This window comes from Marichromatium sp. AB31 (assembly GCF_003718685.1).
In the GTDB taxonomy this organism is placed as follows: domain Bacteria; phylum Pseudomonadota; class Gammaproteobacteria; order Chromatiales; family Chromatiaceae; genus Marichromatium; species Marichromatium gracile.
The window spans coordinates 55,881-170,108 of record NZ_RHFI01000002.1 but is presented as its reverse complement, the minus strand read 5'-3'; the positions used below and the strand labels follow the sequence as shown (position 1 = coordinate 170,108).

Below are 114,228 nucleotides of genomic sequence, written 5' to 3'. Positions count from 1 at the left end.
TGGGCGTAGTCGGGCTGGGGCAGGCCCAGCGCGCGCTGCAGCCGGATCTGGCGCGGGGTGGAGTCGAGCAGGTCGGCGCCGCGCACCACCTGGTCGATGCCCTGCCAGGCGTCGTCGACCACTACCGCGAGCTGGTAGGCATGGATGACGTCGGCGCGACGCAGCACGAAGTCGCCGACCGCCTGCTCGAGGTCCTGCGTGCGTGGGCCGAAGACCCGGTCGTCGAACTCGACGGGGGTGCTGTCGGTGCGCATGCGGATGGTGCGCGGCGCCCGCCCGCGCGGCAGCCCGGCGCGACAGGTGCCGGGATAGATCGGTCCTTCGTTGCCGCGCCTGGCGCGGCGGGCGATCTCGGCGCGACTGCAGCCGCAGGGATAGGTCAGCCCGCGTGCGGCGAGCTGGGCGAGTGCGGCGTCATAGGCGGCGAGCCGGTCGTGCTGGTAGCACACCGGGCCGTCGTGGCGCATGCCGAAGGCGGCGAGGGTGTCGAGGATGGCCCGCGCCGCGCCCGCGACCTCGCGCGGACGGTCGAGGTCCTCGATGCGCACCAGCCACTCGCCGCCGTGCGCGCGCGCATCGGCATGGCTGGCCACCGCGGTGACCAGCGAGCCGAAGTGCAAGGGGCCGGTGGGGGAGGGGGCGAAGCGCCCCCGATAGCCGGCGATCAGCCGCGCTGACGCTCGCGGATCTCGTCGAGCGTCTTGCAGTCGATGCAGAGCGTGGCGGTCGGTCGGGCCTCAAGCCGACGGATGCCGATCTCGACGCCGCAGGCGTCACAGTAGCCGTACTCGTGCTCGTCGAGGCGGTCGAGTGCCTCGTCGATCTTCTTGATCAGCTTGCGCTCGCGGTCGCGGGTCCGCAGCTCGAGGCTGAACTCCGACTCCTGGGTGGCGCGGTCGTTGGGGTCGGGGAAGTTGGTCGCCTCGTCCTGCATGTGATGTACGGTGCGGTCGACCTCTTCCATCAGTGACCGTTTCCAGGCCTGGAGGATGGCGCGGAAGTGCGCCTCCTGCTCGGGGCTCATGTAGTCCTCGTCGCTCGCGGCTTCATAAGGTTCGAAACCGAACGCCTTGGCGTCTTGTGCTCTTGCTTCGGCCATGGATGTGCTCCCGAAGGCTCTTCTCGTGGGGTGTCCTAGCGACCGGGCCCATCCGGACCTGTTCGCGAAAAACGCCCTTAAGTACCAGATCCCCGCGCGGTGGGCAACTCATGATGAGACGTTCGGCCGTGCGCGGGCATCGCTGGTCGGCTAATCTGGAAGGCTTGCCGCTGCCCGCCGTCTTGCGTAAGCGCAACAGGAGATCGAGCATGTATCCCTTCGAGGCGATCATCTGGGATGTCGACGGCACCCTCGCCGATACCGAGCGTGACGGCCATCGTCGCGCCTTCAACGCGGCCTTTGCCGAGGCCGGTCTGGACTGGTGCTGGGATGTCGCCACCTATGGCGAGCTGCTCGAGGTGACCGGTGGGCGCGAGCGTATCGCCGCCTTCATCGTCGAGCACCGTCCGGCGCTGCCGGCGGGTGTCGAGCCCGAGACGCTCGCCGTGCGTCTGCACCGGGCCAAGTCGCGCCACTATGCCCGGTTGCTCGCGGTCGGCGCGATCGGGCTGCGGCCAGGCGTGTTGCGACTGTTGCGCGCGGCGCGCACGGCGGGCATCCGTCTGGCGATCGCCACCACCTCGACGCCGGAGAACGTGCATGCACTGCTCGCGCACGCCGGCGAACCGGGGCTGACCGAGTGGTTCGAGGTGATCGCCGCCGGGGACATGGTGGCGAACAAGAAGCCGGCGCCGGATGTCTATCTGCTCGCGCTCGAGCGCCTCGGTCTCGGCGCCGACGCCTGCGTGGCGGTGGAGGACTCGGCGCCGGGCCTGCGGGCGGCGCGCGCCGCCGGACTCGGGACGGTGGTGATCACCGTCAACGACTATACGCGGGAGCAGGCGTTCGACGACGCCGCCCTGGTGGTCGACGGACTCGGCGCGCCCGAGACGCCGGTCAGCGTGCTGCACGGACGGCTCGGGGGACGCTCCCATGTCGACCTCGCGGCGCTCGCGGACCTTGTCCGCGCGCGCCACCCTGAAACCTCATAGATCAAGATGCAATCCACAGAACAACCCAGACTGGCACCGCGCGCCCGCGCGGTCGAACCCTTCCATGTGATGCGCCTGCTCGAGCGGGCCAAGAGGCTCGAGGCCGAAGGGCGCTCGATCATCCATCTCGAGGTCGGCGAGCCCGACTTCCCCACTCCCGAGCCGATCCTCGCTGCGGCGCGTGCCGCGCTGGAGGGCGGCGCCGTGCACTACACCCCGGCTGCGGGCCTGCCGCAGCTGCGTGAGCGGCTGTCGCGCTATTACGCCGAGCGGTATGGTGCCAGCGTCGCGGCCGACCGCATCCTGGTCACGCCGGGCGCCTCGGGCGCCATCCAACTGGTGTTCCAGGCACTGCTCGAGCCGGGTGACGAGGTGCTGATCTGTGACCCCTCCTATCCCTGTTATCGCCAGGTGTTGCGATTGCTCGGGGTGGAGCCGCGCGCGGTGGCGGTCGACGCCGCCGACGACTTCCAGCTCAGCGCGGCGCGCGCCGAGGCGGCCTGGTCGCCGCGGGTGCGCGCGCTGATCGTCGCCTCTCCGGCCAACCCGAGCGGCACCCTGCTCGGGCGCGAGCAGCTCGCCGAGCTGCATGCGCTCTGCCGTGCCAGGGGGGCGGCGCTGATCGTCGACGAGATCTATCAGGGGCTGGTCTACGACGCCCCGGACCATACCGCGCTCGAGCTGGCCGAGGATGTCTACGTCATCAACAGCTTCTCCAAGTACTTCGGTATGACCGGTTGGCGGCTCGGCTGGCTGGCCGCGCCGCGCGCGGCGGTCGAGGTGATGGAGCGGATGGCGCAGAACCTGTTCATCGCCCCCAACACCCCGGCGCAGCATGCCGCGCTCGCTGCCTTCGAGCCTGCCACCCTGGAGATCCTCGAGCAGCGTCGCGTCTGCTTCCGCGCGCGCCGCGACGCCCTGCTCGACGGGCTGCGTCGACTCGGCTTCGGTATCGACGGCGAGCCCAAGGGGGCCTTCTATCTCTATGCCCGGCTGCCCGAGCAGGTGGGGATGGACTCGATGCAGTTCGCCACCACCATGTTGGAGGAGGTCGGGGTGGCCGCGACCCCGGGGCACGATTTCGGTTGCCATGGCGCCGAGCGTCACGTGCGCTTCGCCTACACCTGCGATCTGCCGGTGATCGACGAGGCGCTCGGGCGCATCGACCGCTTCCTCGCCCAGTGCCGGTCGCGCTGAGCACCAGTGCCACGCGGGGCCATGGTCCCGCGTGACCCTTCTTCATCCACAGTCAGTTTCGAGAGACCTGCCTTGACCGCTTCAGCCTCATCATCCCCCGACCGATCCAGTTTCCAGCCACGCGACCCGGCCCAGCGTGAGGCCCACGCGCGCCTGCTCGCACTGCACCAGGCGCTCGAGCGCGCGCCGGCGCCCGGAGGCGGGCTGCTCGGTCGGGTGCGTCGTCGTCTCGGCGGCGAGGTGACGCCGGTGCCCGGGCTCTATTTCTGGGGTGGCGTGGGGCGCGGCAAGACCCACCTGATGGACTGGTTCGTCGATGGGCTGGAGCTGCCGGGCAAGCGGCGCATGCACTTCCATCACTTCATGCGCGAGGTGCATGGCCACCTGGCGCAGCTGCCGCGCCAGACCGATCCGCTCGATCGGGTCGCCGAGCTGATGTGTCGCGATCTGCGAGTGCTCTGTCTCGACGAGTTCCTGGTCACCGACATCACCGACGCCATGCTGCTCTACGGTCTGCTCAAGGCGATGTTCGCCCGCGGCGTGACCCTGGTGACCACCTCCAACACCCCGCCCGACGACCTCTATCGCAATGGTCTGCAGCGCCAGTCCTTCCTCCCGGCGATCGAGCTGATCAAGCGTCATACCGATGTCTTCGAGCTCGACGGCGGCCAGGACTACCGGTTGCAGACGTTGATGCGCGAGGGGGTCTATGTGCTCGCCGGCGAGGACGGTGAGGCGCGGTTGGCGGCCGATTTCGACGAGCTCAGCGGCGGGCATCGGGTGGCCGCCTCCTGGCTCGAGGTCAATGGCCGGACGATCGAGGCGCGCGCGCTCGGCAGCAACGTCGCCTGGTTCGATTTCGATGCGCTCTGCGCCACCCCGCGCTCCACCGCCGACTATATCGAGATCGCCCGCGATTACCTCACCCTGCTGATCTCCGGGGTGCCGCAGCTCGGTCCCGGCTGCGACGCCGCCGCGCGGCGCTTCCTGCACCTGGTCGACGAACTCTACGACCGCCGGGTCAAGCTGGTGCTCTCGGTCGAGGTGCCGCTCGATCGGCTCTATGCCGGCGGCATGACCGACTTCGCCCACGCCCGCCTGCTCAGTCGCCTGCAGGAGATGCAATCGGTCGAGTACCTGGCCGCCGCGACCGCCGCCGAGTCCGAACCGGACAGCGTCGCGGCCTGATTGGCGCCAGTCGATCAGCCGCCAGCCGTCAGCTACCAGCCGTCAGCCTTCAGCCGCCAGCTACCAGTCGCGCTGTCGGTCGGCTCCTCGGGCGATCCTCCGGGCTCCCGGCTTGCTGTGAGCCTGGACGCTTAAAGCCGCCCACTGGCGGCTGGCGGCTGGTCGCTAAAGCCTGCCAGCTTGCCTCTGCGGGCTTGAATCCGCCATGATCGACTCCATTGGATGTCAATTAACCGGTATTCCAGGGAGTTCGCCGATGCCCACCGCCCATCTCACCGCTCCGAGCGTCGATCCCGAGGAGCTCGCCTATTACGAGCGACTGGCGCATCGCTGGTGGGATGCCGAGGGGCCCTTCTGGCCGTTGCACCGGCTCAATGCCTTTCGGGTCGGCTATCTCCGCGAGCGTCTGGCGGCGGTGTTCGGGCGTGATGCGCGGGATGCACGCCCGTTCGCCGGACTGCGGGTGCTCGATATCGGCTGTGGCGGGGGCATCCTCAGCGAGTCGATGGTGGCGCTCGGCGCCGAGGTCACCGGGATCGACATCACCGAGAAGACCCTGAGGGTCGCGCGCATGCATGCCGAGGCGGGTGGGCTTGCGATCGACTATCGGCTGGCGAGTGCCGCCGAGATGCGCGAGTCCGGCGCGACCTTCGACGTGGTGCTCAACATGGAGGTGCTCGAGCATGTCGAACGCCTGCCCGACTTCCTCGCCGACAGTGCCGAGCTGGTGCGCCCCGGCGGGGTGATGCAGGTCTCGACCATCAATCGCACCCCGATCGCCTGGCTGATGGCGATCATCGGTGCCGAGTACGTGTTGCGCTGGCTGCCGCGCGGTACCCATCGCTATCGCAAGCTGGTGCGTCCCGACGAGGTGCGCGGCGGACTCGGCGAGGGCTTCGATCTGTTGCACCAGACCGGTGTGCGGGTCAACCCCTTCACCCGCGCCTTTTCCTTTACCGATTGGATGGGCGTCAACTACATGATGCTGTTTCAGCGCGGCTGAGCCGGTTTCTCGGCTCGGGTCGCTGCGATGACGGTCCCGGGTTGCCGGGACATATGCATGGGGCGACGGAGGTCGCTCCGGATACCGAACGGTCGCAACGAGGGATGTCATGAGCGAAAACAAGCGGGAATTCGATCGATGGGTCGCGGCGATCAGCCGCGGTGGTCTCGGTCATGTCTATGTCCGTCTCTATCAGGACGCCCCGACCTGGGTGCGTGACATGGCGGTCAATCGCTACGGCAAGGGCACGGTGTTCCTGCCGGCGCAGCGGTTGCGCGCGAGTGCGCCGGTCGCGGCCTGAATTCAGTCGGCGCGCAGCGCCTCGACACGGATCCGCTCGGCGCTCACGCCGCCCGCCCTCAGGGCCTGCTCCAGGGTGCTGACGGTGACCTCCGGCCCCGCGAGATAGAGACGCTGGTGGTCGTGTGGCGGGTGTTCGTCGAGGATGCGCGCGGCGAGCCGGTCGGCGGGTGTGGCATCGAGCAGCGTATAGGTGAAGTCGTCCAGGGCGTCACCGAGCGCGCGCGCCCAGTGCGCCAGGTGATGCCCCTCGGGGGCGGCGGTCTCCCAGTAGAGGTGATAGCGGGGGATGGCGTCGATCGCGACCGCCTGCTCGATGAGGCTGCGGACCGGGGCGATGCCGTCGCCGCAGGCGATGAAGAGCGCCTCGTCGGTCGCTGACTCGTCGAGCACGAAGTCGCCGTAGGGCCCTTCCAGGTCGAGCCGTTGCCCCGGTTCCAGCCGGTCGTCGAAGAGTGCGCGGGCGAGTGCGTCGTCACCGGCGCGGATCAGGAAGCGCAGGTTGCGTCCGTCGCAGGGGCAGCTGGCGATCGGCAGTTCGCTCGGCGGCTCGCCCGGGCGTGCGAGCCGCGCGCGCTGACCGGCCATGAAGCGCAACAGCTGATTGCGCGGTGTCTGGATCTGGAGCGCGCGCAGCGTCGCTCCGATCGTCTCGACACGGCGCACGCTGACGCGAATGCGTTGCAGCGGCAGCTCGGCGCTCGAACGTGCCTCGCCGATCTCCAGGGTGAGATCGGTGAGCGCGGTATGGGCGCAGGTGAGCAGATAGCCGAGTCGGCGCTCGCGCGCGCCGATCGAGTAGTCGTGGGGCCTGATCTGGCGGGTCTCGCCGCTGACCAGCCGTGCCTTGCAGCCGCCGCAGTTACCGCTGGCGCAGCCGTGCTCGAGATGGATGCCGGCGCGCACCGCAGCCTCGAGCAGCGACTCCTCTCCCTCCACCAGGAAACTGTGTCCACTGGGGATCAGCCGTACCCGGGCGGCCAGGGTGCGCGCCGGTGCCGACCGCTCCGCGGGTGCCTCGTTGACGGGCAGTGCGGCGCGTGCCTCGGCGAGCCAGTGGCCGAGGGCCGCGAGTGCCGTGGGCAGCGTGGCGGGGTCGCTGGCGGAGAGCGCCGCGATCCGCTCGGCGACCTGCTCGATCAGTCCGCGCGCGGCCTCTCCGGCCTCGATCTCGTGCGCCAGTGCCGCGCTCAGCCGACGCGCCTGCTCGAGCAGGACGCGGGCGTCGGGCAGCGCGACCGGTTCGGGTTCGAGCCGGGGGCGGGCGTTGTCGACGATCTCGCGCACCTGTTCGAGCGCGCCCTCGTGCTCGAGGCTCAGGCTGGGGTAGAGGCGCAGCAGCTCGTGCGCGGCCACCTCACCCTCGAAGGTCGTCAGCTCGGCGCGGCGGATGCGTCGTTGCAGCTCGCCGCGGCTGACTCCGGCCAGCCGGGCGGCGCGCGAGAGCGTCAGGTAGGTCGTCACGGATACGCCTCCAGATGATTCGGCGTCTCAGGTGAGCAGGTAGTGCTTCTCCACCGGGTCGAGGATCTCCCAGGTGCAGTTGAGTCCGGCGGGAAAGCGGATCAGGTCGCCGCGACCGTACTCTCGTGGCGCACCGCCCTCGGGGGTGACGCGGAAGCGTCCGCGCACGATGTAGCAGGTCTCCTCCTGGCGGTAGTGCCAGGGAAAGGTCGCCACCTCGCGGCGCCACACCGGCCAGTGTTCCACGCCCATGACCTCGAGCTTGGCGGGGGAGGGGCGTTCGTGATGGATCTCGGTGTCGTCCATTGGTCTGGGGTCCGTGCTGCGCATGGTGTCGGGGATAGAGTCTGAGGTCGGCGGCCGATGCTTTCCACCCCGACAAGGATTGCCCGGCGAGTCGAGCTGGGCGACACTCCGTACCATGGACGATGTAAATGATTCTCCCGCCCTGGAGGTGCTCGCTCGTCGTCTGGGCGAGGCGTTGCGCGCGCGTGGCTGGCAGCTGGCGACGGCCGAGTCCTGTACCGGCGGCTGGGTGGCCAAGGTGATGACCGATGTCGCCGGCAGCAGCGCCTGGTTCGAGCGCGGCTTCATCACCTATTCCAATGACGCCAAGCGCGAGCTGCTCGGGGTCTCGGACGACGCGCTCGAGCGCTATGGCGCGGTGAGCGAGCGGGTGGTCGCCGAGATGGTGAGCGGCGCGCTCGCCCGCAGTCGCGCCGAGGTTGCGGTGGCGGTCAGTGGCATCGCCGGGCCGGGTGGCGGTACGGCCGACAAGCCGGTCGGTACCGTGTGGTTCGCCTGGGGCTTTCCCGGCGAGGGCCCGACGGCGCGCTGTCTGTGTTTCGAGGGCGATCGTGAGACGGTGCGCGAGCAGGCGGTGCGCGCTGCGCTGTTGGGCCTGCTCGGCGGCCTCGGTGCCGATGGCTGAGCGCTGGTTCTTCGCGCTCTGGCCGGAGCCGGCGCTGCGTCGGGCGCTGCTCGGGCGCATGCCGTGCTGGCTGCCGCCGGGTGGGCGCGCGACCCACGGCGAGGACCTGCACCTGACGCTGGTCTTTCTCGGTGCGTTGACGCCGCCGCAGCTCGATGCGGTGAACGCGGCGGCACAGCAGGTCGCGGCGGCGCCCTTCGAGCTGGTGCTCGATCGGTTGGGTCATTTCGCGCGTGCCGGCGCGGCCTGGTGCGCGCCGCAGCGGGTGCCGGAGTCGCTGCTGGCGTTGCAGTTGGCGCTGGTCGAGGCGCAGTGCGCCTGTGGCTTGACCCCGGAGCCGCGGTCCTATCGGCCGCACCTGACGCTGGCGCGTCGCAGCACGGCGCCGCGGGCGGCGTTCGGGGCGCCGCTGCGCTGGCCGGTGCGCGAGTTCGTGCTCGCTCGCAGCGTTCCGGGGTGTGTGCCGCGCTATCGGGTCGAGCGGCGCTGGTCGCTGCGTCCCGGCTATGACTTGAGCATGCCGCCTATGCGATAATCAGCGATGATTCGCGCGGCCCGCTCGAAAGATCACGAGACACGAACCGACCGACACGCGATCGCCCCGGGCGACGCGCGGCGGGCGGCTGCGCTCAAGAGTTGACGGAGATCCAATGGACGACAATCGCAAGAAGGCGTTGGCCGCCGCGCTGACCCAGATCGAGAAGCAGTTCGGCAAGGGCTCGGTGATGCGCATGGGCGATGCCGGCGCGGTGCGCAACATCGAGGCGATCTCCACCGGTTCGCTGGGGCTGGACATCGCCCTCGGCATCGGCGGCCTGCCCAAGGGGCGGGTGGTCGAGATCTACGGCCCCGAGTCCTCGGGCAAGACCACCCTCACCCTGCACGTGGTCGCCGAGGTACAGAAGCTCGGCGGCACCGCGGCCTTCGTCGATGCCGAGCACGCGCTCGACCCGGTCTATGCCGAGAAGCTCGGGGTGCAGATGGAGGACCTGCTGGTGTCGCAGCCCGACACCGGCGAGCAGGCGCTCGAGATCACCGACATGCTGGTGCGCTCGGGGGCGGTCGACGTGGTGATCGTCGACTCGGTCGCGGCGCTCACCCCCAAGGCCGAGATCGAGGGCGAGATGGGTGACTCGCACGTCGGTCTGCAGGCGCGGCTGATGTCGCAGGCGCTGCGCAAGCTCACCGGCAACATCAAGCGCTCCAACTGTCTGGTGGTCTTCATCAACCAGATCCGCATGAAGATCGGGGTGATGTTCGGCTCGCCCGAGACCACCACCGGCGGCAACGCGCTCAAGTTCTACTCCTCGGTGCGGCTCGACATCCGTCGTATCGGCAGCATCAAGAAGAGCGACGAGGTGGTCGGCAGCGAGACCAAGGTCAAGGTGGTCAAGAACAAGGTCGCGCCGCCGTTCAAGCAGGTCGAGTTCGATATCCTCTACGGCCAGGGGATCTCGCGCGAGGGCGAGATCATCAGCCTGGGCGTGGCCGAGGGCATCGTCGACAAATCCGGCGCCTGGTACAGTTACCAGGGCAATCGCATCGGCCAGGGCAAGGACAACGTCCGCGCCTTCCTCTGCGAGAACCCCGAGCTGGCCCAGGAGATCGAGGCGAAGATCCGCGCCAAGCTGTTGCCCCAGCCGAGCGAGGCGACGGCCGAGGCCGTGGCCCCGGCGGAGGACTGATCCTGGACGATCACCCTGCCAGCACCCTCCTCGATGCCGACCTGCTCGCCGAGATCGAGCGGGCGGCGCTACGTCTGCTCGCCATGCGCGAGCACTCGCGGCTGGAGCTCTCGCGCAAGCTCGTCTCGCGCGGCTTCGAGGTCGCTGCCCTCGCCCCCGTGCTCGATCGGCTCGAGGCCGAGGGCGCGCTCGACGAGTCGCGTCTGGTCGAGCGCTATGTCGCCGAGCGGGTGGAGAAGGGCTTCGGGCCGCTGCGCATCCAGGCCGAGTTGAACGACAAGGGTGTGGCCGATACCTTGATCGAGCCCCAGTTACGGCACCTGCGCGAGGCGTGGCCGGAGCATCTCGCCGCGCTCCATGCGCGCCGCTTCGGTGATGCGCCTCCCGCCGATCGTGCCAGCTATGCCAAGCGCGCACGCTTTCTGACGCGGCGCGGTTTCCCCACGGACATGGTCCGGCGCCTGCTGCGCTGGAACGACTGACCGAACCGCCCGCGCGGTTCATTCGAGAACTCCCACATGACTACGAGTGCAGAGCTTCGAGCGAGCTTCCTTGATTATTTCGCGCAACGCCAGCATGAGCAAGTGCCCTCCAGCCCGCTGGTACCCGCCAATGATCCGACCCTGCTGTTCACCAACGCCGGAATGGTCCAGTTCAAGGATGTCTTCCTCGGTCGCGAGCGGCGGGGCTATTCGCGGGCGGTCACCGCGCAGCGCTGTGTGCGTGCCGGCGGCAAGCACAACGACCTCGAGAACGTCGGCTACACCGCCCGGCATCACACCTTCTTCGAGATGCTCGGCAACTTCAGCTTCGGTGACTACTTCAAGCGCGAGGCGATCGGCTTCGCCTGGCAGTATCTGACCGGCGAGCTGGGGCTGCCCGCCGAGCGGCTGTGGGTGACCGTCTACGAGGACGACGACGAGGCCGCCGACATCTGGCTCAAGGAGGTCGGGGTCTCGGCCGAGCGCTTCTCGCGCTGCGGCGCCAAGGACAACTTCTGGTCGATGGGCGACACCGGCCCCTGCGGTCCGTGCTCGGAGATCTTCTACGATCACGGTCCCGAGGTCGCCGGCGGTCCCCCTGGCTCGCCCGACGAGGACGGCGACCGCTACGTCGAGATCTGGAACCTGGTGTTCATGCAGTTCAACCGCGACGCCGAGGGCAACATGACCCCGCTGCCGCGTCCCTCGGTCGATACCGGCATGGGGCTCGAGCGTCTCGCCGCGGTGCTCCAGGGCGTGCACAGCAACTACGACATCGATCTGTTCCGCAATCTCATCGCCGCCGCCGCCGAGGCGACCGGCTGCGAGGATCTCGGCGACAAGTCGCTGCGGGTGATCGCCGATCACATCCGCTCGAGCGCCTTCCTCATCGTCGACGGGGTCACCCCGGGCAACGAGGGGCGCGGCTATGTGCTGCGTCGGATCATGCGTCGCGCGATCCGTCACGGCTATCGTCTCGGCCAGTCGCAACCCTTCTTCCATCGTCTGGTGGCGGCGCTGGTCGCCGAGATGGGTGCGGCCTATCCCGAGCTGGTGGCGGCGCAGGCGCACGTCGAGCGGATCGTGCTGCTCGAGGAGGAGCGCTTCGCCGAGACCCTCGAGCACGGTATGCGCATCCTCGACGAGGCGATCGCCGGGCTCGCAGGCGAGCGCACCATCCCCGGCGAGACGGTGTTCAAGCTTTATGACACCTACGGCTTCCCCACCGACCTGACCGCCGACATCGCCCGTGAGCGCGGGCTCGGCGTCGACCTCGAGGGCTTCGAGGCGGCGATGGCCGACCAGAAGGCGCGTGCCCGTGCGGCCAGTCAGTTCAGCGGTGGGCAGGACGTCGAGATCGATCTCCAGGGCGAGACCGAGTTCCGCGGCTACGAACGCTGCGAGGACGAGGCCACGGTGGTCGCGCTCTATCGCGACGGCGAGTCCTGCGACTCGCTGGGTGCCGGCGAGCGCGGCATGGTGATCCTCGACCTCACCCCCTTCTACGGCGAGTCCGGCGGCCAGGTCGGCGACCGTGGCTGGATCGCGAGTAGCGGCGGGCGCTTCGAGGTCACCGACACCCTGAAGAAGGGCGGCGCCCTGGTCTGCCACCTCGGCGAGCTGCGCGAGGGCGAGCTGCACGTCGGTGACGCGGTGCGCGCCGAGGTCGACGCCGAGCGGCGTCGCGCCATCGCGCTCAACCACTCGGCCACCCATCTGCTCCATGCGGCGCTGCGCCGGGTGCTCGGCGAGCACGTGCAGCAGAAGGGCTCGCTGGTCGGTCCCGAGCGGCTGCGCTTCGACTTCTCGCACTTCGAGCCGGTCTCGCGCGAGCAGTTGCGCGAGATCGAGCGCCTGGTCAACAGCCAGATCCGCGCCAATCACCTGGTCGAGACCCGCATCATGAGCCTGGAGGACGCCAAGGCCTCCGGGGCGATGGCGCTGTTCGGCGAGAAGTATGCCGATCAGGTGCGGGTGCTGCGGATGGGCGAGTTCTCGGTCGAGCTCTGTGGCGGTACGCACGTCAAGGCGGTCGGTGACATCGGTCTGATGAAGATCGTCTCCGAGGCCGGCATCGCCTCCGGGGTGCGCCGCATCGAGGCGGTAACCGGCGCCGGGGCGCTCGACTGGGTCGAGGCCGACGAGTCGCGGGTGCTGCGTATCGCCGGGCTGCTCAAGGGTGCCCGCGAGGACGTCGACGAGCGTGTCGAGCAGCTGCTCGAGCGCAGCCGTCGGCTGGAGAAGGAGCTCGAGCAGCTCAAGTCCAAGCTCGCCAGCGCCGCCGGTCAGGACCTCGCCGCCCAGGCCGAGGAGATCGCCGGGGTGCGGGTGCTCGCCGCCGAACTCGAGGGCGCCGATCCCAAGGGGCTGCGTGAGACGGTCGACCAGCTCAAGGACAAGCTCGGCTCGGCGGTGATCGTGCTCGCCACCGTCGCCGAGGGCAAGGTCGCGCTGGTCGCCGGCGTCACCAAGGATCTCACCGGCCAGTTCAAGGCCGGTGAGCTGATCCGCGAGGTCGCGGCCAAGGTCGGCGGCAAGGGCGGCGGTCGGCCCGACATGGCGCAGGCCGGGGGCAGCGACCCCGATGCATTGCCCGAGGCGCTGGCGCTGGTGCGCGACTGGGTCGCGCAGCGCAGCGCCGCCTGATGCGGCAATCGGGCCGGGATCCCCGGCCCATCACCGGGGACCGTCGGGCGGCATCGCGTCGCCGACGGTCCCATCGTTTCAATCGGGGAGACCTGAAAGACGTGCTTGGCAGGAGTAGTCGATGGCGCTGATCGTCCAGAAATACGGCGGGACGTCGGTCGGGAGTGTGGAGCGTATCCAGGCGGTGGCCGATCGGGTCAAGCGCTGGCGCGACCAGGGTAATCAGGTGGTGGTGGTGGTCTCGGCGATGTCCGGCGAGACCGACCGACTGATGGGCCTGGCCAGACAGATCCAGATGCGGCCCGAGCCGCGCGAACTCGATGTGCTGCTCTCCACCGGTGAGCAGGTCACCATCGCGCTGTTGAGCATGGCGCTGGCCGCGCGCGGCTGTCCGGCGCGCTCCTACACCGGCGCTCAGGTGCACATCCTCACCGACAGCGTGCACAACAAGGCGCGCATCCGCGACATCGATGCGGCGCGTGTCGGCGCCGATCTGGAGGCCGGGCGCGTGGTGGTGGTCGCCGGGTTCCAGGGGGTCGACGAGAGCGGTGACATCACCACCCTCGGACGCGGTGGCTCGGATACCTCGGCGGTGGCGATCGCCGCCGCGCTCAAGGCCGACGAGTGCCAGATCTATACCGATGTCGACGGTGTCTACACCACCGATCCGCGGGTCGAACCCAAGGCGCGCAAGCTCGACCGCATCACCTTCGAGGAGATGCTGGAGATGGCCAGTCTCGGCTCCAAGGTGTTGCAGATCCGCTCGGTGGAGTTCGCCGGCAAGTACCAGGTCCCCCTGCGCGTGCTCTCCAGCTTCGGCGAGGGCGAGGGCACGCTGATTACCTTCGAGGAAGATGAAGTGGAAGACGCAAAGATCGCCGGCATCGCCTTCAGCCGTGACGAGGCCAAGCTGACCATCCTCGGCGTGCCCGACCGTCCCGGTGTGGCGCACGAGATCCTCGGCGAGATCGCGGCGGCCAACATCGAGGTCGACATGATCATCCAGAACGTCGCCGCCGAGGAGGCGACGACGGACTTCACCTTCACCGTCCAGCGCGGCGACTATGCGCGGGCGCTGGAGATCCTGCAGGCGCGCGCCGAGGCGCTGGGCGCGCGTCAGGTGCTCGGCGACGAGCAGATCGTCAAGATCTCGCTGGTCGGCGTCGGCATGCGCAGTCATGCCGGGATCGCCAGTCGGATGTTCGAGACCCTGGCGCGCGAGGGGATCAACATCCGCATGATCTCGACCTCCGAGATCAAGATCTCGGTGGTGGTCGACGAGCGCTATCTCGAACTCGGCGTGCGCGCGCTGCACGACGCCTTCGGTCTGGATCAGGGCGGCGAGGTCTAGGCTCGCGGCAATCCTGCTGCCGCACCGCCGGGTCTCGGCGGGGCGGCATGTCTCCGAGGTCGGAGAGGGCGGCACGTGATGGATCGATCGCAATCCGGTCGGGGGCGTGCCGACCGCGCCTCTCCGCTTTTTGTCGATCTCCATGAACGGCGTCTCGTCGCTGCAGCCGTGGGACGTCTATGCTGGCGCTGCGCGGTCGAGAGCGTGAGCGGTCGTGCGACGGTGGCTACCAGTCATCGGGAACCCAACGGATTTCGCCTTGGATTCACGCACAAGAGACAAATGTCAATGAACCTGAGCAAATTGCCATGGAATAGCCGTGGCAGTTGCTAAGCTTCCGTCATGGGGCATGGGGTCCCGGGCGGAATCGGGTGTAAACACCCGCCGGATGACGCCGCAGGAGTCGGGTTGAGTCGCCGGTTTGGGTATTACCATCAAGCTGGAAAGGGAAACTAAAGGGAGAACGTAGCGATGTTGATCTTGACTCGTCGGGTCGGCGAAACCCTCATGGTTGGTGACGAAGTCACCGTTACAGTCCTTGGCGTCAAGGGCAATCAGGTGCGCATCGGTGTCAACGCTCCGCGTGACGTCGCGGTCCACCGTGAAGAGATCTACGAGCGCATCAAGCGCGAACAGGCCGAGACCACCCCGGGTGTCGCGGTGGTCGATCAGGGTGGCCAGATCGAGTGATTGGCAACCGGGTAAAGAGTGGGTTATAATCACTCGCCCAAGCACGATAGCCCCTGATCGACGCGTCGAATGGCTAAAGGGGTCCTGTGACCCGGTGTATCTTCCAGATCCCGGGTCATCGCACGAGGCGGTTATGCTAAACCGTTGCTCATGCATGGAGAGATGGCCGAGTGGCTGAAGGCGCTCCCCTGCTAAGGGAGTATGGGGTTAATAGCTCCATCGAGGGTTCGAATCCCTCTCTCTCCGCCACACACCGAAAAACCCCGCGTGGTCGAGACCACGCGGGGTTTTTTGTTGTCCGCACCTTGGTGTTGGACACCGTCCGTTCTCAGTACTTGCCGAGCGCCTTCATGATCAGCTTGTGGATGCTGTGATAGGTCAGCCCGGGCTTGAGATACATCACCGCGCAGGTCCCTGTGCGCAGGTTGATACCGCGCTCCCTGGCCGTTGCCACGGCCTCGGGGGTGTCGTGCGCCATATGGATCCAGACATCCTTGATGCCGGCGTCGGCGGCGCGCGCCACCCAGTCGGCGCACTCCTGTTTCGGGGTCTCGATGATCAGGCCCTCGACCGCGCCCGGCAACGATGCCAGGTCGGCGAAGCTCGGATCGCCGTCGATCTCGCTGGTGCTGGGGTCGACGGCATAGACGGTCTTGCCGAGCTTCTTGAGTCGACGATAACTGAGGATGGGGAAGGGTTTGTTCGCCGAGCGCCCGACGAGCGCGAAGCTGCCGAGCTGGAAGAAGGTCTCGTGATTCGATGCCATGCTGATGCTCCAATGCCTGGGGGGGAGCGCGAGCCGTCCGTGGGTCGGTGGGGTCGCGCGTGCCTGGGGACGATCTCTCCGTGCAGATCGTTGGGCGCACTCTAGAGCGTGGAGTGGGGCCGCGTCCTTGCGGCTCGTCAACCCGGACTCAGCGCATCAGCAGAGTGGGGATGCGCGCCGAGCGCAGCAGGTCGGTGGTCTTGCTGCCGAAGAGCAGGGTGCGCAGCGGTGAATGGGCATAGGCGCCCATGATCAGCAGGTCGATGTCCTGGGCGATCACGGTCTGGGCGATGACGCTCTCGGCGTCGCCCGGGATCAGCCAGGCGGGGGCATCGAAGCCGGCGGACTCGAGCCGTTGGCGTGCCCAGTCGAGCTGCTTGCGCGCATCGCCACGGGCCTTGCCCGACATCAGCAGGTGCACGGTGAGCCCCTGGAACAGCGGGCTCGCGGCGACCATCTCGACGCCCTGACGGGTGGCGGCGCTGCCGTCGAAGGCGACCATCACCCGTTGCGGCTCCTTGAATCCCTCGGTGACGGTGAGGATCGGGCGGTGCAGTGCGCGCACCATGCGCTCGACGTTGCGCCCGAGATCGCGCTGGGTGGTCTCGGCAGCGGTGCCGCGCCGCCCGAGCACGAACAGCCGTACCCCGTCCTCCTGCTCGACCAGGGTCTCTTCGAGCGCGCCGTGACGCTGGCGGATGTCGGGCGAGGGGACTCCGGCAGCGGTGGCGCGCTCGCGCAGCCGGTTGAGAAACAGCCGGCCGCGCTCGCGGGCGTCGCGGCTGCGGGTCTCGTCCTGGTTCGACAGCTCGGTGAGCAGCGTCTCCTGGGCGCCGATGCCGATCGCGCCGCTGTGGTCGACGCCGGTGGCGATCTCGGGGTGACGGCTGAGGATGTGGAGGAACTCCAGCGGCGCATTCATGCGCTGCGCCGCCCAGGCGGCATAGTCGGCGACATAGTCGGCGAAGCGCGACTGGTCGACACAGGCCAGGATCTTCTCGTCAGTATGCATCTTGCTGTCTTCCTTCCTCAGTGACCCATGAGCTGTTCGACGGCCTCGGGCTTGTCGTGCTCCGCGAAGCGATCGACCATGGTCGCGCTCGCCTCGTTGAGCCCGATCACCTCGACCTCGGTGCCCTCGCGGCGGAACTTCAACACCACCTTATCGAGAGCGCTGACCGCGGTGATGTCCCAGAAGTGCGCGCGGCTGACGTCGATGCGCACTCGCTCGATCACCTCCTTGAAGTCGAACGAGGCGACGAAGCGTTCGGCCGAGGCGAAGAACACCTGACCGACCACCCGATAGGCGCGGACCCGACCCTCGTCCTCGGCGTGCGAGCCGACATAGAGCACCTTGCCCACCTTGTGGGCGAAGAAGAAGCCCGAGAGCAGCACCCCGACCAGCACGCCCTGAGCCAGGTCATGGGTGGCGACGACCACCGCCACGGTGGCGATCATCTCGATGCTGGAACTCTTGGGATGTTCGCGCAGGTTGCGGATCGAGGCCCAGTTGAAGGTGCCGATCGAGACCATGATCATCACCGCCACCAGCGCGGCCATCGGGATCTGCGCCACCCAGTCGCCGGCGAAGACCACCAGCATCAGCAGCACGACGCCGGCCGTCAGGGTCGAGAGCCGGCCGCGCCCCCCCGACTTCACGTTGATCACCGACTGACCGATCATCGCACAGCCGGCCATGCCGCCGAGAAAACCCGAGGCGATGTTGGCCGTACCCTGGCCGACGCACTCGCGATTCTTGTTGCTCGACGAGTCGGTGAGATCGTCGACGATCGAGGCGGTCATCATCGACTCGAGCAGACCGACCGCCGCCAGGGTGAGCGAGACCGGGAAGATGATCGCCAGGGTCTCGAGGTTGAGCGGCACCTCGGGGAGCAGGAAGATCGGCAGGGTGTCGGGCAGCTCGCCCATGTCGCCGACGGTACGGATGTCGAGCCCGAGGGCGATCGAGACTGCGGTGAGCACCACGATGGTGATCAGCGGTGAGGGCACGGCGCGGGTCAGGTAGGGGAAGAGATAGATGATCCCCAGCCCGGCGGCGACCATCGCATAGACCTCCCAGGGCATGCCGATCAGCTCCGGGAGCTGGGCCATGAAGATCAGGATCGCCAGGGCGTTGACGAAGCCGGTGATCACCGAGCGCGAGACGAAGCGCATCAGTGAGCCCAGGCGCAACCAGCCGGCAAGGATCTGCAGCACGCCGGTGAGGATGGTGGCGGCGAGCAGGTACTGCAGCCCGTGATCCTTCACCAGGGTGACCATCACCAACGCCATGGCGCCGGTGGCCGCCGAGATCATCCCCGGTCGACCGCCGGCGAAGGCGATCACGGTGGCGATGCAGAAGGAGGCATAGAGCCCGACCTTGGGGTCGACACCGGCGATGATCGAGAAGGCGATCGCCTCCGGGATCAGCGCCAGCGCGACCACCAGGCCGGCGAGCAGGTCGTTCTTGACGTTCGACAGCCAGTCCTGACGTATGGCGTTCATCATCGGCGGTTCCGTGGTTGGTGCGCGACGGCCGGACCCGGTGCGGAGCTGAGGCCGCCGGTCCAGCCGTCATGGCGGTGACTGTGATGCATCGAGACGGCTTGCCCCGGTCGCCAGCGACGGCCGAGGTCTGGGGGACGGCGAGTGCCCGGTGCCGGAATCAGTAAGCCCGGCTCGACCTCGGCCGCCGGTGCGGGCATCGGGCCGATCAGGTCTCGTCTGGTGGCATTATGAATGGACAGTCCGCGGACAGGGTGGCCGCGTGGATGACCTCGGCGCGGACGCGGGAGGCCGGGGCGTCTCGAAGGGCGGGCATTATACGGAGCCTGTTGCGATGCAACAAGCGGGCGAGGCCCAAGCTACCAGCTACCAGCTACCAGCTACCAGCTACCAGCTACCAAGAGGATTGAACCGCAAAGCCGCGAAGAATGCGAAGAACGCGAAGAGAAGGACGGCTTTGCGTGCGGAGAGCTGGCTTGTTTCGTACCGCCGCTGTTTTGCTGGCCTGACTTGAGCCCGTTTGCTGAAGGCTGGGCTGGGGCCCATGACCTGAAGGCCGCGAGTTGTACCTTGTCGTAACGGCGGGAGAAGCCGGCCTATTGGACTGGAGGCTGATGGCTGATGGCTGAAAGCTGATCACTCTTTTCCGCGGATGCGCCTCCAGCGGCCAGCTGACAGCCGCCAGTGTGGAGGTTGCGCCCATGACCTGGAAGCCGTGGGTTGTACCTTGCCGTAACGGCGGGAGAAGCCGGCCTACTGGTGGCTGACGGCTGATCGCCCTTTTCCGCGAATCAGCCGCCAGCTACCAGCCGCCAGTGGGGAGTGGTGCCGCTGCCGGGACCTCGTCTCCATCACGTCTTCTTCGCGGCCTTCGCGGCTTTGCGGTTCGAATCAGCTTCCAGCGATCAGCCTCCAGCCTCCAGCAGGGGAGGCTGGTGTGCATGATCGACGGTTGACGGGCAAGACGGTATCTCGCGGCTTTGCGGTTCAAACTTCCTGGCGGCTGGCGGCTGGCGGCTGGCGGCTGGCGGCTGGCGGCTGGCGGCTGGCGGCTAGTCGCTGACGCGCTTGAAGGTCGAGGGATAGATGGCGGTGGCCATCCACTCCGGCATCTCCGGGGTGATGTCGCGCTGCAGCAGATAGCTGGTGGCGAGGGTCTCGACACCGTCGCGCAGCTGAACCGTGCCGACGAAGCCCGAGACCCAGTGCCAGGACGGATCGGGTTCGCCCTCGAGGCTGCGCCAGCTCACCGAGAAGGCGCAGCTGATCGAGTCGCCGGTGGGCTCCGGGTCGGCCACCCCGACTACCGGATAGACGCCGCTGGCGCCGGTGTCGGAGCGGTACTGGCCGCGAAAGGTGCCGTCGGCGGCGATGGTGCCGATCTCCAGGGTGGAGCCGAATTCGTTGCGCCAGATCCCGCTCGCGCTGAGCGAGGCGCGGCGTGGCTGGGCGAGTGCGACCATGCGCTGACCGGCAGGGTTGGGATCGAACACGAAGACGCTGTAGAGGCGGTCGAGGAACAGCGATCCGGCCACCAGCAGCTCGTCGGGGAGTCCTTCGAGGTACTGCACCCCGACCTCCCAGCCGCCGTTGAGCGGCATGAAGTAGTCCGCGGGCGCGAGCCGGTAGTTGGTGTCGCCGAGCTGCAGTCGTAGCTCCGGATAGTCGGCGAGCGCTGCCGGATCGCTGACCCGCAAGGGGCGGCGACCGCGATCGGTGATCGCCGAGAGCATCCGCGCGATGATGGCCCGTCCACCCTTGATGCAGGACGAGCCGGTGTCGAGTGCCAGCGGCAGTGCGCCGCCCAGGGTCTCGCCGCCGACCTGCAGCTGGTCCAGACGTACCGTCCAGAGATAGTGCAGCTCGCCACTGATCGGGATCACCGGCAGGAGTTCGAGCGTGTCGGGGTCGAAACGATCGGGTTCGACCGCGCCCATCAGGCAGCGTCCCTCGCCGCGCTCCGGATCGAACCGGAAGGCAGCGATGGCGTGGTCGATCAATCCCTGTTTGCGCAACTGCTCGAGCAGCGCGCTCGGGGTGTCGCAGGGTACCGCAGGGATGCCGAGCCCGCCGTCGCAGGCCAGTCCGGCGAACTGTGCGCCGTCGTAGCTGACGCTGAGATAGATCCGCATCGCCTCGTCGAGTGCGCACAGCCGGGTCTCACCCGAGCAGGTGCGCTCGAGGTGGCAGATGTCCTCGCCGAGTACCACGCCCATCGATCCCCAGGGGCCGAAGGGCACGGAGGCCGGTGGCTCGGCGCAGGCGCGGTAGCTGGTCGAGTGCTCGGGATCGAAGGACCGATGGGCCTGGCAGGCGTCGCTGGCGCAGCAGCTGGCGGTGATCCAGGTGTTGAGGGTGCCGGTGTCGAGCATGAAGCGCAGTGGTTGCGGCGGGGTGCCGAGGCCGAGGGTGGCGTACCACGGGGTCGCGCCATTGTCGGTCAGGGGGCCGCGCCGCAGTGCGAAGTCGATATGTGGCATCTGTCGGGCGGCGTGCGCGTCCATCCAGTCCGGCGCCGTGGCCGGGGTGAGTTCGAGGTGCTCGGTCATGCGGGAGACTCCGGGGGATGACAATCATTGGTCGGCGCGGGGGTGGCCAGGAGGACCCGATTGCGCCCCTGCTGCTTGGCGGCGTACATCGCCTGGTCGACCGCCTGGAACAGCGCCTTGGTCGTGGCTGCATGAGTGGGGTAGGTGGCCACGCCGACGCTGATGGTGATATTGATCGGGGTATGCTCGGGAATCTGCATCGGGGTTCGGGCCACCGTGTCGCAGAGTCGCTCGGCCATCTGCAGTGCCTCCTGGGTATCGCTCTCGGGTAGCACGATCGCCAGCTCTTCGCCGCCGTACCGGGCGATATAGTCGGCCGTCCGCACCTGCTCCTGGAGCAGGCTGGAGAGCTGGCGCAGCACCGCGTCGCCGGCAAGGTGTCCGAAACGGTCGTTGACCGACTTGAAGTGATCGACATCGATCCAGAGCAGGCCGACGGTGTGTTGGTAGCGGCGGGCGGTAACCAGTTCGGCGTCGAGCTGCTGCTCGAGTTCGCGTCTGTTGTAGAGCCCGGTGAGCGGGTCGCGGATAGCCATCTGCTCGAGCGTCTGCTCCATGCGCTTGCGCTCGCTGATGTCGATGAGGATACCTTCGAGGAAGTGGGTGCCGTCGATCTCGGCCGCCTGCCCTTGCTCCCAGACCCAGACATCGTGCCCGTCCTGGTGACGGATGCGGTACTCGATCGCGAAGGGGCGGCCTTCGGCCTGCGCGAGTGCGACCTCGCTGGCAACCTGCTCGCGATCATCGTCGTGGATGATGGCGGCGAAGGAGAGACATCGGTTGTTGATGAATTCCTCGGGGTCATAGCCGGTGAGTCGACGACACCCTTGGGAGACGAACGCCATCGTCCAGAGTGGCTCGTCATGACAGCGATAGGCCATGCCGGGGAGGTTCGCCATCAGGGTGGCCAGCTGGCGCTCGCGTTCGACCAGTGCCTTCTCGGCGCGCTTGTGTTCGGTGATGTCTCGACCGATGGCGATCAGGCCATTGATCTTGCCCTGCTCGTCGTACAGGCGCCCAGAGTTCCAGGTAATGATCTTGAAGGTACCATCCTTGGCGCGAATACGACTCTCGAAGCCGCTGACCACCTGGTCACGGGCCAGCATGTCGTCGACCTTCGAGTAGACCTGGGCGCGATAGCCCGGGTCGGGATAGAGCCACTCCCAGATCTTGTGGTGGTTCAGCACCTCATCGCGACCGTAGCCGGTGATGCGTTCGGCGGCCTGGTTCCAGACGGTCACACGACCGTGTTCGTCAAGCACGTTGATCCAGACGTGTGCGGTGTCGATGATGCTTTCGCGGAACTGGCTGAGCATGCGCAGCTCGGTGCGCTGGGCGGTGTCCTGGAGGAGGTACTCGGTGTGGCGCTGGTGATTGTGGCGCAGCAGCATGAAGAGCGCGAGCGCGGTGGCAAGGACGAAGATCAAGTCCTTGCCGAGCTGAGCGTGACGCAACAGTTCGGAGTCCTCAAGCCAGGCTCCCAATGCCATGTCCGAGCAAAGGATCCAAGTCGCGCCGGCGATCGCATAGAGCAGCGCGGCTGTGGATGCCTTGCAGTATCCGGCCTCCGGCCCTTGCGGTTGTGCCATCCCGTTTCCCTGCACAATAAAGGCGATCCGTTAACGATAACGGGATCCTGGGCGCCGGCGCTACCGCGTTTGTAGAGTCAAAGTGTGGACGACAGCACAGCTGAGGGGAATGAATGAATGCTGTGCGATTGGCCTATCCCCAGGAAAGGGGTCGCGCCGTCGAGAGGAGGATGGTGGAGCCGAGGGGGATCGAACCCCTGACCTTCGCATTGCGAACGCGACGCTCTCCCAGCTGAGCTACGGCCCCGGAACGGTCGTCGATCGCACCATCGCGGGACGACCGACTAACGTACTCATTGTGCGCTCGATCCTGGGGCAAGGCAAGCCCCAGCGGGTGGGGCCTGCCTGTCACAGTGGAGACCGGCTCAGGACTGGAGGACCATCAGCTCGAGGACCGCCTTGCTGCCGAAGTAGGCAAGGATCAGCAGGGCGAAACCGCCCAGCGTCCAGACGATCGCGGTACGCCCCCGCCAGCCCTTGAGGAAGCGTCCGATCAGCAGGCCGCCGAAGAGCAACCAGGCGAGCACCGAGAGCACCGTCTTGTGCACCAGGTGCTGGGCGAACATGTCCTCGAGGAAGGCGAAGCCGCTGAGCAGCGCCAGGGTGAGCAGCACGAAGCCGGCGCTGATCATCTCGAACAGCAGGCTCTCCATGGTCTGCAGCGGCGGCAGGGTGCGGACGAAGCCGCCGGGCTGACGGCGGTGCAGGTGACGGTCCTGGATGGCAAGCAGGATCGCCTGGCCGGCGGCCAGGGTCAGCAGGCTGTAGGCGAGCATCGACAGCAGCACGTGGATCTTCAACGACCAGGAGGCGGTCGGGTGCATGAAGCTGACGTCGGTGAAGATTGCCGAGAGCATCAGGGTCAGGGCGGCCACCGGGAGCAGGATCAGTCCCAGGTTGTCGACCGGCTTGGTCAGGCTCGAGACCAGCAGCAGCGCGATCACGGTCCAGGAGGTGAGCGCCAAGGCATTGTAGAAACCGAGGTTGAGTCCGGCATGGCTGAAGATGGTCTCCCACAGCAGCCAGGCATGCAGTGCCGAGCCGAGGAAGCCGATGCCGAGCGCGAGCGCCCGTTGCGGGATCCAGCCATCCTTCGACTTGAACAGACGCAGCCCGATGAAGGCGGCGGCGACCAGGTAGCAGAGGGTGGCGGCGACGGAGAGAAGGGGATGGCTCATAGGTGGTACATTCGCAGAAGGCGTTGGGACGAATACGGCGCAGCTGGTGACATCCTTGCCGGCCTGTTAGATGGGCGGTTGCCGGGGTGCCTGGCGCTGGTCCTGGGCATGGCGGCAACCTGTCGGGCGCGGCGCGCGCGAGGGTGGCGCGTCACGGAGGCCGGGGCCGCCGTTGCACCGATCGGCGCTCGAATCTTTCGGCACGATGATGTGTTGCATGGCCCAATCATGCCCTCGTGATGGGGCGCTTGACAACGACGCGGACCGCCTCGGCCGCCGCCGGTGCGGCGCGAGCAACGGGGGCGGCGAGCCTTGCGGGGCGCCGCGCGCGGCGGGTCGGTCGCGGCGCTGGGCTGTAGAGTCCGCTGCAAACGCTGCATTATACTCGCAGGTTAAGCTGTAAGCCGTGGTGGCACGGGACTTTTCATCACCCGCGCCTGGCGCGGCAAAGACTTCGAGGCAGAGCATGTTCGAGAATCTCCAGGACCGGTTCGCCGGCGTCCTGAATAACCTGCGTGGTCAGGGGCGACTGACCGAGGACAACATCAAGGACGCGGTGCGCGAGGTGCGCATGGCCCTGCTCGAGGCGGACGTGGCCCTGCCGGTGGTACGTCGTTTCGTCGAGGAGGTGCGCGAGAAGGCGCTGGGCGAGACCGTATCAAAGAGTCTGACCCCTGGTCAGGTGCTGATCAAGATCGTCAACGACGAGCTGGTCTCGCTGATGGGCGAGGCCAACGAGTCGCTCGATCTCTCGGCGCAGCCGCCGGCGGTGGTGCTGATGGCCGGCCTGCAGGGCGCGGGCAAGACCACCAGTGTCGGCAAGCTCGCGCGCTGGTTGCAGGAGAAGCAGAAGAAGTCGGTGATGGTGGTCAGCTGTGACGTCTACCGCCCGGCGGCCATCGACCAGCTCGAGACCGTTGCCGGAGAGGTCGGCGCCGAGTTCTTCCCCAGCAGCGGCGAGCAGGATCCGGTCGAGATCGCCACTGCCGCGCTCGCCCAGGCGCGCAAGCGTTTCAAGGACGTGCTGATCGTCGACACCGCCGGTCGACTCCACGTCGACCCGGCGATGATGGACGAGATCAAGGCCGTCCACGCCGCGCTCGATCCGGTCGAGACCCTGTTCGTGGTCGACGCCATGACCGGTCAGGACGCGGCCAATACCGCCAAGGCCTTCGATGAGGCGTTGCCGCTGACCGGCGTGGTGCTGACCAAGACCGATGGTGATGCGCGCGGTGGCGCGGCGCTGTCGATCCGCCAGATCACCGGCAAGCCGATCAAGTTCCTCGGCACTGGCGAGCGCTCGACCGCGCTCGAGCCCTTCCATCCCGACCGCGTCGCCTCGCGCATCCTCGGCATGGGCGACGTGGTCTCGCTGGTCGAGGAGGTGCAGTCCAAGGTCGATCAGGATCAGGCCGAGAAGCTGGTGCGCAAGCTCAAGAAGGGCAAGGACTTCGACCTCGCCGACTTCAAGGAGCAGCTCGACCAGATGGTCAAGATGGGCGGCATGATGGGGCTGATGGACAAGCTGCCGGGGATGAACCAGGTCCCCGATCACCTCAAGGACAAGGCCAGCGACAAGGAGTTGGGCAAGCTGATCGCCATCATCAACTCGATGACCCCGCACGAGCGTCGTTTCCCGGCGCTGATCAAGGGTTCGCGCAAGCGGCGCATCGCTGCCGGTTCGGGGACCCAGGTGCAGGATGTGAACAAGCTGCTCAAGCAGTTCACCCAGATGCAGAAGATGATGAAGAAGATGAAGGGCGGCGGCATGGCCAAGATGATGCGCGCCATGCAGGGCAAGATGCCCGGCGGCTTCCCCGGTGGCGGCGGTGGTTTCCCGCCCGGCGGCATGCCCCCGGGGGGCGGTTTCCCGATGTAGCCGCTGTCGACCGGGGCGATGGGCATTGCCCCGGTTCGAGCCAGAAGGCGGGCATGAAAAAAGGGGTCTTGCGAAGGCAAGACCCCTTTTTCGTAAAGGTGGCGCTCCCTAGGGGATTCGAACCCCTGTTACCGGCGTGAGAGGCCGACGTCCTAACCACTAGACGAAGGGAGCGGCGCAGCAAAGAAGCGCGTATTATACCGGGATCAGGTAAGAGTACAAGCGTCTGTTACCATTCTTCTTCCAACCGGCGGCGTCGCGCCCCGAAGTCCCGTCCGGGACCGTCACGCGGACCCCGCCCAGCGCCCAAGGAATGCGCCCATAACGGTGATGCAGGAATCCGATAACGACATCACGCGGACCCCGTCCGCGACGACGCCCCTGATTGTGCCGCGTCCCGAGCACGGGATCTCGCGCGCCAACATCAGCGCCAATGCTCTCAAGGTGCTGTACCGGCTCAAGCAGGAGAACTTTCAGGCCCATCTCGTCGGCGGCGGGGTGCGCGACCTGTTGCTCGGTCACGAGCCCAAGGACTTCGACGTGGCCACCGACGCCACGCCCGAGCAGGTCCGCCAGGTCTTTCGCAACTGTCGGCTGATCGGGCGCCGCTTCCGTCTCGCCCATGTGCACTTCGGTCGCGAGATCATCGAGGTCGCCACCTTCCGCGGCAACGGTGAGGGTGAGGCGGAGGAGGGCGAGCGCTGTGTCGAGAACGGCATGATCGTTCGCGACAACGCCTATGGCACCATCGCCGAGGATGCACTGCGGCGCGACTTCACCATCAACGCGCTCTACTACAACATCCAGGACTTCTCGCTGATCGACTATGCCGATGGCCTGGCCGACCTGCGCGCCGGCAAGCTGCGTCTGATCGGCGATCCGCAACAGCGCTATCGCGAGGATCCGGTGCGGATGCTGCGGGCGGTGCGCTTTGCCTGCAAGCTCGGCTTCAGCATCGAGGAGGCCACCGAGCGCCCGCTGTTCGAACTCGGTCATCTGCTCGACGGGGTGCCGGCGGCGCGGCTCTTCGACGAGCTGATCAAGCTCTTCCACGCCGGCTATGGACTCGACGTCTTCGAGAAGCTGCGTCATTATGGCCTCTTCGCGCTGCTCTTCCCGGATACCGAGGCGGCGCTCGCGTGCGAGGACCATGATTTCCCGATCACCCTGGTCAGCCGCGGTCTCGCCAACACCGATGCGCGCATCCAAGCGGGCAAGCCGGTCACCCCGGCCTTCCTGTTCGCCGTCCTGTTGTGGGAGCCGGTGCGCGCGGGGGTCGAGCGGATGGTCGCCGAGGGCATGCAGATCAACGAGGCGATGGTTCAGGTCAGCGCCGAGGTCTGTGTCCGTCAGCAGTCGCGGGTGGCGGTCCCCAAGCGCTTCTCGTTGCCGATGCGCGAGATCTGGGCACTGCAGCCGCGATTCGAGCAGCGCGAGGGCAAGCGCCCGTTCCGGCTGCTGACCCATCCGCGGTTCCGTGCCGCCTACGATTTCCTGCTGTTGCGTGCCGAGGCCGGCGAGGTCGATCGGGAGCTGGCCGAGTGGTGGACCCGCTTCCAGGATGCCAGTGGCCAGGAACGGGCGAGCATGGTCGAGGGTGGCGCGCGCCGTCGCCGGCCACGGCGGCGGCGTCGGCGTAAGTCGGGTGGCGCCAGCAGCAATGGTGGGGGCGAGTCGAGCGCCGGTGCGGCCAAGGGCGCGCAGTAACGCCGCCGCCCCGGCCTTTCATTATTCCGAAGTACCTAGACCCCGGAGTCGCCGATGTCCGCTTCACCGACCACTGTCGCCTCCCTCGCCGCCATGAAGGCACGCGGCGAGCGGATCGCCGTCCTCACCTGCTATGACGCCACCTTCGCCCGTCTGCTCGACGAGGCCGGGGTCGAGGTGATGCTGGTGGGGGATTCGCTGGGGATGGTGCTGCAGGGGCACCCGACCACGGTTCCCGTGACCCTCGACCAGATGGTCTATCACACCGCTTGTGTTACCCGGGGATCGAGTCGTGCGCTGGTGGTCGCGGACCTGCCGTTCATGTCCTACGCCACGCCGGAGCGCGCCCTCGAGAGCGCCTCGCGCCTGATGCAGGAGGGCGGGGCGCAGATGGTCAAGCTCGAGGGCGGTGAGCCCTATCTCGATACCGTGCGCCAACTGGTCGCGCAGGGTGCGCCGGTGTGCGCCCATCTCGGGCTGCAGCCGCAATCGGTCAACCAGCTCGGAGGCTATCGCTTCCAGGGGCGCGACCATGCCTCGGCCGAGCGTATCCGCCACGACGCGCTGGCGATGCAGGACGCCGGCGCCTCGCTGCTGGTGCTCGAGTGCGTTCCCCAGGCGCTCGCCGGCGAGATCGCCCGCACCCTGACCATCCCGGTGATCGGCATCGGCGCCGGGGCCGAGTGCGACGGCCAGGTGCTGGTGCTGCAGGACATGCTCGGGCTCAACCCGGGGCGCGCCCCCCGCTTCAGTCGCGACTTCACGGTCGCCGGCGGTTCGGTGCGCGGTGCCGTCGACGCCTATGTCGCCGCGGTGCGCGAGGGCAGTTTCCCGAGCGCTCCCGAGATCGCCTACTAGGTCCACGTACTCGTGGACCCGGGGCGCGGGCGGAACCCGATCCGCTCGCGTCTCGCGCCGTCGTCCGGCCGCCGAGCAGCGGCGCCGGCCCCGGTCGCTTCCTGACCCCGACCTCTGCGTCGGGGCCGGCAGCCTTCAGTGCTGCGGGTGGACATCGCTCCGCGCGGTGTCCGTGTCGTCCAATGGACATTGCCGAATGTCGCGGCGAGCGCGGCGTCGATGACCGATCATTGCCCGATCGGTGCGGCGGCGTGTCGTGGCGTCTCGCGGGCCCGATCCCGGGTCCCGTACACCGATCTGAACCAACCGAGAGATCAATGGAGCGTATCGAGCATCTTCCCAATCTGCGCGCGCGTCTGGCCGAGTGGCGCGCCGCCGGTGAGCGCATCGCCCTGGTGCCGACCATGGGCAATCTGCACCAGGGCCATCTGACCCTGGTGCGCGCGGCGGCCGAGCGTGCCGACCGGGTGGTGGCGAGCATCTTCGTCAACCCGCTGCAGTTCGGTCCCGGCGAGGATCTCGATGCCTATCCGCGTACCCCGGAGGCCGATCGCGACAAGCTCGCCGCGGGCGGCTGCGATCTGCTCTTCGCGCCGGCGGTGGAGACCATCTATCCCAACGGCCAGACGGGGCAGACCCGGGTCGAGGTGCCGGGGATCTCGGCGCTGTTTTGTGGCGCCAGCCGTCCCGGTCACTTCGTCGGCGTGGCGACCATCGTCTGCAAGCTGTTCAACATGGTGCAGCCCGACGTGGCGGTGTTCGGCGAGAAGGACTTCCAGCAGCTGCTGGTGATCCGGCGCATGGTCGAGGACCTGTCGATCCCGGTGGCGATCCATGGTGTCGAGACCGTGCGCGAACCCGACGGGCTGGCGCGCAGCTCGCGCAATGCCTATCTCACCGCCGCCGAGCGTGAGCGCGCGCCGGCACTCAACCGGGTGCTCGACGAGGCCGCTGCGGCAGTGCGCGCCGGTCGTCCGTTCGTCGAACTCGAGCTGGCAGCCTGCCGGGCGCTCGAGGCCGAGGGCTTTGCGCCCGAGTACTTCAAGGTCTGTCGTGCCGCCGATCTCGCGCCGCCGGAGAGCGACGAGCGCGACCTGGTGATCCTCGCCGCCGCACGGCTGGGACGGGCGCGACTGATCGACAATCGCCGGGTGCGTCGCTGATTCAATGCGCCCGGGGCGTTCGGTCAGGCCGTCTCCGGGCGCGGCGCGTGTCCGATGCTGCGTCGCAGCAGGGGACGCGCTAGACTAGCCTGGTCATCACATCGAATGTCCGCCGTCGGACGACGGCCGACCTGGTCCCGCTGGGGCCCATCAGAGGATTGGATACATGCATTTGACCTTGCTGAAGTGCAAGCTGCATCGCGCTTGCGTGACGCACTCGGAGTTGGACTACGAGGGCTCCTGCGCCATCGACGACGAGCTGCTGGCGCTGGCCGGGATCCGCGAGTACGAGCAGATCCAGATCTACAACGTCACCAACGGTGAGCGCTTCACCACCTATGCGATCCGTGCCGAGGCCGGTTCGCGGGTGATCTCGGTCAATGGTGCGGCGGCGCACAAGGCCGCGCCCGGTGATCGGGTGATCATCTGTGCCTTCGCCACCATGACCGAGGCCGAGGCCGACGCCCACAAGCCGGCGCTGGTCTATCTCGACGAGCGCAACCAGGTGCTGCGCACCGGCGATGCCATCCCCGCCCAGGCCGCCTGAGCCTGGACGCCCGGTTCAGGCCGACAGCACGTCGGCCTGAACCCCTCTCTCCTCCAGCGCCGCCTCGTAGAGTTGCAGATAGTGCTGCGCGCTGGCCTCCCAGCTGAAGTCCTGCATCATCCCGGTGGTGGCCAGTCTGCGCCATTGTTCCGGCTGTTCGCGATAGAGACGGCGGGCCTGATCGACCGCGGCGTGCAGCTCCTCGGGCCGCGAGCGCTCGAACAGGAAGCCGGTGGCGGTGCCCGCGGCGAGCGTCTCGGCATCGACCGGGGTGATGGTGTCGGCCAGACCGCCGGTGCAGTGGGCAATCGGCGGGGTGCCGTAGCGCAGGCTGTAGAGCTGGTTGAGCCCGCACGGCTCGAAGCGCGAGGGCATCAGGAAGGTGTCGCAGCCGGCCTCGATGCGGTGCGCGCGCATCTCGTCATAACCGATGAGCACGCCGACCTGGCGCGGATAGGTCCTGGCGACCTCGTGCAGCGCCTGTTCGGTGTGACGATCGCCGACGCCCTGCAGCACCACCTGCACGTTGGCGTCCTGCAGCAGGTCGGGCAGGATGGCGAGGATCAGGTCCACCCCCTTCTGTTCGACCAGTCGCCCGACATAGCCGAGCAGGAAGGCCTCCTCGTGACGCGGCAGGCCGAACTCGCGCTGTAGTTCGAGCTTGTTCTCGGTCTTCAGCCCGAAGTGTTCGGCATCGAACTGTTGCAGGATCATCGGATCGGTCTGCGGATCCCACACCCCATAGTCGATGCCGTTGAGGATGCCGCTGAAGCGTCCGCCGAGCTGGCGCAGCAGCCCGTCGAGGCCGCAGCCGAAGCGCGGCGTGCGGATCTCGTCGGCATAGGTCGGGCTGACGGTGTTGACCCGGTCGGAGAAGACGATGCCGCCCTTGATGAAGGACATGCGCTGATGGAACTCGATCCCGGCGACGTTCCACAGCGCCGCAGGCAGGCCGATGCGATCGAAGGTGGCGCGATCGAACAGCCCCTGGTAGGCGAGGTTGTGGATGGTGAAGACGGTGGCCGGGCGCTCGGGCAGGTCGTGCATCAGCGCCGGGGTGAGTCCGGTTTGCCAGTCGTTGGCATGCAGCACTTCGGGACGCCAGCCCACCGCCGGCAGCCCCATGGCCAGTTGTGCGAGGGTGCGACAGAACAGCAGGAAGCGCTCGGGGTTGTCGCCCCAGTCGCGACCGCTGATATCGGTATAGGGGCTGCCCTCGCGGTGGAAGTAGTCCGGGGCGTCGACCAGATAGACGGGCAGACCATGGTCCGGGTGCAGACCCTCGACGATGCGCACGCTGGTGCGCGCGCCGGGGATGCGCAGCTCGCAACGCGTCTTCGGCTCGAGCAGCTGACGCAGCGCGCTCGGATAGCCGGGCATGATCAGCCGCGCGTCGTGGCCGAGCTGGCGCAGCGCCGCCGGCAGGCTCGCAGCGACGTCGGCCAGACCGCCGGTCTTGATCAGCGGGTGCGCCTCGCTGCTCGCAACGAGGATGCGCAGTCCGTCCGGGTCCGGCAGGGCAGGGGAGATCGGGGGAACGGGGAGTTCCATGAACGGTCCTTGGGCTACGGGCGTCGCGGCGGGAAGTGCCGGGCCCGGCTTGGCAATAGGGTGACAGCCTTCAAATTATCATATTTGTGCACCAGCGAGATAATCTGCCCATGATCGAACCCTGCATCCTGTTGATCTTCGGGGCCACCGGCAATCTGGTCGAGCACAAGCTGTTGCCCGCGCTCTATGGGCTGGAGGCGGCCGGGCGGCTGCATCCGGCGACCCGGGTGGTCGGCGTCGGTCGTCGTCCCTGGAGCGATCAGGCGTGGCGCGAGCGGGTCGGCACCGCACTGGCCGAGCGTCGGGTCTGTGAGGACCCGGTGGTGCAGCGTCTGCTCGGGCGACTGCATTTCGTCACCGGCGATCTCGAGCGCGCGGAGGACTTCGAGCGGCTGGCCGAGCGGTTGCGCGCCCTGCCCGAGGCCCCGGACAATCTGCTGAGCTATCTGGCGATCGCCCCCGAGTTCCACGCCGGCGTCGCCGCGCGGCTCGCCGCCGCCGGGCTCGCCAGTCGTGCCGGCGGCTGGTCGCGGTTGGTGGTGGAGAAGCCCTTCGGGCTCGATCTGGAGGGCGCGCGGTTGCTCGAACGGCGGTTGCGCGAGGCCTTCCCGGGCGAGGAGATCTATCGCATCGATCACTACCTGGGCAAGAGCACGGTGCAGAACGTGCTCGTGTTCCGCTTCGCCAATCTGCTGCTCGAGCCGCTGTGGAATCGCAACTATATCGACCATGTGCAGATCTCCCACGCCGAGTCCCAGGGGATCGGCGCGCGCGCCGGTTTCTACGACGGGGTCGGCGCGCTGCGCGACATGATCCAGAGTCATCTGCTGCAGCTGCTCACCCTGGTGGCGATGGAGCCGCCGGCGAGCCTCGATGCCGATGCGCTGCGCGACGAGAAGGTGAAGGTGCTGCGCTCGATCCGGCCGATCGCCCGCGAGGCCGTCCACGCCCACGCGCTGCGCGCCCAGTATGGCGCGGGACGGGTCGGCGAGACGACGGTGCCGGGCTATCGCGACGAGCCCGGGGTAGCGGCTGAGAGCACCACCGAGACCTATGCCGCGCTCAAGCTCTATATCGACAACTGGCGCTGGCGCAACGTGCCCTTCTTCCTGCGTACCGGCAAGCGGATGGGGAGCAGCGAGTCGCTGATCGCCATCCGCTTCAAGCACCCGCCCCAGCAGCTCTTCCAGCACACCGCGATCGAGCGGCTGCGGCCGAACTGGCTGCTGCTCGGCATCCAGCCGCACGAGTGCATGCGCATCGAGCTGCAGGTCAAGCGCCCGGGACTGGAGCTGCGTACCCAGACCGAGCGGCTCGACGCCAGCAGCTGCGGCCTGCCGCCGGATCATATCGACGCCTACGAGGCGCTGATCCTCGATGCCATCAGCGGCGATCGTACCCACTTCCTGCGCGCCGACGAGGTCGAGTGGGCGTGGCGGGTGATCGACCCGGTGCTCAAGCGCTGGGCGGTCGAGCGCGACTTCATCCATACCTATGCCGCCGGCTCCTGGGGCCCGCCCGAGGCCAGCCGCCTGTTCGACCGCGACGACCAGGACTGGCGCAACGCCCTGGCTGGCTGAGGGCGGGGGTCTCCGCTACCAGCCGCCAGCAGCCAGCCGCCAGCCGCCAGCCGCCAGCCGCCAGCTACCAGCCACCAGCGGTCAGCCACCAGCAGCCAGCCGCCAGCCGCCAGCCACCAGCGGTCAGCCACCAGCGGTCAGCCACCAGCGGTCAGCCACCAGTGGTCAGCCACCAGCGGTCAGCCGCCAGCGGTCAGCCGCCAGCAGTCAGCCACCAGCCGCCAGCCGCCAGCAGCCACCAGCAGCCAGCCACTCGCGATCAGCTGCCAGTCATCAGCCACCCGCGCCAGCCATCGGCCAACGGTCGCCAGCGGGGTCAGCCGCGGCGGTGTCCGCACCCCCATCCGGCGACCCACCGACGGGCGTGCGTTCTGGACGCCCGTGGTTGAGGATAGGCTGCGACTGGAGGCTGGAGGCTGGAGGCTGGAGGCTGGAGGCTGGAGGCTGATCGCTGGACGCTTCTCCCCCTTCGCGCCCTTCGCGGCTTTGCGGTTCAATCTCCTGGCCGCTGGCCGCTGGCCGCTGGCCGCTGGCCGCCCGACATCGGGTCGTCATCGTGATCCGAGTATGCTGTCGCGGTGTGGTCGCCGGGGCGCGTGGTGTCGCTGCGGTCGACCGTCCATTCTCACGTTCGCAAGGAGAGTCTGCATGTCGATGATCAGTCACACCCCGCAATGGCAGGCGTTGCAGCAGCACTGGGAGGAGATGCGCGAGCACCATCTGCGCACCCTGTTCGCGCGCGATCCCGGCCGCGCCGAGCGGATGCGGCTGTCGGTCGCCGACCTGCACCTGGACTATTCCAAGAACCTGCTCACCGACGAGACCCTGCGTCTGTTGCTGGAGCTGGCGCGCGCGGCCGACCTGCCCGGCTGGCAGGCGCGTCTCTACGGCGGCGAGCCGATCAATGTCACCGAGCATCGCGCGGTGCTGCACATGGCGCTGCGCAACCGCAGCAACCGGCCGATGGTGGTCGATGGCGAGGACGTGATGCCGCTGGTCAACGGCGTGCTCGCGCGTATCGAGCGCTTCGTCGGCGAGGTGCGCTCGGGGGGCTGGACCGGGCACACCGGGCGGCGCATCAGCGATGTGGTCAATATCGGCATCGGCGGCTCCAACCTCGGGCCGAAGATGGTGTGCGCTGCGCTCTCGCCCTATTGCAGCGATCAGCTGCGGGTGCACTTCGTCTCCAACGTCGATGCCACCCATCTGGTCGAGACGCTGCGCGGGCTCGATCCGGAGACGACGCTGTTCGTGATCGCCTCCAAGACCTTCTCCACCCAGGAGACCATGACCAACGCGTCGAGCGCGCGCGACTGGTTGCTTGCGGCGCTCGGCGATTCGGGTGCGGTGGCGCGCCATTTCGTCGCCGTCTCCACCAACGCCGAGCGGGTATCGGCCTTCGGCATCGATACCGCCAACATGTTCGAGTTCTGGGACTGGGTCGGCGGGCGCTATTCGCTGTGGTCGGCGATCGGGCTGCCGATCGCGCTGGCGGTCGGCTTCGAGCGCTTCGTCGAGTTGCTCGAGGGCGCGCACGCGATCGACGAGCACCATCGCACCGCACCGCTCGAGCGCAACATGCCGGTGCTGCTCGGACTGATCGGGGTGTGGTATGCCAACTTCGCCGGGGCGCGCACCCACGCGGTGCTGCCCTACGATCAGTCGCTGCGGCTGCTGCCGGCCTATCTCCAGCAGGGCGACATGGAGAGCAACGGCAAGCGGGTCGGGCGCGACGGCGAGACCCTCGAGTACACCACCGGTCCGGTGGTCTGGGGCGAGCCCGGCACTGATGGCCAGCATGCCTTCTACCAGCTCATCCACCAGGGCACCCAGCTGATCCCGGCCGACTTCATCGGCGCCGCGCGCAGCCATCACGAGCTCGGCGATCATCACGACAAGCTGATGGCCAACTGCTTCGCCCAGACCGAGGCGCTGATGCGCGGGCGGACCCTGGATGAGGCGCGCGCCGAGCTGCGCGCCGCCGGGCTCTCCGACGAGCGGGTCGAGGCGCTCGCCCCGCATCGCGTCTTCCCCGGCAACCGCCCGACCAACACCCTGCTGATGGAGCGGCTGACGCCCTTCACCCTGGGCGCGCTGATCGCCCTCTACGAGCACCGCATCTTCACCCAGGGGGCGATCTGGGGGATCAACTCCTTCGATCAGTGGGGGGTCGAGCTGGGCAAGCAGCTCGCCGGGGTGATCCTCGGCGAGCTCAAGGACGGGGGCGCGGGCGAGGGGCATGACGCCTCGACCCGTGCACTACTCGAGACCTATCTGCACCTGCGCGGTGCAGTCGAGAGGGGGCGCTGAGGGATCGCCGGGGGTGAGCGATCGGGCGCCGGCGCGTTGAATCGCGCTGGGTGTCGCCCAACCTTCTCCTCTGAGGTGGTGGTCGCGGGGCGTTCGGTGGCGGGGCCTTGGCCTTCGCCCCGGTTGCGATCACCCCGACCGGCGCCCGTCGTGTCCGGCCCGGTCGCCGCCTGACTGGCGTGGCGTATCCGTCGAGACGGACGCGGGGCATGTTCCGCTCCATGCACCGAACAGATGCAGCGATCGAACCCGGATCCATCACCTGGGTCTCAGGCCTTGATCGCCGCTGTCATTGATGGCCCGGTTCTCACAGGTCGTCCCAGGTGCTCCAGCAACGGACGCTGGTTGATGGCCTGAATCTTGCGCTCCACCTGGAGGCTCTTGTGTTCCGTCCTGCCCGCCCCGAGCCTCCGGCAGAGCCGGAGCCGGATCGAGCAGGCACACTCAGGTTCCGAGGAGAGGTAAGTCTATGTCGATCTTCGAACGCTACCAGGCGCGCTACGAGGCCTCCCGCGAGGAGGTGCTCACCCTGGACGAATACCTGGCACTGTGCAAGACCGACCCCAGTGCCTATGCCAGTGCGCCCGAACGGCTGCTGCAGGCCATCGGTGAGCCGGAGCTGGTCAACACCAGCGACGACCCGCGGCTGAGCCGGATCTTCCAGAACAAGGTGATCAAGCGCTACCCGGCCTTCTCCGAGTTCTATGGCATGGAGGAGTCGATCGAGCACCTGGTCTCCTATCTCAAGCACGCCGCCCAGGGGCTCGAGGAGAAGAAGCAGATCCTCTATCTGCTCGGCCCGGTCGGCGGCGGCAAGTCCTCGCTGGCCGAGAAGCTCAAGGAGCTGATGGAGCTGGTGCCCTTCTATGCCATCCAGGGTTCGCCGGTGTTCGAGTCGCCGCTGGGGCTGTTCTCGCCCGATGAGGACGGTCAGATCCTCGAGGACGACTACGGCATCCCCAGGCGCTATCTGCGCACCATCATGTCGCCCTGGGCGGTGAAGCGGCTGCAGGAGTATCACGGCGACATCACCCGCTTCCGGGTGGTCAAGGTCTATCCCTCGGTACTCGAGCAGATCGCCATCGCCAAGACCGAGCCGGGCGACGAGAACAACCAGGACATCTCCTCGCTGGTCGGCAAGGTCGACATCCGTCAGCTCGAGCGCTTCGCCCAGCACGATGCCGATGCCTACAGCTATTCCGGTGCGCTGTGCCGCGCCAACCAGGGCATCATGGAGTTCGTCGAGATGTTCAAGGCACCGATCAAGGTGCTGCACCCACTGCTCACCGCCACCCAGGAGGGCAACTACAACGGCACCGAGGGGCTCTCGGCGCTGCCTTTCCAGGGCATCATCCTCGCCCACTCCAACGAGTCGGAGTGGCAGAGCTTCCGCAACAACAAGAACAACGAGGCCTTCCTCGATCGCGTCTATATCGTCAAGGTGCCCTACTGCCTGCGCGTCGACGAGGAGGTCTGCATCTACGACAAGCTGCTCGCCAACAGCTCGCTGTCGCACGCGCCCTGCGCCCCGGGCACCCTGGAGATGATGGCGCAGTTCTCGGTGCTGACCCGGCTCAAGGAGCCGGAGAACTCCAACATCTACTCGAAGATGCGGATCTACAACGGCGAGAACCTCAAGGACACCGATCCCAAGGCCAAGTCGGTGCAGGAGTATCACGACTATGCCGGGGTCGATGAGGGGATGAGCGGGATCTCCACCCGCTTCGCCTTCAAGATCCTCTCCCAGGTGTTCAACTTCGATCATGCCGAGGTGGCCGCCAACCCGGTGCACCTGCTCTATGTGCTCGAGCGCCAGATCGCTCGCGAGCAGCTCCCGCCCGAGGTGCAGGAACGTTATCTCGGCTTCATCAAGCAGTATCTGTCGCCGCGTTACGCCGAGTTCATCGGCAAGGAGCTGCAGACGGCCTATCTCGAGTCCTATGCCGAGTACGGCCAGAACATCTTCGACCGCTATGTCACCTTTGCCGACTACTGGATCCAGGATCAGGAGTATCGCGATCCCGATACCGGCGAGATGCTCGATCGCGCCTCGCTCAACGAGGAGCTGGAGAAGATCGAGAAGCCGGCGGGGATCTCCAACCCCAAGGACTTCCGCAACGAGATCGTCAACTTCGTGCTGCGTGCGCGCGCCAACAATGGTGGAGCCAACCCGCGCTGGACCAGCTACGAGAAGCTGCGCCTGGTGATCGAGAAGAAGATGTTCTCCAACACCGAGGAGCTGCTGCCGGTGATCTCCTTCAACGCCAAGGCCTCGGCCGACGAGCAGAAGAAGCACGACCAGTTCGTCGACCGCATGACCGAGAAGGGCTACACCCCGAAGCAGGTGCGGTTGCTCTCGGAGTGGTATCTGCGGGTACGCAAGGCGCACTGATCCGCGTCCAGGTGACGGGCGCCCGCCCGGTGTGGGCGCACCCCGACCAGCCTCGGGCCGCGTGCCCGGGGTGGTCCTCAGCAACGGTGAGCGAAGCGGTCCTATGTCACACTTCATCGACCGCCGTCTGAACGGCAGGAACAAGAGCGCGGTCAATCGGCAGCGCTTCATCCGGCGCTACAAGAGTCAGCTCAAGCGCTCCGTGGCCGAGGCGGTCAACAAGCGCAGCATCACCGACGTCGACTCGGGCGAGCGCGTCGGCATCCCCGCGCGCGACATCTCCGAGCCGCTGCTCCACCACGGCAGCGGCGGTACCCGCGACCAGGTCTATCCCGGCAACCGCGAGTTCGAGACCGGCGATCGCATCCGTCGGCCCCCGGGCGGTGGCGGTCAGGGCGGCGGTCAGGGCAAGGCGAGCAAGGACGGTCGCGGCGAGGACGACTTCGTCTTCGAGCTCTCGCGCGAGGAGTTCATGGACCTGCTGTTCGAGGACCTCGCGCTGCCCAACCTGGTGCGCAACCAGCTCATGGGCACCACTGAGTTCAAGAACGTGCGCGCCGGCTATGCCACCGACGGCTCGCCCTCGAACATCGACGTGGTGCGCTCGCTCAAGGGGGCGATCGCGCGGCGTACCGCGCTCGGCGCACCGTCGCGGGCGCGTATCCGCGAGCTCGAGGAGGAGCTGGCGGCATTGCTCGCCGGCGGCGCTGGCGAGCGTGACGCGCGGGTGGTGGCGTTGCGCGAGGAGATCGACGCGCTCAAGACGCGGGTCGCCGCGCTGCCCTTCATCGACAGCTTCGATCTGCGCTACCAGAGCTTCACCAAGCAGCCCGAGCCCACCAGCAAGGCGGTGATGCTCTGCATCATGGATGTCTCCGGCTCCATGGATCAGGTGCGCAAGAACCTCGCCAAGCGCTTCTTCATCCTGCTCTATCTGTTCCTGCAGCGGAACTACGATCAGATCGACCTGGTGTTCATCCGTCATCACACCATCGCCCAAGAGGTCGACGAGCAGGACTTCTTCTACTCGCGCGAGACCGGCGGCACCGTGGTCTCGAGTGCGCTCAACCTCGCCCACGAGATCCTCCGCGAGCGCTACGACCCGAGCGTCTGGAACATCTATGCCGCTCAGGCCTCGGACGGCGACAACTGGGACTCCGACTCCAACATCTGTCGCGACATCCTCGTCGACAAGCTGATGCCGCTGATGCGCTATTTCGCCTATGTCGAGATCACCCCGCGCCAGCACCAGAGCCTGTGGTACGCCTATCAGGAGGTGATGGCGCTGCACCCGCACTTCGCGATGCAGGAGATCGACGGCGCCGACGACATCTTCCCGGTGTTCCGCGAGCTGTTCAGGAGGGAGCCGGCATGAGCTCACGCATCATCTCCGAGTCGCTGGAATGGACCTTCCCGCTACTCGAACGCTTCGACCGCGAGATCGGGCGCATCGCCCACGACGTCTACGGGCTCGACACCTATGCCAACCAGATCGAGGTCATCACCTCGGAGCAGATGATCGACGCCTACTCCTCGGTGGGGCTGCCGATCAACTATCAGCACTGGTCGTTCGGCAAGCAGTTCGTCGCCACCGAGCAGACCTATCGGCGTGGTCAGATGGGACTGGCCTACGAGATCGTGATCAACTCCGATCCCTGCATCGCCTATCTGATGGAGGAGAACACCCTGCCGATGCAGGCGCTGGTGATCGCCCACGCCAGCTACGGACACAACAGCTTCTTCAAGGGCAACTATCTGTTCCGCACCTGGACCAGCGCCGATGCCATCATCGACTATCTGGTGTTCGCGCGGCGCTTCATCGCCGAGTGCGAGGAACGCCACGGCGAGGAGGCCGTCGAGCTGCTGCTCGACTCCTGTCACGCGCTGATGAACCAGGGGGTCGACCGCTACAAGCGTCCCTCGCCGCTGAGCCTGGCCGAGGAGCAGCGGCGTCAGGAGGAACGCGCGGCCTATCTGCAGTCGCAGGTCAACGACCTCTGGCGCACCCTGCCGCCGGGTCCCGAGGTCGGTGATGAGCAACGCGAAGAGCGCTGGCCGGAGGAGCCGCAGGAGAACCTGCTCTATTTCATCGAGAAGAACGCCCCGCTGCTCGAGCCCTGGCAGCGCGAGATCGTGCGCATCGTGCGCCGGATCGCCCAGTACTTCTACCCGCAGCGCCAGACCCAGGTGATGAACGAGGGCTGGGCGACCTTCTGGCACTACACCCTGATGAACCACCTCTACGACGAGGGGCTGGTGGGCGACGGCTTCATGATGGAGTTCCTGCAGTCGCACACCGGGGTGATCTATCAGCCGGAGTTCGACAAGCCCTACTTCAACGGCATCAACCCCTATGCGCTGGGTTTCGCGATGATGCGCGACATCCGTCGCATCTGTGAGGCGCCGACCGACGAGGACCGCGAGTGGTTCCCCGACATCGCCGGTGGCGACTGGCTGCAGGTGCTCGACTTCGCCATGCGCAACTTCAAGGACGAGAGCTTCATCGCCCAGTACCTGTCACCGCGGTTGATGCGCGAGTTCCATCTCTTCGCGGTGCGTGACGACGACCGTGAGGAGCAGCTCGAGGTCACCGCGATCCACGAGGAGCAGGGCTATCGGGCGCTGCGCCAGGCCCTCGCCGAGCAGTACAACCTCGGCAGTCGCGAACCCAATGTGCAGGTCTATCACGTCGACCGGCGCGGTGATCGCTCGCTGACCCTGCGTCACTTCCGGCACAACCGTCGCCCGCTCGACGAATCGGCCGAAGAGGTGCTGCGTCACGTGCATCGGCTCTGGGGCTTCAAGGTCAGGCTCGAGTCGGTCGACGAGCAGGGGCGGGTACAGCTCGTCGGCGAGTGCCCCTGAGCGCTGCATGACTGGGGGCGGGCGGCCTGGATGGACGTCCGCGCAAGGACGTTCGATCCGTTTCGCAGGTATCCGATGGCGCGCTGGCGCATCCTCCCATTCGGGCTGTTGCTCTTCCTCCTCCACGCCTCGCCGCTGGCCGCTGGGTCCTGGCCGGCGCTCGATGCCGCCCTGGCCGAGACCTCGCCCCTGCCCGAGGGGCGCCGGATGTATGCCCCCAGACTGCTCGCCGTCTTCTATGCCGCGCGTGACCATCGTCCGGTGTGGACCTCGCGGGCGCGGGTCGGCTCGCTCGCCCGGCTGCTCGCCGGGGTCGAGCGCGAGGGCTTCTCACCGGAAGACTTCCATCTCGCGACGCTCGCCCGTCTGACCGTTGCGCCGCCGCGTGACGAACGGGCGCGGGTCGGGCTGGAGCTGTTGCTGAGCGATGCGCTGCTGCGCTATGTCCATCACACCCGCTACGGCAAGCTCGACCCGGTACAGGTCGCGCCCGGGCACAATGATCGCGCGCCGGTCGCGGCGGCGCAGATCCTCGCCGACATGCGCCTGGCGCTCGTCGCCGAGGACATGGCCGAGGCCCTGGCCGGACGCTTCTCGCTGCCCTTCTGGTATCGCGATCTGCGCCGCGCCTTGCGCGACTATGTCGCCCAGGACCACCTGCTCGACCTGCCTCCACTGCCCGCCGGTCCGCCGCTCGGCCTCGGCAGCCGCGGCGAGCGGGTCGTCGGGGTGCGCGAGCGGGTCCGTCTGATCGCCGGCGAGTCGCTGCCGGCTGCGGGCGACGAGACGGCACGACGCTTCGATGCCGGGCTCCGCGAGGCGGTGCGCGAGTTGCAGCGGCGCTACGGGCTGGTCGACGACGGTGTGGTGGGTCCCCGGACCCTGGCGGTCCTCAACCGCCCGATCGATGCCGCGCGGATCGAGCGCGCGCTGATCAATCTGGAGCGGATGCGCTGGTTGTATGCCGAGCTGCCGCCGGACCATCTGTTCGTCGACCTGGCCGGTTATCGGGTGGTGCTGGTGCGCGGCGGCGAGGCCGTCTGGCAGACCCGGGCGATCGTCGGCAGCGTCGAGGATCAGACGCCGATGTTTCGCGATCGCATGGACCATCTGGTGATCAACCCGACCTGGACGGTGCCGGTGTCGATCCAGAAGGGGATGGGCTGGGTCTCGCAGGACTATCTGCTGGTCGATCGTCGTAGCGGGGCGGTACGACGGGGGGGCGACGCCAGCAACTATCGGCGCTATCAGCTGGTGCAGAAACCCGGCGCCGACAATGCCCTGGGGCGGGTCAAGTTCATGTTCCCCAACCGCCATGCGATCTATCTCCACGACACCCCGAGCCGCTGGCTGTTCTCGCGACGGCAGCGGACCTTCAGTCACGGCTGTATCCGGGTCGACGAGCCGGTCGAGCTGGCCACGGCGTTGCTCGAGGGGAGCGCCTGGAGCCGCGAGCGGATCGAGCGCCAGATCGCTCGCGGTCGCACCCGTCACATCCATCTCGAACGCCCCCTGCCGGTGCTGCTCTATTACCTGACGGTAAGCGCCGATGCGGCAGGCCGGCTGGTCTTTCGCGACGATGTCTATGATCGCGACCCGGCGCTGCACGAGGCCTTCTTTGCGCCGGTGCGTGGCAGTCGTATCGACTTCGAGGGTGTCGAGGACCCGCTGCGGCTCGGCCAGGCCGGAGACGGGAGCTGAGTCCGGAGAGCCCTGCTGCGCTCCGGGGTCCCTTCGTCTTTCCTCCGTGCGCGGTTAGAATCCGGTCATATTTCGAATCCATGCCTCCCCGCTCATCGCCGCGACCCCGATGGTCGTCGGTCACGGCGCGCCCGTGCGTGTCCGCGATGGTCCGGGTGGGGCGAGACAGCAGGCGGAGGAAGGCTTTTGAACAGCAGATGGATTGGCGCGTTGGTGGCGCTGCCCCTGGCGTGCGCCGGGGCGCTGGTCGAGGCGAGCGTGAGCGAGGGGGTTGCGTCCTATTATGCCGATCGTTTCAACGGCCGGCTCACCGCGAGTGGGGTGCGGTTCGACATGCATGCCTTGACCGCGGCACATCGGACCCTGCCGTTCGGCACCCGGGTGCGGGTCAAGAACAAGGACAATGGTCGGTCGGTGGTGGTCACCATCAATGATCGGGGACCCTATATCGATGGGCGGTCGATCGATCTCTCGAAGGGCGCGGCCAAGGCGCTCGGCATGCTGCACACCGGACTGGCGCGGGTCGAGCTGCGGATCCTCGATGTCGACGAACCGGTCACGCCCTCGGGACAGACGGTGGCCGAGGCGCAGGCGGTGCTGATGGCGCTGTTCTGATCGAGCCGCTGCGACGCCTCCCGGCGGCGCCGGGGCGGCGTCGCGATCAGTATCCCGCGCCGCGCAGCTCGAAGCGCTCGAAGCGCTCGGTGGGGAGTTTGGTGACGAGCTGGCGCAGGGCGGTGGCGGGCAGTTCGCGCAGCCCCGGGTCGAGGCTCAGGGTCGCGTCGCAGCGCTGCAGACAGTAGTCGCGCACGCCGGCCTCGGCGAGTGCCGTGACCAGGGGGGCGAGTTGCTCCAGGCCCCAGCCCGGCGGGACCGTGGTGCGGACCTCCAGTGCCACCTCGGAGGCGAGCAGCAGTGCGAGACTCTCCCACGCCGGTTCGCCCGAGCCGATCACCCCGGTGAGCGCCGGGTAGTCGTCGGCGAGCGCCTTGATGTCGAGCGCGACCCAGTCGACCAGCGGCAGGATCCGCCGCAGTCGTTGCGGGTAGGCGCCGCCGGTGTGCAGCCCGACCTTGAAGCCGAGCGCGCGTGCGGCGCGCATCGCCGCGCCGAGCGCGCCCTGCACGGTCGGCTCGCCGCCGCTGAACACCACCGCGTCGAGCAGTCCTCGGCGATCCTCCAGGAAGCCCATCACCTGGTCCCAGGCAATCGTCTCCCCGTCGCCCGCGTCCTGCTCGAGCAGGTGGCCGTTGTGACAGTAGCGACAGCGCCAGGGGCAGCCCTGACAGTAGATCACCGCAGCCAGCTCACCCGGGTAGTCGATGGTGGTCAGCGGGGTCAGGCCGCCGACGCGCAGCGCGTCGGCTTCGGCTCGGTCGTGCATGCCGGGGTCAGGCCGCGGCGCGCTCACTGTCCTTGCGATCGGTGGGGTTCTCGGTGAAGTAGCGACGCTGGGCGTGCTCGGCGCGCTTGCCGCCGTTGAACGCCGAGACCGGACGGTGATAGCCCATCACGCGGGTCCAGACCTCGCACTGAGTGCGCTCTTCGGGCTTGAGTTCGATGTTGGTGTCGGTCATTGCGTGGCTCCTTGGTCGATGCGGTTGCAAGTGGCCCTTGCGGGCTTGTTCGGGTCGATGCCGCGCCCCCGCCGGGGGCGCGGCGTCCGCCGTGAGGCGGGGATGAGCTGAGCGGCGGCTTAGCAGCTGCAGGCCTGGCTGGCGCGCTTGTGGGCGATCAGCTCCTCGTCGCACAGCGGGCAGAACTCGTGCTCGCCGGAGATATAGCCGTGCTTGGGGCAGATCGAGAACACCGGGGTGATGGTGATGTAGGGCAGACGGAAGTTCTCCAGCGCGCGGCGCACCAGACGCTTGCAGGCGTCGGTCGAGGAGATCTGCTCGGCCATGTAGAGGTGCAGCACGGTGCCGCCGGTGTACTTGCTCTGCAGCGCTTCCTGCTTGTCCAGTGCCTCGAAGGGATCGTCGGTGTAGCCGACCGGCAGCTGCGAGCTGTTGGTGTAGTAGGGCGTCTCCTCGGTGCCGGCCTGGATGATCGCCGGGTAGCGCTTCTTGTCCTCGCGGGCGAAGCGATAGGTGGTGCCCTCGGCCGGCGTCGCCTCGAGGTTGTACATGCTGCCGGTGCTCTCTTGGAACTCGACCATGCGGGCGCGCACGTGGTCGATGAGACGGCAGGCGAGGGCATGACCCTGCGGCGTGGTGATGTCCTCGGCGTCCTTGGTGAAGTTGCGCACCATCTCGTTGATGCCGTTCACGCCGATGGTGGAGAAGTGATTGCGCAGGGTGCCGAGATAGCGCTTGGTGTAGGGGAAGAGCCCGGCGTCCATGTGACGCTGGATCACCTTGCGCTTGATCTCGAGGCTGTTGCGGGCGATCTCGAGCAGCTCGTCGAGACGTGCGAGCAGGCCCTGCTCGTCACCCTGATGGGTGTGACCGAGCCGCGCGCAGTTGATGGTGACGACGCCGAGCGAGCCGGTCTGCTCGGCCGAGCCGAACAGGCCGTTGCCGCGCTTGAGCAGTTCGCGCAGGTCGAGCTGCAGACGGCAGCACATCGAGCGCACCATGTTCGGCGAGAGCTCGGAGTTGATGAAGTTCTGGAAGTAGGGCAGGCCGTACTTCGCGGTCATCTCGAACAGTCGCTCGGCGTTCTCGCTCTCCCACGGGAAGTCCGGGGTGATGTTGTAGGTCGGGATCGGGAAGGTGAAGATCCGGCCCTTGGCATCGCCCTCGGTCATGACCTCGATGTAGGCACGATTGATCATGTCCATCTCGGTCTGCAGCTCACCGTAGGTGAACGGCTGCTCCTCGCCGCCGATCACCGGCACCTGCTCGCGCAGGTCCTCGGGGCACACCCAGTCGAAGGTGAGGTTGGTGAAGGGCGTCTGGGTGCCCCAGCGCGAGGGCACGTTGAGGTTGTAGATCAGTTCCTGGATGTACTGACGCACCTGCGCGTAATCGAGCCCGTCGACCCGCACATAGGGGGCCATGTAGGTGTCGAAGCTGGAGAACGCCTGGGCGCCGGCCCACTCGTTCTGCAGGGTGCCGAGGAAGTTGACGATCTGGCCGATGGCGCTCGACATGTGCTTGGGCGGCGCCGCCTCGACCCGGCCGGGCACGCCGTTGAGGCCCTCGGTGAGCAGGGTGCGCAGCGACCAGCCGGCGCAGTAGCCCGAGAGCATGTCGAGGTCGTGGATGTGCAGGTCGCCGTCGCGGTGGGCCTGGCCGATCTCGGGCGGGTAGACGTGGTTGAGCCAATAGTTGGCGATCATCTTGCCCGAGGTGTTGAGGATCAGCCCGCCGAGCGAGTAGCCCTGGTTGGCGTTGGCCGAGACGCGCCAGTCGGAGCGGTCGAGATATTCGTTGATCGAGCTGCCGACGTCGACCAGGGTGCGGCTGTCGTCGCGCAGCTTCTTGTGCTGCTCGCGATAGACGATGTAGGCACGCGCGGTCTCGAAGTGGTTGGCGCTGATCAGGGTCTGCTCGATGATGTCCTGGATGCCCTCGATATCGGGGCTGCGACCGTCGTTGCTGCGGTGTGCCAGCACCTTGATCACCTGAGCGGTGAGCAGCCGCGCCTCGGCGGCGTCGAACTCGCCACTGGCCTGGCCGGCGCGCAGGATCGCCGACTCGATCTTGGACACATCGAAACGCACCTCCGTGCCGTCACGCTTGAGCGCGCGGGTAGGGATCGAGGGGAGGTCGGTCTGCGTCGTGTCCATGAAAAGCGGTCTCTCTGGTGGTTGGCACAAGATATTGTGGCGCGAACTATAGCGCCAACAAGATGATGTGTATAGCTCTCTTGTCGTTTTTGTTTTTATTGATTTGCATCAATATTTTTGGGTTGCTTTTCTGACGGCTTTTGACAATTGGACAGTCTCTGTTCAGTGTTGCTTGCTTGACAGCTGTGCCCTTAATGCGCACAGTTCTTGGTTTCCTGTCATTTTCGGCCCAAGGTCCGGAGTCTCGTTTCCGGTCCATGTCGTCGCCGCGTTCGCGGCCCCGGCGCAACCCACAGACGGCCATGCATCGCAAGCTCTACATACAGACCTACGGCTGCCAGATGAACGAGCACGACTCCGCGCGCATCGCGGATCTGCTGCGTGTCTCCGCTGGCATGGAGCTCGTCGAGCGTCCCGAGGACGCCGATGTGCTGCTGCTCAACACCTGCTCGATCCGCGAGAAGGCGCAGGAGAAGGTCTTCTCCCAGCTCGGACGCTGGCGCCCCTGGAAGACGCGACGCCCCGAGCTGGTGATCGGCGTCGGTGGCTGCGTGGCCAGTCAGGAGGGCGAGGCGCTGCGTGAGCGCGCGCCCTTCGTCGACCTGGTGTTCGGCCCCCAGACCCTGCACCGGTTGCCGCAGATGCTGCGCGCGCTGGACGCGGGTGAGCCGCCACAGGTCGATGTCTCCTTCCCCGAGATCGAGAAGTTCGACCGCCTGCCGGCGCCGAGCGTCTCCGGGCCGAGCGCCTTCGTCTCGGTGATGGAGGGGTGCTCGAAGTACTGTACCTATTGCGTGGTGCCCTACACCCGCGGCGAGGAGATCAGTCGTCCGTTCGACGACGTGATCGCCGAGGTCGCCGGGCTGGCCGAGCGTGGGGTACGCGAGGTCAATCTGCTGGGGCAGAACGTCAACGCCTATCAGGGACCGATGCACGAGCCGGCCGGTGAGTGCGCCGACCTGGCGCTGCTGGTCCATTATGTCGCGGCGATCGATGGCATCGAGCGCATCCGCTTCACCACCAGCCACCCGCTGGCCTTCTCCGATGCGCTGATCGAGGCCTTCGCCGAGGTGCCGCAGCTGGTCGATTTCCTTCACCTGCCGGTGCAATCGGGTTCCGATCGGGTGCTCGAGGCGATGAAGCGCGGCCATACCGCGAGCGAGTATCGCGACAAGATCGCGCGGCTGCGCGCGGTGCGCCCCGATATCTGCATCTCCTCGGACTTCATCGTCGGCTTCCCCGGCGAGACCGAGGCGGACTTCGACGCGACCCTGGCGCTGGTCGACGAGATCGGCTTCGACCACAGCTACAGCTTCATCTACAGCCGGCGGCCCGGGACACCGGCGGCCGACTACCCGGACGATGTCCCGCTGGAGGTCAAGAAACACCGCCTGGAGCGCCTCCAGCGGCGCATCGACACCAATGCCCAGCGCATCAGCCGACAGATGGTCGGCACGGTGCAGCGGGTGCTGGTCGAGGGACCCTCGCGCAAGGATCCCTTCCAGCTCGCCGGCCGTACCGAGAACAATCGGGTGGTCAACTTCACCGGGGACCCGGCGCTGATCGGCGACTTCGTCGACCTGATCATCACCGAGGCCCTGCCCAATTCACTGCGTGGGCGTCTGGACGTCTAGGATCGCTTGTCTACTCAACCCGAAACTCTCGATCTGGAACTCGAACCCGAGGATAACCTCCGTCTGGCCAACCTCTGCGGTCAGTTCGACCAGCACCTGCGTCAGCTCGAGCGGCGCCTCGGCATCGAGATCGGCAACCGTGGCACGAGCTTCCGCCTGATCGGCGAGCGCGATGCCGTGCGCCTCGCCGAGCAATTGTTGCAGTCGCTCTACCGCGAGGCCGCCGAGACCACGCTGACCCCGGAGTCGATCCATCTCGCGCTCCAGCAATCGGGCGCCGATGCCCTGCTCGAACAGGCCGGGGCGCGGCTGCCCGAGGTGGTGATCCGCACCAAGCGCGGGCTGATCAAGGGGCGCGGTCCCAGCCAACAGGCCTATCTGCACGCCATCCTCAACCACGACATCAACTTCGGGGTGGGACCGGCCGGTACCGGCAAGACCTATCTGGCGGTGGCCTGCGCGGTCGAGGCGCTGGAGTCCGACCGGGTGCGCCGGGTGCTGCTGGTGCGCCCCGCGGTCGAGGCCGGCGAGCGTCTGGGGTTTCTCCCCGGCGATCTGGCGCAGAAGATCGATCCCTATCTGCGCCCGCTCTATGACGCGCTGTTCGAGATGCTCGGCTTCGAGAAGGTCAACAAGCTGATCGAGCGCAACGTCATCGAGGTCGCGCCGCTGGCCTATATGCGCGGGCGCACCCTCAACGAGTCCTTCATCATCCTCGATGAGGCGCAGAACACCACGCCCGAACAGATGAAGATGTTCCTCACCCGCATCGGCTTCGGTTCCACCGCGGTGATCACCGGCGACATGACCCAGGTCGATCTGCCGCGTGGCCAGCTCTCCGGGCTGCGCCAGGCCGTCGAGATCCTCAAGGACGTCGACGGCATCAGCTTCAGCTTCTTCAGCGCGCGCGATGTGGTGCGTCATGCCCTGGTGCAGCGCATCGTCGGTGCCTACGACGCCTTCGAGAGCGCCGGTTCGCGCTCGGGGGCCTGAACGGAGTCTCCCTCCATGTCACTCGAACTGGATCTGGACCTGCAGGTCGCCACGACCGCAGCGGGATTGCCCGCGCACGCCGATTTCGCGCACTGGGTGGAGGCGGCGGTGGCCGATCGCCGTGCCCGCTGCGAACTCACCATCCGTCTGGTCGATGCCGCCGAGTCGCAAGCGCTCAATGCCCAATATCGTGGTGTCGATCGTTCGACCAACGTACTCTCGTTTCCCTTCGAGCTGCCGCCCGGGGTCGATTCCACCGACCCGCTGGCCGACTACATCGGTGATCTGGTGATCTGTCCCGAGGTGGTGCAGCGCGAGGCCCTGGAGCAGGGCAAGCAGGCAATCGCCCACTGGGCGCACATGGTGGTCCATGGCGTCTTGCATCTGTTTGATTACGATCATATTACCGATGAGCAAGCGGCGGAGATGGAAGGTCTGGAAACGACTATCCTGAGCAGGTTAGGATTTCCGCCGCCCTATGAAGACGACCCCCCAACGGAGGATCCATAACCCCCCATGACGAGCGATCGATCTACCGAGGGTTCGCATTCGCGCAGCTGGTTCGAGAAGATTGGCCAGCTGTTCGGGAGCGAACCACAAGACAAGGAACAACTCGTCGAGTTGCTCAAGGATGCGCGTCAGCGCGAGCTGCTGGACACGGACGCCCTGAACATGATCGAAGGGGTATTGCAGGTCTCCGACCTGCGGGTCCGCGACATCATGATTCCACGCGCGGAGATGGTCTATCTGCGCCGTGACGATCCCCTGGAACAGATCCTCAAGGTGGCGGTCAAATCCGCCCACTCACGCTTCCCGGTCATCGGTGAAGACAAGGGCGAGGTGGTCGGCATCCTGCTGGCCAAGGATCTGCTCTCCTTCTGTCTCGATTCCGGCCATCGCCGGGCCTTCAACATCCGTGACCTGTTGCGTTCGGCGGTCTTCGTCCCCGAGAGCAAACGGCTCAACGTCCTGCTCAAGGAGTTCCGCACCAGTCGCAACCACATGGCGATCGTGGTCGACGAGTACGGTAGCGCCGCCGGTCTGGTGACCATCGAGGACGTGCTCGAGCAGATCGTCGGCGAGATCGACGACGAGCACGACTTCGACGAAGGCTTCGGCATCTTCCGCCGCAGCCACAACGAGTTCAGCGCCAAGGCGCGCACCCCCATCGAGGACTTCAACGAGTACTTCGGCTGTGCGCTCCCCGACGACGAGTTCGACACCATCGGTGGGCTGGTGGTCAACGCCCTGGGGCACCTGCCCAAGCGTGGTGAGTCGGCGCGTATCGACGATTTCCGCTTCACCGTGATGCGTGCCGACAGCCGTCGTGTCCATCTGCTCAGCGTCGAGCGGATCGATCCGGATGCCCCCGAGGTCCCCGGATCCGCCCCCCAGTCTCCCGACGAGCCACACTGAAGGCACGACCGTCCCCGTCCCGTTCCTGGTCGCGGCGGTGCAGCCAGCACCGCCGCCGGATTCCGGGGTCAACGATTGGTGTGTCGATCTTGCGCCGGACGTGTTGTGCCACCATTGAAAAATCAGGGCGGCAGTGATCGCGCGTCCATCCGTGTTGCCGTGACCTGTCCGGCGTTCTATTCGGCTCGAGTCGAATGATCGTGTGTGGTGGCGATACGCCGCTCATTTCGAATCGGGCCGCGGCTCAACCCTGAAAAACTCCGTGTTTCTCTCGGATTCCCTTTTTGTTTCATCATCTTGATGATTGTTGAAGGGGTGTCTCTGGACGGTGGTATATTAGAGGATCATTTCACACTCATCGCGGCGGGAGCAGCGGGCGAAGTGCGAAAGAGACATTAAAAGAGAACGAGGAGATCAGCATGTCGAAGAAACACCCGATCATTGCCGTGACCGGTTCCTCGGGGGCGGGGACCACCACGGTCAAGCGTGCCTTCGAACACATCTTCTATCGCGACGGCATCAGCGCTGCGGTGATCGAGGGCGACAGCTTCCACCGCTACGACCGCACCACGATGAAGGCGGAGATGGCGCGCGCCTCCGAGCAGGGGCGCAACCTTAGTCACTTCGGTCCCGAGGCCAACCGTTTCGACCTGCTCGAGGAGCTGTTCCGCGACTATGGCGAGAGCGGCACCGGCAACAAGCGTTATTACATTCACAGCGAGGAAGAGGCCGAGTTCCACAACACCCGGCTCACCACTCAGCTGCGCCCGGGCGAGTTCACCCCCTGGGAGCCGGTGCCGGAGAAGACCGACCTGCTGTTCTATGAGGGTTTGCACGGGCTGGTGGTGACCGAGGACGTCAATGTCGCCCAGCACGTCGATCTCGGTGTGGCGGTGGTGCCGATCGTCAATCTGGAGTGGATCCAGAAGATCCATCGCGACAATCTCGAGCGCGGCTACTCGGCCGAGGCCATCGTCGACACCATCCTGCGGCGGATGCCCGATTACATCAATTACATCACCCCGCAGTTCACCCTCACCGACATCAACTTCCAGCGGGTGCCGACGGTCGATACCTCCAACCCCTTCATCGCCCGCGACATCCCCACCCCCGACGAGAGCTTCGTGATCATCCGCTTCAAGGACCCGGAGAAGCTCGAGGTCGACTTCCCCTATCTGCTGTCGATGATCCACGACTCCTTCATGTCGCGGCGCAACAGCATGGTGGTGCCGGGCGGCAAGATGGGGATGGCGATGGAGGTGATCCTGCAGCCGATCATCGAGCGCATGATGGAGGCGCGCAAGGTGTGAGGCGGGGCCGGGCGGGTGCCTTGCCGCGCCCGCCCGGTCCGGCTGGAGAGGTCCGTCCCGGCCGGTCGTCAGCGACCGGCCGGTTGCGTTCCCGCCCCCAGAGCCGGCTTCCAGAAGATGCTTGAAACCTCCTCGATCACCACCGTCGCCCATGTCATCGAGCTGGCCGTGGCGCCGGTGTTCCTGCTCTCGGGCATCGGTGCCATGCTGGCGGTGATGACCAACCGGCTCTCGCGCATCGTCGATCGCGCCCGCCGGGTCGAGGCCAGGCTCGGTGGCGATGGCGCCGACGATCCGGCCATCCGCGCCGAGCTGCGCGTGCTGGTGCGCCGCGCCCGGCTGATCAGCCTGTCGATCGGGCTCTGCACCTCGACCGCGCTGTTGATCTCCGGGGTGATCGTCAGCCTCTTTCTCAGCGCCTTCCTGCGCTTCGACGCTGCCTTGCTGGTCTCGCTGCTGTTCATTGCCGCGATGCTCGCCTTCATCGTCGCGCTGCTGTGCTTCCTGCGCGAGGTGCTGTTGGCGACCGCCGGGCTGCGCTTCGGTCGTCCCGGCTGAGCGCCAATCAGTCGCCGTGTCGCACCGGCGCGCGCTCGAGCAGCGCCGCAGCGGTGGCCTCGGGGATCACCGAGGCGTCGCCACGGGCGCGCTCGCGGCCCTGGTCGAGCACCAGGATCTGATCGACCCAGTCGAGCCCGGCCGGGCGGTGGGTGATCAGCAACACGGTACGACCCTGCATCAGTCGGTCGAGCGCGGCCATCAGGCTGCGCTCGGTGCCGGCGTCGAGCCCCTCGGTAGGCTCGTCGAGCAGCAGGATGGGCGCATCCTTGAGCAGCGCGCGCGCGACCGCGATACGCCGTCCCTGGCCGCCCGAGAGCCGCACCCCGGTCTCGCCGACCCAGGTGTCGTAGCCCTCCGGCAGCCCGGCGATGAAGTCATGGATCTGCGCTACCCGACAGGCCTGCTCGAGTTCGGTCTGGGTGGCGCCGGGACGGGCGACGAGCAGGTTCTCGCGGATGGTGGCGTCGAACAGATGGGTGTGCTGGCTGACCACGGCGATCTGACGGCGCAGGGTCTCGCTGTCGATGTCGCGGATGTCGTGGCCGCCGACACGGATGTTGCCGCAGTCGGTCGACCAGAAGCGCAGCAGCAGGTTGAACAGGGTGCTCTTGCCCGAGCCGGTGGCGCCGACCACCGCGGCGCGGGTGCCCTCTGGGACCCGCAGGTCGATGTCGGCGAGCGCTGCGCGTTCGGCGTCGGGATAGCTGAAACCAACCCCTTCGAAAACGATGTCGAACTGTTCCAGGCGCGGCGACGGACCGTCCGGCTCGCGGATCGCCGGCACGGTGTCGACGATGGCGAACAGCCGTCGTGCCGCGGCCAGCGAGCGCCCGAGCAGCTGGAAGGCATGGGGCAGGGGGGCGACGGCCTCGAAGCTCGCGAGGGTGAAGAGCGCGAGCATCGCCAGTTCGGGCGGCGGCAGCTCGCCCGCGCGCACCAGCGGGATCGCCAGCCACAGCAGCAGCCAGAGGTTGAGGTTGGCGCACAACCCGATCGCCGCCTGGGTCAGCCCCTGGTCGCTGTTGATCCGCGCCTGATCGGCGATCAACTGTTCGCTCAAGCCCTCGATGCGTTGCGCCTGACGCTCGGTGGCGCCGTAGACGGTGAGTTCGGCCATGCCCTGCACGCCGTCGATCACCGCGGCGCGCAGCGCGCCCTCCTGCTCGGCCAGTCGCTGCCCGGGCGCGCGCCCGCGCAGCTCGGCCCACCACGGCAGCCCGACCCCGGCGAGCAGCAGGAAGATGAGCCCGAGCAGCGCCAGGGCGGGGTCGTGGAGGGCGAGGAAGACGACGAACAGGGTGACGCTGATCAGCGCCACCACCACCGGTACCAGGACCCGGACATAGAGGTTGTCGAGCGCATCGATGTCGGCGCGGATCCGGCTGAGGATGTCGCCGCTGTGATACTGCTGCAGCCGCGCCGGGGCGAGCGGTTCGAGATGACGGTAGAACCACACCCGCAGGCTGGCGATCAGGCGGAAGGTCGCCTCGTGATTGACCAGACGCTCGCCGTAGCGCCCGGCGGTGCGGACCATCGCGCTGCCGCGGATCAGCGCCGCCGGGGCGAAGTAGTTCATCGCCACCCCGGCGGCGCCGGCGCTCGCCATCGCAGCGATGAACCAGCCCGAGGCGGCCATCAGGGTGACGTTGGCAAGCAGGGTCAGCACCGCGGCCAGGGTGCCGAGCAGCATCCAGGCGCGATAGGGCCGGAACAGCCTCCACAGTCTCAGCAGTTCGCGCATCCGCGCCTCACTCCTCTGTCGTGACGCCGGTGTGCGCCGGCGCGTCTCCGTAGGCGGCGGTCATCCGCGCATAGAGCCCGTTGGCGGCGATCAGCTGTCGGTGATCGCCCTGCTCGACGATACGTCCCTGGTCGAGTACCAGGATACCGTCGGCCCGGCGTACCGTGGCCAGGCGGTGGGCGACCACCAACAGGGTGCGGTCGCGGGCGAGGTCGTCGATGCCCTGCTGCACCAGCCGCTCGCTCTCGGGGTCGAGGTTGGCGGTGGCCTCGTCGAGGATCACCAGCGGCGCGTCGCGCAGGAAGGCGCGCGCCAGGGCAATACGCTGGATCTGGCCGCCGGAGAGCCCGGCGCCGCGCTCCCCGACCGGGTGGTCGTAGCCGCGGGGCAGGGCCTCGATGAAGTCCGCGGCGCGCGCCCGCTGCGCCGCCCGGCGTATCGCCTCGTGATCGGCCTCGGGGAGACCGAGGCGGATGTTGTCGGCGATGCTCCCCTGGAACAACCGCGGCTGCTGCGGCACCCAGGCGAGATGGGCGTGCCAGTGCGCCGGATCGATGGTGGCGAGATCGGTGTCGCCGATGAGGATCCGTCCGCGGGTCGGCTGGAGGAAGCCGAGCAGCAGGTTGATCACCGTGGTCTTGCCCGCACCGCTGGTGCCGACCAGGGCGACGCGCGCCCCGGGCGGGATCTCGAGATCGATCGCGCGCAGCGCCTCGCGCTCGGGCTCGTAGGCGAAACCGACCTGCTCGAAGCGGACCCCGAGCGGCGCGGGCAGCGCCGGGCGGGCGGTGCCCGGGGTGATCGCCGGCGGGGTGTCGAGCACCTCGATGAGTTGCTCGGCGGCGGCGACCGCGGCCATGCGGGCGTGGTACTGGGTGCCCATGTTGCGCAGCGGGGCGTAGAACTCGGGGGCGAGCATGAGCACGAACAGCCCCTGGAGGAAGCCGATGTCGGGCACGCTCAGCCAGTGCGGCACCGGCAGCGCGAGGTCGTAGAGCCGGAAGCCGATGAAGACCGCGACGATGGCGATGCCGACGGTGGCGAAGAACTCCAGCACCGAGGAGGAGAGGAAGGCGATGCGCAGCACCTGCATGGTGCTGACGCGGTAGTCGTCGGAGATGCGTCCGATCACCTCGACCTCGCGACGGCTGGCGCCGAACAGCTTGAGCGTGGTCAGGCCCTGGATGACATCGAGGAAGTGCGCGCTCATCCGCGCCAGCTGCTTCCACTGGCGCTGGTTGCGCGCCTCGGCCCCGGAGCCGATGAGGATCATGAAGACCGGGATCATCGGCGCGGTGACCAGCATCACCACCGCCGAGAGCCAGTCCATCGGCAGCACCACCATCAGCAGCGCCAGTGGGAGCACCATGGTCAGGGTCATCGCCGGGAGGAAGCGGGCGTAATAGCCTTCCAGGTCGTCGATGCCCCTGGTCAGGGTCTCGACCAGGGTGCCGCTGCGGGTGCCGGAGAGATAGGCCGGACCGAGCCGTTGCAGATGACGGTAGACCTGGTCACGCAGCCCGGCACGCACCCGTGCCGCGGCGGTGAAGGCGGCGCGCTCGGAGAGCCAGGTGATGAGCGCGCGCAGCGCCAGCAGCGCGAGCAGCCAGCCGAGCCAGCCGCCGACCTCGGTGAGTCCGGCGCCGCCGAAGATGACCGCGTCGAGGATCAGGGCGAGGAACCAGGCCTGGGCGACGGCCAGCAGGGCATGGATCAGGCTCAGCACGATCGCCCCCTTGAGGGCAGGGCCGGCGAGCGGACGCTGGGACTTGAGCCAGTCGTTGACGGACATGGTGCGAGCTTCCGGGTAGTCTGTCTGGTATTGGCGTCGGGAGGACGAGGATACGGAAGCAGCCAGGGAGGCGGCAACGGAAATTCACAAGCCGCGATCGCTCGATGCCGCGCCCCGATGGTTCGACGCCGGGGTCGTGGTGGCCGGTCGAGGCCATCGATTGGGGGAGGGGATGCTGCGCAATCCATTGCTGCTCGCCGCGCTCGGGCTGACCTCGGTGGTCGCGCTCTGGGGGGGGTTCGACACCGAGAGCCTGGCGCGGCTGGCGCAGGCGCAGGTGGCGCAGCAGTTTCGCAGTCGCGCCTGGTTCATCATGCTGATGACCAGCCTGCTCGTGGTCACGGTGCTGGCCCTGGCGTTCTCGCGCTTCGGCACCATCCGGCTCGGGCGCGATGACGAGCGCCCGGAGTTCTCCACCCTCAGCTGGCTCACCATGCTGTTTGCCGCCGGCATGGGCGTGGGGCTGCTGTTCTATGGGGCCGCCGAGCCCTTGACCCATTACCAGTTGGTGAGGGGGCGCACCGAGTCCGACCTGGCGGCAAGCTATGCGCTGGTCACCACGATCTTCAACTGGGGGCTGCATGCCTGGTCGATCTATGCCATCACCGCGCTGGTGATCGCCTATTTCAGCTATCGCAAGGGCCGCCCGGGGCTGGTCAGCAGCCCGATCCGCTATACCTTCCGTCGCGGCCGCTGGGTCGGGCCGCTGGCCTGGGTCGCCGACCTGTTGGCGATCTATGCCATCGCCATCGGTCTGGCCGGGTCGCTGGCGATCGGGGTGTTCCAAGTCGAGGGCGGGTTGGGGCATCTGTTCGGGATCACCGGCGACTGGGTGAGATACCTGGTCTTCGGTCTGCTCTGTCTGGCCTTTCTGGCGCCGCTGACGCTCGACCTCGGTCGCGGCATGGCGCGGTTGTCGAACCTGGCGATGGCCATCGCCCTGGGGCTGATGGTCTATCTGCTGCTGGTCGGGCCGACCCACTATCTGATGAACGGGGTGGTCGACACCCTGGGCGCCTATCTCTCCGGGGTGGTGCAGCAGGGCTTCGCCACCTATCCGTTCTTCGGCAAGGCCTTCCAGGACTGGTTCCATGGCTGGACGCTGAATTACATGGTGTGGTGGATCGCCTGGGCGCCCTTCGTCGGGGTGTTCGTGGCGCGGATCTCGCGCGGGCGCACCATCCGCGAGTTCGTCCTCGGCGTGGTGCTGGTGCCGACGCTGTTCTCGCTGCTGTGGTTCGGGGTGTTCGGCGGCACCGGCTTCTACGCCCTGTTGCGCGAGGGCCTGCCGCTGCTCGAGGTGGTGCGCGAGCGCCCCGAGGACACCACCTTCTTCGTGCTCGAGGCGCTGCCGCTGGCGGGATTGACCGGCTCGGCGAGCATGATCGCCGCCTTCCTGTTCCTGGTCACCAGCGTGGTGAGCGCGGCATATGTGCTGGCGATGTTCTCGACCAGCGGCGACGAGGACCCGCCGGTGCGGGTCAAGCTCGCCTGGGGGGTGCTGCTGGCGCTGCTCGGGCTGGCGATGCTGCTCGCCGATGATGTGGCGACGGTGCGCGCGATCATCGCGCTCGGTGCCATGGCCTTCGTCTTCATCCTGCCGCTGTTGGTGGTGGCCCTGCTCAAGACGCTGATGCGCGAGGAGCGGCGATGATCTGGGAGAACCTGCTCGACACCCTGCTCAATCTGGTCGTGTTCGCCTTCATCGGCGTGCTGGTCTGGCTCTATGTCCGCGACGAGGGCGATGGCAGCTAGCCCGCCGTCTCCCACTGCTGCGGCACTCGCTGGATGCGGTCGGTGTCGTAGCCGATACCGGCGAGGAAGGTGAGGATCTCACCATAGGTGGCGGGGGCGATCTCGGGCGCGCGCGCCATGATCCAGACATAGTCGCGCTTGGCTCGGCCGATCACGGTGACACTGTAGTCCGGGGCCAGCCAGATGATGCGGAAGTCACCCTTGAAGGGCCAGATGAACTGCATCCCCCAGTGTGCGTTGGTGGTGGTGTCGAGCACGAAGCCCTTGGGATTGTAGGTCTTGAGCGGGCCGTCGAAGGCATCCTTGTGGAAGGTGAAGGTGGTGGCGATGGTGCCGTCGGGGTTGAGCGCGTAGGACTCGATGGCGTTGTGCGCGCCCTTCTCGACGAAGGTCGGGATGTTGGCGATGACGTACCAGTCGCCCATGAAGCGTTGCAGGTCGACCTGATCGACGGTGTCCATGGGACGGCCTCCGGTCTCGGTGCAGGCGTTGACGAGGAGCAGCGCGGCGAGCGCGGCCAGGGATTTGAGTGAGCGGTTCATGATGATGTATCCGCGGGGTTGGGGTGCGGTCCTCGGGTGCGGGTGTCAGCGCCCATCGCCACCCCCGCTGGGTACGCGGCGCGGCGGACCGGGGATGAAGGCGTTGGTGCGCGCGACATAGTCGCGGTAGCCGGGACGACGCTCGCCGATGTCGCGCTCGAGCAGGGTGACGCCGGAGACGCGCAGCAGCAGGAAGGTCATCAACAGCGGCGCGATCAGGGCCCACCAGGCCCCGGCGGCGAGGGCGAAGAGATAGAAGGCCCACCAGATGCAGGCCTCGCCGAAATAGTTGGGGTGACGGCTGTAGCGCCACAGCCCTCGGTCCATCACCTGCCCGGCGTTCTCGGGGCGGGCCTTGAAGGCGGCGAGCTGGCGGTCGGCCAGCGCCTCGAAGGCGAAGCCCAGGCACCACAGCGCCAGCGCCAGGGCGTCGAGCCAGCCGAGTGAGGCGGGCAGCGCCATGGCGCCGAGCAGCGGCAGCGAGATCACCCAGGCGAGGATCGCCTGCAGGCCGAACACCAGATAGAGGCTCTTCCACCAGAACCCGGGGTCGTTGTCGGCGCGGATGGCCTGATAGCGCCGGTCCTCGCCCTGGCCCTGGTTGCGACGGCTGATGTGCAGGCTCAGTCGCACCGCCCACAGCGTCAGCAGCACGAAGACCAGCAGCGCGCGCGGCCCGGTCTCGGGGATGAGCAGCATGTAGACCAGCCCCATCAGCAGGAAGAACAGTGACCAGAGCGCGTCGACGATGCTGACGTCGCGCGCGATCACGCTCGCCCCCCAGCCGCAGATGCCGAGCACCAGCGCGGCGGCCAACCCCGAACCATAGACGAAGAGATCAGGCATCGGCGCCCTCGCTGTTGATGGGTCCCTCGGGTGTGTCGCGCTCGGCGGCGGTGCGGGCGAAGCGCGCGGCGATTGCCAGGCTCGCCGGCATCAGCAACGACCAGCCGCCGCCGAGGACCGCCAGTGCCACCAGCGGGTCGGGAAAGTGCACGCCGCCGAGCTTGGCGCCGGCGTAATAGGCCAGTGGTGCGCCCAGGGCGCCGATGGTGAAGGCCAGGTACCAGCGGCCCTGGAGCCAGGCGAGCGAGACGTTGAGGGTGGTGGCGAAGGCCACCCAGATGGCGATGATCCACACCGGGGCGAGCCAGGGCAGCAGCATCCCCGAGGGATAGACGAGAAAGCCGAAGCGCGCCAGCAGCCCGTCCCACAGCGCACCCATGACCGCGATCAGCACCAGCAGCCGGGCCTCGCTGCCGCGGTTGGGCGTGGTCGTCAGGTGCAGTGCGGCGACCAGCGCCACCACGCCGACGCCGAGCCAGGGCAGTTGGTGCGCGGCGCCGAGCACGCAGGCGAACCAGCCGGCCTGAAAGGCGGCGAGGTTGATGAGGATGCGGGGGAGCGACGGGGTTGCTGACATGGACTGGACTCGATCTGTGGGTTCGCGGAAACGAGACCGGCTTGAGATTCAGGTGATGCCGGCCGGGAGGGTTACAAGGGGCGGTTGAGGCCCGTGCGTATCGGCGCTGCTATGATCTGCATCCCCGGCCGCATCGGCCGATCGTCGCAACACGCAGGAGTTTTGATGAAGCATACAGCGCTTACCAAGGGTACCGCGGTCGCCGCCGTGGTGGCGGTCCTGATCTCCGGCTGCGCCGCCGATGGCTCGGGGATGACCGAGACCGGCCAGGGGGCGGCGATCGGCACCGCCACGGGGGCCGCGGCCGGGGCGATCATCGGCTCGTTCGGTGGCAACGCCGGACGTGGCGCACTGATCGGCGCCGTCGGTGGCGCGCTCGCCGGCGGCATGGTCGGTGCCTACATGGAGGAGCAGCGGCGTGACTTCGAGCGCGCGCTGGCCGACGAGATCGCGCGCGGCGTGATTCGGGTGCAACTGCTGCCCGGCGATCAGCTGGTGGTGGGGATGACCGGTGCGACCACCTTCGAGGTCGACTCCGATCGCATCAAGCCCGGCTTCTACAGCACCATGGACAAGATCGCGGCGATCGTGCGTCGCTACGGCAAGACCGAGCTGCGGGTCGCCGGTCACACCGACAGCACCGGCTCGGCGAGCTATAACCAGACGCTCTCGGAGCGTCGGGCCGTCGCCGTGGAGGGGTATCTGGAGCGTAGCGGTGTGATGCCGCAGCGCATCTTTGCGCGGGGGTATGGTCAGGACAGACCGATCGCGAGCAACGCGAGCGAGGCGGGACGCCGGCTCAACCGGCGGGTGGAGATCACCATCGTGCCGATCCAGGCGCGGGGCTGAACGCACCGCGCCCGGGCGGCGAGATCAGTCGTCGTCGGCCGGGCCGCGGAACTGCTCGGACTCGTACCACATCACGTTGATGACCCCGAAGGCGAGCGCGAGCAGCACGCCGAGGATCCAGGAAAAGTACCACATGGATGCGATCCTCCCAGTATGACCCCGCCCGGCATCGGTGGGCGGGGTCGGCTGTAACGTGCGCGCGGTCGGACCGCGCGCGGTTGCTCAGTAGGCCAGGTGGTCCTGTGCCTCGATCTCCTCGACCGTCACCCGTCGCCACATCTTGGCGTAGGTCCAGGTGGTGTACATCAGGATCAGCGGGACGAAGATCACCGCCGCCCAGAACATCACCGTCAGGGTGAGGTGGCTGGAGACCGCGTCCCAGACGATCAGGCTGCTGTCGGGGTTGGTGCTCGAGGGCATGATGAAGGGGAACATCGCCGCACCGGCGGTGACGATGATCCCGGTCAGCCCCAGGCTGCTGGCCACCAGACCGAGCCCCGGCCGGTCACGCAACGACAGCAGCACCGCCAGCCCCAGTCCGGCGAACCCGAGTACCGGGAAGGCCAGCGTCCAGGGGTGGGCGCCATAGTTGGCCAGCCAGGCGTAGGGGACGATCTCGACATCCTTGGTCAGCGGATTGGGGGTGGCGTCGAGCGCCGGCATCGCGCTCACCCGATAGCCGTCGACCCCCAGCGTCAGCCACAGCCCGGCGAGGGCGAAGGCGATGATGGTGAACAGCCCGGCGAGCTTGACCATCCGCTTGGCGCGCCCGGCGATCGGCTCGGCGGTGCGCAGCTGCAGCCAGACCGCCCCGTGCATCACCAGCATCCCCAGGCTCACCAGTCCGGCGAGCAGGGCAAAGGGGTTGAGCAGGCCGAAGAAGCTGCCGGTGTAGTAGGGGCGCAGCAGGTTGTCGAGATGGAAGGGTACGCCCTGGAGCAGGTTGCCGAAGGCGATGCCGAACACCAGCGCCGGGACCGCGCCGCCGATGAACAACCCCCAGTCCCAGGCGTTGCGCCAGTGGGGGTTGGCGATCTTGCTGCGGTAGTCGAAGCCGACCGGGCGGAAGAACAGCGCGAACAGCGCCAGCAGCATGGCGAAGTAGAACCCCGAGAAGGCGGTCGCATAGACCAGCGGCCAGGCGGCGAAGATCGCGCCGCCGGCGGTGATCAGCCACACCTGGTTGCCGTCCCAGTGCGGGCCGACGGTGTTGATGATCACCCGCCGCTCGCTGTCGTTCTTGCCGAGGAAGGGCAGCAGGGCGCCGACGCCCATGTCCATGCCGTCGGTGACGGCAAAGCCGATGAACAGCACACCGACCAGCACCCACCAGATGAATTTCAGGACTTCGTAATCGAGAATCATGTCTGACCTCCGTCTCAGTCGCTCTGTTTCTGCGGGGCGGTGGCCGGCGTCATGCCCGCGCTCGGGTTGGCAAGACGTTCGTGGTGATAGCGCCCGGTGTGCAGCGAACTCGGGCCGAGTCGCGCGAACTTGAACATCAGGAACATCTCGATCATGAACAGCAGGGTGTAGAACAGGATGAAGCCGGTGAGGCTGATCACCAGGTCGTTGACCGTCAGGCTGGAGGCGGCGATGCTGGTCGGCAGCACCTCGCCGATGGCCCAGGGCTGACGACCGAACTCGGCGACGAACCAGCCGGTCTCGGCGGCGATCCAGGGCACCGGGATGCTATAGAGGAACAGCCGCAGCAGCCAGCGCTTCTCCTGGATCACCCGCTTGGCGTTGAAGTAGAAGCCGAGCACCAGCAGCAACAGCATCCAGACCCCGGCGCCGACCATGACGCGGAAGCTCCAGAACAGCGGCGCGACCTCGGGGATCGAGTCCTTGACCGCAAGCTGGATCTGCGCCTCGGTGGCCTCGGCGGGGTTGTCGGTATAGGGCTTGAGCAGCAGTCCGTAGCCGAGATCGTCCTTGTGTTCCTCGAACACCGCGCGGTTGGCCGGGGTGTCCTCGCCGCCGCGCAGTCGTTCGAGATACTCGTAGGCGATCATGCCGCTGCGGATGCGCACCTCGTGCTCGTGCATCAGGTCCTTGAGCCCCTCGACCTCCTGGTCGAGCGAGCGGGTGGCGATCAGCCCGAGCAGCCAGGGGATCTTCACCGCGTCGTGCGTCTCCTCGTCCTCGTTGCTCGGTCGACCGTAGAGGGTGAAGGCCGCCGGGGCCTCCTCGGTGTGCCACTCGGCCTCGATCGCCGCGAGCTTGACCTTCTGCACGTCGCCGACCTCGTAGCCCGACTCGTCACCGAGCAGGATCACCGACAGGATCGAGGCCAGGCCGAAGCCGACCGCGACCGAGAAGGAGCGCTTGGCGAAGGCCAGGTCGCGACCCTTGAGCATGTACCAGGCACTGATCCCGAGCACGAACATCGAGGCGGTGACATAGCCGGCGGCGACGGTGTGCACGAACTTGACCTGGGCGACCGGGTTGAGCACCACGTCCATGAAGTTGGTCATCTCCATGCGCATGGTCTCGTAGCTGAACTCGGCGCCGACCGGGTTCTGCATCCAGCCGTTGGCCACCAGGATCCACAGCGCCGAGAGGTTGGAGCCGAGCGCGGTGAGGAAGGTCACGGTGAGGTGCTGGCGCTTGGAGAGTCGCTCCCAGCCGAGGAAGAACAGGCCGATGAAGGTCGACTCGAGGAAGAAGGCCATCAGCCCCTCGATCGCCAGCGGTGCGCCGAAGACGTCGCCGACATAGTGGCTGTAGTAGGCCCAGTTGGTCCCGAACTGGAACTCCATGGTCAGACCGGTGGTGACGCCGAGGGCGAAGTTGATACCGAACAACTTGCCCCAGAACTTGGTCATGTCGCGATAGATCTCGCGACCGGTCATCACATAGACGCTCTCCATGATCACCAGGATCCAGGACAGACCCAGGGTCAGGGGGACGAACAGGAAGTGATACATCGCGGTGCTGGCGAACTGCCACCGCGAGAGTTCGATCATGGTACTGTCGAGCATAGGCGGGTCTCCAGAGGGAGCCGAAACATAGGGTGAAGCGACGACGTCGCTGCGCTGGATCGATGACGTGCCACCCTGATGGCGGCGGTGGCGCGCAAAATCCAGCGCCGGTGGCGCCTGAGGCCACAGGTTAGTGCGGGGAATATGCGAGAGGAATGACCTGCGGCAAGATCGAAGGGCAGGCGGATGTTAGCCGTTGGCTGCTTCAGTGGGGGCGGAGCGCTGCGTGAAGGGGTGTCTGGAGAGGTCTGCAGGCTTCTTCATGCACTTGCTTTCGAAGGCTTTTTTGGTTGTTTCCGAAGTCTTCTAATGGGGTGTGCTCTGTCATCCAAGAGGGCGGTCGGCGGTCTTCCCCTCGTTTTCTTCATGGGATTGATGCCGCCCCGGTGCGGGGCGGCCGGGCGTGGTCGGCTCAGTGCTCGTGCGGGTGTGCCGCCGGGAGCAGCTTGCCGGCTGCGAGCATGGTCGCCGCTTCGATCGGGTCGGTGGCGCTGGTGGTGTGGACCACCACTCCCTGGCGCGACATGCGCTGCACGAAACCCTGTCCGGCGCCCTGGGTGAGCAGCGCATCGAGTCCGAGCGCGAACAGTGGGTGATCGTCGCCGTGGTAGTCGTGCAGCGACATGCCCGCGGGCAGATCGAGTCGCTCGACCTCGGTGGCACCCTCGGCGTTGGCCTCGAGGATGAGGAAGCGGCGGGTCTTGCCGGCGTGTCCGGTGATGGTGCGGAAGTTCTGGCTGGTGACGGCGATGCGCATGGTTCGGCTCCGATTGCAGGTCGTGGGCTGGGGGGCCTTGTCGCAGAGTCCACAGGCCCAGTCCTCCATGGCGGCGTTGGCCACCGGCATCGGCGCCTCCATGAAGGTGATGACGAAGCCCGCCTCGGTCTCGGCGATACCGATCGAGCGCGGGCGAACCGCCAGCACCTGCACGTCCGGCAACGAGATGCCGAAGCAGAAGATCAGGTTCTTGGCCGCGAGGATGCCCTCGCCGACATGGCCCTCGGGCAGTGCGCTGGTGTGGGCGTGGTGGTCGAACTCGGCGATGAAGCGCGCCGAGTCGTAGCGCTCGATACAGGCGCGGAAGTAGTCGCAGATGGCCTCGACCGAGTCGTAGCTGGTCTCTTCGCGACCGATCTCGAGACAATAGACCGGATACCGTTCCTGGTACAGGCTCTGTTTCATGCGCTCAAAAACTCCGTCGGTGGTCGCGCGCGTGTCTGGCCCTGCATCCGTGCGCGTCCGCCGGCGGGCAGCCGGCCCCGGTTGCGGGGAGCTCGGGCCGCGAGAGCGGAGGCTGTGGGTGTCGTGGCGCTCGGCTTCCAGAGCGGGCAGGGTAGGGCGCGGCCCCCGAGGGGGCATTGAAATCGGTCAACCGCGAGCCGGGGCGGACTCGGCTCAGTCCTCGGCGATACGGCGCAGGTTGGGGATGTCGAGCAGGAAGGTGTTGGGCGCGCTCTCGACCAGCAGGCTCTGACGCTTGAACTCGGCGATGGTGCGGCTGGCCGTCTCGGTGGTGACGCCGAGCATGGCACCCATGTCCTCGCGGCTGAACAGCTGGCACTCGCTGGTCTTGCGGTCACGTACCAGCCGCAGCAGCAGGCGCGAGACGCGCTGTCGGGCCGATCCGGTCGAGAGCTCGGTGAGCCAGGCGTCGGCCTCGCTCAGGGCGTGCTGCCAGCGCGCCATCAGCTCGCGGTGCAGCGCCGGGTTCTCGATCCCCAGCTCGCGCACCGCGCGCGCCGGGAAGCGGCAGACCTCGGTCGGCTGCAGGGCGACGGCGTCGTGGTGATAGCTCTCCTCGAGCAGCGCCTCGAGTCCGAGCACGTCGGTGGTGCGCACGATGCGCACGATGCGCTGGCTGCCGTCGGGGAGATACTGCACCAGCTTGAGCGCCCCGCTGCGGACCGTGAACATGAATCCGGCGCCGTCGCCGGCCTGATAGAGTGCGGTGCCTGGTTTCAGCGTGAACTGGTCGATCGGGTCGTGGATGCGCTCGAAGTCCGTCTCCTCGAGCCCGGCGAACAGTACCGAGGCTCGCAGCGAGCAGTTCAGGCAGTTTGCCTCTCCGGACCAGGCATCCCGAAGTGTGACGCTCTTCACCATCGGATCGGTATCAACTCCAGGGTGGGGCGCGGGTCGCGCGTGCGAATCAGGGATGAGAGTGTACCCCGTTTTCGTCTCGTGGGCGCAGCCTCACGCCCTGGTGGCTGCGGTGTCGGCTGTTGCGCGCCTTGTCCGCCCTCTCTAACCTCGGGGGTCTTCGATCGGCCGTGCCGACGCTCCCTTCCCGCAATCGCACCAGGATACCCGATGAGCCTACTCAGTCTCGATGATGTTTCCCTCTCCTATGGTCTGCCGCCGTTGCTCGACGGTGTCTCCTTCACCATCGAGCGGGGCGAGCGTGTCTGTCTGATCGGCCGCAATGGCGCCGGCAAGTCGACGCTGATGCGGATCGTCGCCGGCGAGGTCCAGCCCGATGGCGGTCAGCGCCGGGTGGGGCAGGGGATGCGCATCGCCAAGCTCGACCAGGAGCTGCCGGTCGGTCATGAGGCGAGCGTGTTCGAGGTGGTCGCCGGCGGGCTCGGCGAGCTCGGCGAGCTGGTGCGCGAGTACTTCACCTGTTCGCACGCCCTCGGCGCCGATGCCGGCGAGGACGAGCTGGCGCGCCTGGCACGGCTGCAGCAGCGGCTCGACGACGAGGGTGGCTGGGAGATCGAGCAGCGCACCGAGCGGGTCATCTCGCGTCTCGGGCTCGATCCGCAGGGGCGTTTCGAGGCGCTCTCCGGCGGTCAGCAGCGCCGCGTGCTGCTGGCTCGCGCCCTGGTTACCGAGCCCGACCTGTTGCTGCTCGACGAGCCGACCAACCATCTCGACATCGACTCGATCGACTGGCTCGAGTCCTTCCTCGTCGACTTCCAGGGGGCGTTGCTGTTCATCACCCACGACCGCCGCTTCCTGCAGCGTCTCGCCACCCGCATCCTCGAGCTCGATCGCGGCAAGCTCACCGACTGGCCGGGCGACTACGACAACTATCTGCGCCGGCGCGAGGAGCGGCTCCACGCCGAGGCCCAGGCCGCGGCCCAGTTCGATCGCCGGCTCGCCGAGGAGGAGCGCTGGATCCGTCAGGGCATCAAGGCCCGGCGCACCCGCAACGAGGGCCGGGTGCGCGCACTCGAGGCGATGCGCGAGGCGCGCCGGGCGCGGCGCGAGCAGCAGGGGCAGGCGCGCATCCGCGTCGACGCCGGCGAGCGTTCGGGCAAGCTGGTGGTCGAGGCCGAGGGGCTCACCCACACCTGGGACGAGAAGACGGTGATCCGCGACTTCTCCACCCTGATCCTGCGTGGCGACAAGGTCGGGGTGATCGGTCCCAACGGCGCCGGCAAGAGCACCCTGCTCAAGCTGCTGCTCGGCGCGCTCGAACCGCAGCAGGGGCGGGTGCGGCTGGGCACCAACCTTGAGGTCGCCTATTTCGATCAGCTACGCGCCCAGCTCGACCCCGAGCGCAGCGTCCAGGACAACGTCGCCGAGGGCAGCGATCAGATCGAGGTCGAGGGCCGCAGCCTGCACGTACTCTCCTATCTCAAGGACTTCCTGTTCACCCCGGAGCGGGCGCGCCAGCCGGTCAAGGCGCTCTCCGGCGGCGAGCGCAATCGCCTGCTGCTGGCCAAGCTGTTCACCCGACCGGCCAACCTGCTGGTGCTCGACGAGCCGACCAACGATCTCGACGCCGAGACCCTGGAGCTGCTCGATGAGCTGCTGGTGAACTTCCAGGGCACCCTGCTGCTGGTCAGCCACGACCGCGCGCTGCTCGACAACGTGGTCACCAGCACCCTGGTGTTCGAGGGTGATGGGCGGATCGGCGAGTATGTCGGCGGTTATACCGACTGGCAGCGTCAGCAGGCGCGTCGCGAGGCCGAGGCGGCCGCCGCCGAGCGCGAACGCGCCCGCCCGGCCAAGACGGCGCCGGCGCCGCGGCCCAAGCGCGAGGGGGGCAAGCTCGGCTACAAGGAGACCCGCGAGCTGGCCGAGTTGCCGGCGCGGATCGAGTCGCTCGAGCAGGCCCAGGCCGAGCTGCACGCGCGCATGGCCGATCCCGCGTTCTATCGCGAAGCGGGCGAGGCGGTGGCGACGACACGCGCCGAACTCGAGGCGGTGGAGCGCGAGCTGGAGCAGGCCTTCGCCCGCTGGGAGGCGCTCGAGGCGCGGCGTGGTTGACGCCGACGCTGGTCAGCGCTGGACGGACTGACTACCATCGGGTGCAGATCCCGGTCGCCGCCGCCGGGCGCGAGGTTCGCCTCGCCGGCGCGCGGTGATCGTCCATCGCAGCATCCAGGAGCATTGTCCTTGAAGTTCACGGTCGAAGAATTCCGCGCTTGGCCCCACAAGTGCGTCACCCTGCTCGGCATGTCCGGTGTCGGCAAGACCCATCTGTCGGCGATGCTGCGCCGGCAGGACTGGTTCCACTATTCCGGCGACTATCGCATCGGCACCCGCTATCTCGACGAGCCGATCCTCGATCTGGTCAAGGCGCATGCGATGCGCGATCCCTTCCTGCGCGAGCTGCTGCGGCGCGACTGGATCTCGATGCGCAACAACATCAAGGTCACCGACCTGGGGCCGGTGATGAGCTTCGTCGGCAAGCTCGGCAACCCCGAGCGCGGCGGGCTCGGACTCGAGGAGTTCAGCCGCCGCCAGACGCTCTATCGTCAGGCCGAGATCGCCGCCATGCTCGATCTGCCCGAGTTCGTGCGCAAGGCGCAGGACATCTACAACTATCCCCATCTGGTCAACGATGTCGGCGGCAGCCTGTGCGAGCTCGACGAGCCGCGGGTGATCGATCTGCTGGCCGCGCACAGTCTGATCCTCTATATCCGTGTCCCCGAGGTCGACGAGATCAAGCTGATCGAGCGCGCCCAGGCCGACCCCAAGCCGCTCTATTACCGTCCCGACTTCCTCCGCGAGGCGGTCTCCGACTATCTCGCCGAGCGCGGTCTCGACTATGTCGCCGAGATCGAACCCGATGACTTCACCCGCTGGGTGTTCCCGCGTCTGTTCCACTCGCGGGTGCCGCGCTACGAGGCCATCGCTCGTCCCCACGGCTATACGGTCTCCTCGGAGGACGTCGCCCGGGTGCGCGACGAGCAAGACTTTCTGCAGTTGGTCGAATCGGCGATCGCCGCCCAGGCGGTGGCCGCCTGACCGAGAGGAGCCCTGATACGTCCATGCCCATCGTCGCCCACAACGATCTGCCCACCTTCAGCCGGTTGCGCGAGGAGGGGCAGACCATCCTCGAACCCAACCGCGCCTTGCAGCAGGACATCCGCGAGCTGCATATCGGGCTGTTGAACATGATGCCTGACCCGGCGCTGGCGGCCACCGAGCGGCAGTTCTTCCGGCTGATCGGTCAGAGCAACCAGATCGCCCAGTTCTACATCCATCCATTCACCCTCGACGGGCTCAGACGCAGCGACGAGGCCCGCGCCTATATCGAGCGCTATTACGAGTCGTTCGAGACCATTCGCGCCGAGGGGCTGGATGCGCTGATCATCACCGGCGCCAACGTCACCGGCCCGGAACTGGCTGACGAGCCGTTCTGGGAGCCGCTGATCGAGGTGGTGGAGTGGGCCAGCGAGTATGTCTGCTCGACCCTGTTCTCCTGTCTGGCGACCCATGCGGTGCTGCAGTTCGCCTATGGCCAGCGTCGTCGGCGTCTGGCGGAGAAGCGCTGGGGGGTCTATCCGCACCGGGTGTTCGATCGCTCCCACCCCCTGGTGAGCAACGTCAACACCTGTTTCGACGTGCCGCACTCGCGCTACAACGAGGTTTCGCGCGCCCAGTTCGAGGCCGCCGGCCTGCACGTGCTCGCCGAGAGCGCGGCCGGGGTGCATCTGGCGGTGAGCGCCGATGGGCTGCGTCAGGTCTTCTTCCAGGGCCATCCGGAGTACGACACCATCTCGCTGCTCAAGGAGTACAAGCGCGAGGTGCGTCTGTTCTTCGCCGCTCAGCGCGAGGAGTATCCGCCCTTCCCCGAGGCCTACTTCGGGCTGCAGGCGCGGGCCATCCTCGACGAGTATCGCGGTCGAGTGATCGCGGCCCGGGAGCGGGGGGAGGCGCTGCCGCCCTTCCCCGAGGCGCGAATCGTCGCCGGGCTCGACAACACCTGGCACGACACCGCCGAGGGCGTGCTCGGCAACTGGATGGGCCTGATCTATCAGGTCACCAACAGTGACCGCAAGCTCCCTTTCATGCCACATGTCGACCCGCACGACCCGCTCGCGCTGAGTTGGCATCGCGATGAGGCGACGCATCCGGGCTGATCCGGTCTCGCGCTCGGCGTCGTCGGCAGCCTTGTCGTCGGCGTCGTCGTCGTATCGTGTGTAGTGCGCGCGGCGTCACGCATCGCCGTCTTCATCGTTTCCCTGCTTCCCACGCTTCCCTTCACCCCCTCCCGCATCCTTCGCCATGACTGACGATGGTCGAGATGCTGCGCTTTCAAGTGGCTGTTTTGATTGGGTCGAGGCCGGCCTGCGCGGCCCTGTTCGTGTTGTCTTTGCCCCCTGAGTGTCGTGTTTTGTTGCGCCGAAGTTACACAAAAGGTCTTCGTGTTGTGAAAAATCCACGACTGCGGCAGGGGGATTGCTTGGGTGGTCTCTGTGCCGGGTTTTGTGAAGACAGCATCAGTTTTCAGGTTTATGGACATTTTGGCTCGATTGTGCTTGTTGACTGTTGCTTTTTTGTACTAGACTGAAGGTGTGAGATGGCGTTGATGATGCGGCACGGATGGTTTGTTGCTTATTTGCATCATTCCTGTCCTTACCAGGCCACAGGTACCGCGTCTCCCCTCGATCGCCCGCCCCTCAAATGCTCAACCGGACCAGGCCCGACAATGTTTGACGAAACTGAAAACAGCATCCGTTACAAGTGGAATCCACGCACCCAGACCGGCTACAAGCTGCGCTTCGATGCCGAGGGTGCCGCCAAGGGTGGTCACTGCTGCTATCACGTCGAAGACTGGAACTGCCACACCGTCACCAACGAGTGGCCGTGCGAGAACCTCGACGAGGCGCTGCAGGTGCTCAACCACTTCTTCTCGCTCGACCTCGAGCGCGAGCGCGAGCGACTCAGCTCCTGGCTGCCTCGCTACAACGCCGCCTGATCACAACCTGATGCCTGCCGGCGACGCATGGATGCGTCGTCGCCCCTTGCGGACGCCTCCGGCGTCCGTTTTCGTCTCCGCTTCCCCGCTTCCCCGCTTCCCCGCTTCCCCGCTTCAGCGTTTCCGTCTTCCTATCAGTGCCGACCATCAGGGCAGTGTTCATTTATATAAACAAAATGAATGGGCCAATCATTTAATAAAGTTTTTCATCGGCATCTTTGGGTTTGAAAGATAGACGACCGCAATATTAGAATGCGGTAAAACAAATCATCCCCCAAGGGTGTGCCGATGCAAGATCATCCCAGTCATTCGGATAGCGCGATCGGTCGGGTCGAGGTCAAGGAGACCACCTGCTATATGTGCGCCTGCCGTTGCGGTATTCGCGTGCACCTGCGTGATGGTGAGGTCCGCTATATCGACGGCAACCCGCGTCATCCGCTCAACAAGGGGGTGATCTGCGCCAAGGGCAGCTCGGGGATCATGAAGCAGTACTCCCCGGCGCGCCTGACCCGCCCGTTGCGCCGCAGACCCGGGGCCGAGCGTGGCGAGAGCGACTTCGAGGAGATCTCCTGGGACGAGGCGCTGGAGCTGCTCGAGACCCGCCTGCGCCGGCTGCGCGCCGAGGACCCCAAGCGCTTCGCGCTGTTCACCGGGCGCGACCAGATGCAGGCGCTCACCGGGATGTTCGCCAAGCAGTTCGGCACCCCCAACTATGCCGCCCACGGCGGCTTCTGCTCGGTCAACATGGCCGCCGGGCTGATCTACAGCATCGGTGGATCGTTCTGGGAGTTCGGCGGTCCGGACCTCGATCGCGCCAAGCTGTTCGTGATGATCGGCACCGCCGAGGATCATCACTCCAACCCGCTCAAAATCGCGATCTCCGAATTCAAGCGGCGTGGCGGTCGCTTCATCTCGATCAATCCGATCCGCACCGGTTATTCGGCGATCGCCGATGAATGGGTGCCGATCCGCCCGGGGACCGATGGCGCGCTGCTGCTCGCGATCAATCACGAGATCCTCGCGCGCGGGCTGTTCGATCGCGACTTCCTCATTCAATACACCAATGCCGCCGAGCTGGTGGTGAGCGACGAGGCGCACGACGAGGCCGGGCTGTTCTATCGCGTCGAGACCGAGGCCGCGCCCGACTGTTTCGATCCGCAGGACCGGTTGTGGTGGGATCGCGCGAGCGATGCCGCGGTGCGCGCCCGCACCCCCGGCGTCGAGCCGCGGCTGCTCGGTGCCTATACCCTGGAGGACGGCACCGCGGTCAAGCCCGCCTTCCAGCTGCTCAAGGACCGACTCGCCGACTACACCCCGGAGTGGGCCGCCGAGGTCACCGGCATCCCCGCCGCAACCATCCGCCGGCTCGCCCACGAGATGGGCGTGACCGCGCGCGATCACCAGATCGAGCTGCCGATCCCCTGGACCGATTGCTGGGATCGCGAACACGCCTCGGTCACCGGCAACCCGGTGGCCTTCCACGCCATGCGCGGCATGGCGGCGCATTCCAACGGTTTCCAGGGCATCCGCGCGCTCGGCGTGCTGATGAGCCTGCTCGGCACCATCGACCGCCCCGGCGGCTTCCGTCACAAGGCGCCCTTCCCGCGCCCGATCCCGCCCTGTCCCAAGCCGCCGAACGACCCCGCGGCGGTGCGCCCGGATACCCCGCTCGACGGTCTGCCGCTGGGCTGGCCGGCCGACCCGGACGACCTCTTCGTCGATGACGAGGGCGAGGCGGTCCGGCTCGACAAGGCCTTCTCCTGGGAGTACCCGCTGGCGGTGCACGGGCTGATGCACAACGTCATCACCAACGCCTGGCGCGGCGACCCCTATCCGATCGACACCCTGGTGCTGTTCATGGCCAACATGGCCTGGAACTCGACGATGAACACCAGCGAGGTGCGACGGATGCTCGTCGACAAGGACGAGCAGGGCGATTACCGCATCCCCTTCCTGGCGGTCTGCGACACCTTCTCCTCCGAGACCGTCGCCTTCGCCGACCTGGTGCTGCCCGACACCAGCTATCTCGAGCGTCACGACGTGCTGTCGATGCTCGACCGGCCGATCTCCGAGTTCGACGGTCCGGTCGACGCGGTACGGGTGCCGGTGCTGCCGCCGAAGGGCGAGTGTCGCCCCTTCCAGGACGTGCTCATCGAGCTCGGCACCCGGCTCGGGCTGCCGGCCTTCGTCGACGGCGAGGGACGGCGCAAGTACCGCGACTACCCCGACTTCATCGTCAACTACGAGACCTCGCCCGGCTCCGGGATCGGCTTCCTCGCCGGCTGGCGCGGCGCCGAGGGCGATCAGGTGCTCAAGGGCGCGCCCAACCCCGAGCAGTGGGAGCGCTATGTCGAGCACGGCTGCGTCTTCCACCACCAGTTGCCGCCGAGCTACCAGTACATGCGCAACTGGAACAAGGGCTATCTGCACTGGGCGCGCGCCCACGGCATGATCCGCTATGCCGACCCGATCATCATCCATCTCTACTCCGAGGTGCTGCAGCGCTTCCGCCGCGCCGCCCAGGGCAAGGGCGAGGGGCGGCGTCCGCCGCCGCGGCTGCGCGAGCGCATCGCCACCTATTTCGACCCCTTGCCCTTCTACTACGCGCCGCTCGAGGACGGGCTGATCGACGCCGAGCGCTATCCGCTCAACGCCCTGACCCAGCGACCGATGGCGATGTACCACAGCTGGGACAGCCAGAACGCCTGGCTGCGCCAGATCCACAGCCACAACTATCTGTTCGTCAACCCACGGGTCGGCGCCGCCGAGGGTTTCGCCGACGGCGACTGGATCTGGGTGGAGTCGGCGCATGGTCGGGTGCGCTGCATGTGTCGCTTCTCCGAGGCCGTCGAGCCCGGCACGGTGTGGACCTGGAACGCCATCGGCAAGGCCGCCGGGGCCTGGGGCCTGGCGGCCAATGCCGACGAGTCGCGCAAGGGCTTTCTGCTCAACCACCTGATCGCCGAGGAGCTGCCCGAGCATGTCGCCGGGGCGCACCTCTCCAACGCCGATCCGGTGACCGGCCAGGCCGCCTGGTTCGATCTGCGGGTGCGGGTCTACAAGGCCGGTCCCAAGGAGCCTGCGATCACCGCGCCGCAGTTCGCGCCGATGCCGCGACTGCCCGGCCAGGAGCCGGGACGCGGTCGCTGGCAGGCCTATGTGGCCGGCATCTTCTCCAAGAAATGAGCGACTGGCGACCGCATCGCGAGTGCCGGCGTCTGCGTCGCGCCGTCTCGTCGATCACTGGCCGCTGGTGGCAGGAGGCCCTCTGACATGACCCAACTCGCCCTCGTCATCGATCTCAACGTTTGCGTCGGCTGTCATGCCTGTGTCACCTCCTGCAAGGAGTGGAACACCTCGGGCGCGGCCGGTCCGCTGGTCGACGAGCACCCCTACGACGGCTCGCCCACCGGTACCTTCTTCAACCGCGTCCAGACCTTCGAGGTCGGCACCTTCCCCGATACCGAGACCGTCCACTTCCCCAAGAGCTGTCTGCACTGCGAGGACCCGCCCTGCGTGCCGGTCTGCCCCACCGGGGCCTCCTACAAGCGCGCCGACAACGGTGTGGTGCTGGTCGACTACGACAAGTGCATCGGTTGCAAGTACTGCTCCTGGGCCTGCCCCTATGGCGCGCGCGAGCTCGACGCCCAGGAGCGGGTGATGAAGAAGTGCACCCTGTGCATCGACCGTATCACCGACGACAGCCTCCCCGAGCGCGATCGCCAGCCGGCCTGCGTGCTCGCCTGTCCGACCAGCGCGCGGCTGTTCGGCGACGTCCACGACCCCGACTCCGAGGTCTCGGTGGCAATCCGTGAGCGTGGCGGCTATGCGCTGATGGCCGAGTGGGGCACCAAGCCCGCCAACCACTACCTGCCACGCCACAAGACCCGGATGCACATCGCTCCCGAGGACCTCGAGCGGGTCGACAACCCGCTGCGTCGCGAGGATCTCACCGACTACACCGGCGAGGAGTCCGTCGACGACGTGGCCTGGTAAGGGCCGTTCCCGTCCACCGCAATCAGGAAGCCGCCCATGCATCCCGCCTTCTCCGTGATCCTGCTGACCACCCTGCTCGGCGCCGGCCAGGGGCTGTTCCTGGCGATGTTCACCGGACAGCTCTATGCCATCGCCCACTTCCTGCCGCTGCAGACCTCGGGCTTCTACGCCAGCGGCAGCCTGCTGGCGCTGTCGCTGCTGCTCGGCGGGTTGGCCGCCTCCTTCTTCCATCTCGGTCGTCCCGAACGCGCCTGGCGCGCGGCGAGCTGCTGGCGCACCTCCTGGCTCTCGCGCGAGGTGATCGTGCTGCCGCTGACCATGGGGCTGGTCGCGGCCTATGCGCTGACCCACCTGCTGGGCTGGACCGCGCCCTGGTTCCGGGTCGGCGCCCTGGCCGTCGACCTGTCGCTGATCCTCGGCGTGCTCGGCACCCTGGCGAGCCTGGCGCTGTTCGTCTGCACCGCGATGATCTATGCCGCGGTGCGCTTCCTCGAGGAGTGGCACTCGCCGCTGACGGTGAGCAACTTCCTGCTGCTCGGTAGCGCCTCGGGCTTCATGCTGGCGGCGGCCTATTCGGCCTGGCTCGGCAACCCGCTGGTCGGTTTCTTCGGCACCTGGGCGGTGATCCTCACCCTCGCCGCCGCGCTCTCGCGCGGCGCACACTTGTTGCGCAATGCCCGGCTCGAACACCGCAGCACGGTGCAGAGCGCCATCGGGGTACGTCACAGCGCCTTGCAGCAGAAGGCCCAGGGCGCCACCGGCGGCAGCTTCAACACCCGTGAGTTCTTCCACGGGCGCAGCGCCCGGACCCTGCGCTGGGTGCGTGCCTTCTTCCTGGTGACGGTGTTCCCGCTGCCGGTGGTGCTGATCGCCCTGGCCCATGCCGAGGTCTCGAGCACCCTGGCGCTGACGGCCTTCGCCGTCCAGTTCGTCGGGCTGCTGGCCGAACGCTGGTACTTCTTCGCCGAGGCCCGCCACCCGCAGAACCTCTACTACCAATCGGTGTCCTGACGGCTTGCGGGCAGCCGAGTCGTCAGCGACCAACTTCCAGTCGCCAGCGACTAGCCGCCAGCCGCCGGTAGGACCTCTTACGCCCCGCTGACGCGCACACTAAGCCGCTACTGGTAGCTGGAGGCTGGAAGCTACCCGCTAGATCGGCACGAACAGTGGGTGTCCAGCCAGTTCGCCGCGGACCACCGGGACCCGGTAGGCCCGCTCGACCTGCTCCGGGGTGAGCGTCGCCATGTCGCCGGTGCGATGGCCGCCGTCGCCGTCGAGCAGCAGGAAGCGGTCGGCGAAGCGCAGCGCCAGGTTGAGGTCGTGGAGGACCACCAGGGTGACCAGATCACGTTCGCGGGCGGTGCGTCTGACCAGCGCCAGGACCTCCAGCCGGTTGGCGAGGTCGAGATGGTTGACCGGCTCGTCGAGCAGCAGCAGACGGGGGGCTTGCGCCAGGGCGCGCCCGATCAGTACCTTCTGCAGCTCGCCGCCACTGAGCTCGGTGCAGCGTCGGCCGGCGAGTGCGGCGAGCCCGAGGTGATCGAGGATGTCGTCGACCAGCGCGAGATCGCGCTCGCCGGTCTGCCAGCGCAGGTGCGGCACGCGCCCGAGCAGCACCGCCTCGTAGACGGTGACGGCGACCGGGCGCGACTGCTGGGGCAGATAGGCGATCTGGCGGGCGCGGGCGCCGCGCTCGAGTCGGTCGAGCGGGGTGTCATCGAGCCGTACCCGCCCGCCCAGCGGCGGGTGGAGCTGGGCGAGGGTGCGGATCAGGGTCGACTTGCCGGCCCCGTTGGGCCCGAGTACCGCCAACAGCGCGCCGGCGGGTAGCTCCAGGTCGAGTCCCCGCAGCAGGGTGCGGCCGCCGTGGCCGATGCTGAGCGCCTCGATCCCGAGCATGGTCAGCGCTCCCCGCGGCGCAGCAACAGCGCCAGCAGCAAGGGTGCGCCGAGCATGGCGGTGACCGCGCCGACCGGCAGTACCACCGGGGCGATGATCAACCGTCCCAGGGTGTCGGCGCCGAGCAGTACGATGGCCCCGGCCAGGGCGGCGTAGGGGAGCAGATAGCGGTGGTCGACACCGATGATCAGCCGCACCAGGTGCGGCGCGATCAGCCCGACGAAGCCGATCACCCCGAGGAAGGCGGTGCTCACCGCCGCCAGGACCGCGCCGGCGGCCAGGACCGTCAGCCGTAGCCGCGCCACCGCCACGCCGAGCGCGCGGGCGCTGTCCTCACCCCAGGCCATGGCGTTGAGCTGCCAGCCGGTGCGGGTGAGCAGGACGAGCAGCGGCGCCAACACCAGGGCGAGCCAGCCGACCTCGCGCCAGCCGGCCTTGCCGAGGTCGCCGAAGGTCCAGAACAGGGTCGCCGCCGCCTGGGTGTCGCTGGCGAAGTACTGCACCAGCATGGTGCCGGCGCTGGAGAAGGCGCCGAGTGCGATCCCGGCCAGCACCAGCGCCTCGGGGCGCAGCTGGCGCAGCAGCGCGATCAGCAGGATGGCCGCGGCGGTGCAGAGACCGCCGACGAGTGCCGCGCCGACCACCAGATAGGGCTGCTCGACCACCACCGTCTCGGGTCCCAACCGATTGAGCTCGCCGGCGCCGAGCAGCACGATGGCGCAGGTCGCGCCGAAGGCCGCGCCCTGGGAGACCCCGAGTGTCATCGGCGAGGCCAGGGGGTTGCGCAATACGCTCTGCATCACCGCCCCGGCCAGCGCCAGGCTCATGCCGGCGAGCAACGCGGCGAGCAGCCGCGGTAGCCGGATCGACCAGATCACGTGTGCCGCGGGGTCGGGGGCGGCGGGTCCGGCGCGCAGCGCCGTCAGCACCTCGCCGGCCGTCAGTGGGTAGCTGCCCTGGCCGAGGGCATAGACCACCAGCGCCATCAGCCCGACTCCCAGCGACAGCCCGGCGAGCAGGCGCCTGCGGCGTTGGTGGCGGAAGCTCGCGCGTGGCGCCGGGCTCAGGACACTGGCGTCCATCGTCCCTGCTCCAGATCGAGTCGTCCCAGGCCATGGCCGTGCTCGGCCAGCGCCGGCATGATGTCGGTGCCGAGAAAAGCGCGCATGATGGCGCCGGCCCGCGCCCCGATGTCGATGTCCGCCAGCGCCTCGGGGTGGAGCACCTTGGCCATCATCCAGGCGTTGACCAGGGCGTTCTCGACATTGGTGTTGTAGGCGTTGAACGGCAGGGTCAGCCACACCTGTCCGGTACGGACCGCGCGCAAGCGGTGATAGAACCCAGGGTCCCTGGCGTATTCGGTGAGGATGCCGGCCAGCCCGCCGCCGTCGATGAAGAGCACCGGCGGGTCCCACAGCAGCAGTTGCTCGCGATCGAGGAAGAGATGTCCTGCCGGGCCCGCCCGGTCGGCGAGGTTCTGTGCCCCGGCCCAGCGCAGCGGCTGGTGACCGGCCTGGGTACTGGTGAGACCGTGGCTGCCCTGCATGCTGACGCCGCCGAGATAGGCGGCCACGGGGGGCGTGGCGCCGACGCGTCGGTGCAGCGCGTCCAGCTCGTCGGTGAGGGCGGCGACGAGCTGGGCGGCGCGCTGGCCGCGCCCCACCGCCTCGCCCAGGGCCTGGAGCGACCCAATCAGTTCGTCGATGCGGAGGATGCCGGTATCGCCATAGTCGAGCACCAGCAGCTCGACCCCGGCGCGTGCGCGCAGTGCCTGCAGCTGCTGATCGTCGAGGGCGGCGGCGGCGACCAGATCGGGGCGCAGCCGCAGCACCTGTTCGAGGTCGGGCATCCGCCCGGGACCGCCGGGGCCGATCGAGGGCAGGGCGTCGATCCCCGTCGGCAGGGCGTAGCGATAGCTGCTGGTGGTGAGCGCGCGTCGCTCGAAGTCCTCGACCCCGACCAGTCGATCGGCGACCGCCAGGTAGGTCAGCAGGCGTAGTGCGCCGGGGCCGATTGCCAGGAGTCGCTGACTGGGTGCGGCCCGTGCCGGAGACGGCGCGGGGGGGATGAGGGTGGCGGCGAGCAGGGCGAGAAGCTGGCGCCGGGTGCAGCGCGCGGCTGTGCCATGGTTGATGGTCTTCGTCCGGGCGCTGGTGGCGGGCGTGTCCGGCGTCCTGCGTGTCGGTTTCGTATCCATGTCTCGCTCCCTGGGGGCTCTCCATCGGACCGCTGTCGCTCGGGGACAGCGGTCGGCGTGACTCCGGGCATGATGGCGTCTGGCCGCGGTGCCCGGCAAGGTGTCTGCGCGCGGTCCGGTCGGTCTGGGCGCCCGTCCGGGGGTGATTGATCCCGCCTGCCGGCGGGCGTATCTTGGTCCAGCCGTCGTCGCGCGGCGGCTTGTACGGCGCGCGTTCTCGGGCCTCGCGCCTGTTCGATCGTCCCACCGCGTCAGCCTAGCCGCATGAAACACCCCCAGTGTGACCAGATCGTGCTCGTCAGCGCCGACCTCGAGGCCAGGCGGGTACGTCTGACCCTGCGCGCGGCCCTGCTGGGGGTGGTGTTGAGTGCATTCTTCAGTTGGTTCGACTTCTGGGTCACCGGCTATCTGTTCCACGCCCTCGCCGAAGGGCTCTTCTGTGTCCTGCTGTCGTGGCTGGCCTGGGGGCTGTATTGCGGCCGCGGTCAACGCATCCTGCCGCTGCTCGGCGTGGTGCTCGCCGGGGTGTTGCTCGCGGCGCTGTCGATCACCGGTGAGGCCGGTGACGGGGTGTTGATCTGGGCGGCGCTGCTGCCGCCGTTGGCCTTCTTCGTGCTGGGGCTGTGGCTGGGGCTGGCGGTCTCGCTGGGATTCAGTGCGGTGCTGATGTCGATGCTGTGGCTGCGGATCGCGCTGGACCCCGGCTTCGGTCTGAACTGGCTGGCGATGGTCAATGGCGGCGGGGCCCTGCTGGCCTCGACCGTGATCTCAATGCTCTACGAGCACAGTCGTGCCCATACCGCGCGGCGCCTGGCCCATGCGGCCAACACCGATCCGCTCACCGGGGTGGCCAACCGGCGTGGCTTCCTCGCCGGTTTCGAGTGCCGGATGACGCTGGCGCAACGGTCGCGGACGCCGGTCTCGCTGCTGCTCTTCGACCTCGACCGGCTCAAGCAGCTCAATGACGAGCTGGGACATGCGGCGGGCGATGCCGCCATCCGTCACGTGGTGCGGGTGATCCAGGGGCTGGTGCGGCGCCAGGACCTGTTGGCGCGGCTCGGCGGTGATGAGTTCGCGCTGCTGTTGCCCGGCACCGACCTGGAGGGGGCTGCGACCCTCGCGCACAAGCTGCGCGAGACGCTGGCGCGTGCGCCGCTGGAGATGGCGGGATGCACCCGGGCGCTGACCCTGAGCATCGGGCTGGCCCAGGCCGAGCCGGGCGAGACCGACTACGACCGGCTCGCCTCGGTGGCCGACCGCTGTCTCTACCGCGCCAAGGAAGGGGGGCGCAATTGCGTGGTCGATCGCTGCTGAGGGCCGGCGCGTCGTGGCGCCAGCCCGGTGCGCGTCAACAACCGTATTCGCAGACCTGATAGCTGCTGACGGTACCGCCGCAGTTCTCGTAGCAGAGTCGGTACTCCTCATCGCACTGGCCGGTGTCGGCACCCTGGTTGCAGTAGCTGCTCGACGAGCACTTGCTGCGCTCGATGTCGCTCTTGGCCGTGGCCATGCAGGCGGTGTAGTTGATCATGGCGTTGCGCTCGCAATCGGCGCGGGCGTTGGCGGCGCGGTTCTCGGCCTGGTTGCGGCACATCGCGCGCATGCTCAGGCACTGGTTCAGGCACTGCTTGCCGGCGCTGTCGGCCGGGGGCATGTAGCTGTACTCGGTGCGATAGGACGGGCCACAGGCGACGAGCGCGATGGCGAGCGTGGCGAGGAAGACAAGGCGCTGCAGTGCGCGGGAGTGGATGGGCATGATCGATCCTTGAGCCGGAGTCCGGCAGTCGTTGAGTCCGTTTGATTCTAGCCAATTCTGTCCCCAATGCAGGTGCGCTGGCGCAGGTCGTGACGTCCTCATCGGTGCGCCGGGGCGAAGCGGTGGGTCAGGGCGCTCGGTCCGCTCGGCCACTGGCCCTTGAGCCGATTCTCGGCGCGTGCGCCGACGAAACCGAGATAGCCGTACTTGCCGTAGTGGGGCAGCTTGCGCGCCAGTGCCGGCAGCGCCTCGGCCAGCTCGGTACCGAGCCAGGCGAGCGGCTGTTCACCGCGCGCGGCGGTGAGCACGATGCTGTCGAGCCCGTCGAGACGTTGCGTCGGGGGCGCTGCGGTGGGGGCGGGGACGGCGTGCTCGAAGGTTGCGCGATGGCGATTCTCCCAGCCGAGCAGCCAGATCGCGCCGTGCTCGGGCAGGGTGTCGAACGCGCTGTCGAGCGCCACCCGCCAGCCCGGATGTCCGCTGCGCCAGCGCTCGGCCAGTGCCCGATAGCCGTCGAGCAATGCTGTCGGCGCCCGTGCCGGCAGCAGGATCAGCCCCCGCTCGGCGCCGAACAGGTTGCCGAGTGCCACCGGGGTCTCGCCGGACAGCAGGGTGCGGAAGACGTCGAATTCGGGGTCGACGGCGAGGGCGAGCGGGCGCTGGTCGAGCGCGATGCCGAACGCCTGGGCGCGCTCGTCGGTCTCGATCCAGAGCGTGCGAGTGCTGCCGTCTGACCACGCGAGCCGCAGCGGCAGGTACAGCGGGAAGGGTGCGCCCGGCTGGGTCTGGCGGATCTCGCCGTGGACCTCTATCTGGCCGTCGTGTTGCTCGAGTCTGACCCCGTCGAGCGCCAGCGTCGGTGCCCCGGGTCGCTCGACCCAGGCGGCGAAGAAGTCGCCGAGGTCGGTGCCCGAGACCTGCTCGAAGGCGCGGCGCAACTCGGCGTAGCCGGCGGCGCGGAAACGGTTGTCGGCATAGAAGCGGCGCAGCCCGGCGTCGAAGGTCTCGTCGCCGAGGCGGCGGCGCAGCATGTGGAAGACCATCGCCCCCTTGCCGTAGCCGATCGCCTGGGAGCCGCCGTCGTGACGGGCGCTGAAGGCGCTGAGCGGGAAGTCCTCGCCGTGGTGGACGTGATCGGCGTAGGCCTTGAGCATCTCGCGCCGCGCCTCGACCCCGGTGCCGGCGCGCTCGCGCTGCCAGTAGTCGGCGAGATAATTGGTCAGGCCCTCGCTCCAGTTGCCCGAGTCGGCGTCGACATAGACCCCGTTGCCCCACCAGTTGTGGAGGATCTCGTGCGGGTAGGAGGTGTGGAGGATGAAGGGCAGACGGATCACCCGTGAGCCGAGCAGGGTGAAGGAGGGCATGCCGTAGCCGCTCTCCCAGAAGTTCTCGACCAGCGCGAACTTGGCGTAGGGGTAGGGGCCGATGCGCTCGCCATAGTCGCGCAGATAGGTGGCGGTGGCGTCGAGATAGCGTCGCGCGAGTGCGGGGTCGGGCGCGCGCAGATAGACCTGGGTGGCGATGCCCTCGCTGCTGTCGCGATAGAGGGTGAAGGGCGCGGCGACCAGATAGATCGACTCCTGCGGCTGCGTCTCGCGCCACTGTGAGCGACCCGACTCGGGCGCCGCGCCGGGGCCGCTGCCTTGGGAGACGGCGATCCAGCCCGCGGGCAGGGTGACATCGAGCGTGAAGCGCAGTCGCTGTCCGGGCAGCAGCGGGTACCAGCCGCTGGCCCCGGAGAGGAAGATGCCATCGCTGTCGATGGTGCCGAGCGACCACTGTCGGTCGCGTCCAACCCCCTCGATCTGGCGGCGCAGGCCGTGACGGATCTGGCCCCGGTAGTCGAGGGTGACCGGCCCGGTGCCGGCGTGCCGCAACCGATAGACGGCGAGGTGGCCGCGTCGCCCGACCGGGGTGAGGGTCGCCGTCTCGTCGCCGACGGTGGGCGTGAGCCCGGCGTCGAGCAGCACCAGGGTGTCCTCGAGCCCGGCGGGCAGGCGCAGCCGATCGCTCGCCTCCAGGGTGCCGGTGGCGGGGTCGATGTGCACCGCGAGCTGGTGCTCGACGAGCGGTGGCGGGGACGCGGCCTGGGCCGGGGTCAGACCGAGCAGCAGCAGGGTTGAAAGGATCAAGTGTCGCATCAGTATCCGGATCCTCGGCAGAATAGGGAGCGGGGCGGTGTGTGCCCCGGGCAACAGGGTCGGTGGTCGGCGTTCCTTCTCGATGCTCGAGGGAAGCGCAGAGCGCGTGACCTGGTCAATCATGCGGGCCGCGGTGGCCCGAAACCAGCGGGGTGAGACGTGTCCTACAAAAGCTTGGCGATGATTGCCGTCGCCGTCGTGCTGGCGGCGCCGGGGGCGAGTGTCCTTGCGCGGGATGCCGAGCCTGCGGCGGGGGCGGCCACCCGGGTGCTCGAACTCGATGCGCTGACCGGGGTCGAGACCCTGCTCGGGCGCATCGCCGAGCGCCGCGTGGTCTATGTCGGCGAGCACCACGACCGCTATGCCGACCATCTCGATCAGCTGGCGGTGATCCGCGGCCTGCACGCCCGCGGCAAGCCGCTGGCGATCGGTCTGGAGTGCTTCCAGCAGCCCTTCCAGATCCATCTCGACGCCTATGTCGCCGGCGCCATCGACGAGGCGCAGATGCTGCGCCGCACCGAGTACTTCGAGCGCTGGCGCTTCGACTACCGGCTCTATCGTCCGATCCTGCGCTTCGCGCGCGAGCACGAGATCCCGCTGATCGCGCTCAATCTCGACCAGGCCCTCACCCGCCGTGTCGGCGAGGTCGGCATCGACGGGCTCGACCCTCGTCAGCGCGCCGCCCTGCCCGCCGCGCTCGCCCGGCCCGACGCGGCCTATCGCGAGCGGCTGCGCGAGATCTTCGCCCAGCACCCCTTCGGCGACGAGCGCGATCTCGATCACTTCATCGAGGTCCAGCTGCTGTGGGACGAGGGCATGGCCGCGCGCGCCGCCGACTATCTCGCCGCCAACCCCGAACGCACCCTGGTGGTGCTCGCCGGGGCCGGGCACCTCGAGTACGGTATCGGTATCCCCGACCGGGTCGAGCGCCGGCTCGGGCTGCCGGGTGCGGTGTTGCTCAACGGCGAGGGGCGACCGGTCGAGCCGCCGGCGGCCGATTTCTATCTCTATCCCGCCCCGGCCGAGCTGCCCCCGGCCGGGCTGCTGGGGGTGCAGCTCGGCGAGGGCGAGGAAGGGGCCGGCACCCGCGTGGTCGGCTTCGCCGCCGACAGTGGCGCGCAGGCCGCCGGGGTGGCGGTGGGCGATCGTATCCTCGCCCTTGCCGGGCGAGCGGTCGCCGACTATGCCGATATCCGTCTGGCGCTGCTCGATCGTGTCCCCGGCGAGCGGGTCGCGGTCACGGTGCTGCGCGGCGCCGAGGAGCGGCGCGATCTTGAGGTGGAGTTGCGCTGATGTCGATCTCGCACCGCCCCGAGCTGCTCTCCCCGGCCGGCAGCCCCAGCCATCTCGACTATGCCTTCGCCTATGGCGCCGATGCCGTCTATGCCGGGCTGCCCCGGTACAGCCTGCGGGTGCGCAAGGGCGGCTTCGACGCCGCCTCGCTCGCCACCGGCATCGCCGCGGCCCATGATCTCGGCAAGCGCTTCTATCTCGCCGTCAACCTGATGCCGCACGGGGCCAAGCTGCGCACCTTCGTCGACGACATCGGCGCGCTGGTCGCGCTCGGCCCCGATGCGCTGATCATGGCCGACCCCGGGCTGATCATGCTGGTGCGCGAGCGCTGGCCCGAGCTGCCGATCCACCTCTCGGTGCAGGCCAACACGGTCAACGCCGCGGCGGTGCGCTTCTGGGCGATGCAGGGGGTCGAGCGGGTGATCCTCTCGCGCGAGCTCTCGCTCGACGAGATCGCGGCGATCCGCGAGGCCTGTCCCGACACCGAGCTGGAGGTCTTCGTCCACGGCGCGCTCTGTATCGCCTATTCCGGGCGCTGTCTGCTCTCGGGGTACTTCAACCACCGCGACGCCAACCAGGGGGTGTGTACCAACGCCTGTCGCTGGCGCTACCGCTTGGGCGAGGTGGCTGGCGGCGAGCCCGGGTTCGTGCTGGAGGAGGGCGAGCGCCCGGGCGAGTACATGCCGGTGTTCGAGGACGAGCAGGGCACCTACATCATGAACTCGCGCGACCTGCGCGCCGTCGAGCACGTCGCCCGGCTGATCGAGATCGGCATCGACTGTCTCAAGATCGAGGGTCGCACCAAGTCCGACTACTATGTCGCGCGCACCGCCCAGGTCTATCGCCAGGCGATCGACGACGCGCTCGCCGGGCGCGCCTTCCGTGCCGACCTGCTCGAGGCGCTCGAGGGACTGGCCAACCGGGGCTATACCGAGGGTTTCTATCGCCGTCACGGCGCCGATCCGGCGCTGCAGAACTACGACTGCGGTGCCTCGCGCAACCAGCGCCAGTTGTTCGTCGGCGAGGTGCTGGGGGCACGCGAGGGCTGGGCCGAGGTGGCGGTGCGCAACCGCTTTGCGCGCGGCGATCAACTGGAGCTGATGAGCCCGGGCGGCAACTACGCCTTCCGTCTCGAGGCGCTCAGCGATCGCGAGGGCGCGCCGCTCGAGGTCGCGCCGGGGGCGGGCTGGACGGTGCGGGTGCGCCTGCCCGAGGGCGTCGAGCCCGGCGCGCGGGCGCTGCTCACCCGCGCGGTCTGAGCGCGGCGGCTCAGCGCACCCAGTCGATGAGGTGCATCAGCGGGTTCTCCCCGGTCTCCGGGCTGAGCACGCGTCCGCGTACGCTCTCCCCGGCCTCGGCCACCGACTCCGGGTCGCCGCTCACCAGCGGGTGCCAGCGCGGCAGGGGGCGGCCCTCGGCGAGCAGCCGGTAGGCGCAGGTCTCGGGCAGCCAGCGCGGGTCGGCCAGGTGCTCGGGGGTGAGGGTGATGCAGTCGGGCATGCGCCGGGCGCGGTTGGGGTAGTCGCGGCAGCGGCAGGTGTCGAGATCGAGCAGGGCGCAGGCGATGCGGGAGTAAACGATGCGGCCCGTGTCCTCGTCCTCGAACTTCTCCAGACAGCACTTGCCGCAGCCGTCGCAGAGCGCGTCCCATTGCCCGGTGTCCATCAGCTCGAGCGGGGTGGTCTCCCAGAAGGGGGCGGCGGTCTGGTTCATGCGGGGTCCTCGGTCGCCCGATCGGGCGCGAAAAGCGCTTCATCTTGCCGTAAAGCCGAGGGTCTCGCCAGGGGAATGATTGAACCGCAAAGACACAAAGGAGCAGAGTGCTAACAGCGTCCCGTCGCCTGTGGATGCATTCATCTGGCTCGGCGATCCCCGGCGAGCGGTGTTGCTTGCGGGTGAGGCGAGTGGGGGCACTGGAGGTGGTCATCCCATCAGCGCTTTGCGCTCTTTGGGTCTTTGCGGTTCAGACCGTCCCTGGTCGCTGAAGGTCGGCCGCCGGGCGCCTGGGCTATAATCGCCGGTCCGGTCGCTGGGCCGGTGGTCGGGTCGAGGAGGAGGGGAACATGGCGAAGGCGCTGATCCAGGCCCCGTTCGGGCCGATCGCCGTCGACTGGCGCGGGGGCGCGCTGGCCGGGGTCGATCTCGTGCCGCAGGGCGAGCGCGATGGCGCGGTCTTGCCCGATTGGGTGCGCGCCGAGTTCGTCGCCTATCTCGAGGATCCGGGGCATCGGATCGACCTGCCGCTGCAGCCCGCGGGCACGGCCTTCCAGCAGCGCGTCTGGAGCGCGCTGCGGGCGATCCCGCCGGGGCGCCCCTGTACCTACGGCGAGCTGGCCGCGAGACTCGGCAGCGCGGCGCGCGCCATCGGTCAGGCCTGTCGCGCCAACCCCTGCCCGCTGGTGGTGCCCTGTCACCGGGTGGTGGGCCGGCGCGGGGCGGGTGGTTTCGGTGGTGCGCGCGCCGGTGCGCCGCTGGCCGTCAAGCGCTGGTTGCTGCGCCACGAAGGCTGGGAGGAGGACTGATGGCCGAGGACGGGATCCTGATCGAGCGTTTCGTCGAGTCGCTGTGGCTCGAGCGCGGCGCGAGCCGCAACACCCAGAGCGCCTATCGCTCCGACCTGCGCGCCTTCGCCGCCTGGCTTGCCGCCGAACGCAAGCGGGGTCTGGCGGCGGCCGGACGTCAGGACCTGCTCGATTATCTGGCGCTGCTCGCCGAGCAGGGCCGCAAGCCGCGCTCGAGCGCGCGCCTGGTCTCCTCGCTGCGGCAGTTCTATCGTTATCTGCTGCGCCGCGGGGTGATCGCTGACGACCCGAGCGCGCGCATCGAGACCCCGCGCCTGGGCCGCCCGCTGCCCAAGAGCCTGAGCGAGGCCGAGGTCGAGTATCTGCTGCGCGCGCCCGATACCACCGACCCGCGCGGTCATCGCGACCGCACCATGCTCGAGGTGCTCTATGCCAGCGGGCTGCGGGTGACCGAGCTGGTCACCCTGATGCCCGCCCAGATCAGCCTCACCCAGGGGCTGGTGCGGGTGCAGGGCAAGGGCGGGCGCGAGCGTCTGGTGCCGCTCGGCGACGAGGCCACGCACTGGGTGCGCGAGTACGTCAAGGGGCCGCGCCTGGAGTTGCTCGGCGGGCGTTGCAGCGACTATCTGTTCCCCACCAGTCGCAGCGAGCACATGAGCCGTCAGGCCTTCTGGATGCTGATCAAGCGCTATGCCATCGAGGCCGGGGTGCTCAAGCCGCTCTCGCCCCACACCCTGCGTCACGCCTTCGCCACCCATCTGCTCAATCACGGTGCCGATCTGCGCGTGGTGCAGATGCTGCTCGGACACAGCGACCTTTCAACCACCCAGATCTATACCCACGTTGCCCGAGAGCGGCTCAAGCGGATGCATGCCGTGCATCATCCGCGCGGCTGAGCCGGTCGGGCCATATCCCTGTTCGAGGTTCTTCATGCCATCGTTTGACATCGTTTCCGAGTTCGATCTACAAGAGGTGCGCAACGCGGTCGATCAGGCCAATCGCGAGATCGGTACCCGCTTCGACTTCAAGGGCGTCACCGCCAGCTTCGAGCTCGCCGAGGACAAGATCCAGCTCGCCGCCGAGCAGGAGTTCCAGCTCCAGCAGATGCTCGACATCCTGCGCCAGAAGCTGGTCAAGCGTAAGATCGATCTCGCCGCGCTGGAGCCGGGCGAGGCGGTGCAGACGCTCAATGCCGCGCGCCAGGAGATCGTCCTCAAGCAGGGCGTCGACAGCGACACCGCCAAGCGCATGGTCAAGGCGATCAAGACGAGCAAGCTCAAGGTGCAGGCCCAGATCCAGGGCGAGCAGGTGCGGGTCACCGGCAAGAAGCGCGACGACCTGCAGGCGGTGATCACGCTGCTGCGCGAGTCCGACTGGGGGCTGCCGCTGCAATTCGAAAACTTCAGAGACTAGGAAGCCCCATGCTGAGAATCAGATCCCTCGCGCTGGCCGCCACCCTCGGCTGCCTCGCCACCGCCGTGCAGGCCGGTCCCGAGCAGCAGATTCGCGCCGCGCTCGAGGCGGTGTCCCCGGACATCGCCATCAGCGATATCCGTCCGGCCCCGGTCGATGGCCTCTACGAGGTGCTCGTCGGCAGTGAGCTGATGTACATGACCGCCGACGGTCGTTATTTCATCGATGGACGCATCGTCGATCTCAAGACCCGCACCGATCTCACCGAGCCGCGTCTGGCCGAGGCCCGCAAGGGGCTGATCGAGTCGATCGGTGAGGAGTCGATGGTGAGCTTCGGTCCCGCCGACGCCGCGCACACGGTCACGGTGTTCACCGACATCGAATGTGGCTACTGTCGCAAGCTGCACAGCCAGATCGACGACTATGTCGCCAACGGTATCCGCGTGCGCTATCTGTTCTTCCCCCGCGCCGGCGAGGGCAGCGAGGCCTATCGCGAGGCCGTCTCGGTGTGGTGCGCCGGTGATGCCGAGGCGCGTCGCGAGGCGATGACCGAGGCCAAGCAGGGCAAGTCGATCGAGATGCGCAAGTGCGACAACCCGGTGGCCGAGCACATGGCATTGGGGCGTGAGCTGGGCCTGCGCGGTACCCCGGCGATCATCACCGAGGACGGCACCCTGATCCCGGGCTATGTCGACCCCAAGCGCCTCGCGGTCGAACTCGACCAGATGGCAGGCTCCTGAGCGCGGCGACGGCGAGTGGCCCCGTGATGTGGTCGCATCAGCTCGAGTACGCCTGGCAGACCGACTGCGGTCGGGTGCGCGCGCACAATGAGGACGCCGTCGGCGTCCACCCCGCGCTCGGCCTGATCGTGGTCGCCGACGGGGTCGGCGGCGCGAGCGCCGGCGAGGTGGCCAGCCGCACCGCGGTCGAGACCATCGCCGAGCGCTTCCGTCGTCACCCCTCGCCACGCCACGACGCCGAGCGTACCCGGCTGTTCGTCGAGGCGGCGATCGAGGAGGCCAATATCGCCATCTGGCGCCATGCCAACACCAACCCGGGGTGCGCCGGGATGGGGACCACGGTGGTGCTCGGCGTGCTCGGTCCCGGCTGGATGGTGGCTGCGCATGTCGGCGACTCGCGTCTCTACCGGTTGCGCGACGGCGTACTCGAACAGCTCTCGCGCGATCACAGCCTGCTCCAGGAGGTCCTCGACCAGGGACTCTACGACTCGCGCGAGGAGGCGATGGCGAGCGGCATCGGCGAGAACATCCTCACCCGTGCGCTGGGTTCGCTGCCGAGCCCCGGGGTGAGTTCGTCGATCTGCCCCCTGGCACCCGGGGACCTCTATCTGTTCTGCAGCGACGGGCTGAGCGGCATGCTCGGCGAGGCGCAGCTGCGCGAGGCGCTGCGCGCGGCCGATCCCGCCTCCCTGGGACGGACCGCCGAGGACCTGATCACCGCGGCCAACGCCGCGGGCGGCAAGGACAACATCACCCTGGCGTTGCTCGGTGTCGGCCCCCGGCTGGTGCCGGAGACCGATCCGCTCGGCTGAGTGGCGTGCCGGCTCAGTCGGTCGTCAGCAGCGCCCGCAGTCGGTAGAGCGCGTCGAGCGCCTCGCGCGGGCTGAGTGCGTCGGGGTCGAGTGCCTCGAGCGCCTCGTGCAGCGGGTCCGGTGCCGGCGGTTCGGGCGTGGGTGCGGCCGCCGGCTCGGCGGCGAACAGCGACAGCTGCACCGCCTCGCGCTCGGCGTGGGCGCGGGCATTCTGCTCCAGCTCCTGCAGCCGCGCGCGGGCACGCGCGATCACCGGCTGCGGCACCCCGGCGAGCGCAGCCACCGCCAGCCCGTAGCTCTGGTTCGCCGGTCCCTCGCGCAGCGCGTGCATGAACACCACGGTGTCGCCGTGCTCGACCGCGTCGAGATGGACGTTGGCGATCCCCGGATACTCCTCGGGCAGCGTGGTCAGCTCGAAGTAATGGGTGGCGAACAGGGTGTAGGCGCCGATCCCGGTGGCCAGCTCGACCCCGCACGACCAGGCCAGCGACAGCCCGTCGAAGGTGCTGGTGCCGCGACCGATCTCGTCCATCAGCACCAGGCTCTCGGCGGTGGCGTTGTGGAGGATGTTGGCCGTCTCCTCCATCTCCACCATGAAGGTCGAGCGCCCGCCGGCGAGGTCGTCGGAGGCGCCGATGCGCGAGAACACCCGATCAACCGGGCCGAGCCGCGCGCTGCGCGCCGGCACGAAGCTGCCGGCATAGGCCAGCAGCACGATCAGCGCGCACTGACGCATGTAGGTCGACTTGCCGCCCATGTTGGGGCCGGTGATCACCAGCATCCGCCGCTCGCCGTCGAGCCTGAGCGAGTTGGCGACGAAGGGCTGGTCGATGACCTGCTCGACCACCGGGTGACGGCCGTCGACGATCTCGATGCCGGGGGTGTCGTCGAGCGTCGGTCGCGCCCAGCCGAGGCGCTCGGCGCGCTCGGCGAGGTTGGTGAGCACATCCAGGGTGGCGATCCCGGTGGCGCTCGTCTGCAGCGGCGCGAGCCGTTCGGCCAGGGTCGTGAGCAGCGCCTCGTAGAGCGCCTTCTCGCGGGCCAGGGCGCGCTCGCGGCTGCTCAGGATCTCGTCCTCGAAACCCTTCAGCTCCGGGGTGATGTAGCGCTCTGCGGCCTTCAACGTCTGGCGGCGCACGTACTCGACCGGCACCGCGTCGCCGTGGCTGCGCCCGACCTCGATGTAATAGCCGTGCACCCGGTTGTAGCCGACCTTGAGGGTGGCGATGCCGGTGCGCGCGCGCTCGCGCTGCTCCAGTTCGACGAGGAAGCGGTCGGCGTTCTCCGAGAGCCCGCGCAGCCGGTCGAGTTCGGCGTCATAGCCCGCGGCGATCACCCCGCCATCGCGGATCAGTAGCGGCGGCTGGGGGATGACGGCGCGGGCGAGCAGGTCCTGGGTCTCGGGGTGGGTGGCGATCCTGTCGGCCAGCTCGGCGAGCAGCGGGTCGTCGATCGCCCCGAGGTGTTCGCCGAGTGCCGGCAGCAGCGCCAGCGAGTCGCGCAGCACCGCGAGGTCGCGCGGGCGCGCCGAGCCGAGCGCGACCCGGGCGAGGATGCGTTCGAGATCGCCGATGCCGGCGAGCAGCTCGGCGAGGTCGGCGCGCCCCGGGGCCGCGAGCAGCGCGGCGACCGCGCCGTGACGGCGGGCGACGGCGTGACGGTCGCGCAGCGGGCGGTTGATCCAGCGGCGCAGCAGTCGGCTGCCCATCGCCGTGGCGGTGTGATCGATCACCCCGGCGAGGGTGTGCTGGTGCTCGCCGCTGAGGCTCTCGGTCAGCTCCAGGTTGCGCCGGGTGGCGGCGTCGATGATCAGCGCCTCGTCGCGCTGCTCGGTGCTCAGCCCGCGGATGTGGGGCAGGGCGGCGAACTGGGTGTCGCGCACGTACTGCAACAGACAGCCGGCGGCGCCGATCGCCAGCGTCATGCCGGCACAGCCGAAGCCGCCGAGGTCGCGGGTGCCGAACTGCTCGCAGAGCATGCGCGCGCCGTTGTCGGCCTCGAAGTGCCAGGCCGGGCGACGGGTGAGACCGCGCTCGAGGCGCAGCGCCTCGGGCAGGGAGGAGGACTCGTCGACCAGCACCTCGGCGGGGCGCAGGCGTTCGAGCTCGCTGGCGAGCGCCTCGCGACCGCTGACCTCGAGCACCGAGAAGCGCCCGCTGGAGAGTTCGAGCTGGGCCAGTCCGTAGCCCGCGCGCGCCGACTCGGCGATCGCCACCAGCAGGTTCTCGCGACGGTCCTCGAGCAGCGCCTCGTCGGTGAGGGTACCGGGGGTGACCACGCGGGTGACCTTGCGCTCCACCGGCCCCTTGCTTTTGGCCGGGTCGCCGATCTGCTCGCAGATCGCCACCGACACGCCCTGGCGCACCAGTCGCGCGAGATAGCCCTCGGCGGCGTGATAGGGCACCCCGGCCATGGGGATCGGACGCCCGGCCGACTGGCCGCGCTTGGTCAGGGTGATGTCCAGCAGCCGGGCGGCGCGCTCGGCGTCCTCGAAGAAGAGTTCGTAGAAGTCGCCCATGCGATAGAACAGCAATAGGTCCGGATACTCCGCCTTGAGTCCGAGGTACTGCCGCATCGCCGGGGTGTGCTGAGAAAGATCCTGGGACATCCGCTCTCGTCTGTCGTGGCCGGGTGGAAAAGGCCAGCTAGTCTAGAGGCTTTGGCGCGGGTGTGCATGGGGCGCTAGCTATCAGCCGCCAGCCGCCAGCCGCCAGCCGCCAGCCGCCAGCCCTCAGCCGTCAGCCGTCAGCCATCAGCCATCAGCCATCAGCCATCAGCCGCGCCTGTTGCTGCGGATGGCGCGTCTCCTCGAGGGTGGGCAAGGAGCTGTTCGCCCTGCAAGCTGCAACCTGGAGGGCAGGGTGTCAGGCGAGACGATCGCACCCACTGGCGACTGGAAGCTGGTGGCTGGCGGCGGTCTCTGCCCGCTGCCGCAGATGGCGCGCCTCCCCGTGGGAGAGCAGGGGACGGTTCGTCCATCGCTGGCGTGATGCAAGTTGCAACCCAGAGGGCTGGCTGTCAGGCGAGATGACTGCGCCCACTGGTGGCTGGCGGCTGAAAGCTGGTGGCTTGCCCCGTGGACGATTGGGTGTCCGTGCGGCGGCGCTTCCCGGTAGAATGCCGGCCATGAAAAAGAATGACCTGAAACTCCCCAAGACCTACAAGACGCTGCTGATGCTGGCCCTGGTGTTCGGGCCGTTCTTCTGGCTGACCTTCACCGATGACGGCAAGCGTCGCACCGACCTGGCGTTGATGTACGTGCTCGGCAAGAGCGAGTTCAACGCCGCGCTCGAGTCCTTCGACAGCGATCTGACCGAGGCGCGGTTGCGCGAGACCTTCGCGGACCTCGAACTGCAGTGCGCCGATGGCCCCAACCCCTATGGCGACCGGCTGTGCGGCGCCGCGATCGGCAGCTTCAACCAGATGCCGGCCTCGGCGGTGACCTTCTTCTTCCGCGACGGCCAGCTGCGTGCGACCAAGCTGGTCTATCGCCGCGCCTATCATCAGCGGATCGGCGACTGGATCGCCGGGCGGGTCGCGACGCGTGGCGATGCGCTGCACCGCGAGAGCGAGGTGCGCGACAGCGGCGGGGTGCGCCAGCTGGCGGTGGCCGACGGCGCGATCTTCCTGCGTGACGGCGAACTCGGCAAGGACGAGGAACCCGCGCTGCTGTGGCTGTCCCAGGCGGCACTCGCCGGGCGTTGAGCCGCGATCAGCGATCGGCCGACAGGGTTGAACCGCAAAGCCGCGAAGCACGCACACTGAATGATGTGTGATGTCGGCGTGAGGCCACAGGCGGCACGGGTCCGCACCCACTGGCGGCTGATCGCTGGCGGCTGGCGGCTGGCGGCTGGCGTCTTCCTCGGCTACAGTCGGCGTTTGTTTCGGCGTGACCGCGTTGGCCGCGCCCGCTCCGTGTCACCCCACAGGTATCCCTCATGCTGAAAGAATGGTCCGACGTCTATTCCATCGGTATCCCCGAGATCGATGAGCAGCATCGCTGCTTCTTCTCCGCCTCGCACCGGCTCTACAACGAGATCCTCGATCGCAAGGGCAAGGAGGCGGTCGAGGGTGCCGTGTCCTTCATGCGCGAGTACGCCGAGCGCCACTTCTCCACCGAGGAGGCGTTCATGAACGAGCACGGCTATCCGGACCTCAAGGCGCACCTGCAGCAGCATGCGGCCTTCTTCCGTCGGCTCGATATCCTCGAACAGGAGCTGCAGATGTTCGGTCCGACCCAGGACCTAGCCGAGCGCGCGCTCGACATCACCCAGGACTGGCTGATCGACCATATCGCCGACGAGGATATGCTCTACTCCCTCCACATCAAGAGCGGCGACGCGGCCTGAGTCCGTTCAGCCGAGCAGCTGCTCCCACAGCAGCCGCGCCGAGATCGCGATCGACACCACCACCAGGATCGGGCGCACCAGCGCGGCGCCGTGACGCAGTACCAGATGAGCGCCGATCCAGGCGCCGACCAGCTGTCCGCCGGCCATCACCAGCGCGATCTGCCAGAGTACGTGGCCGCCGCTGACGAACAGGAGCAGCGCGGCGAGGTTGCTGGTGAAGTTGAGCAGCTTGGTATGCGCCGTCGCCCGGCGCAGGTTGTAGCCGAGCAGGGACACATAGGCGATGGCGAAGAAGGTGCCGGTGCCCGGCCCGAAGACGCCGTCGTAGAAGCCGACCCCGAGACCGATGGTGAGCGCGAAGGCGCCGTGGCCGATGCGCTGGTGCGAGTCGATGTCGCTGACCCGGGGCGAGAACCAGAAATAGAGCGCGAAGCCGATCAACAACAGCGGGATGGCGTGCTCGAGCGCGGCGGCGTCGATGTGTTGCACCAGCACCGCTCCGGCTGCGGCGCCGAGGAAGGTGAGGAGCACCGCGGGTAGCGTCTCGCGCAGCGCGATGGCGCCGCGGCGGATGAAGTGGATGGTTGCGGTGGCGCTGCCGAAGACCGCCTGGGCCTTGTTGGTCGCCAGGGCCTCGACCGGGCCGAGTCCGGCCCAGAGCAGCGCCGGGATGGTGATCAGTCCGCCGCCGCCGGCGACGGCGTCGACGAAACCGGCGGCGAGCGCCACCGGCAGCAGCCAGAGTGCGGTATCGAGCATGGCGTGAGGCGTGGGGCAAACGCTTCATTATCGCCGCTCGGCGCTCGAGCGTCAGCCGCCGTCGAGCGGCCAGTTTCCAGCCGCCAGCGACCAGAACGTGTGAACCGCCAAGAACGTGTGAACCGCCAAGGGCCAAGAGCGCGAAGATGAGGAAGGGCTTCCAGCCGCCAGCCTCCGGTGAGGGGGCAGGGTTGTCTCGTCGCGTCGCGGTTGACCGCATACCGACACTGGAGGCTGTTTGCTGAAGGCTGGTCGCTTTCTTCGTGTCCTTTGGGTCTTTGCGGTTCAATCCCCTGGCGGCTGGCGGCTGGCGGCTGGCGGCTGGCGGCTGGCGGCTGGCGGCTGGCGGCGCCGCTTGCGAGCGCGCGGCCGGCGCCGCTAGAGTAGTCGGCTATCCAGATCCGCCGGCCCGGTCGTTGGCGGGCCGCCTCGCGCGGGCCGTCGGTCCGCCGCTCATTCGGTCGCAATCCGTCAGACTTCCATCATGCTCGCACTCGATGTCCAGCAACTCACCAAGACCTACAAGGGTGGCTTCCAGGCGCTCAAGGGGATCGACCTGACGGTCGATGAGGGTGACTTCTTCGCGCTGCTCGGCCCCAACGGGGCGGGCAAGTCGACCTTCATCGGTATCCTCTCGTCGCTGGTCAACAAGAGCAGCGGTCGGGTCAGCGTCTTCGGTCACGATCTCGATCGCGACCCCGAGCGGGTGAAGTCGTGCATCGGCCTGGTGCCGCAGGAGTTCAACTTCAACCTCTTCCTGCCGGTGTTCGAGGTGGTGCTCAACCAGGCCGGTTATTACGGCATCCCGCGGCGCGAGGCCAAGGTGCGCGCCGAGCGCTATCTGCGCCAGCTCGATCTCTGGGATCGGCGCGACACCGAGATGCGCCGACTCTCCGGTGGGCTCAAGCGCCGGCTGATGATCGCCCGCGCACTGGTGCACCAGCCGCGGCTGCTGATCCTCGACGAGCCGACCGCCGGGGTCGACATCGAGATCCGTCGCTCGATGTGGTCCTTCCTGCGCGAGCTCAACGCCGAGGGCACCACCATCATCCTCACCACCCACTATCTGGAGGAGGCCGAGAGCCTCTGCCGCAACATCGCCATCATCCAGCACGGCGAGCTGGTCGAGCGCTCGACCATGGGCGCGCTGCTCGGCAAGTTGCACACCGAGACCTTCGTGCTCAACCTCAAGGGACAGGTCAGCGAGCTGCCCGAACTCGGCGGCTTCGTCCTCCAGCATCTCGACGACTGCACCCTGGAGGTGGAGATGAACCGTGATCACACCATCAATGGGCTGTTCGAGGCGCTCTCGCGCAACGGCATCGAGGTGATCAGTCTGCGCAACAAGCAGAACCGGCTCGAACGACTGTTCCTCGACATGGTCGAGCGTCGTCCCGCCGACGAGGGGGTCTGAGTATCATGGCCGAGACCTATCGCTACTGGATCACCTTCCAGACCATCCTCACCAAGGAGATCCTGCGCTTCTCGCGGATCTGGGTGCAGACCATCCTGCCCTCGGTGATCACCACCACCCTGTATTTCGTGATCTTCGGTCGGCTGATCGGTGAGCGCATCGGCGAGATGGACGGGGTCGCCTATCTGGAGTTCATCGTCCCCGGTCTGGCACTGATGAGCGTGATCACCAACGCCTATTCCAACGTCGTCTCGTCCTTCTACAGCAGCAAGTTCTCGCGCTATATCGAGGAGTTGCTGGTCTCGCCGGCGCCCAACTGGGTGATCCTCGCCGGCTATGTCGCCGGCGGCGCGGCGCGCGGTATGGTGGTGGGCGTGGCGGTGATGGTGGTGGCGATGCTGTTCACCGACATCGAGGTGCACAGTTATGGCGTCACCCTGCTGGTGTTCCTGATGACCGCGGTGCTGTTCGCGCTCGGCGGCTTCATCAACGCGGTCTATGCCAACAGCTTCGACGACATCTCGATCATCCCCACCTTCGTGCTCACCCCGTTGACCTATCTCGGCGGGGTCTTCTACTCGATCGAGCTGCTGCCGGAGTTCTGGCAGGGGGTGTCGATGGCCAATCCGGTGCTCTACATGGTCAACGCCTTCCGCTACGGCCTGCTCGGCATCAGCGACATCCCGCTCGGCGTCGCCTTTGCGATGATCGCCGCCTTCATCGTCGCGCTCGCCGCCTACAGCCTGCACCTGCTGCGCCGCGGCATCGGGATCAAGAACTGAGCCGTCGGGGGCGGCTCGGCTTGCAGCGGCCAGAAGGTTGAACCGCCAAGGGCGCGAAGGGCGCAAAGAAAGCGACCAGCCTTCAGCAAGCAGCCTCCAGTATCGGTTTGCGGTCAACTGCGGCGGTACGAGGCAATCCAGCTTCCTCACCTGGAGGCTGGCAGCTGGAAGCCCTTCTTCTCTTCGCGTCCTTCGCGCCTTGGCGGTTCAATCTTCTGGCCGCTGGCCGCTGGCCGCTGGCCGCTCGCAGTTGTGCGCCGCCGCCGCAAATGGGACCATAAGCAACTGATTACAGCGAGACTCAGGACAGCCCGTGCCCGCGACGCCCCGATCCCAGCAGCCGAATCCCGTCCAGTCGATGCGCCGCGCCGTGGCGCGGCGGTGGGGCTGATCCCATGGCCACGACCCGCAAGACCCGTCGCCGTCCGCTGCGCAAGCGTGGCGGCAAGATCCTCGGCTTCCTGATCCGGGTGGGGCTGTTGCTCGCGCTCGCCATCGGGCTCGGCACCACCCTCTACGGCATCCATCTCGACCGGGTGGTGCGCGCCAAGTTCGAGGGGCAGCGGTGGGCGCTGCCGGCGCGCGTCTATGCCCGTCCGCTGGAGCTCTATGCCGGGCGCCAGCTTGCCGTCGACGAACTCGAACAGGAGTTGCAACGGCTCAACTATCGCCGGCTCGCCAACCCCGACAGCCCCGGTAGCTATCACCGTGAGGGCGAGCAGATCGTGCTGCGAACCCGTCCCTTCCGCTTCTGGGATGGGCGCGAGTCGAGCCGTGGCCTGCGGGTGCGCTTCGACGGCCACCGGGTGAGCGTGCTGGAGGCCGTCGACGGCGGTCCCGATCCGGCGCTGGTGCGGCTCGACGCGATGCTGATCGCGAGCATCTATCCGACCCACAACGAGGACCGCATCCTGGTGCGGCGCAAGGATCTGCCCGAGCTGCTGGTGCACACCCTCTATGCGGTCGAGGATCGCAGCTTCGAGCGCCACCTCGGGGTCGACCCGCGCGGCATCGCTCGCGCCGCCTACAGCAACCTGATGGCCGGCGGCGTGGTCGAGGGGGCCAGTACCCTGACCCAGCAGCTGGTGAAGAACTTCTATCTCTCCGCCGAACGCACCCTCGAGCGCAAGCTCAAGGAGGCGTTCATGGCGGTGCTGCTCGAGCGCCGTTATACCAAGGGCGAGATCCTCGAGGCCTACGCCAACGAGATCTATCTCGGTCAGGACGGCAGCCGCGCGATCCACGGCTTCGGGCTGGCCAGTCGCTTCTATTTCAACAAGTCGCTGGCCGATCTCGATGTCGCCGAGACCGCGTTGCTGGTCGGCATGGTGCAGGCGCCCTCGAGCCTCGATCCGCGACGTCGCCCCGAGGCGGCGCTCAAGCGGCGTAATCTGGTGCTCGACGTCATGGTGCGCGACGGTGTGGTCGATGCCGCCACCGCCGCCGCGGCCAAGGACGCGCCGCTCGGGGTGGTCGACGGTGGCGGGCGTCCGGCCGGCGAGTATCCGGCCTTCATCACCCTGGTGCGGCGCCAGCTGCAGCGCGACTATCGCGACGAGGACCTGCGCTCCGAGGGGCTCAACATCTTCACCACGCTCGATCCGCTGGTACAGACCACGGTCGAGCGCTCGGTGCCGGAGCGTCTGGGGGCGATCGAGTCGGCGCGCGGCAAGCGCAAGGACTCACTGGAGGCCGCGGCGGTGGTCACCTCGGTCGCCCAGGGCGAGGTGCTGGCACTGGTCGGCGGACGCGATTCGGCCTATGCCGGATTCAATCGTGCGCTCGACTCGGTGCGCTCGATCGGCTCGCTGGTCAAGCCGGTGGTCTATCTCACTGCGCTCACCCACCCCGAGCGCTACAGCCTCTCGACCATCATCGAGGACAAGGCGGTGAGCATCCCCGACGGCACCGGGTCGCGCTGGGAGCCGAGCAACTACAGCCATCGCGTTTATGGCAAGCTGCCGCTCTACGAGGGGCTGGTGCGCTCGCTCAACCTCGCCACCGTCAACCTCGGCATGGACCTGGGCGTCGACGAGGTGGTCGACAATCTCTACCGGCTCGGTGCCCAGCGGCGCATCTCGGCGGTGCCGGCGATGCTGCTCGGTGCGGTCAACCTCTCGCCGCTGGAGGTGGCCCAGGTCTACCAGTCGATCGCCGCCGGCGGCTATCGCTCGCCGTTGCGTGCGATCCGCGAGGTGGTCGACGCCGAGGGGCGTCCGCTCAACCGCTATCCGCTGGCCGTCGAGTCGGTGGTCGATCCCCGCGCGGCCTATCTCACCACCTGGGCGATGGAGCGGGTGGTCGAGCGCGGCACTGCCGCCTGGCTGGGACGTCAGCTGCCTGATGGCATGAGCATGGCCGGCAAGACCGGTACCACCAACGGACTGCGCGACAGCTGGTTTGCCGGCTTCTCGGGCGACAAGGTCGCCGTGGTCTGGGTCGGGCGCGACGACTTCAAGCCGATGGGGCTGACCGGCAGCAGCGGCGCGCTGCGGGTCTGGGGCGACTTCATGCTCAAGCTCGAGAACGAGCCGCTGGCGCCGCTGCGCCCGGAGGGCGTGGTGACGGCGCAGGTTTGCGATGGCGCCGAGATGCCTTATGTCGCCGACTATGTCCCGAGCGCCGACAGTTGCGGTGGCGACGAGTCGGCCGAGGAGCAGGAGGGCGAGGCCGTGGCCGAGGGTGCGGCGCAGGATGAAGAGCCTGCGCCGCCCGAGCGTTCACGCCCCGCCAGGGAACAGAACCTCTTCATGAGCGATTTCTACAACTGACGATGCGAGCCTTCATCATCCTGATCGCCGTCCTGGCGCTGAGTGCCTGCGCCGGCCAACCCCGTCAAGGGGACCCCGCACCCGTGGTCCGGGTGACCCCGCGCCCCGAGCAGGCGCCGACCCCGGAGTCGGCCGAATCCGCCGCCGAGGATCCGGCGGTCGCGGAGCCGCAGACCGAGGTCTATGCCTATCGCGACCCGGCGCAGCTCCCGGCGCCCGAGGTGGTTGCCGAGCCAGGCCCGACCGGCTCCACTGTGCCGGCGCTGGTCTCCGAGGCGCCGACCCAATCTCCGACGCCGACGCCGGCGCCGGTCGAACAGCGCCCGAGCGCCCCGAGCGTGCGCTCGAACGCGCCAGCGGCCATCACCCCGCCGCCGCCGGAGACGCCTCGTACCGCGGCGGTGACCACGCCTCAGCAGGCCCCGGCGCAACCCGCGCCTGCGCCGGCCTCCTCGGTGAGCGCGCCCGATCTGCCGGCTGCCGCCGAGGCCCTGGCGCGACAGGCCGAGCGCCAGCGTCAGTCGGGCGACTATGCCGGCGCCGCCGCCTCGCTCGAGCGCTCGCTGCGCATCGCGCCCAAGCAGGCCTATCTGTGGAACCGGCTGGCGCGGGTGCGGCTCGAGCAGGGCCAGACCGGGCAGGCGGGCAATCTCGCCTCGCGCTCCAACAACCTCGCCGGCGAGGACGCGGCGGTACGTCGTGACAACTGGCTGATCATCGCCGATGTGCGTCGGCGCGCCGGTGACGCCGCCGGTGCGAGCGAGGCCGAACGTCGCGCCAGCGGCGGTTGAGCGCGACGGGCACGGCGACGGCCAGGGTGGACCGCATGGAGCTTGCGCGGGTCTTCGGCGACGACGGGCCGTTGAGCGCCCGCGTGCCGGGGTTCCGGACGCGTCAGCCGCAGCGCGAGATGGCCGAGCGGGTCGGCGCCGTGATCGACGGCGGCGGGGTGCTGGTGTGCGAGGCCGGCACCGGCACTGGCAAGACCTTCGCCTATCTGGTCCCGGCGATCCTCTCCGGGCGCAAGGTGCTGATCTCCACCGGTACCCGCAACCTCCAGGACCAGCTCTTCCATCGCGATCTGCCGTTGATCCGCGACGCCCTCGGCCTGCCGTTGCGCGCCGCGCTGCTCAAGGGGCGGGCGAACTATCTCTGCGTCCACCGCCTGGGTCTCGCGCTCGACGAGCCGGGGCGTCACGATCGGGTGCTGCGCGCGCATCTCGAGCGGGTGCGCGACTGGTCGGCCAATACCCGCAGCGGTGACATCGCCGAGTTGCCGCTCCCGGACGAGAGCGCGGTGTGGCCGCTGGTGACCTCGACCACCGACAACTGTCTCGGCCAGGAGTGTCCGCAGTGGCAGTCCTGCCACCTGCTCGCCGCCCGGCGCGAGGCCCAGGCCGCCGACCTGGTGGTGGTCAATCATCATCTGTTCTGCGCCGACCTGGCACTCAAGGACGAGGGCTTCGGCGACATCCTGCCCGGCGCGGACTGCTTCATCCTCGACGAGGCCCACCAGCTGCCCGATACTGCCTCGACCTTCTTCGGCATGGCGTTGAGCAGCCGTCAGCTGCACGACCTGCTGCGCGACACCGAGCTGGAGTACCAGCGCGAGGCGGGCGACGTGCCCGAGCTGCTCGAGCACTGCGCCCGGGTGCGCCGGGTGCTGCAGGACCTGCGCCTGGCGCTCGGCAGCGGTGAGCGGCGCGGCCCCTGGGAGTCGCTCAAGGAGGAGCCTGCGGTGATACGCGCGCTCGATGCCCTGGCGCGTCGTCTGACCGCGCTCGGCGAGGGGCTCGGTGCGCTCGGCGGGCGGGGCAAGGGGCTCGATGCCTGTGCCGAGCGCGCCACCGAGCTGCTGGCGCGGCTGCAGACCCTGCTCGGCGAGCCCGACGAACGGGTGGTGCGCTGGTTCGAGACCCAGGGGCGTGGTTTCCGTCTGCACCAGACCCCGCTCGAGGTCTCCGGGGTGTTCCGTGCCCAGATGGCGCGACCCGGCACCGCCTGGGTGCTGACCTCGGCGACCCTGGCCGTGGGCGACGACTTCGGTCATTTCATCCGCCGGCTCGGGCTCGACGAGGCCGAGACCGCGCGCTGGGAGAGCCCCTTCGACTACTCCAGCCAGGCGCTCTGGTTCGTCCCCCGCGGTCTGTCCAAGCCCTCGGAACCGGACTACAACCAGCAGGTGCTGGCGCTCGCCCGCGAGGTGATCGGTTACAGTCGGGGGCGGGCCTTTCTGCTGTTCACCAGCCATCGGGCGTTGCGCGAGGTCGCCGCCGGGCTGGTCGGCCAGATCGACTATCCGTTGCTGGTGCAGGGGCAGGCGCCGCGCGGCGAGCTGCTCGAACGCTTTCGCGAGCTGGGCAACGCGGTGCTGCTCGGCACCTCGAGCTTCTGGGAGGGGGTCGACGTGCGTGGCGAGGCGCTCTCCTGCGTGCTCATCGATCGCCTGCCCTTCGCCTCGCCCGGCGACCCGGTGCTCGCCGCGCGCATCGAGGCGTTGCGCCAGCGCGGCGGCAACCCGTTCCGCGACTACCAGTTGCCGCAGGCGGTGATCGCGCTCAAGCAGGGGGCGGGACGGCTGATCCGCGGCAGCGAGGACCGTGGCGTGCTGGTGGTCTGTGACCCGCGACTGCTCTCGCGCTCCTATGGCTACGCCTTTCTCGACAGCCTGCCGCGCACCGCGCGCACCCGCGACATCGCCGATGTGCGCGACTTCTTCGCCACCGCCGACTGAGGTCCGGGGCCCCGGTCGATATCGACAATCGAGGAGGATGGATGGCTCGTCTGCTGGTCCTGATCGCGCTGCTGGTCCTGCTGTGGTGGGGGTGGCGCTGGTTCGTCCGTACCCCGGCGCCCGAGGTCGCGCGCGCCCTGCGTGGCTGGGTGGTGTGGGGCCTGGTCGGCCTGCTGGTGCTGGCGGCAGCCACCGGACGGCTCAATCCGCTGTTCGCCGCCCTGGGCGCGGCGATCCCGGTGGTGCTGCGGATCGCCAATCTGGCGCAGCTGTTGCCGCTGCTGCAGCGCTTTCTGGGGCGCGGGCGCGCCGGTCAGGGGCCGCGATTGCGCAGTCGTTATCTCGAACTCGAGCTTGATGCGGGTGGTGGCGCGCTCGACGGCCAGGTGCTCGACGGCCCCTTCGCCGGGCGGCGACTGAGCGCGCTCGATCGCGAGGCGCTGGCACGGATGCTCGAGTTCTATCGCGAGTCCGACGCGGAATCGGCGCGGTTGCTCGAGACCTATCTCTCCCGGGCACGCGGTTGGAGCGGGGCGAGTGGCGGCAGCGGTGGCGCCGGCTCGGGACGACCGAGCCCGAGCGAGGCGCGCGCCATCCTCGGCCTCGGCGCGGACGCGGGGCCGGACGAGATCCGCGCCGCCCACCGTCGGCTGATGCAACGTCTGCATCCCGACCGCGGCGGCTCCGACTACCTGGCCGCGCGCATCAACGCCGCCAAGCAGGTGCTGCTGGAGGAGTAGCGGCCAGTTGCCGGAAGATTGAACCGCCAAGGCACCAAGGGCGCAAAGGGGTGTTCAAGCTGTTACCGACCGGTCGCCGGTGGTCGCCTGCCCTCAAGCGCTGGGCCAAGGACGTGCGCACCGGTTGATGACGGCAAACCGTGCTGTTGTCGAGGGCGCACACCCACTGGCGACTGGAGGCTGATCGCTGGAGGCTCTGCTCTTCTTTGCGCCCTTCGCGCCTTGGCGGTTCAACCCCCCGTCGGCTCTTTCCCCCGACTAATCTTTCGTTTCCAAAGCCCCCTGAGTTTGCGTACAATGATCGATTCCCCGAATCCTCGGGGATACTCCTTGCCTCACCGTCTCGGCGCCGAGTCTGCGCGGCGGGAGGCTGTCCAATCCGTAAGGAGCCAAGATGCGACACTACGAAGTGGTTTTCCTGGTGCACCCGAGCCAGAGCGAGCAGGTGCCCGGCATGGTCGAGCGTTACAAGACCAATCTCGAGAAGCGCGGCGGTCAGATCCACCGCCTCGAGGACTGGGGCCGTCGTCCGCTGGCCTACCCGATCAACAAGGTGCACAAGGCACACTATGTGCTGATGAACGTCGAGTGCGATCAGGAAGCGATCGACGAGCTCGAGAGCGCCTTCCGTTTCAATGACGCAGTGCTGCGCAACATGATCATCCGTCGTGACAGCGCCGTCACCGAGCCCTCGCCCCTGGCCAAGACCGAAGGCGAGGACGAGGGCGCTTCGAGCAAGCGCGACGACTGATCACTAGGCACTGGAGAACATCATGTCCCGATTCTTTCGACGCAAGCGTTACTGCCGGTTCACCGCTGAAGGCATCACCGAGATCGACTACAAGGATCTCAACCTGCTGAAGGCCTATGTCAGCGAGTCCGGCAAGGTCGTGCCCAGCCGCATCACCGGTACCTCGGCCAAGTACCAGCGCCAGCTCGCCCAGGCGGTCAAGCGCGCGCGCTACCTGGCCCTGCTGCCCTACACCGACGGTCATTGATCCGGCGCGTCGTGCCGCCCTCGGTTGAGACCGGTGGCGGCACGGCTGCAGGTCTGATGCGATGAAGTCACTGGCGAGTTTCATCATGCGCGGGCCTTCGCAGGCGGCGCTGGTGGCTGCCACCTCGGCCCTGCTGTCGGTGATGATCCCGGTGTTCGGGGTCGTCGCCGCAGCGGCAGTGGGCCTGGTGACCCTGCGCAACGGCGCGCGCGGCGGTGCCCTGGTGGCGCTGCTCGCGACCCTCGGGGCGGGACTCTTCTACGGTCTCGTGTTCGGGGCCCCGCTGCTGGTGCTCGGGGTGTTGCTGCTGTTCTGGGTGCCGATCTGGGGGCTGGCGCTGGTGTTGCGCTACAGCCGATCGCTGGCGCTCACGGTCGAGTCCGCGAGCCTGCTGGTGATGCTCGGTCTGGTGCTGGTCTACGCCATCGTTGGCGACCCCGCCGTCTTCTGGGCGCGGTTGCTCGAGTTGATGCGCGAGGCGGCGCTGGCCGCTCAGCCCGATGGCGCGGCGGCCAACGCCGCGCTGTTCGGCGAGCTGGCGCGGTGGATGACCGGGGCCTTCGCCATGGCGCTGACCTTCCAGGTCGTGCTCGCCCTGTTCCTCGCCCGCTGGTGGCAGGCGCAGCTCTACAACCCGGGCGGCTTCGGCGAGGGCTTCAGGGCCTATCGCCTGCACCGCGCCTTCGCGCTGTTGGCGCTGTTGCTGATCGCCGGCTGGGCGCTGGTGCGAGGCCCGGGGTTGCTCGCCGATCTCGCGCTGGTCGCCGGGGTGGGCCTGTTGCTCCAGGGGCTGGCGGTGGTCCACCAGCTGCGAGTCCAACGTGGCTCGGGGACGGGCTGGCTGGTGCTGCTCTATGTGCTGCTGGTGCTGTTGCCGCAGATGGCGGTGGCGATCGCCGCCCTCGGCCTGCTCGATGTCTGGGTGGACATCCGCGCCCGGGCAGCGCGCCTGCCCTCGCGGCGACGCTGAGGCTTGAATCGCATGCAGACGACGAACGATTTAAGAGGAAATATCACGTGGAACTCATTCTGCTGAAGAACGTTGGTGGTCTTGGCTCGCTCGGAGACAAGGTCAATGTGCGTCCGGGCTACGGTCGTAACTACCTGGTGCCGCGCGGCTTCGCCGTGGTCGCCACCGCCGAGAACCTGGAGGCCTTCGAGGCGCGTCGCGCCGAGCTCGAGCAGCTCGCCGCCGAGCAGCTGGCCGCGGCCGAGGCGCGCAAGGCCGAGCTCGAGGAGATGCGCGTGACCGTCGCTCGCAAGGCCGGTGACGAGGGACGTCTGTTCGGCTCCGTTGGCACCGCCGACATCGCCGAGGCGGTCACCGCCGCCGGTATCGCGCTCGACAAGTCCGAGGTGCGTCTGCCCAACGGCGCCTTCCGCGCCACCGGTGAGTACGAGGTCGCGCTGCACCTGCACGCCGACGTCGATACCACCATCATGGTCGACGTCGTCCCGGAAGACTGAGTCCGCCGCTCGCCCCGCCCTCACCGGGGCCTGTGCGTGGATACAGGGGCGCTCTGCGCCCCTGTGTTGTCTCTGCGCCGCCGTGCTGTCGTTGCTGTCCCGCGCCTGCTTCGGGTGATCTCGGATCGTCGCGGACCATGCTTGCCAACGCCTGGTGCATGACACCACAATCAGGGCGTCCGAGCCCCGCTCGAACGACACGCCAGCGGATCCCGATCAACCTCCCCGAGCGTCGCCGAGCCGGTTATCCTTTCCACCGGGGGCCTCATGTTCGACCCTGATACCGAAGAGCTTGCCGCGCTCGCCACCGAGGGTGGCATGGATCGGGTGCGGGTGCCGCCGCACAATCTCCACGCCGAGCAGTCGTTGCTCGGTGGTCTGATGCTCGACAACACCGCCTGGGACCGGGTCGCCGATGTGGTCTCGGCGCGTGATCTCTATCGTCGCGAGCATCGGTTGATCTTCCAGTCGATCGCCCGACTCGCCGAGTCCGACCAGCCCTTCGACGTCGTCACCCTCGCCGAGACCCTGGAGCGCTCCGAGCAGCTCGAGGCCGCCGGCGGACTGTCCTATCTCGCCACCCTGGTCAACGAGACCCCGAGCGCGGCCAACATCAAGGCCTATGCCCAGATCGTGCGCGACACCTCGGTGCTGCGCCAGATGATCGCCGCCGGCACCGCGATCGCCGACAGCGGTTACGACAGCCAGGGACGTCCGGTCACCGAGCTGCTCGACGACGCCGAGCGCCAGGTGTTCGAGATCGCCGAGCAGCAGTCGCGCGGCGGCGGCGGTTTCCAGCCGATCAAGTCGTTGCTCAACCTCGCCGTCGAGCGCATCGACACCCTCTATCAGAGCGACGAGCCGATCACCGGCCTAGCCACCGGATTCACCGACTTCGACGGCATGACCTCCGGGTTGCAGCCCTCCGATCTGGTGATCGTCGCCGGGCGTCCGTCGATGGGCAAGACCACCTTTGCGATGAACATGGCCGAGCACGTCGCCATCCAGTCGAAGCGTCCGGTGGCGGTGTTCAGCATGGAGATGCCGGGCGATTCGCTGGCGATGCGCATGATGTCCTCGCTCGGGCGTATCGATCAGCACCGCATCCGTACCGGCAAGCTCGAGGACGACGAGTGGCCGCGACTGACCTCGGCGGTCAACATCCTCGCCTCGGCGAAGATGTTCATCGACGACACCCCGGCGCTGTCGCCGACCGAGGTGCGCGCACGGGCGCGCCGGCTCAAGCGCGAACAGGGCGACCTGGCGCTGATCGTGATCGACTATCTGCAGCTGATGCAGGCGCCCGGGGTGGGGGAGAACCGCGCCACCGAGATCTCGGCGATCTCGCGCTCGCTCAAGGCCCTGGCCAAGGAACTCGACGTCCCGGTGATCGCGCTCTCGCAGCTCAACCGCAGCCTCGAACAGCGCCCCAACAAGCGCCCGGTGATGTCCGACCTGCGTGAGTCGGGCGCCATCGAGCAGGACGCCGACCTCATCGTGTTCATCTATCGCGATGAGGTCTATCACGAGGACACCCCCGACAAGGGGATTGCCGAGATCATCATCGGCAAGCAACGTAACGGCCCGATCGGCACCACCCGGCTGACCTTCCTCGGCAAGTACACCAAGTTCGAGAACTATATCGGCAGCTATTACGGCGAGGGCGACGACGGCTGACCCCTGGAGACTGAACGCGGATGGCGACCCCCCCCAAGAAGCCCAAGACCAGCTATGTGTGCAGCGAGTGCGGCGCGAGCCAGCCCAAGTGGGCCGGCCAGTGTCCGGATTGCGGCGCCTGGAACAGCCTCAACGAGCAGCTCGCGCCGGCGCGTCCGGCGGCGGCGCGTGGCGGCGGCTATGCCGGGCTCGCCGGCGGGGCGGTGGTCGAGACCCTGGCCGAGGTCGCCCCGGAGGAGCGCGCCCGCACCGCCTGCGGCATCGGCGAGCTCGACCGGGTGCTCGGCGGCGGGCTGGTCGGCGGCTCGGTGATCCTGCTCGGCGGCGATCCCGGCATCGGCAAGTCGACCCTGCTGCTGCAGGCCTGCGCGGCGCTCGCCAGTAGCCGCCGGGTGCTCTATGTCAGCGGCGAGGAATCGCCGCAGCAGATCAGTCTGCGCGCGCGCCGGCTCGGGCTCGACGGCGAGGACATCCGGCTGCTGCCCGAGACCTGTGTCGAGCGCATCCTCTATCACGCCGCCGCCGAGCAGCCGCGGGTGATGGTGGTCGACTCGATCCAGACCCTGTTCACCGAGCAGCTGCAGTCGGCGCCGGGCTCGGTGTCGCAGGTGCGCGAGTCGGCCGCGCAGCTGGTGCGTTTCGCCAAGCAGCGCGACACCGTGGTCTTCCTCGTCGGTCATGTCACCAAGGAGGGCGCACTCGCCGGTCCCCGGGTGCTCGAACACATGGTCGACACCGTGCTCTATTTCGAGGGCGAGTCGGGCGGCGCCTTCCGCCTGGTGCGCTCGATCAAGAACCGCTTCGGCGCGGTCAACGAACTCGGCGTCTTCCTGATGGGCGACCAGGGGTTGCGCGAGGTCAAGAACCCCTCGGCGATCTTCCTCTCGCGTCACGACGAGCCGACCCCCGGCAGTCTGGTGATGGTCACCCGCGAGGGCACCCGGCCGTTGCTCGTCGAGGTCCAGGCGCTGGTCGACGAGAGCTCGCTGGCCAATCCGCGCCGGGTCGCGCTGGGGCTCGATCAGAACCGCCTGTCGATGCTGCTGGCGGTGCTGCACCGTCACGGCGGCATCGGCATGTTCAACCAGGACGTCTTCGTCAACGTCGTCGGCGGGGTGCGGATCGGCGAGACCGCCGCCGACCTGCCGGTGCTGATGGCGGTGTTGTCGAGCTATCGCGACCGCCCGCTGCCGCTGGAGCTGGCGGTGTTCGGCGAGGTCGGACTCTCGGGCGAGGTGCGTCCGGTGCCCAATGGCCCAGACCGGCTGCGTGAGGCGGTCAAGCATGGGCTTCGCCGGGTCATCGCCCCGGCCGGCAACGTCCCCAAGGGCGGTGTCGAGGGCCTGGAGATCGTCGCCGTGCGCACCCTCAGCGAGGCGCTCGACGCGCTCTGATCAGGGCGCGTCGCGATGGAGCGGTCGGGCGTCGATGCGCCGCTCGATGTGCTCGGCGATGCGGCGGTAGCGCGGGTCCTCGGTGTCGCCGAAACGGGCGGCGAACTCGGTCTTGTTCATCCCCTCCGGCAGCCCCGCGATGCGCGGCATGAAATCGTCCTCGATCAGCCCGGCGCGGGCCCGCTCGCGCACCCAGCGCGCCTGCTCCGGGGTGGCGGTGGCGAGGGTGGCGAGGCGGATGCCGGCGCGGTTGGCGGCGAGGTCGGCAAAGCTGAAACCACTGCCGCCGTCGCTGTCGCTGTGCTCCTTGTACCAACCGACCAGGGTCGAGAACAGGTCGCCGCCCTCGAGCGCGAGCGCCGCCGAGGCGGTGAAGTGCTGGGCGAGGTCCTCGCGCTTGCGCAGGGTCACGGTGCGCTGTGGCAGCCGCGCGCCCTCGGGATCGTGCAACTGCTGGCCGTTGACATAGAGCGCGAGCAGCAGCAGCGCGGCGCGGTTGTCGGCGAGCGGGGCCTCGCTCGGCGCGCCGAGCAGCACGCCGAGCAGGGTGGCGAGATCGGGCGCCGAGCGATCCTCGGCGAGATGCCGGCCGAGCCGGCGCTGCGCGGCGAGCATGGCGGGGCGGTCGGTGTCGGCGATCAGGCTGCTGGCCAGGCGCTCCAGCCCGTCGGCCTGCCAGGTGTAGATCACACTGATCCGCTCCGGTCCGAGCCGGGTGCGCTGTACCAACCGGCTCTGACCGAGCGCATCGAGCAGTCGCTCGGTCAGGCCCTGCACCAGTCCGGCGGGCAGCGGCAGTCCGGCGACCCGGGCTTTGACCACCTCGGGCAGTGCCCCGTCGGTCTCGACCAGACCGAGTTCGAGGTTGAGATAGCGTCCGGGTCCCACCCAGGGCAGCGCAATCGAGCCCTGCAGGTCGAGTCGCCCGGAGGCGAGCTGGACCGCGGCGCGTCCCTCGGCGCCGATCCGGGCGATCAGATGGTTGGCCACCCGCTCGGCCTCGGTGGCGCTGAGCGCGACCATGGTCGGCATCCCGGCGAGGCGGTCACGCGGGCGGTTGTGACGCAACCAGTCCTCGGCCCAGGCATGGTCGGCGGCGCTGAGCGGCGCGCGCTCCGGGACCACCGCCTGGCCGTCGAGCGCGACCCTGAGCGCGAGCCCGGCGAGACCGAGCAGGATCAGCAGGCCGAGCCAGCCGAGTCCCTTGATGATGAGATGCATGATGCGGGTTCCTGTGCGGCGCATGGCGGGCAGGGTAGCGGCTGTGTTGCGCGCGGCCAAGCCCGCGGCTTGCGGGGTGTGTCCGGCGCGGTCATGCTGGGGCGATCCGTGTCAGATCGAGTGAGGCGATGGTGATGTGTCCGATCCGTGTATTCGAGGGGCGTGGCCCGGAGATCGACCCAGGCGCCTGGGTCGACCCGAGTGCGGTGCTGATCGGTGCGGTGCGGCTTGCCGCCGCGGCCTCGGTGTGGCCGGGGTGCGTGGTGCGCGGCGATGTCGAGCGCATCGAGATCGGCGCCGCCAGCAACATCCAGGACGGCTGCGTGCTGCACGTCTCGCACGACGGGCCCTTCCGACCGGGCGGCGCGCCGCTGCTGATCGGTGAGCGGGTCACCGTCGGTCATCAGGCGCTGCTCCACGGTTGCGAGATCCGCGAGCGCTGTCTGATCGGCAGCGGCGCCCGGGTGCTCGACGGCGCCCTGATCCATCCCTACACCCTGCTCGGCGCCGGCGCCCTGGTCACCCCGGGGCAGGAACTCGCCGGCGGTCAGCTGTGGCTGGGCGCGCCGGCGCGTCCGGTGCGTCCGTTGAGCGAACGCGAGCGGGCGCAGATCGACTACTCGGCCGAACACTATGTCGCGCTCGCCGCGCGCCATCGCGCCGCCTTGGCGGAGATCGACGGATGAGCCGGCGAGCACGACGTCCGGCGGCCGCGTCGCACGATGCGAGCACGCAGGCGGCCCTGGTCGATGCCTTCCGCGGTGGCGATCTGCCACGTGCCGAGACCCTGGCTCGACGTCTCACCGCGACCCGTCCGGGCGCGGCCTTCGGCTGGAAGGCGCTCGGTTCGGTGTTGCTCGCCGAGGGCCGTCCACGCGCGGCGCTGGATGCGCTGGAGCGGGCGCTGGCGCTGGCCGGGGACGATCCCGAGTGTCGCAATACCCTGGGCCGCGCGCTGCTCGATCTGGGCGAGCCCGGGCGTGCCCTCGAGGTGCTCGAGCGCGCCCGGGCGCTGCGTCCGGCAGACCCCATGGTGCTCGGCAATCTCGGCGCCGCGCTGCAGACGCTGGGCCGGAGCGAGGCGGCGCTCGTGCCGCTGGCCCGCGCCGTGGCGCTGGCGCCCGATTCGGCGGCGGCGCTCAACAACCAGGCCGGTGCCTTGCTCGCGCTCGATCGCGCCGCTGCCGCGCGCCCCTTGCTGGAACGGGCGCTGGCGCTCGATCCCGGGCTGGTGCAGGCGCGCGCTAACTGGGTGCGCAGTGTCGAGATGCTGCGCCCCGACGCGCCGTCCCCGGCGTTGCGCGGCCTGTTGGTACGGGCGCTGGATGAGTGTTGGTGTATGCCGCAGCGGCTGCTCGTGCCCAGTTGTGCGCTGCTGCACGCCGAGCCGGTCATCGCCGCGGCGCTCGCGCGTGTCGCCGCGCACTGGCCGGGGGCGCCGACCCTGGCAGCGCTCGGCGGTGCTCCGGTGGTTGCGGCCCTGCTCGCCGACGCATTGCTGATGGCGTTGCTGCCACGGGTGATCCTCGGTGATGTCGGGCTCGAGCGGTTGCTGACCCTGTTGCGCCGGGCGTTGCTCGTCGAGGTTGAGCAGGGGCGACTCGACACCGACGGCTTGGCGCTGCTGGTGGCGATCGCGCAGCAGTGCGAGCTTGCCGAGTTCGTCCACGACCAGGACGCCGAGGAGACCGCGCGGGTCGCGACGCTGCGCGCTGAGCTCGCTGAGGCGCTGCGCTGGCGCGCGCCGATCGCCGCCGAGCGGGTGGCGGCGCTGGCCGCCTATCTGCCGCTCGGCTCCATCCCGTTCGCCGAGCGTCTGCTCGAGCGGGACTGGCCGGAGGGGCTGCAGCCCCTGCTCGAGCGCCAGCTCGTCGAGCCCCTGGCCGAGCGGCGTCAGCTCGAACACATCGAGCGCTGGGCGCTCACCGAGGACGTGGTGAGCCGGCGGGTGCGCGCGCAGTACGAGCGCAACCCCTATCCGCGCTGGCGGGTGAGCGAGCCGGTACTGACGCCGGCGCCCGACCTGCCGGCGTTGTTGCGCCAGCGTCTGCCCGGCGTCGAGCTGGAGGGCGTGACCTGTCCGGAGACGCCCGAGGTGCTGGTCGCCGGCTGCGGTACCGGCGAGCACGCGATCGCCACGGCGCGGCGGTTGCGCGGGGCGCGGGTGCTGGCGATCGACCTGTCGCTACGCAGTCTCTGCCATGCCCGCGCGCGCAGCGAGGCCCTCGGGGTCGCGGTGCGCTATGCCCAGGCCGATCTGCTGGCGCTCGCCGCGCTCGACGAGCGCTTCGACCTGATCGAGTCGGTGGGGGTGTTGCACCATCTCGACGATCCGCTCGCCGGTGTGCGGGTGCTCGTCGGGCGTCTGCGGCCCGGCGGGGTGATGCTGCTCGGGCTCTACAGCGAGCGGGCACGCGCGGCCGTGTATCGTGCGCGGGCGCTGGTGGATGCCGTCGGGATCGGTGACGACCCGGCGCGGATCCGTCGCGCCCGTCAGCGACTGATCGAGGCCGCCGACGAGGAGCGGGTGCTGCGTCCGCTGCTCGATTCGCCCGATTTCCACTCGATGAGCGGTTGTCGCGATCTGCTGTTCCACGTCCAGGAACACTGCTTCACGCCGTCTGGGCTTGCCGATCTGTTCAGTGATGCCGGACTGGAGCTGCTCGGGGTCGAGCTCGATCCGACCCGGCGCGCAGCCTATCGCACGCGTTTCCCGGAGGATCCGACGGTGGCCGATCTGGCGCGGCTCGATACCTTCGAGCGCGATCATCCGCTGACCTTCACGGCGATGTATCACTGCTGGGTCAGGCCGCGCGCCGGGGCGCGGCCGGGCTAGACGGAGGGGCGATCAGCTACCGCGCAGCTTGGGTGGACGGGGCGCGGGCTTTTGACTGATACGGTGCTCGAGCTGCTCGGGCGGAAGCGGCGGGGCGTAGAGTTCGCCCTGGGCGTGCGGACAGCCGATGGTGAGCAGCAGTTCGCGCTGACCCTCGGTACGTACGCCATCGGCGAGCAGGCCGATCTCGAACGACTGGGCGAGGGCGATGACCGCGTGTACCACGTCGAGATCCTCCTGGGCCTCGGGCAGGTTCTCGATGAAGCCGCGATGGATGCTCAGGGTGCCCACCGGCAGCCGGCGCAACAGCGAGGGGGCGAGCCAGCCGGCGCCGACGTCACGCAGCGTCAGGTGGACGCCGAGCTGGTGCAGGGCGGCGAACAGCTCGACGATCTGATCGCTGTGCTTGAGCAGCAGCCCCTCGGTGAACTCCAGCTCGAGTTGATCGCCGTCGAGTCCGTGGGTGTCGAGCGCGCGCGCGATGGTGCTGGCCAGATCGAGTCGCAGCAGCAGCGGCTCGGAGACGTTCAGCGCCAGTCGTCCGACCGGCAGCCCCCGGCTGCGCCAGTGCTGGAACTGCTCGCAGGCGCGGTTCAGCGTCCAGTGACCGAGCTCGACCAGGAAGCCGCCGTCATCGGTCAGTGGCAGGAAGCGCTCGGGCGCGACCAGACCGAGTTGTGGCTGGTTCCAGCGCGCCATCGCCTCGATGCCGCACCATCGACCCGACTCGACGTCGACGCGCGGTTGGTAATGGAGCTGGAAATCGCCGCGCTCGAGCCCCTCGCGCAGCTGGCCGATGAGCCGTTGGCGCTCCTCGGCGGCGGCATCGGTGTGGATCGCCAGACAGCGATAGGCGTTGCGTCCGCCCTGCTTGACCGCGCGCAGCGCCGACTCGGCCTTGGCGAGCAGCAGGTCGCGGTCGCGGCCGGTGCTGGGGTCGAAGGCGATGCCGATGCTGGCGGTGACGAAGACCTCGTGCTCGCGGATGTGAAAGGGCGCGGCGAGACAGTTCTGCAGTCGCTGGGCGATCGATTCGGCCTCACGGATCCCGGGGATCTCCTCGAAGATCAGGCCGAACTGGTTGGCGCTGAGTCGGGCGAGGGTGTCGGCCGGGCGGATCTCGCTGCGCAGGCGCAGCGCCACCGAGCGCAGCAGCTCGTCGCCGATCTGCGGACCGAGATGGGTGTTGATGTTGGCGAAGCGGTCGAGGTCGATGAGGAAGAGCGCGAGCGGGATCTGCTTGCGCTGGCGCAGCTCGATGGCGTGCTCCAGGCGGGAGTTGAACAGCAGCCGGTTGGGCAGCTTGGTGAGCTGGTCGTAGTGGGCCAGGTACTCGGCGCGGCGGGGGGTGTTGAGGGTGGCGCTGTGCTCGGCGAAGACGCCGACATAGTTGAGCAGGTTGCCGCGGGCGTCGACGATGCGGTGGATGGCCAGGCGCTGGAGATAGATCTCGCCGTCCTTGCGGCGGTTCCAGACCTCGCCGATCCAGGAGCCGTGCTTGAGCAGGTGACGCCACATGCCGACGAAGAAGCTGCGCGGGTGCCAGTGCGAGTTGAGCAGGCTGGGATTGCGACCGAGGACCTCGGCCTCGGTGTAGCCGGTGATGCGGCTGAAGGCGGCGTTGACGGCGACGATGCCGCCCTCGGGGTCGGTGATCAGCACGCCCTCGGAGGTCGCGGCATAGACCGCGGCCGACTGCAGCAGACGGCGTTCGGCCTCGCGCACCAGGGTGACGTCGCGGACATTGATCACCGCGCCGGCAAGCTGGTCGTCCTCGCCGCGGTGCGGACTGACCCGTATCTCGAGGTCGCGTGGTTCGCCGTCGGGGCCGGGGCGACGCAGGTCCTCGGCATGTTCCTTGGCGTGCGCGAGACAGCGCTCCAGTGCCTGCTGCAGCGCGGCACCGAGTGTCTGGTCGGAGATCACCCGGCCAAGTGGCTGGTCGATGACCGCGTCGTAGTCACGATCGAGCGCGTTGAGGAAGGCGCGGTTGACGGCGCGGATGTGGTGCTCGGGATCGACGAAGGCGAGCCGCTCGGATGAGGCCGAGAGGATCTCGCTGTAGTGCGAGAGCGCCTGCTCGGCGCGGTAGCGCTCGGTGATGTCCATGACCACGCCGCAGATACGGGCGTCGCTCTCGGTGGCGCGCGGGTCGATGTGGCCGGTGCCCTCGATCCAGCACTCGCTGCCATCGGGGCGCTGCAGCCTGAAGCGCACCTGGATCGGTGCTTGGGACTCTCCAGCCTGCTCGAGGGCCTG

General features: G+C 68.1%; 96 protein-coding genes, 3 tRNA genes and 1 pseudogene (2 of these 100 running past the window's edge). 64 read left to right on the top strand and 36 right to left on the bottom strand.

The window, feature by feature from the left end; all coding sequences use genetic code 11:
• A protein-coding gene (gene gluQRS / locus EBL84_RS03060) for a tRNA glutamyl-Q(34) synthetase GluQRS (protein ID WP_369957562.1) crosses the window boundary here: on the bottom strand, positions 1 to 620 show its 5' portion. The gene continues 232 nt to the left of window position 1, outside the view; the window shows 620 of its 852 coding nt (coding positions 1-620); it begins with the start codon at positions 618 to 620; the stop codon falls past the left edge of the window.
• 44 nt (positions 621 to 664) lie between these two features.
• Positions 665 to 1,099, bottom strand: a complete 435-nt coding sequence (gene dksA, locus EBL84_RS03055) for an RNA polymerase-binding protein DksA (RefSeq protein ID WP_005224024.1) — start codon at positions 1,097 to 1,099, stop codon at positions 665 to 667.
• A 209-nt stretch (positions 1,100 to 1,308) separates the two neighbouring features.
• Between dksA and EBL84_RS03050 the strand changes: the two genes are divergently transcribed.
• From EBL84_RS03050 to EBL84_RS03030, 5 genes are all read left to right on the top strand, one after another.
• Complete coding sequence (locus EBL84_RS03050) at positions 1,309 to 2,091, top strand: HAD-IA family hydrolase (protein ID WP_123139470.1); 783 nt, start codon at positions 1,309 to 1,311, stop codon at positions 2,089 to 2,091.
• Positions 2,092 to 2,097: 6 nt separating this feature from the next.
• Complete coding sequence (locus EBL84_RS03045; protein ID WP_123139469.1) at positions 2,098 to 3,288, top strand: aminotransferase class I/II-fold pyridoxal phosphate-dependent enzyme; 1,191 nt, start codon at positions 2,098 to 2,100, stop codon at positions 3,286 to 3,288.
• Positions 3,289 to 3,360: 72 nt separating this feature from the next.
• On the top strand, positions 3,361 to 4,476 hold the full coding sequence (gene zapE / locus EBL84_RS03040) for a cell division protein ZapE (RefSeq protein ID WP_123139468.1): 1,116 nt from the start codon (positions 3,361 to 3,363) through the stop codon (positions 4,474 to 4,476).
• Positions 4,477 to 4,732: 256 nt separating this feature from the next.
• Positions 4,733 to 5,479, top strand: coding sequence for a bifunctional 2-polyprenyl-6-hydroxyphenol methylase/3-demethylubiquinol 3-O-methyltransferase UbiG (ubiG, locus tag EBL84_RS03035; protein WP_123139467.1), 747 nt, complete (start codon positions 4,733 to 4,735; stop codon positions 5,477 to 5,479).
• Positions 5,480 to 5,588: 109 nt separating this feature from the next.
• Complete coding sequence (locus tag EBL84_RS03030; protein WP_123139466.1) at positions 5,589 to 5,780, top strand: hypothetical protein; 192 nt, start codon at positions 5,589 to 5,591, stop codon at positions 5,778 to 5,780.
• A gap of 2 nt (positions 5,781 to 5,782) precedes the next feature.
• Here EBL84_RS03030 and EBL84_RS03025 read toward each other — a convergent pair whose 3' ends face one another.
• Both EBL84_RS03025 and EBL84_RS03020 read right to left on the bottom strand, forming a co-directional pair.
• On the bottom strand, positions 5,783 to 7,243 hold the full coding sequence (locus EBL84_RS03025) for a 2Fe-2S iron-sulfur cluster-binding protein (protein ID WP_123139465.1): 1,461 nt from the start codon (positions 7,241 to 7,243) through the stop codon (positions 5,783 to 5,785).
• Positions 7,244 to 7,270: 27 nt separating this feature from the next.
• Positions 7,271 to 7,549 (bottom strand): cupin domain-containing protein, encoded by a 279-nt coding sequence (locus tag EBL84_RS03020; protein ID WP_123139464.1) that lies wholly within the window; start codon positions 7,547 to 7,549, stop codon positions 7,271 to 7,273.
• 115 nt (positions 7,550 to 7,664) lie between these two features.
• Between EBL84_RS03020 and pncC the strand changes: the two genes are divergently transcribed.
• The 8 genes from pncC (at position 7,665) to EBL84_RS02980 (ending at position 15,277) form a co-directional block, all read left to right on the top strand.
• Complete coding sequence (gene pncC / locus EBL84_RS03015; protein WP_123139463.1) at positions 7,665 to 8,174, top strand: nicotinamide-nucleotide amidase; 510 nt, start codon at positions 7,665 to 7,667, stop codon at positions 8,172 to 8,174.
• The gene (gene thpR, locus EBL84_RS03010; RefSeq protein ID WP_123139462.1) at positions 8,167 to 8,709 is read left to right on the top strand and encodes an RNA 2',3'-cyclic phosphodiesterase; all 543 of its coding nucleotides are present in this window, start codon (positions 8,167 to 8,169) and stop codon (positions 8,707 to 8,709) included. The genes pncC and thpR overlap by 8 nt, the downstream gene beginning before the upstream one ends.
• Positions 8,710 to 8,824: 115 nt before the next feature.
• Positions 8,825 to 9,859, top strand: a complete 1,035-nt coding sequence (gene recA / locus EBL84_RS03005; protein ID WP_062275572.1) for a recombinase RecA — start codon at positions 8,825 to 8,827, stop codon at positions 9,857 to 9,859.
• Positions 9,860 to 9,942: 83 nt separating this feature from the next.
• Positions 9,943 to 10,341: a regulatory protein RecX gene (locus tag EBL84_RS03000; protein WP_123139461.1), complete on the top strand. Its 399-nt coding sequence runs from the start codon at positions 9,943 to 9,945 to the stop codon at positions 10,339 to 10,341.
• Between the two features lie 36 nt (positions 10,342 to 10,377).
• Positions 10,378 to 12,987, top strand: coding sequence for an alanine--tRNA ligase (gene alaS, locus EBL84_RS02995; RefSeq protein ID WP_123139460.1), 2,610 nt, complete (start codon positions 10,378 to 10,380; stop codon positions 12,985 to 12,987).
• 121 nt (positions 12,988 to 13,108) lie between these two features.
• The gene (locus EBL84_RS02990; RefSeq protein ID WP_123139459.1) at positions 13,109 to 14,338 is read left to right on the top strand and encodes an aspartate kinase; all 1,230 of its coding nucleotides are present in this window, start codon (positions 13,109 to 13,111) and stop codon (positions 14,336 to 14,338) included.
• A 471-nt stretch (positions 14,339 to 14,809) separates the two neighbouring features.
• Positions 14,810 to 15,028: a carbon storage regulator CsrA gene (gene csrA, locus EBL84_RS02985; protein ID WP_005224038.1), complete on the top strand. Its 219-nt coding sequence runs from the start codon at positions 14,810 to 14,812 to the stop codon at positions 15,026 to 15,028.
• Between the two features lie 156 nt (positions 15,029 to 15,184).
• Positions 15,185 to 15,277, top strand: a tRNA-Ser gene (locus tag EBL84_RS02980).
• Between the two features lie 79 nt (positions 15,278 to 15,356).
• On the opposite strand, the gene EBL84_RS02975 is transcribed toward EBL84_RS02980, so the two are convergent.
• The 7 genes from EBL84_RS02975 to EBL84_RS02945 form a co-directional block, all read right to left on the bottom strand.
• Positions 15,357 to 15,794, bottom strand: a complete 438-nt coding sequence (locus EBL84_RS02975; RefSeq protein WP_123139458.1) for a CoA-binding protein — start codon at positions 15,792 to 15,794, stop codon at positions 15,357 to 15,359.
• A 148-nt stretch (positions 15,795 to 15,942) separates the two neighbouring features.
• Positions 15,943 to 16,806 carry a universal stress protein gene (locus EBL84_RS02970; RefSeq protein ID WP_062275565.1) on the bottom strand — a complete coding sequence of 288 codons (864 nt, stop codon included), beginning with the start codon at positions 16,804 to 16,806 and terminating at the stop codon, positions 15,943 to 15,945.
• 17 nt (positions 16,807 to 16,823) lie between these two features.
• Positions 16,824 to 18,302, bottom strand: a complete 1,479-nt coding sequence (locus EBL84_RS02965; protein WP_223806061.1) for a SulP family inorganic anion transporter — start codon at positions 18,300 to 18,302, stop codon at positions 16,824 to 16,826.
• Between the two features lie 1,049 nt (positions 18,303 to 19,351).
• Positions 19,352 to 20,848 (bottom strand): avidin/streptavidin family protein, encoded by a 1,497-nt coding sequence (locus EBL84_RS02960; protein ID WP_123139457.1) that lies wholly within the window; start codon positions 20,846 to 20,848, stop codon positions 19,352 to 19,354.
• Positions 20,845 to 22,338 (bottom strand): diguanylate cyclase, encoded by a 1,494-nt coding sequence (locus EBL84_RS02955; RefSeq protein WP_190287866.1) that lies wholly within the window; start codon positions 22,336 to 22,338, stop codon positions 20,845 to 20,847. Before EBL84_RS02955 ends, EBL84_RS02960 begins: the two co-directional genes overlap by 4 nt.
• Positions 22,339 to 22,608: 270 nt before the next feature.
• Positions 22,609 to 22,684, bottom strand: a tRNA-Ala gene (locus EBL84_RS02950).
• A gap of 118 nt (positions 22,685 to 22,802) precedes the next feature.
• The gene (locus EBL84_RS02945) at positions 22,803 to 23,615 is read right to left on the bottom strand and encodes an inner membrane protein YpjD (RefSeq protein WP_062275559.1); all 813 of its coding nucleotides are present in this window, start codon (positions 23,613 to 23,615) and stop codon (positions 22,803 to 22,805) included.
• Between the two features lie 466 nt (positions 23,616 to 24,081).
• Between EBL84_RS02945 and ffh the strand changes: the two genes are divergently transcribed.
• A complete protein-coding gene (ffh, locus tag EBL84_RS02940) occupies positions 24,082 to 25,494 on the top strand; it encodes a signal recognition particle protein (RefSeq protein WP_123139455.1) in 1,413 nt (470 codons plus the stop codon).
• A gap of 99 nt (positions 25,495 to 25,593) precedes the next feature.
• Here the strand turns inward: ffh and EBL84_RS02935 are convergent.
• Positions 25,594 to 25,668, bottom strand: a tRNA-Glu gene (locus EBL84_RS02935).
• 156 nt (positions 25,669 to 25,824) lie between these two features.
• Here EBL84_RS02935 and pcnB point away from each other — a divergent pair.
• From pcnB to panD, 4 genes are all read left to right on the top strand, one after another.
• Positions 25,825 to 27,201, top strand: coding sequence for a polynucleotide adenylyltransferase PcnB (gene pcnB / locus EBL84_RS02930; protein ID WP_123139454.1), 1,377 nt, complete (start codon positions 25,825 to 25,827; stop codon positions 27,199 to 27,201).
• A 54-nt stretch (positions 27,202 to 27,255) separates the two neighbouring features.
• A complete protein-coding gene (gene panB / locus EBL84_RS02925) occupies positions 27,256 to 28,059 on the top strand; it encodes a 3-methyl-2-oxobutanoate hydroxymethyltransferase (protein ID WP_123139453.1) in 804 nt (267 codons plus the stop codon).
• A gap of 317 nt (positions 28,060 to 28,376) precedes the next feature.
• Entirely contained in the window at positions 28,377 to 29,222 is an 846-nt protein-coding gene (gene panC / locus EBL84_RS02920) for a pantoate--beta-alanine ligase (protein WP_123139452.1), read from the top strand.
• Between the two features lie 166 nt (positions 29,223 to 29,388).
• Complete coding sequence (gene panD, locus EBL84_RS02915) at positions 29,389 to 29,769, top strand: aspartate 1-decarboxylase (RefSeq protein ID WP_062275550.1); 381 nt, start codon at positions 29,389 to 29,391, stop codon at positions 29,767 to 29,769.
• Positions 29,770 to 29,784: 15 nt separating this feature from the next.
• Here panD and glgA read toward each other — a convergent pair whose 3' ends face one another.
• Positions 29,785 to 31,320 (bottom strand): glycogen synthase GlgA, encoded by a 1,536-nt coding sequence (gene glgA / locus EBL84_RS02910; protein WP_123139451.1) that lies wholly within the window; start codon positions 31,318 to 31,320, stop codon positions 29,785 to 29,787.
• A 110-nt stretch (positions 31,321 to 31,430) separates the two neighbouring features.
• On the opposite strand from glgA, the gene zwf reads away from it, so the two are divergent.
• The 7 genes from zwf (at position 31,431) to EBL84_RS02875 (ending at position 42,783) form a co-directional block, all read left to right on the top strand.
• Entirely contained in the window at positions 31,431 to 32,900 is a 1,470-nt protein-coding gene (gene zwf, locus EBL84_RS02905; RefSeq protein ID WP_123139450.1) for a glucose-6-phosphate dehydrogenase, read from the top strand.
• 648 nt (positions 32,901 to 33,548) lie between these two features.
• Positions 33,549 to 35,210, top strand: a complete 1,662-nt coding sequence (gene pgi, locus EBL84_RS02900) for a glucose-6-phosphate isomerase (RefSeq protein ID WP_123139449.1) — start codon at positions 33,549 to 33,551, stop codon at positions 35,208 to 35,210.
• A gap of 469 nt (positions 35,211 to 35,679) precedes the next feature.
• Positions 35,680 to 37,602 carry a PrkA family serine protein kinase gene (locus EBL84_RS02895; RefSeq protein ID WP_123139448.1) on the top strand — a complete coding sequence of 641 codons (1,923 nt, stop codon included), beginning with the start codon at positions 35,680 to 35,682 and terminating at the stop codon, positions 37,600 to 37,602.
• 103 nt (positions 37,603 to 37,705) lie between these two features.
• Positions 37,706 to 38,977 (top strand): YeaH/YhbH family protein, encoded by a 1,272-nt coding sequence (locus EBL84_RS02890; protein WP_123139447.1) that lies wholly within the window; start codon positions 37,706 to 37,708, stop codon positions 38,975 to 38,977.
• A complete protein-coding gene (locus EBL84_RS02885; RefSeq protein ID WP_123139446.1) occupies positions 38,974 to 40,467 on the top strand; it encodes a SpoVR family protein in 1,494 nt (497 codons plus the stop codon). Before EBL84_RS02890 ends, EBL84_RS02885 begins: the two co-directional genes overlap by 4 nt.
• Before the next feature lie 75 nt (positions 40,468 to 40,542).
• The gene (locus EBL84_RS02880; protein ID WP_123139445.1) at positions 40,543 to 42,168 is read left to right on the top strand and encodes a murein L,D-transpeptidase; all 1,626 of its coding nucleotides are present in this window, start codon (positions 40,543 to 40,545) and stop codon (positions 42,166 to 42,168) included.
• Positions 42,169 to 42,381: 213 nt separating this feature from the next.
• Positions 42,382 to 42,783 carry a septal ring lytic transglycosylase RlpA family protein gene (locus EBL84_RS02875; protein ID WP_223806946.1) on the top strand — a complete coding sequence of 134 codons (402 nt, stop codon included), beginning with the start codon at positions 42,382 to 42,384 and terminating at the stop codon, positions 42,781 to 42,783.
• Between the two features lie 46 nt (positions 42,784 to 42,829).
• On the opposite strand, the gene EBL84_RS02870 is transcribed toward EBL84_RS02875, so the two are convergent.
• From EBL84_RS02870 to EBL84_RS02860, 3 genes are all read right to left on the bottom strand, one after another.
• Positions 42,830 to 43,552, bottom strand: a complete 723-nt coding sequence (locus EBL84_RS02870) for an anaerobic ribonucleoside-triphosphate reductase activating protein (RefSeq protein ID WP_123139443.1) — start codon at positions 43,550 to 43,552, stop codon at positions 42,830 to 42,832.
• Between the two features lie 7 nt (positions 43,553 to 43,559).
• Entirely contained in the window at positions 43,560 to 43,745 is a 186-nt protein-coding gene (nrdD, locus tag EBL84_RS02865) for an anaerobic ribonucleoside-triphosphate reductase (protein ID WP_123139442.1), read from the bottom strand.
• Between the two features lie 119 nt (positions 43,746 to 43,864).
• Complete coding sequence (locus EBL84_RS02860; RefSeq protein ID WP_123139441.1) at positions 43,865 to 45,901, bottom strand: ribonucleoside triphosphate reductase; 2,037 nt, start codon at positions 45,899 to 45,901, stop codon at positions 43,865 to 43,867.
• Positions 45,902 to 46,203: 302 nt separating this feature from the next.
• On the opposite strand from EBL84_RS02860, the gene miaB reads away from it, so the two are divergent.
• From miaB to EBL84_RS02830, 6 genes are all read left to right on the top strand, one after another.
• The gene (gene miaB, locus EBL84_RS02855) at positions 46,204 to 47,535 is read left to right on the top strand and encodes a tRNA (N6-isopentenyl adenosine(37)-C2)-methylthiotransferase MiaB (RefSeq protein ID WP_123139440.1); all 1,332 of its coding nucleotides are present in this window, start codon (positions 46,204 to 46,206) and stop codon (positions 47,533 to 47,535) included.
• Positions 47,536 to 47,541: 6 nt separating this feature from the next.
• On the top strand, positions 47,542 to 48,528 hold the full coding sequence (locus EBL84_RS02850) for a PhoH family protein (RefSeq protein WP_123139439.1): 987 nt from the start codon (positions 47,542 to 47,544) through the stop codon (positions 48,526 to 48,528).
• Between the two features lie 15 nt (positions 48,529 to 48,543).
• Complete coding sequence (gene ybeY, locus EBL84_RS02845; RefSeq protein ID WP_123139438.1) at positions 48,544 to 49,038, top strand: rRNA maturation RNase YbeY; 495 nt, start codon at positions 48,544 to 48,546, stop codon at positions 49,036 to 49,038.
• A 6-nt stretch (positions 49,039 to 49,044) separates the two neighbouring features.
• Complete coding sequence (locus EBL84_RS02840; protein ID WP_123139437.1) at positions 49,045 to 49,944, top strand: HlyC/CorC family transporter; 900 nt, start codon at positions 49,045 to 49,047, stop codon at positions 49,942 to 49,944.
• 419 nt (positions 49,945 to 50,363) lie between these two features.
• Positions 50,364 to 51,254 carry a phosphoribulokinase gene (locus tag EBL84_RS02835; RefSeq protein WP_123139436.1) on the top strand — a complete coding sequence of 297 codons (891 nt, stop codon included), beginning with the start codon at positions 50,364 to 50,366 and terminating at the stop codon, positions 51,252 to 51,254.
• 117 nt (positions 51,255 to 51,371) lie between these two features.
• The gene (locus EBL84_RS02830; RefSeq protein WP_123139435.1) at positions 51,372 to 51,812 is read left to right on the top strand and encodes a DUF2721 domain-containing protein; all 441 of its coding nucleotides are present in this window, start codon (positions 51,372 to 51,374) and stop codon (positions 51,810 to 51,812) included.
• 7 nt (positions 51,813 to 51,819) lie between these two features.
• Here the strand turns inward: EBL84_RS02830 and cydC are convergent, their stop codons facing one another.
• Entirely contained in the window at positions 51,820 to 53,556 is a 1,737-nt protein-coding gene (cydC, locus tag EBL84_RS02825) for a thiol reductant ABC exporter subunit CydC (RefSeq protein ID WP_123139434.1), read from the bottom strand.
• Positions 53,557 to 53,563: 7 nt separating this feature from the next.
• Positions 53,564 to 55,348, bottom strand: coding sequence for a thiol reductant ABC exporter subunit CydD (gene cydD, locus EBL84_RS02820; protein ID WP_123139433.1), 1,785 nt, complete (start codon positions 55,346 to 55,348; stop codon positions 53,564 to 53,566).
• A 172-nt stretch (positions 55,349 to 55,520) separates the two neighbouring features.
• Here cydD and EBL84_RS02815 point away from each other — a divergent pair, with 172 nt between their 5' ends.
• Positions 55,521 to 57,002 (top strand): BCCT family transporter, encoded by a 1,482-nt coding sequence (locus EBL84_RS02815; RefSeq protein WP_123139432.1) that lies wholly within the window; start codon positions 55,521 to 55,523, stop codon positions 57,000 to 57,002.
• Positions 57,003 to 57,099: 97 nt separating this feature from the next.
• Here EBL84_RS02815 and EBL84_RS02810 read toward each other — a convergent pair whose 3' ends face one another.
• Genes EBL84_RS02810 through EBL84_RS02800 form a run of 3 tightly spaced genes read right to left on the bottom strand, consistent with a single transcriptional unit; the run spans position 57,100 to position 59,068 of the window.
• Entirely contained in the window at positions 57,100 to 57,645 is a 546-nt protein-coding gene (locus tag EBL84_RS02810; protein ID WP_123139431.1) for a lipocalin family protein, read from the bottom strand.
• Positions 57,646 to 57,690: 45 nt separating this feature from the next.
• Complete coding sequence (locus EBL84_RS02805) at positions 57,691 to 58,491, bottom strand: DUF1295 domain-containing protein (RefSeq protein ID WP_123139430.1); 801 nt, start codon at positions 58,489 to 58,491, stop codon at positions 57,691 to 57,693.
• On the bottom strand, positions 58,484 to 59,068 hold the full coding sequence (locus EBL84_RS02800; RefSeq protein ID WP_123139429.1) for a DUF2878 domain-containing protein: 585 nt from the start codon (positions 59,066 to 59,068) through the stop codon (positions 58,484 to 58,486). Before EBL84_RS02800 ends, EBL84_RS02805 begins: the two co-directional genes overlap by 8 nt.
• A gap of 165 nt (positions 59,069 to 59,233) precedes the next feature.
• On the opposite strand from EBL84_RS02800, the gene EBL84_RS02795 reads away from it, so the two are divergent.
• Complete coding sequence (locus EBL84_RS02795) at positions 59,234 to 59,917, top strand: OmpA family protein (RefSeq protein ID WP_123139428.1); 684 nt, start codon at positions 59,234 to 59,236, stop codon at positions 59,915 to 59,917.
• A gap of 24 nt (positions 59,918 to 59,941) precedes the next feature.
• On the opposite strand, the gene cydX is transcribed toward EBL84_RS02795, so the two are convergent.
• From cydX to EBL84_RS02765, 5 genes and pseudogenes are all read right to left on the bottom strand, one after another.
• A complete protein-coding gene (gene cydX / locus EBL84_RS02790) occupies positions 59,942 to 60,052 on the bottom strand; it encodes a cytochrome bd-I oxidase subunit CydX (RefSeq protein ID WP_082806015.1) in 111 nt (36 codons plus the stop codon).
• 87 nt (positions 60,053 to 60,139) lie between these two features.
• Entirely contained in the window at positions 60,140 to 61,282 is a 1,143-nt protein-coding gene (cydB, locus tag EBL84_RS02785; RefSeq protein WP_123139427.1) for a cytochrome d ubiquinol oxidase subunit II, read from the bottom strand.
• A 14-nt stretch (positions 61,283 to 61,296) separates the two neighbouring features.
• Positions 61,297 to 62,901 carry a cytochrome ubiquinol oxidase subunit I gene (locus EBL84_RS02780; RefSeq protein ID WP_123139426.1) on the bottom strand — a complete coding sequence of 535 codons (1,605 nt, stop codon included), beginning with the start codon at positions 62,899 to 62,901 and terminating at the stop codon, positions 61,297 to 61,299.
• Positions 62,902 to 63,700: 799 nt separating this feature from the next.
• Positions 63,701 to 64,084 (bottom strand): annotated as a pseudogene (locus tag EBL84_RS02770) (DUF6858 family protein); the annotation flags it as partial.
• 213 nt (positions 64,085 to 64,297) lie between these two features.
• On the bottom strand, positions 64,298 to 65,005 hold the full coding sequence (locus EBL84_RS02765; protein ID WP_123139425.1) for a Crp/Fnr family transcriptional regulator: 708 nt from the start codon (positions 65,003 to 65,005) through the stop codon (positions 64,298 to 64,300).
• A gap of 207 nt (positions 65,006 to 65,212) precedes the next feature.
• On the opposite strand from EBL84_RS02765, the gene EBL84_RS02760 reads away from it, so the two are divergent.
• From EBL84_RS02760 to soeC, 7 genes are all read left to right on the top strand, one after another.
• Positions 65,213 to 67,117: an ATP-binding cassette domain-containing protein gene (locus EBL84_RS02760; RefSeq protein ID WP_123139424.1), complete on the top strand. Its 1,905-nt coding sequence runs from the start codon at positions 65,213 to 65,215 to the stop codon at positions 67,115 to 67,117.
• 129 nt (positions 67,118 to 67,246) lie between these two features.
• Positions 67,247 to 68,101, top strand: coding sequence for an ATPase (locus tag EBL84_RS02755; protein ID WP_123139423.1), 855 nt, complete (start codon positions 67,247 to 67,249; stop codon positions 68,099 to 68,101).
• 23 nt (positions 68,102 to 68,124) lie between these two features.
• Entirely contained in the window at positions 68,125 to 69,219 is a 1,095-nt protein-coding gene (locus tag EBL84_RS02750) for a homoserine O-succinyltransferase (RefSeq protein ID WP_123139422.1), read from the top strand.
• 569 nt (positions 69,220 to 69,788) lie between these two features.
• On the top strand, positions 69,789 to 70,058 hold the full coding sequence (locus EBL84_RS02745) for a hypothetical protein (RefSeq protein WP_005224002.1): 270 nt from the start codon (positions 69,789 to 69,791) through the stop codon (positions 70,056 to 70,058).
• 288 nt (positions 70,059 to 70,346) lie between these two features.
• Positions 70,347 to 73,244 (top strand): sulfite dehydrogenase subunit SoeA, encoded by a 2,898-nt coding sequence (soeA, locus tag EBL84_RS02740; RefSeq protein ID WP_123139421.1) that lies wholly within the window; start codon positions 70,347 to 70,349, stop codon positions 73,242 to 73,244.
• Between the two features lie 87 nt (positions 73,245 to 73,331).
• Positions 73,332 to 74,054 (top strand): sulfite dehydrogenase subunit SoeB, encoded by a 723-nt coding sequence (gene soeB / locus EBL84_RS02735; RefSeq protein ID WP_123139420.1) that lies wholly within the window; start codon positions 73,332 to 73,334, stop codon positions 74,052 to 74,054.
• A 36-nt stretch (positions 74,055 to 74,090) separates the two neighbouring features.
• Positions 74,091 to 75,065, top strand: coding sequence for a sulfite dehydrogenase subunit SoeC (gene soeC, locus EBL84_RS02730; RefSeq protein ID WP_123139419.1), 975 nt, complete (start codon positions 74,091 to 74,093; stop codon positions 75,063 to 75,065).
• A gap of 138 nt (positions 75,066 to 75,203) precedes the next feature.
• On the opposite strand, the gene EBL84_RS02725 is transcribed toward soeC, so the two are convergent.
• From EBL84_RS02725 to EBL84_RS02715, 3 genes are read right to left on the bottom strand one after another with little or no spacing between them, the layout of a single operon-like run.
• Positions 75,204 to 75,953, bottom strand: coding sequence for an ABC transporter ATP-binding protein (locus EBL84_RS02725; protein ID WP_123139418.1), 750 nt, complete (start codon positions 75,951 to 75,953; stop codon positions 75,204 to 75,206).
• 2 nt (positions 75,954 to 75,955) lie between these two features.
• Positions 75,956 to 77,035 carry an iron ABC transporter permease gene (locus tag EBL84_RS02720; RefSeq protein WP_123139417.1) on the bottom strand — a complete coding sequence of 360 codons (1,080 nt, stop codon included), beginning with the start codon at positions 77,033 to 77,035 and terminating at the stop codon, positions 75,956 to 75,958.
• Positions 77,017 to 78,150: an ABC transporter substrate-binding protein gene (locus EBL84_RS02715; RefSeq protein WP_123139416.1), complete on the bottom strand. Its 1,134-nt coding sequence runs from the start codon at positions 78,148 to 78,150 to the stop codon at positions 77,017 to 77,019. The genes EBL84_RS02720 and EBL84_RS02715 overlap by 19 nt, the downstream gene beginning before the upstream one ends.
• Before the next feature lie 264 nt (positions 78,151 to 78,414).
• Between EBL84_RS02715 and EBL84_RS02710 the strand changes: the two genes are divergently transcribed.
• Entirely contained in the window at positions 78,415 to 79,464 is a 1,050-nt protein-coding gene (locus tag EBL84_RS02710; RefSeq protein WP_123139415.1) for a sensor domain-containing diguanylate cyclase, read from the top strand.
• 34 nt (positions 79,465 to 79,498) lie between these two features.
• On the opposite strand, the gene EBL84_RS02705 is transcribed toward EBL84_RS02710, so the two are convergent.
• Together EBL84_RS02705 and EBL84_RS02700 are read right to left on the bottom strand one after the other, a co-directional pair.
• Positions 79,499 to 79,906, bottom strand: coding sequence for a hypothetical protein (locus EBL84_RS02705; protein ID WP_123139414.1), 408 nt, complete (start codon positions 79,904 to 79,906; stop codon positions 79,499 to 79,501).
• Positions 79,907 to 80,004: 98 nt separating this feature from the next.
• Positions 80,005 to 82,047, bottom strand: coding sequence for a M1 family metallopeptidase (locus EBL84_RS02700; protein WP_123139413.1), 2,043 nt, complete (start codon positions 82,045 to 82,047; stop codon positions 80,005 to 80,007).
• Positions 82,048 to 82,206: 159 nt separating this feature from the next.
• Here EBL84_RS02700 and EBL84_RS02695 point away from each other — a divergent pair, with 159 nt between their 5' ends.
• Together EBL84_RS02695 and EBL84_RS02690 are read left to right on the top strand one after the other, a co-directional pair.
• Positions 82,207 to 83,340: a ChaN family lipoprotein gene (locus EBL84_RS02695; protein WP_223806945.1), complete on the top strand. Its 1,134-nt coding sequence runs from the start codon at positions 82,207 to 82,209 to the stop codon at positions 83,338 to 83,340.
• Positions 83,340 to 84,599: a U32 family peptidase gene (locus tag EBL84_RS02690; protein ID WP_123139411.1), complete on the top strand. Its 1,260-nt coding sequence runs from the start codon at positions 83,340 to 83,342 to the stop codon at positions 84,597 to 84,599. The genes EBL84_RS02695 and EBL84_RS02690 overlap by 1 nt, the downstream gene beginning before the upstream one ends.
• A gap of 10 nt (positions 84,600 to 84,609) precedes the next feature.
• Here the strand turns inward: EBL84_RS02690 and EBL84_RS02685 are convergent, their stop codons facing one another.
• Positions 84,610 to 85,053: a YcgN family cysteine cluster protein gene (locus EBL84_RS02685; protein ID WP_123139410.1), complete on the bottom strand. Its 444-nt coding sequence runs from the start codon at positions 85,051 to 85,053 to the stop codon at positions 84,610 to 84,612.
• Between the two features lie 350 nt (positions 85,054 to 85,403).
• On the opposite strand from EBL84_RS02685, the gene EBL84_RS02680 reads away from it, so the two are divergent.
• The 5 genes from EBL84_RS02680 to EBL84_RS02660 are packed head-to-tail and all read left to right on the top strand — an operon-like array spanning position 85,404 to position 88,827.
• Positions 85,404 to 85,862, top strand: a complete 459-nt coding sequence (locus EBL84_RS02680) for a methylated-DNA--[protein]-cysteine S-methyltransferase (protein WP_123139409.1) — start codon at positions 85,404 to 85,406, stop codon at positions 85,860 to 85,862.
• Positions 85,859 to 86,758 carry a site-specific tyrosine recombinase XerD gene (gene xerD, locus EBL84_RS02675; protein ID WP_062274086.1) on the top strand — a complete coding sequence of 300 codons (900 nt, stop codon included), beginning with the start codon at positions 85,859 to 85,861 and terminating at the stop codon, positions 86,756 to 86,758. Before EBL84_RS02680 ends, xerD begins: the two co-directional genes overlap by 4 nt.
• Positions 86,759 to 86,792: 34 nt before the next feature.
• Positions 86,793 to 87,275 (top strand): YajQ family cyclic di-GMP-binding protein, encoded by a 483-nt coding sequence (locus tag EBL84_RS02670; RefSeq protein ID WP_123139408.1) that lies wholly within the window; start codon positions 86,793 to 86,795, stop codon positions 87,273 to 87,275.
• An 8-nt stretch (positions 87,276 to 87,283) separates the two neighbouring features.
• The gene (locus EBL84_RS02665) at positions 87,284 to 88,015 is read left to right on the top strand and encodes a DsbC family protein (protein WP_123139407.1); all 732 of its coding nucleotides are present in this window, start codon (positions 87,284 to 87,286) and stop codon (positions 88,013 to 88,015) included.
• Between the two features lie 26 nt (positions 88,016 to 88,041).
• Entirely contained in the window at positions 88,042 to 88,827 is a 786-nt protein-coding gene (locus tag EBL84_RS02660) for a PP2C family serine/threonine-protein phosphatase (protein WP_123139406.1), read from the top strand.
• 13 nt (positions 88,828 to 88,840) lie between these two features.
• Here the strand turns inward: EBL84_RS02660 and mutS are convergent, their stop codons facing one another.
• Positions 88,841 to 91,435, bottom strand: coding sequence for a DNA mismatch repair protein MutS (gene mutS, locus EBL84_RS02655; protein WP_123139405.1), 2,595 nt, complete (start codon positions 91,433 to 91,435; stop codon positions 88,841 to 88,843).
• Between the two features lie 518 nt (positions 91,436 to 91,953).
• Between mutS and EBL84_RS02650 the strand changes: the two genes are divergently transcribed.
• Together EBL84_RS02650 and EBL84_RS02645 are read left to right on the top strand one after the other, a co-directional pair.
• Positions 91,954 to 92,532 (top strand): hypothetical protein, encoded by a 579-nt coding sequence (locus EBL84_RS02650; protein WP_123139598.1) that lies wholly within the window; start codon positions 91,954 to 91,956, stop codon positions 92,530 to 92,532.
• 233 nt (positions 92,533 to 92,765) lie between these two features.
• Positions 92,766 to 93,176: a bacteriohemerythrin gene (locus tag EBL84_RS02645; RefSeq protein WP_123139404.1), complete on the top strand. Its 411-nt coding sequence runs from the start codon at positions 92,766 to 92,768 to the stop codon at positions 93,174 to 93,176.
• Positions 93,177 to 93,182: 6 nt separating this feature from the next.
• On the opposite strand, the gene EBL84_RS02640 is transcribed toward EBL84_RS02645, so the two are convergent.
• Positions 93,183 to 93,935, bottom strand: coding sequence for a TSUP family transporter (locus EBL84_RS02640; RefSeq protein WP_123139403.1), 753 nt, complete (start codon positions 93,933 to 93,935; stop codon positions 93,183 to 93,185).
• A 484-nt stretch (positions 93,936 to 94,419) separates the two neighbouring features.
• Here EBL84_RS02640 and EBL84_RS02635 point away from each other — a divergent pair, with 484 nt between their 5' ends.
• The 12 genes from EBL84_RS02635 to radA all read left to right on the top strand — a co-directional run bounded on the left by EBL84_RS02635 (position 94,420) and on the right by radA (position 107,912).
• The gene (locus EBL84_RS02635) at positions 94,420 to 95,349 is read left to right on the top strand and encodes an ABC transporter ATP-binding protein (protein ID WP_123139402.1); all 930 of its coding nucleotides are present in this window, start codon (positions 94,420 to 94,422) and stop codon (positions 95,347 to 95,349) included.
• A 5-nt stretch (positions 95,350 to 95,354) separates the two neighbouring features.
• Entirely contained in the window at positions 95,355 to 96,131 is a 777-nt protein-coding gene (locus tag EBL84_RS02630; RefSeq protein ID WP_123139401.1) for an ABC transporter permease, read from the top strand.
• Positions 96,132 to 96,526: 395 nt separating this feature from the next.
• The gene (gene mrcB / locus EBL84_RS02625; RefSeq protein WP_123139400.1) at positions 96,527 to 98,902 is read left to right on the top strand and encodes a penicillin-binding protein 1B; all 2,376 of its coding nucleotides are present in this window, start codon (positions 96,527 to 96,529) and stop codon (positions 98,900 to 98,902) included.
• Between the two features lie 2 nt (positions 98,903 to 98,904).
• Positions 98,905 to 99,693 carry a tetratricopeptide repeat protein gene (locus EBL84_RS02620; protein WP_123139399.1) on the top strand — a complete coding sequence of 263 codons (789 nt, stop codon included), beginning with the start codon at positions 98,905 to 98,907 and terminating at the stop codon, positions 99,691 to 99,693.
• 35 nt (positions 99,694 to 99,728) lie between these two features.
• Positions 99,729 to 101,636 carry an ATP-dependent DNA helicase gene (locus EBL84_RS02615; protein ID WP_123139398.1) on the top strand — a complete coding sequence of 636 codons (1,908 nt, stop codon included), beginning with the start codon at positions 99,729 to 99,731 and terminating at the stop codon, positions 101,634 to 101,636.
• Between the two features lie 41 nt (positions 101,637 to 101,677).
• Positions 101,678 to 102,376, top strand: a complete 699-nt coding sequence (locus EBL84_RS02610) for a molecular chaperone DnaJ (RefSeq protein WP_123139397.1) — start codon at positions 101,678 to 101,680, stop codon at positions 102,374 to 102,376.
• Between the two features lie 394 nt (positions 102,377 to 102,770).
• Positions 102,771 to 103,127: a 30S ribosomal protein S6 gene (gene rpsF / locus EBL84_RS02605; RefSeq protein ID WP_062271666.1), complete on the top strand. Its 357-nt coding sequence runs from the start codon at positions 102,771 to 102,773 to the stop codon at positions 103,125 to 103,127.
• A 22-nt stretch (positions 103,128 to 103,149) separates the two neighbouring features.
• Positions 103,150 to 103,374: a 30S ribosomal protein S18 gene (gene rpsR, locus EBL84_RS02600; protein WP_005222396.1), complete on the top strand. Its 225-nt coding sequence runs from the start codon at positions 103,150 to 103,152 to the stop codon at positions 103,372 to 103,374.
• A gap of 61 nt (positions 103,375 to 103,435) precedes the next feature.
• The gene (locus tag EBL84_RS02595; RefSeq protein ID WP_123139396.1) at positions 103,436 to 104,344 is read left to right on the top strand and encodes a DUF2232 domain-containing protein; all 909 of its coding nucleotides are present in this window, start codon (positions 103,436 to 103,438) and stop codon (positions 104,342 to 104,344) included.
• A gap of 47 nt (positions 104,345 to 104,391) precedes the next feature.
• A complete protein-coding gene (gene rplI / locus EBL84_RS02590; protein ID WP_005222409.1) occupies positions 104,392 to 104,841 on the top strand; it encodes a 50S ribosomal protein L9 in 450 nt (149 codons plus the stop codon).
• 267 nt (positions 104,842 to 105,108) lie between these two features.
• Positions 105,109 to 106,518, top strand: coding sequence for a replicative DNA helicase (gene dnaB / locus EBL84_RS02585; RefSeq protein ID WP_123139395.1), 1,410 nt, complete (start codon positions 105,109 to 105,111; stop codon positions 106,516 to 106,518).
• A 20-nt stretch (positions 106,519 to 106,538) separates the two neighbouring features.
• Positions 106,539 to 107,912, top strand: coding sequence for a DNA repair protein RadA (gene radA / locus EBL84_RS02580; RefSeq protein WP_123139394.1), 1,374 nt, complete (start codon positions 106,539 to 106,541; stop codon positions 107,910 to 107,912).
• Here the strand turns inward: radA and EBL84_RS02575 are convergent, their stop codons facing one another.
• Positions 107,913 to 109,133, bottom strand: a complete 1,221-nt coding sequence (locus EBL84_RS02575) for a hypothetical protein (protein WP_123139393.1) — start codon at positions 109,131 to 109,133, stop codon at positions 107,913 to 107,915.
• A 134-nt stretch (positions 109,134 to 109,267) separates the two neighbouring features.
• Between EBL84_RS02575 and EBL84_RS02570 the strand changes: the two genes are divergently transcribed.
• Entirely contained in the window at positions 109,268 to 109,819 is a 552-nt protein-coding gene (locus EBL84_RS02570; RefSeq protein WP_190287873.1) for a gamma carbonic anhydrase family protein, read from the top strand.
• The gene (locus EBL84_RS02565; protein ID WP_123139392.1) at positions 109,816 to 111,969 is read left to right on the top strand and encodes a methyltransferase domain-containing protein; all 2,154 of its coding nucleotides are present in this window, start codon (positions 109,816 to 109,818) and stop codon (positions 111,967 to 111,969) included. Before EBL84_RS02570 ends, EBL84_RS02565 begins: the two co-directional genes overlap by 4 nt.
• 12 nt (positions 111,970 to 111,981) lie before the next feature.
• Here EBL84_RS02565 and EBL84_RS02560 read toward each other — a convergent pair whose 3' ends face one another.
• Positions 111,982 to 114,228: the 3' portion of an EAL domain-containing protein gene (locus EBL84_RS02560; RefSeq protein ID WP_123139391.1), read on the bottom strand. The gene runs 522 nt beyond the window's last position; only the last 2,247 of its 2,769 coding nucleotides appear in the window; its start codon lies off the right edge, out of view — the gene reads right to left on this strand; the stop codon is at positions 111,982 to 111,984.

Coding starts and splice junctions, on each gene's coding strand:
- miaB (WP_123139440.1), top strand. CDS start 46,204: ATGCATCGCAAGCTCTACATACAGACCTACGGCTGCCAGATGAACGAG.
- csrA (WP_005224038.1), top strand. CDS start 14,810: ATGTTGATCTTGACTCGTCGGGTCGGCGAAACCCTCATGGTTGGTGAC.
- pgi (WP_123139449.1), top strand. CDS start 33,549: ATGTCGATGATCAGTCACACCCCGCAATGGCAGGCGTTGCAGCAGCAC.
- EBL84_RS02670 (WP_123139408.1), top strand. CDS start 86,793: ATGCCATCGTTTGACATCGTTTCCGAGTTCGATCTACAAGAGGTGCGC.
- EBL84_RS02635 (WP_123139402.1), top strand. CDS start 94,420: ATGCTCGCACTCGATGTCCAGCAACTCACCAAGACCTACAAGGGTGGC.
- panC (WP_123139452.1), top strand. CDS start 28,377: ATGGAGCGTATCGAGCATCTTCCCAATCTGCGCGCGCGTCTGGCCGAG.
- EBL84_RS02960 (WP_123139457.1), bottom strand. CDS start 20,848: ATGACCGAGCACCTCGAACTCACCCCGGCCACGGCGCCGGACTGGATG.
- soeA (WP_123139421.1), top strand. CDS start 70,347: ATGCAAGATCATCCCAGTCATTCGGATAGCGCGATCGGTCGGGTCGAG.
- EBL84_RS02685 (WP_123139410.1), bottom strand. CDS start 85,053: ATGAACCAGACCGCCGCCCCCTTCTGGGAGACCACCCCGCTCGAGCTG.
- EBL84_RS03020 (WP_123139464.1), bottom strand. CDS start 7,549: ATGGACGACACCGAGATCCATCACGAACGCCCCTCCCCCGCCAAGCTC.
- EBL84_RS02840 (WP_123139437.1), top strand. CDS start 49,045: ATGACGAGCGATCGATCTACCGAGGGTTCGCATTCGCGCAGCTGGTTC.
- EBL84_RS02870 (WP_123139443.1), bottom strand. CDS start 43,552: ATGCACGACCGAGCCGAAGCCGACGCGCTGCGCGTCGGCGGCCTGACC.
- EBL84_RS02975 (WP_123139458.1), bottom strand. CDS start 15,794: ATGGCATCGAATCACGAGACCTTCTTCCAGCTCGGCAGCTTCGCGCTC.
- panB (WP_123139453.1), top strand. CDS start 27,256: ATGTCCGCTTCACCGACCACTGTCGCCTCCCTCGCCGCCATGAAGGCA.
- EBL84_RS02660 (WP_123139406.1), top strand. CDS start 88,042: ATGTGGTCGCATCAGCTCGAGTACGCCTGGCAGACCGACTGCGGTCGG.
- EBL84_RS02745 (WP_005224002.1), top strand. CDS start 69,789: ATGTTTGACGAAACTGAAAACAGCATCCGTTACAAGTGGAATCCACGC.
- EBL84_RS03000 (WP_123139461.1), top strand. CDS start 9,943: ATGCGCGAGCACTCGCGGCTGGAGCTCTCGCGCAAGCTCGTCTCGCGC.
- EBL84_RS02715 (WP_123139416.1), bottom strand. CDS start 78,150: ATGGATACGAAACCGACACGCAGGACGCCGGACACGCCCGCCACCAGC.
- EBL84_RS02620 (WP_123139399.1), top strand. CDS start 98,905: ATGCGAGCCTTCATCATCCTGATCGCCGTCCTGGCGCTGAGTGCCTGC.
- EBL84_RS02665 (WP_123139407.1), top strand. CDS start 87,284: ATGCTGAGAATCAGATCCCTCGCGCTGGCCGCCACCCTCGGCTGCCTC.
- EBL84_RS02895 (WP_123139448.1), top strand. CDS start 35,680: ATGTCGATCTTCGAACGCTACCAGGCGCGCTACGAGGCCTCCCGCGAG.
- EBL84_RS02815 (WP_123139432.1), top strand. CDS start 55,521: ATGCTGCGCAATCCATTGCTGCTCGCCGCGCTCGGGCTGACCTCGGTG.
- EBL84_RS02795 (WP_123139428.1), top strand. CDS start 59,234: ATGAAGCATACAGCGCTTACCAAGGGTACCGCGGTCGCCGCCGTGGTG.
- EBL84_RS02945 (WP_062275559.1), bottom strand. CDS start 23,615: ATGAGCCATCCCCTTCTCTCCGTCGCCGCCACCCTCTGCTACCTGGTC.
- EBL84_RS02955 (WP_190287866.1), bottom strand. CDS start 22,338: ATGGCATTGGGAGCCTGGCTTGAGGACTCCGAACTGTTGCGTCACGCT.
- rpsR (WP_005222396.1), top strand. CDS start 103,150: ATGTCCCGATTCTTTCGACGCAAGCGTTACTGCCGGTTCACCGCTGAA.
- EBL84_RS02810 (WP_123139431.1), bottom strand. CDS start 57,645: ATGAACCGCTCACTCAAATCCCTGGCCGCGCTCGCCGCGCTGCTCCTC.
- EBL84_RS02760 (WP_123139424.1), top strand. CDS start 65,213: ATGAGCCTACTCAGTCTCGATGATGTTTCCCTCTCCTATGGTCTGCCG.
- ubiG (WP_123139467.1), top strand. CDS start 4,733: ATGCCCACCGCCCATCTCACCGCTCCGAGCGTCGATCCCGAGGAGCTC.
- mrcB (WP_123139400.1), top strand. CDS start 96,527: ATGGCCACGACCCGCAAGACCCGTCGCCGTCCGCTGCGCAAGCGTGGC.
- EBL84_RS02645 (WP_123139404.1), top strand. CDS start 92,766: ATGCTGAAAGAATGGTCCGACGTCTATTCCATCGGTATCCCCGAGATC.
- EBL84_RS02990 (WP_123139459.1), top strand. CDS start 13,109: ATGGCGCTGATCGTCCAGAAATACGGCGGGACGTCGGTCGGGAGTGTG.
- dnaB (WP_123139395.1), top strand. CDS start 105,109: ATGTTCGACCCTGATACCGAAGAGCTTGCCGCGCTCGCCACCGAGGGT.
- EBL84_RS03045 (WP_123139469.1), top strand. CDS start 2,098: ATGCAATCCACAGAACAACCCAGACTGGCACCGCGCGCCCGCGCGGTC.
- nrdD (WP_123139442.1), bottom strand. CDS start 43,745: ATGACCGACACCAACATCGAACTCAAGCCCGAAGAGCGCACTCAGTGC.
- EBL84_RS02805 (WP_123139430.1), bottom strand. CDS start 58,491: ATGCCTGATCTCTTCGTCTATGGTTCGGGGTTGGCCGCCGCGCTGGTG.
- EBL84_RS02565 (WP_123139392.1), top strand. CDS start 109,816: ATGAGCCGGCGAGCACGACGTCCGGCGGCCGCGTCGCACGATGCGAGC.
- cydX (WP_082806015.1), bottom strand. CDS start 60,052: ATGTGGTACTTTTCCTGGATCCTCGGCGTGCTGCTCGCGCTCGCCTTC.
- EBL84_RS02575 (WP_123139393.1), bottom strand. CDS start 109,133: ATGCATCTCATCATCAAGGGACTCGGCTGGCTCGGCCTGCTGATCCTG.
- EBL84_RS02680 (WP_123139409.1), top strand. CDS start 85,404: ATGGCGAAGGCGCTGATCCAGGCCCCGTTCGGGCCGATCGCCGTCGAC.
- panD (WP_062275550.1), top strand. CDS start 29,389: ATGCATTTGACCTTGCTGAAGTGCAAGCTGCATCGCGCTTGCGTGACG.
- EBL84_RS02830 (WP_123139435.1), top strand. CDS start 51,372: ATGCTTGAAACCTCCTCGATCACCACCGTCGCCCATGTCATCGAGCTG.
- zwf (WP_123139450.1), top strand. CDS start 31,431: ATGATCGAACCCTGCATCCTGTTGATCTTCGGGGCCACCGGCAATCTG.
- ffh (WP_123139455.1), top strand. CDS start 24,082: ATGTTCGAGAATCTCCAGGACCGGTTCGCCGGCGTCCTGAATAACCTG.
- glgA (WP_123139451.1), bottom strand. CDS start 31,320: ATGGAACTCCCCGTTCCCCCGATCTCCCCTGCCCTGCCGGACCCGGAC.
- EBL84_RS02720 (WP_123139417.1), bottom strand. CDS start 77,035: ATGGACGCCAGTGTCCTGAGCCCGGCGCCACGCGCGAGCTTCCGCCAC.
- soeC (WP_123139419.1), top strand. CDS start 74,091: ATGCATCCCGCCTTCTCCGTGATCCTGCTGACCACCCTGCTCGGCGCC.
- EBL84_RS03050 (WP_123139470.1), top strand. CDS start 1,309: ATGTATCCCTTCGAGGCGATCATCTGGGATGTCGACGGCACCCTCGCC.
- EBL84_RS02885 (WP_123139446.1), top strand. CDS start 38,974: ATGAGCTCACGCATCATCTCCGAGTCGCTGGAATGGACCTTCCCGCTA.
- EBL84_RS02880 (WP_123139445.1), top strand. CDS start 40,543: ATGGCGCGCTGGCGCATCCTCCCATTCGGGCTGTTGCTCTTCCTCCTC.
- EBL84_RS03030 (WP_123139466.1), top strand. CDS start 5,589: ATGAGCGAAAACAAGCGGGAATTCGATCGATGGGTCGCGGCGATCAGC.
- EBL84_RS02780 (WP_123139426.1), bottom strand. CDS start 62,901: ATGCTCGACAGTACCATGATCGAACTCTCGCGGTGGCAGTTCGCCAGC.
- dksA (WP_005224024.1), bottom strand. CDS start 1,099: ATGGCCGAAGCAAGAGCACAAGACGCCAAGGCGTTCGGTTTCGAACCT.
- EBL84_RS02690 (WP_123139411.1), top strand. CDS start 83,340: ATGTCGATCTCGCACCGCCCCGAGCTGCTCTCCCCGGCCGGCAGCCCC.
- alaS (WP_123139460.1), top strand. CDS start 10,378: ATGACTACGAGTGCAGAGCTTCGAGCGAGCTTCCTTGATTATTTCGCG.
- EBL84_RS02890 (WP_123139447.1), top strand. CDS start 37,706: ATGTCACACTTCATCGACCGCCGTCTGAACGGCAGGAACAAGAGCGCG.
- EBL84_RS02595 (WP_123139396.1), top strand. CDS start 103,436: ATGAAGTCACTGGCGAGTTTCATCATGCGCGGGCCTTCGCAGGCGGCG.
- radA (WP_123139394.1), top strand. CDS start 106,539: ATGGCGACCCCCCCCAAGAAGCCCAAGACCAGCTATGTGTGCAGCGAG.
- EBL84_RS02860 (WP_123139441.1), bottom strand. CDS start 45,901: ATGGACACGACGCAGACCGACCTCCCCTCGATCCCTACCCGCGCGCTC.
- EBL84_RS02630 (WP_123139401.1), top strand. CDS start 95,355: ATGGCCGAGACCTATCGCTACTGGATCACCTTCCAGACCATCCTCACC.
- EBL84_RS02710 (WP_123139415.1), top strand. CDS start 78,415: ATGAAACACCCCCAGTGTGACCAGATCGTGCTCGTCAGCGCCGACCTC.
- EBL84_RS02965 (WP_223806061.1), bottom strand. CDS start 18,302: ATGATGAACGCCATACGTCAGGACTGGCTGTCGAACGTCAAGAACGAC.
- soeB (WP_123139420.1), top strand. CDS start 73,332: ATGACCCAACTCGCCCTCGTCATCGATCTCAACGTTTGCGTCGGCTGT.
- thpR (WP_123139462.1), top strand. CDS start 8,167: ATGGCTGAGCGCTGGTTCTTCGCGCTCTGGCCGGAGCCGGCGCTGCGT.
- recA (WP_062275572.1), top strand. CDS start 8,825: ATGGACGACAATCGCAAGAAGGCGTTGGCCGCCGCGCTGACCCAGATC.
- EBL84_RS02750 (WP_123139422.1), top strand. CDS start 68,125: ATGCCCATCGTCGCCCACAACGATCTGCCCACCTTCAGCCGGTTGCGC.
- EBL84_RS02765 (WP_123139425.1), bottom strand. CDS start 65,005: ATGGTGAAGAGCGTCACACTTCGGGATGCCTGGTCCGGAGAGGCAAAC.
- EBL84_RS02570 (WP_190287873.1), top strand. CDS start 109,268: ATGTGTCCGATCCGTGTATTCGAGGGGCGTGGCCCGGAGATCGACCCA.
- mutS (WP_123139405.1), bottom strand. CDS start 91,435: ATGTCCCAGGATCTTTCTCAGCACACCCCGGCGATGCGGCAGTACCTC.
- pncC (WP_123139463.1), top strand. CDS start 7,665: ATGGACGATGTAAATGATTCTCCCGCCCTGGAGGTGCTCGCTCGTCGT.
- EBL84_RS02700 (WP_123139413.1), bottom strand. CDS start 82,047: ATGCGACACTTGATCCTTTCAACCCTGCTGCTGCTCGGTCTGACCCCG.
- EBL84_RS02835 (WP_123139436.1), top strand. CDS start 50,364: ATGTCGAAGAAACACCCGATCATTGCCGTGACCGGTTCCTCGGGGGCG.
- cydD (WP_123139433.1), bottom strand. CDS start 55,348: ATGTCCGTCAACGACTGGCTCAAGTCCCAGCGTCCGCTCGCCGGCCCT.
- EBL84_RS02650 (WP_123139598.1), top strand. CDS start 91,954: ATGAAAAAGAATGACCTGAAACTCCCCAAGACCTACAAGACGCTGCTG.
- rpsF (WP_062271666.1), top strand. CDS start 102,771: ATGCGACACTACGAAGTGGTTTTCCTGGTGCACCCGAGCCAGAGCGAG.
- EBL84_RS02610 (WP_123139397.1), top strand. CDS start 101,678: ATGGCTCGTCTGCTGGTCCTGATCGCGCTGCTGGTCCTGCTGTGGTGG.
- cydB (WP_123139427.1), bottom strand. CDS start 61,282: ATGATTCTCGATTACGAAGTCCTGAAATTCATCTGGTGGGTGCTGGTC.
- EBL84_RS02725 (WP_123139418.1), bottom strand. CDS start 75,953: ATGCTCGGGATCGAGGCGCTCAGCATCGGCCACGGCGGCCGCACCCTG.
- ybeY (WP_123139438.1), top strand. CDS start 48,544: ATGTCACTCGAACTGGATCTGGACCTGCAGGTCGCCACGACCGCAGCG.
- cydC (WP_123139434.1), bottom strand. CDS start 53,556: ATGCGCGAACTGCTGAGACTGTGGAGGCTGTTCCGGCCCTATCGCGCC.
- EBL84_RS02970 (WP_062275565.1), bottom strand. CDS start 16,806: ATGCATACTGACGAGAAGATCCTGGCCTGTGTCGACCAGTCGCGCTTC.
- EBL84_RS02705 (WP_123139414.1), bottom strand. CDS start 79,906: ATGCCCATCCACTCCCGCGCACTGCAGCGCCTTGTCTTCCTCGCCACG.
- EBL84_RS02800 (WP_123139429.1), bottom strand. CDS start 59,068: ATGTCAGCAACCCCGTCGCTCCCCCGCATCCTCATCAACCTCGCCGCC.
- EBL84_RS02640 (WP_123139403.1), bottom strand. CDS start 93,935: ATGCTCGATACCGCACTCTGGCTGCTGCCGGTGGCGCTCGCCGCCGGT.
- EBL84_RS02615 (WP_123139398.1), top strand. CDS start 99,729: ATGGAGCTTGCGCGGGTCTTCGGCGACGACGGGCCGTTGAGCGCCCGC.
- pcnB (WP_123139454.1), top strand. CDS start 25,825: ATGCAGGAATCCGATAACGACATCACGCGGACCCCGTCCGCGACGACG.